This window comes from Nonomuraea terrae (genome assembly GCF_004348995.1).
Classification (GTDB): Bacteria; Actinomycetota; Actinomycetes; order Streptosporangiales; family Streptosporangiaceae; genus Nonomuraea; species Nonomuraea terrae.
This window is the reverse complement of record NZ_SMKQ01000013.1, coordinates 1-84080: the sequence shown is the minus strand read 5'-3', so window position 1 is coordinate 84080 and position 84080 is coordinate 1. Positions and strand designations below refer to the sequence as shown.

The 84080-nt window shown below is 69.1% G+C and carries 78 protein-coding genes and 5 pseudogenes; 36 read left to right on the top strand and 47 right to left on the bottom strand.

The genetic code is table 11. From position 1 onward, the window contains the following. Positions 1 to 158: integrase core domain-containing protein (locus tag E1286_RS07665; RefSeq protein ID WP_223189684.1), on the top strand; the 158-nt coding region annotated here is incomplete at its 5' end. 193 nt (positions 159 to 351) lie between these two features. Here E1286_RS07665 and E1286_RS51165 read toward each other — a convergent pair. From E1286_RS51165 to E1286_RS07635, 7 genes are all read right to left on the bottom strand, one after another. Continuing rightward, complete coding sequence (locus E1286_RS51165) at positions 352 to 486, bottom strand: hypothetical protein (RefSeq protein ID WP_281282627.1); 135 nt, start codon at positions 484 to 486, stop codon at positions 352 to 354. A gap of 241 nt (positions 487 to 727) precedes the next feature. Further along, a complete protein-coding gene (locus E1286_RS07660) occupies positions 728 to 1051 on the bottom strand; it encodes a hypothetical protein (protein WP_132610138.1) in 324 nt (107 codons plus the stop codon). An 83-nt stretch (positions 1052 to 1134) separates the two neighbouring features. After that, on the bottom strand, positions 1135 to 1662 hold the full coding sequence (locus E1286_RS07655; RefSeq protein ID WP_132610136.1) for a DUF6624 domain-containing protein: 528 nt from the start codon (positions 1660 to 1662) through the stop codon (positions 1135 to 1137). A gap of 1081 nt (positions 1663 to 2743) precedes the next feature. After that, a complete protein-coding gene (locus E1286_RS07650) occupies positions 2744 to 2962 on the bottom strand; it encodes a dihydrofolate reductase family protein (RefSeq protein ID WP_223189678.1) in 219 nt (72 codons plus the stop codon). 101 nt (positions 2963 to 3063) lie between these two features. Continuing rightward, positions 3064 to 3795, bottom strand: a complete 732-nt coding sequence (locus E1286_RS07645) for a CPBP family intramembrane glutamic endopeptidase (protein WP_132610134.1) — start codon at positions 3793 to 3795, stop codon at positions 3064 to 3066. Positions 3796 to 4116: 321 nt separating this feature from the next. Further along, on the bottom strand, positions 4117 to 4836 hold the full coding sequence (locus tag E1286_RS07640) for an ABC transporter permease (RefSeq protein WP_132610132.1): 720 nt from the start codon (positions 4834 to 4836) through the stop codon (positions 4117 to 4119). Between the two features lie 63 nt (positions 4837 to 4899). Further along, entirely contained in the window at positions 4900 to 5784 is an 885-nt protein-coding gene (locus tag E1286_RS07635; RefSeq protein WP_132610142.1) for an ABC transporter ATP-binding protein, read from the bottom strand. A 162-nt stretch (positions 5785 to 5946) separates the two neighbouring features. Between E1286_RS07635 and E1286_RS47650 the strand changes: the two genes are divergently transcribed. From E1286_RS47650 to E1286_RS07615, 5 genes and pseudogenes are all read left to right on the top strand, one after another. After that, positions 5947 to 6084, top strand: a complete 138-nt coding sequence (locus E1286_RS47650; protein WP_165969628.1) for a hypothetical protein — start codon at positions 5947 to 5949, stop codon at positions 6082 to 6084. A gap of 173 nt (positions 6085 to 6257) precedes the next feature. Next, positions 6258 to 7274, top strand: coding sequence for a sensor histidine kinase (locus tag E1286_RS07630; protein WP_132610130.1), 1017 nt, complete (start codon positions 6258 to 6260; stop codon positions 7272 to 7274). 18 nt (positions 7275 to 7292) lie between these two features. Further along, a complete protein-coding gene (locus E1286_RS07625; protein WP_132610128.1) occupies positions 7293 to 7895 on the top strand; it encodes a response regulator transcription factor in 603 nt (200 codons plus the stop codon). Positions 7896 to 7951: 56 nt separating this feature from the next. Beyond that, positions 7952 to 8179 (top strand): hypothetical protein, encoded by a 228-nt coding sequence (locus E1286_RS07620; protein ID WP_246074553.1) that lies wholly within the window; start codon positions 7952 to 7954, stop codon positions 8177 to 8179. Positions 8180 to 8304: 125 nt separating this feature from the next. Further along, positions 8305 to 8916: pseudogene (locus E1286_RS07615) on the top strand (IS5 family transposase); the annotation flags it as partial. A 31-nt stretch (positions 8917 to 8947) separates the two neighbouring features. Here the strand turns inward: E1286_RS07615 and E1286_RS07610 are convergent. Continuing rightward, positions 8948 to 9454 (bottom strand): DinB family protein, encoded by a 507-nt coding sequence (locus tag E1286_RS07610; RefSeq protein WP_132610126.1) that lies wholly within the window; start codon positions 9452 to 9454, stop codon positions 8948 to 8950. A gap of 219 nt (positions 9455 to 9673) precedes the next feature. On the opposite strand from E1286_RS07610, the pseudogene E1286_RS07605 reads away from it, so the two are divergent. Both E1286_RS07605 and E1286_RS07600 read left to right on the top strand, forming a co-directional pair. Beyond that, positions 9674 to 10389: pseudogene (locus tag E1286_RS07605) on the top strand (transposase family protein). Between the two features lie 42 nt (positions 10390 to 10431). Then, a complete protein-coding gene (locus E1286_RS07600) occupies positions 10432 to 11055 on the top strand; it encodes a DUF6461 domain-containing protein (RefSeq protein WP_132610124.1) in 624 nt (207 codons plus the stop codon). 533 nt (positions 11056 to 11588) lie between these two features. Here E1286_RS07600 and E1286_RS07595 read toward each other — a convergent pair. From E1286_RS07595 to E1286_RS07555, 6 genes are all read right to left on the bottom strand, one after another. Then, on the bottom strand, positions 11589 to 12476 hold the full coding sequence (locus tag E1286_RS07595) for a sulfotransferase domain-containing protein (RefSeq protein WP_132610122.1): 888 nt from the start codon (positions 12474 to 12476) through the stop codon (positions 11589 to 11591). 725 nt (positions 12477 to 13201) lie between these two features. Beyond that, complete coding sequence (locus E1286_RS07590; protein ID WP_132610120.1) at positions 13202 to 13909, bottom strand: TetR/AcrR family transcriptional regulator; 708 nt, start codon at positions 13907 to 13909, stop codon at positions 13202 to 13204. Between the two features lie 194 nt (positions 13910 to 14103). After that, entirely contained in the window at positions 14104 to 16140 is a 2037-nt protein-coding gene (locus tag E1286_RS07585; protein ID WP_246074551.1) for a SpoIIE family protein phosphatase, read from the bottom strand. 1248 nt (positions 16141 to 17388) lie between these two features. Continuing rightward, positions 17389 to 18429 carry a trypsin-like serine peptidase gene (locus E1286_RS07565; RefSeq protein ID WP_132610116.1) on the bottom strand — a complete coding sequence of 347 codons (1041 nt, stop codon included), beginning with the start codon at positions 18427 to 18429 and terminating at the stop codon, positions 17389 to 17391. Between the two features lie 381 nt (positions 18430 to 18810). Next, positions 18811 to 19752 (bottom strand): ThuA domain-containing protein, encoded by a 942-nt coding sequence (locus tag E1286_RS07560; protein ID WP_132610114.1) that lies wholly within the window; start codon positions 19750 to 19752, stop codon positions 18811 to 18813. A gap of 375 nt (positions 19753 to 20127) precedes the next feature. Beyond that, positions 20128 to 20613, bottom strand: coding sequence for a cupin domain-containing protein (locus E1286_RS07555; RefSeq protein ID WP_132610112.1), 486 nt, complete (start codon positions 20611 to 20613; stop codon positions 20128 to 20130). A gap of 262 nt (positions 20614 to 20875) precedes the next feature. On the opposite strand from E1286_RS07555, the gene E1286_RS07550 reads away from it, so the two are divergent. After that, complete coding sequence (locus E1286_RS07550) at positions 20876 to 21235, top strand: hypothetical protein (protein WP_132610110.1); 360 nt, start codon at positions 20876 to 20878, stop codon at positions 21233 to 21235. Positions 21236 to 21384: 149 nt separating this feature from the next. On the opposite strand, the gene E1286_RS07545 is transcribed toward E1286_RS07550, so the two are convergent. From E1286_RS07545 to E1286_RS07535, 3 genes are read right to left on the bottom strand one after another with little or no spacing between them, the layout of a single operon-like run. Beyond that, complete coding sequence (locus E1286_RS07545; protein ID WP_132610108.1) at positions 21385 to 22158, bottom strand: citryl-CoA lyase; 774 nt, start codon at positions 22156 to 22158, stop codon at positions 21385 to 21387. Then, positions 22155 to 23312 (bottom strand): CaiB/BaiF CoA transferase family protein, encoded by a 1158-nt coding sequence (locus E1286_RS07540; protein ID WP_132610106.1) that lies wholly within the window; start codon positions 23310 to 23312, stop codon positions 22155 to 22157. Before E1286_RS07540 ends, E1286_RS07545 begins: the two co-directional genes overlap by 4 nt. A gap of 15 nt (positions 23313 to 23327) precedes the next feature. Then, positions 23328 to 24059: an IclR family transcriptional regulator gene (locus E1286_RS07535; protein ID WP_132610104.1), complete on the bottom strand. Its 732-nt coding sequence runs from the start codon at positions 24057 to 24059 to the stop codon at positions 23328 to 23330. 247 nt (positions 24060 to 24306) lie between these two features. On the opposite strand from E1286_RS07535, the gene E1286_RS07530 reads away from it, so the two are divergent. From E1286_RS07530 to E1286_RS07500, 7 genes are all read left to right on the top strand, one after another. Continuing rightward, the gene (locus E1286_RS07530) at positions 24307 to 25755 is read left to right on the top strand and encodes an aldehyde dehydrogenase family protein (protein ID WP_132610102.1); all 1449 of its coding nucleotides are present in this window, start codon (positions 24307 to 24309) and stop codon (positions 25753 to 25755) included. Then, entirely contained in the window at positions 25752 to 27467 is a 1716-nt protein-coding gene (locus E1286_RS07525) for a thiamine pyrophosphate-binding protein (RefSeq protein ID WP_132610100.1), read from the top strand. The genes E1286_RS07530 and E1286_RS07525 overlap by 4 nt, the downstream gene beginning before the upstream one ends. Positions 27468 to 27575: 108 nt before the next feature. Next, positions 27576 to 28718 (top strand): ABC transporter substrate-binding protein, encoded by a 1143-nt coding sequence (locus tag E1286_RS07520; protein ID WP_132610098.1) that lies wholly within the window; start codon positions 27576 to 27578, stop codon positions 28716 to 28718. Position 28719: 1 nt separating this feature from the next. Then, complete coding sequence (locus E1286_RS07515) at positions 28720 to 29589, top strand: branched-chain amino acid ABC transporter permease (RefSeq protein ID WP_132610096.1); 870 nt, start codon at positions 28720 to 28722, stop codon at positions 29587 to 29589. Then, entirely contained in the window at positions 29586 to 31391 is a 1806-nt protein-coding gene (locus E1286_RS07510; RefSeq protein WP_132610094.1) for a branched-chain amino acid ABC transporter ATP-binding protein/permease, read from the top strand. The genes E1286_RS07515 and E1286_RS07510 overlap by 4 nt, the downstream gene beginning before the upstream one ends. Further along, positions 31388 to 32089, top strand: coding sequence for an ABC transporter ATP-binding protein (locus E1286_RS07505; RefSeq protein ID WP_132610092.1), 702 nt, complete (start codon positions 31388 to 31390; stop codon positions 32087 to 32089). Before E1286_RS07510 ends, E1286_RS07505 begins: the two co-directional genes overlap by 4 nt. A gap of 146 nt (positions 32090 to 32235) precedes the next feature. Further along, positions 32236 to 34305 carry an outer membrane protein assembly factor BamB family protein gene (locus tag E1286_RS07500; RefSeq protein WP_223189676.1) on the top strand — a complete coding sequence of 690 codons (2070 nt, stop codon included), beginning with the start codon at positions 32236 to 32238 and terminating at the stop codon, positions 34303 to 34305. Between the two features lie 16 nt (positions 34306 to 34321). Here E1286_RS07500 and E1286_RS07495 read toward each other — a convergent pair whose 3' ends face one another. The 7 genes from E1286_RS07495 to E1286_RS07470 all read right to left on the bottom strand — a co-directional run bounded on the left by E1286_RS07495 (position 34322) and on the right by E1286_RS07470 (position 40869). Continuing rightward, complete coding sequence (locus E1286_RS07495) at positions 34322 to 34990, bottom strand: TetR/AcrR family transcriptional regulator (protein ID WP_132610088.1); 669 nt, start codon at positions 34988 to 34990, stop codon at positions 34322 to 34324. A 9-nt stretch (positions 34991 to 34999) separates the two neighbouring features. Beyond that, on the bottom strand, positions 35000 to 36733 hold the full coding sequence (locus E1286_RS07490) for a bifunctional sugar phosphate isomerase/epimerase/4-hydroxyphenylpyruvate dioxygenase family protein (RefSeq protein WP_132610086.1): 1734 nt from the start codon (positions 36731 to 36733) through the stop codon (positions 35000 to 35002). 11 nt (positions 36734 to 36744) lie between these two features. Next, complete coding sequence (locus E1286_RS07485) at positions 36745 to 37590, bottom strand: shikimate dehydrogenase (protein ID WP_132610084.1); 846 nt, start codon at positions 37588 to 37590, stop codon at positions 36745 to 36747. Between the two features lie 193 nt (positions 37591 to 37783). Continuing rightward, entirely contained in the window at positions 37784 to 38287 is a 504-nt protein-coding gene (locus E1286_RS07480; protein ID WP_132610082.1) for a hypothetical protein, read from the bottom strand. Between the two features lie 129 nt (positions 38288 to 38416). Next, positions 38417 to 39409: a cytochrome P450 gene (locus E1286_RS07475; RefSeq protein WP_342776166.1), complete on the bottom strand. Its 993-nt coding sequence runs from the start codon at positions 39407 to 39409 to the stop codon at positions 38417 to 38419. Further along, the gene (locus E1286_RS51685; protein WP_342776165.1) at positions 39406 to 39702 is read right to left on the bottom strand and encodes a hypothetical protein; all 297 of its coding nucleotides are present in this window, start codon (positions 39700 to 39702) and stop codon (positions 39406 to 39408) included. Before E1286_RS51685 ends, E1286_RS07475 begins: the two co-directional genes overlap by 4 nt. A 570-nt stretch (positions 39703 to 40272) precedes the next feature. Beyond that, positions 40273 to 40869: a TetR/AcrR family transcriptional regulator gene (locus E1286_RS07470; protein ID WP_132610080.1), complete on the bottom strand. Its 597-nt coding sequence runs from the start codon at positions 40867 to 40869 to the stop codon at positions 40273 to 40275. Positions 40870 to 40986: 117 nt separating this feature from the next. On the opposite strand from E1286_RS07470, the gene E1286_RS07465 reads away from it, so the two are divergent. Beyond that, complete coding sequence (locus E1286_RS07465) at positions 40987 to 41817, top strand: SDR family NAD(P)-dependent oxidoreductase (RefSeq protein WP_132610078.1); 831 nt, start codon at positions 40987 to 40989, stop codon at positions 41815 to 41817. 98 nt (positions 41818 to 41915) lie between these two features. Then, positions 41916 to 42809 (top strand): SDR family NAD(P)-dependent oxidoreductase, encoded by an 894-nt coding sequence (locus tag E1286_RS07460; protein WP_132610076.1) that lies wholly within the window; start codon positions 41916 to 41918, stop codon positions 42807 to 42809. A gap of 259 nt (positions 42810 to 43068) precedes the next feature. Here E1286_RS07460 and E1286_RS49990 read toward each other — a convergent pair whose 3' ends face one another. After that, complete coding sequence (locus E1286_RS49990) at positions 43069 to 43395, bottom strand: Tn3 family transposase (protein ID WP_132610074.1); 327 nt, start codon at positions 43393 to 43395, stop codon at positions 43069 to 43071. A gap of 101 nt (positions 43396 to 43496) precedes the next feature. Next, positions 43497 to 43682, bottom strand: a pseudogene (locus E1286_RS51940) (hypothetical protein); the annotation flags it as partial. Positions 43683 to 43954: 272 nt separating this feature from the next. Here E1286_RS51940 and E1286_RS07445 point away from each other — a divergent pair. Next, entirely contained in the window at positions 43955 to 45028 is a 1074-nt protein-coding gene (locus tag E1286_RS07445) for a protein kinase family protein (RefSeq protein ID WP_132610070.1), read from the top strand. Positions 45029 to 45179: 151 nt separating this feature from the next. Here E1286_RS07445 and E1286_RS07440 read toward each other — a convergent pair whose 3' ends face one another. Then, positions 45180 to 46337, bottom strand: coding sequence for an erythromycin esterase family protein (locus E1286_RS07440; protein WP_132610068.1), 1158 nt, complete (start codon positions 46335 to 46337; stop codon positions 45180 to 45182). A 90-nt stretch (positions 46338 to 46427) separates the two neighbouring features. Here E1286_RS07440 and E1286_RS07435 point away from each other — a divergent pair, with 90 nt between their 5' ends. Continuing rightward, positions 46428 to 47147, top strand: coding sequence for a TioE family transcriptional regulator (locus E1286_RS07435; RefSeq protein WP_132610066.1), 720 nt, complete (start codon positions 46428 to 46430; stop codon positions 47145 to 47147). Here E1286_RS07435 and E1286_RS07430 read toward each other — a convergent pair. Beyond that, positions 47128 to 47721, bottom strand: coding sequence for a TetR/AcrR family transcriptional regulator (locus E1286_RS07430; protein ID WP_132610064.1), 594 nt, complete (start codon positions 47719 to 47721; stop codon positions 47128 to 47130). The genes E1286_RS07435 and E1286_RS07430 overlap by 20 nt on opposite strands. Before the next feature lie 102 nt (positions 47722 to 47823). Here E1286_RS07430 and E1286_RS07425 point away from each other — a divergent pair, with 102 nt between their 5' ends. Beyond that, on the top strand, positions 47824 to 48510 hold the full coding sequence (locus E1286_RS07425) for an NADPH-dependent F420 reductase (protein ID WP_342776167.1): 687 nt from the start codon (positions 47824 to 47826) through the stop codon (positions 48508 to 48510). Between the two features lie 91 nt (positions 48511 to 48601). Continuing rightward, positions 48602 to 49354 (top strand): SDR family NAD(P)-dependent oxidoreductase, encoded by a 753-nt coding sequence (locus tag E1286_RS07420; protein ID WP_132610060.1) that lies wholly within the window; start codon positions 48602 to 48604, stop codon positions 49352 to 49354. Between the two features lie 98 nt (positions 49355 to 49452). On the opposite strand, the gene E1286_RS07415 is transcribed toward E1286_RS07420, so the two are convergent. After that, the gene (locus tag E1286_RS07415) at positions 49453 to 50124 is read right to left on the bottom strand and encodes a nucleoside/nucleotide kinase family protein (RefSeq protein WP_132610058.1); all 672 of its coding nucleotides are present in this window, start codon (positions 50122 to 50124) and stop codon (positions 49453 to 49455) included. A 191-nt stretch (positions 50125 to 50315) separates the two neighbouring features. Here E1286_RS07415 and E1286_RS07405 point away from each other — a divergent pair. Continuing rightward, a pseudogene (locus E1286_RS07405) lies at positions 50316 to 52223 on the top strand (CocE/NonD family hydrolase). Positions 52224 to 52795: 572 nt separating this feature from the next. On the opposite strand, the gene E1286_RS07400 reads toward E1286_RS07405, so the two are convergent. After that, positions 52796 to 53206 carry a MerR family transcriptional regulator gene (locus E1286_RS07400; protein ID WP_132610052.1) on the bottom strand — a complete coding sequence of 137 codons (411 nt, stop codon included), beginning with the start codon at positions 53204 to 53206 and terminating at the stop codon, positions 52796 to 52798. A 151-nt stretch (positions 53207 to 53357) separates the two neighbouring features. Between E1286_RS07400 and E1286_RS07395 the strand changes: the two genes are divergently transcribed. After that, on the top strand, positions 53358 to 54785 hold the full coding sequence (locus E1286_RS07395) for an MDR family MFS transporter (protein ID WP_132610050.1): 1428 nt from the start codon (positions 53358 to 53360) through the stop codon (positions 54783 to 54785). A gap of 205 nt (positions 54786 to 54990) precedes the next feature. Here E1286_RS07395 and E1286_RS07390 read toward each other — a convergent pair whose 3' ends face one another. Beyond that, the gene (locus E1286_RS07390; protein WP_246074549.1) at positions 54991 to 55530 is read right to left on the bottom strand and encodes a DUF1062 domain-containing protein; all 540 of its coding nucleotides are present in this window, start codon (positions 55528 to 55530) and stop codon (positions 54991 to 54993) included. Between the two features lie 452 nt (positions 55531 to 55982). Between E1286_RS07390 and E1286_RS07385 the strand changes: the two genes are divergently transcribed. Beyond that, positions 55983 to 56879: a LysR family transcriptional regulator gene (locus tag E1286_RS07385; protein WP_132610046.1), complete on the top strand. Its 897-nt coding sequence runs from the start codon at positions 55983 to 55985 to the stop codon at positions 56877 to 56879. 78 nt (positions 56880 to 56957) lie between these two features. Here E1286_RS07385 and E1286_RS07380 read toward each other — a convergent pair whose 3' ends face one another. The 5 genes from E1286_RS07380 to E1286_RS07360 form a co-directional block, all read right to left on the bottom strand. Next, a complete protein-coding gene (locus E1286_RS07380) occupies positions 56958 to 57977 on the bottom strand; it encodes an MDR family NADP-dependent oxidoreductase (protein ID WP_132610044.1) in 1020 nt (339 codons plus the stop codon). 57 nt (positions 57978 to 58034) lie between these two features. Beyond that, entirely contained in the window at positions 58035 to 58778 is a 744-nt protein-coding gene (locus E1286_RS07375) for an SDR family oxidoreductase (protein ID WP_132610042.1), read from the bottom strand. Between the two features lie 109 nt (positions 58779 to 58887). Continuing rightward, positions 58888 to 59661 (bottom strand): oxidoreductase, encoded by a 774-nt coding sequence (locus E1286_RS07370; RefSeq protein ID WP_132610040.1) that lies wholly within the window; start codon positions 59659 to 59661, stop codon positions 58888 to 58890. Positions 59662 to 60027: 366 nt separating this feature from the next. Beyond that, positions 60028 to 60261: a hypothetical protein gene (locus E1286_RS07365; protein WP_132610038.1), complete on the bottom strand. Its 234-nt coding sequence runs from the start codon at positions 60259 to 60261 to the stop codon at positions 60028 to 60030. A 15-nt stretch (positions 60262 to 60276) separates the two neighbouring features. After that, positions 60277 to 60759 carry a GNAT family N-acetyltransferase gene (locus tag E1286_RS07360; RefSeq protein ID WP_132610036.1) on the bottom strand — a complete coding sequence of 161 codons (483 nt, stop codon included), beginning with the start codon at positions 60757 to 60759 and terminating at the stop codon, positions 60277 to 60279. Positions 60760 to 61233: 474 nt separating this feature from the next. Between E1286_RS07360 and E1286_RS07355 the strand changes: the two genes are divergently transcribed. Beyond that, positions 61234 to 62031, top strand: coding sequence for a class I SAM-dependent methyltransferase (locus tag E1286_RS07355; RefSeq protein ID WP_132610034.1), 798 nt, complete (start codon positions 61234 to 61236; stop codon positions 62029 to 62031). A gap of 69 nt (positions 62032 to 62100) precedes the next feature. On the opposite strand, the gene E1286_RS07350 is transcribed toward E1286_RS07355, so the two are convergent. From E1286_RS07350 to E1286_RS07340, 3 genes are read right to left on the bottom strand one after another with little or no spacing between them, the layout of a single operon-like run. After that, positions 62101 to 62907: an ABC transporter permease gene (locus E1286_RS07350; protein WP_132610032.1), complete on the bottom strand. Its 807-nt coding sequence runs from the start codon at positions 62905 to 62907 to the stop codon at positions 62101 to 62103. Beyond that, positions 62904 to 63785, bottom strand: a complete 882-nt coding sequence (locus tag E1286_RS07345; RefSeq protein ID WP_132610030.1) for an ABC transporter ATP-binding protein — start codon at positions 63783 to 63785, stop codon at positions 62904 to 62906. Before E1286_RS07345 ends, E1286_RS07350 begins: the two co-directional genes overlap by 4 nt. Next, entirely contained in the window at positions 63782 to 64138 is a 357-nt protein-coding gene (locus E1286_RS07340; RefSeq protein ID WP_132610028.1) for a hypothetical protein, read from the bottom strand. The genes E1286_RS07345 and E1286_RS07340 overlap by 4 nt, the downstream gene beginning before the upstream one ends. A gap of 171 nt (positions 64139 to 64309) precedes the next feature. On the opposite strand from E1286_RS07340, the gene E1286_RS07335 reads away from it, so the two are divergent. Then, on the top strand, positions 64310 to 65476 hold the full coding sequence (locus E1286_RS07335; protein ID WP_132610026.1) for an ROK family transcriptional regulator: 1167 nt from the start codon (positions 64310 to 64312) through the stop codon (positions 65474 to 65476). Between the two features lie 197 nt (positions 65477 to 65673). After that, positions 65674 to 67713, top strand: coding sequence for a fibronectin type III domain-containing protein (locus E1286_RS07330; protein ID WP_132610024.1), 2040 nt, complete (start codon positions 65674 to 65676; stop codon positions 67711 to 67713). 93 nt (positions 67714 to 67806) lie between these two features. Here the strand turns inward: E1286_RS07330 and E1286_RS07325 are convergent, their stop codons facing one another. Together E1286_RS07325 and E1286_RS07320 are read right to left on the bottom strand one after the other, a co-directional pair. Continuing rightward, a complete protein-coding gene (locus tag E1286_RS07325; protein WP_132610022.1) occupies positions 67807 to 69927 on the bottom strand; it encodes a hypothetical protein in 2121 nt (706 codons plus the stop codon). A 156-nt stretch (positions 69928 to 70083) separates the two neighbouring features. After that, a complete protein-coding gene (locus E1286_RS07320; RefSeq protein WP_132610020.1) occupies positions 70084 to 70413 on the bottom strand; it encodes a DUF6069 family protein in 330 nt (109 codons plus the stop codon). Positions 70414 to 70540: 127 nt separating this feature from the next. On the opposite strand from E1286_RS07320, the gene E1286_RS07315 reads away from it, so the two are divergent. Both E1286_RS07315 and E1286_RS07310 read left to right on the top strand, forming a co-directional pair. Further along, complete coding sequence (locus E1286_RS07315; RefSeq protein WP_132610018.1) at positions 70541 to 71779, top strand: sensor histidine kinase; 1239 nt, start codon at positions 70541 to 70543, stop codon at positions 71777 to 71779. Beyond that, positions 71767 to 72420: a response regulator gene (locus E1286_RS07310; protein WP_132610016.1), complete on the top strand. Its 654-nt coding sequence runs from the start codon at positions 71767 to 71769 to the stop codon at positions 72418 to 72420. The genes E1286_RS07315 and E1286_RS07310 overlap by 13 nt, the downstream gene beginning before the upstream one ends. 91 nt (positions 72421 to 72511) lie before the next feature. Here E1286_RS07310 and E1286_RS07305 read toward each other — a convergent pair whose 3' ends face one another. The 4 genes from E1286_RS07305 to E1286_RS07290 all read right to left on the bottom strand — a co-directional run bounded on the left by E1286_RS07305 (position 72512) and on the right by E1286_RS07290 (position 75971). Next, positions 72512 to 73438 (bottom strand): SDR family NAD(P)-dependent oxidoreductase, encoded by a 927-nt coding sequence (locus tag E1286_RS07305; protein WP_132610014.1) that lies wholly within the window; start codon positions 73436 to 73438, stop codon positions 72512 to 72514. A 23-nt stretch (positions 73439 to 73461) separates the two neighbouring features. Continuing rightward, complete coding sequence (locus E1286_RS07300) at positions 73462 to 74619, bottom strand: PQQ-dependent sugar dehydrogenase (protein ID WP_132610012.1); 1158 nt, start codon at positions 74617 to 74619, stop codon at positions 73462 to 73464. A gap of 66 nt (positions 74620 to 74685) precedes the next feature. Continuing rightward, positions 74686 to 75198 (bottom strand): DUF1097 domain-containing protein, encoded by a 513-nt coding sequence (locus E1286_RS07295; RefSeq protein ID WP_132610010.1) that lies wholly within the window; start codon positions 75196 to 75198, stop codon positions 74686 to 74688. Between the two features lie 32 nt (positions 75199 to 75230). After that, a complete protein-coding gene (locus E1286_RS07290; protein WP_132610008.1) occupies positions 75231 to 75971 on the bottom strand; it encodes an SDR family oxidoreductase in 741 nt (246 codons plus the stop codon). Between the two features lie 113 nt (positions 75972 to 76084). Here E1286_RS07290 and E1286_RS07285 point away from each other — a divergent pair, with 113 nt between their 5' ends. Beyond that, the gene (locus E1286_RS07285) at positions 76085 to 76780 is read left to right on the top strand and encodes a TetR/AcrR family transcriptional regulator (RefSeq protein WP_132610006.1); all 696 of its coding nucleotides are present in this window, start codon (positions 76085 to 76087) and stop codon (positions 76778 to 76780) included. A 611-nt stretch (positions 76781 to 77391) separates the two neighbouring features. Continuing rightward, a pseudogene (locus E1286_RS51680) lies at positions 77392 to 77715 on the top strand (NAD(P)H-dependent oxidoreductase); the annotation flags it as partial. Positions 77716 to 77783: 68 nt separating this feature from the next. Here the strand turns inward: E1286_RS51680 and E1286_RS51675 are convergent. Both E1286_RS51675 and E1286_RS49985 read right to left on the bottom strand, forming a co-directional pair. Continuing rightward, positions 77784 to 77951: a hypothetical protein gene (locus E1286_RS51675; protein ID WP_342776164.1), complete on the bottom strand. Its 168-nt coding sequence runs from the start codon at positions 77949 to 77951 to the stop codon at positions 77784 to 77786. A 12-nt stretch (positions 77952 to 77963) separates the two neighbouring features. Next, entirely contained in the window at positions 77964 to 78431 is a 468-nt protein-coding gene (locus E1286_RS49985; RefSeq protein WP_132610004.1) for a MarR family winged helix-turn-helix transcriptional regulator, read from the bottom strand. A 112-nt stretch (positions 78432 to 78543) separates the two neighbouring features. Here E1286_RS49985 and E1286_RS07270 point away from each other — a divergent pair, with 112 nt between their 5' ends. The 4 genes from E1286_RS07270 to helR all read left to right on the top strand — a co-directional run bounded on the left by E1286_RS07270 (position 78544) and on the right by helR (position 83851). Continuing rightward, positions 78544 to 79605: an LLM class flavin-dependent oxidoreductase gene (locus E1286_RS07270; RefSeq protein ID WP_132610002.1), complete on the top strand. Its 1062-nt coding sequence runs from the start codon at positions 78544 to 78546 to the stop codon at positions 79603 to 79605. Further along, on the top strand, positions 79602 to 80213 hold the full coding sequence (locus tag E1286_RS07265) for an NAD(P)H-dependent oxidoreductase (RefSeq protein ID WP_223189672.1): 612 nt from the start codon (positions 79602 to 79604) through the stop codon (positions 80211 to 80213). The genes E1286_RS07270 and E1286_RS07265 overlap by 4 nt, the downstream gene beginning before the upstream one ends. A gap of 154 nt (positions 80214 to 80367) precedes the next feature. Then, positions 80368 to 81588: a glycosyltransferase gene (locus E1286_RS07260; protein WP_246074555.1), complete on the top strand. Its 1221-nt coding sequence runs from the start codon at positions 80368 to 80370 to the stop codon at positions 81586 to 81588. 115 nt (positions 81589 to 81703) lie between these two features. Further along, the gene (gene helR / locus E1286_RS07255; protein WP_132609998.1) at positions 81704 to 83851 is read left to right on the top strand and encodes an RNA polymerase recycling motor ATPase HelR; all 2148 of its coding nucleotides are present in this window, start codon (positions 81704 to 81706) and stop codon (positions 83849 to 83851) included. The last annotated feature ends 229 nt before the right edge of the window (positions 83852 to 84080 follow it).

Below are 84080 nucleotides of genomic sequence, written 5' to 3'. Positions count from 1 at the left end.
AGGGTGCCAAGGGCTGGTCCTCGGCGCGTGAGGCTCGCCTGGCCGTCTTCAAGTGGATCACCCGCTACAACACCCGCAGGAGACATTCCGCCATCGGCTACCTCAGCCCGATCGACTACGAGCAGCAGACCGTCGATAGGGTGCTGCTCGCCGCATGACAACCGGTGTCCACACCTCGGGGTGAGCCCCCAGGTGACCCCGAGATCGACATGTACCTGGGCCGGCGTAAATAGCCAGGGTCGGCAGCGCTGGAGCCAGGCTGCTTGGCCGGCTGGTCTTCAGCCGTGACAGCACGTTCTGGCCAGGGCATGCGCCGATCAGTGGGTCCGGCGACGACGCGCCAGTCGGGTTCTAGCCGAACGTGATGCGTTTGCGGGTGCGCCATCCGGAGGCGACCTGCCGGTCGGTGCCCGCCTCCAGCCGGTCTTGAGCCGACGTGAGCCGGTCCAGCGCGGCGACGGCCTCCGGGACCGGGCGAGGGGTCATCGACTCGCCGTAGCGGTGGGCCCGGCAAACCCCATGAGTACTTTCCAGGCGGCATCCTGCCGCGCCTCCCGCGATACGGGTCTGACCCATCGTTTCTGCTGGTCAGGCAAATGTGGTGGATGTTCGGCGGATGCTACGACAACCCCGTGAAATCTCGCCACGCAGCGGATGGCGAGGATGTCCCGGCCCAGAATCTTCGGCCAACGCAGGACGGCGTCTCTTCTCCGTAGTTCAGAAAAGATTACTGCGTGGCCGCCGGCTGGGTCTCCCCGACCACGTACGTCGAGCGCAAGGTCGGCCGCCGCAAGACGGTCGATGTGCCGCTGTACGCCGTCGGCGACATCGAGGACATGCTCCTCATCGAGGACGTGGGCTGGGAAGCGGTCCGTGCCGTCAAGCCCGGCGAGGCCAGCCCCTTGCGCGAGCACACCCGCCTGCCGATCAGCCGGGCCCAGGCCGTGCGCGCCTTCTGCGCCCAGCTCAGCGCGGACTGGTCGGTCGAGGTGTGGCCGCACTGGTGGAACGCCGGCAGGCAGGTCCTGGCGACGACGATGTCCTGGCCCACCTGGGCGACTTCGATAGGCTCCCGTTCTAGCCGGTGCTCCGCACGTCAGCTGATTCGCCAGCAGGGCACGGCCTCAATCACCGTCAGCCGTACAGCTGACGGTGCATCCGGTCGTATTCAGCGTGTGGCCCCAGCCCGGCGTGGGCGCGCCGCTTGTCCAGGCGATCTGGATCCTCAACTGGCTGGAGTTCCAGCCGCCCTTCGCGCATCCCGTACTGGGTGCCGTACACCTGCGGCCGCCCGTCGGCGACACTCACCCGATCGACGAGGTAGGCGTGGTCTGCCCAGGTCGCTTGTCCTGCCGCCGCGGCCTCCTCCAGCAGCGGCAGGCAACTGCGCTGGAAGGCGACGTCGCGGTCGGCGTGCTGGGCAAGCAGCCACGCGGCGTGCGCCGCCTCTTCGCCGACCAGGTCCCGGCCCGGCCAGCCATGCTGCGCGACCACGCGCTTGAGGAACGCGGTGTTGCTCGCATCCACGGCGACAAATTCGGCATACTGCTCATCCGTCTGGGGCGTGTTCGGGGGTACGCACGTGCGGACGGCTTGATCTCGCTGCATCCGCTGAAGCAACTCCTCGCGAAGCGCCGAATGTTCCGCCGGTCGTCCGGCCATGCTCCGGCCTCCCTCTCTCGACTGCCGCGAGTGGGTGTACCCGGACCTTCCCGTAATCGACCACCGGTAGCAGGCGGCAACGCAACTGCGTTACAGGTCGAGATCGGGCGCTGCTCGTGCTAGATCGTCCGCGCGGACCTGCTGCAGCATCATCAGGGGGACACTGGCGCGCCGGTCTTGTCCCGGCAACGCGATTCCGCGGTTTCTCGCCGACGTTGAGATAGATGCTCGAGCGTTCCCTCTCCCCGGTTGAGGAGCCACAGTCGGGGCGGACCCGTCCGTGCGCGAGGGACTTCGACTCCGCCACGCCACCAAACTGTCGGTGTCCGTGTAAATACTCTGCGTCATGGCAGAAGAAGCCCTGGACATGGGCGAGATCACGATCTCCGACTGGTACGGCCACGCCGACAAGATGGGCCGAAGTCCGCTTCCTCACCATCGCACGACGCCTGCCTTCCCTCGTCCGCCGGGCCATGGACGTAGCCTGGCGGGGCCAACCCCCCGCGACCCCGCTGCGCGGTCATCCTCAACCTGCTCGGCGGCGTCTTCACCGCCTTCGGGCTGCTCGCCACCACGGGCGTGCTCACCGCGCTGTTCACCGCCGAACTTACCCTCGACCGAGTCCAGGCCGCGCTCCCCAGCCTCGCCCTGGTCGCCGCGGCCGCCGCCCTGCGCGCCGCGGTGCAAGCGGGTGCAGGCTGGGCTCAATCGCGCCTCAATCCCCAGATCTCCCGCCTGACCGAAGAGCAGCTCTACTGCGAGACCAGTGAGGTTCCGCTCGCCGCCCGTCGACGTGACAGAGGTCGTACTCGCCTACGTGGAGAGCGGGTTCTTCGTGACGGACGACGGCGATCCGTGATCAATGTGGTGTTTCGCGGTGAGCTGCCGACGCATGCTCAGCCCATGGTCGGCACAGGAAGTGGCCGGGCTCGTCTGGCTCACCGTCGCCGAGGCCGAGGCGAACGCGGACTGTCCGTCGTGGGTTTTGCGCAGTTTGCGGCGCGCGGCGTCATAGCACGATCGTGGTACCGGTCGCGATCTCACTCCGGGACCGACCCTCGTCCCCGCCCGGCTGTTCGGCTCAGCCGACGCCGCGGTCTTCGCGCCGCATGTCCCCGGCGCCGGGAGTCCCCGCACCGAGGCCGTAACTCAGGAGCACGGCGCCCTTGGAGGCGACGGGCGGCTCCAGGACCACCAGGTTGGCGGGCAGCGCACCGCCGTCGAACACCTTCTTGCCGACGCCGAGCACGATGGGGAAGACCCACAGGTCAAGCCGGTCGAGACGAACCCGAGGACCCACACCCACATGGAACTGAAGGCCCTCCGGTTCGCCTGAATTCCGGGATTTCTCAGGGGTTGGAACATCCGAACGAAAAGCAGCCATGGTTATTGACGTGACGATCAGGCGGGTCCGGTGTTTCCGGTGATCAGAACGAACAGCGGCAGGCCCATGTTGTTGACGACGTGGACGGCCACCGCGGGCCAGATCGACCCGCTGCGGCGCATCACCTCGGCGGCGATGATGCCCACCACGAGCGCCGTGGTCATGGCGAGGTTGATGCCGTGGAAGAGGGCGAAGATCACCGAGCTGGACAGGACTCCGACGACGGGCCCGTAGCGCAGCAGGGCGTTGGTGACGACACCGCGGAAGAGGAACTCTTCGCCGATGGGGGTAAGGACGGACAGGAAGGCGAAGGTCAGGATCAGGGGCAGCACGCCGCCGCCGGCCGCGTCGTAGTACAAGCCCTGGGGATCGGCGTCGAACGAGAGCAGGGTGATGACGGCATAGTTCACCACGCCCTTGAGCACGAACGCGACCACGCCCGCGGCCACGCCGATGCCCATCCAGCGCCAGGTGGTGCGGCGCACGCCGAAGACGCCCCAGGAGCGGATGCGGATCAGCGCGGCCGCGGCGAAGCCGACGAGGCAGACGATGCCCGACCAGGCGGCCAGGGTCAGCCCGTACACCACCCCGTCCAACCCCAGCCCCAGCGGGCCGAAGAACGGAGCCACGGCCGTGGCGGCCGCCATCGCGAGTAAGCCGACCACGATCTCGGGCCAGCCCGGGCGCGCCGGAAAAGTGGCGCCGGCCGGGGCCGGCTGCTGTGGGTGGTCGACATGATCAGCCGACATGGTGGTGAACTCCTTGTTCTCATGGTTTCGATGGGTGTCGCCGGGTCCGGCGTGTGCCCGGCCGATAACGGGCGCCAGGCGGCTTCTGGACTCGCCGTTGGTGCGTGGCCGATGCCGTCAAGGCCGGGCGGGGTTTGTACAGGTCGCCCATCACCGCGGTGAGAGCCCGCGTGGCGTTGTCTCGCTTCTGGCCGAGCTTGTCTGAATACAAAGGAGGGACCGTGCCGTCACAGCACACCAGAATCGAAGGGCACATGATGCACAACACTCACCCTGTTGGTTGCGTCATCCGCGCCCAGGGACACCCCACGCCGGGTGTCGTCATCGGCGCGGCTCCCAGCGGAAGATCCGGGAGGCCAGCGCGACGGCGACGGCGACCCAGCCCAGCGTGGGCGCCAGGAGGATCAGGGATTCCGTGACGGGAACGCCGCCGTTCCAGGCGTTGAGGACCAGTTCAGTGGCCGAGCCGCCCGGAAGCAGCCGCTTGATCAGGGTGAGTTCCTCGGTGCCGGTGATCCCCACCCAGCTGGTCACGGCGATGGTGCCGAGGCTGATGGGCAGCGTGGTCACCTGGGCGTGCTCGGGGGAGTTCGTCAGTCCCGCCGTGGCCAGTCCCAGGCCGAGCATCATGATCACCATGGCGAGGACGGCCGCCGCCAGGAGGAGGATGTTGTCCGGCCGGCCGGTGACCACGGCCAGCACGGTCATGATCACGGCCACCTGGACCAGCGAGATGACGGTGATCGGGAGAAGCAGCCCGGCCAGGATGCCGGCGTCGCCGGCCGCGGTGGAGCGCAGCCGCTTGAGGAAGAGGTTCTGCCGGCGTGAGGCCAGGGTGGTGACCGTGGTGGTGTAGAGCCCGAACGCCCCGACGGTGAACATGACCACCGCCGCGATGTATCCGAGGCTGCCCAGGGCCGCGAAGCCTTCGTGCTGGTAGATGAAGAGCGCGCTGACCGCCGCGGGCATGATGAGGCTGGTGACCAGAACCAGCCGGTTCCGGAAGATCTGGGCCAGCTCACTGAGAGCGATCGAAAACATGGCGAAGGTCCTTCTTCTTGGGAGGGTTCCGGGAGTGTCCTGGGGAGAGTTCCGGGAGCAGGTCTAGTCGCTGCCCAGGGCGCGGAAGACGTCGTCGAGCCGGGTCGGTCCAGCTTGAAGTTCCCGCAGTTCCACCGTGTGGTCCTGCGCCCAGCGGAGCAGGGTGTGCAGGTCCTTTTGCAGGTCGAAGGTCTCGATGAGGACCTTCCCGTCACCCTCGCGCGTGGCCTGCAGCGGTAGCGCGGGGACGGGGTCCGCGAAAAGGAAGCGGATGGCGGCCGGCAGCATCCGCGTCAGCTCGGAGACGGTCCCCTCCCGGTAGAAGGCGCCCTTGTGCATGAGGCCGATGCGGTCGGCGCGCTGCTGCGCCTCTTCCAGGTAGTGGGTGGTGAGAACGACGGTGGAGCCGTCTTCGCGCAGCTTGTCCACGACGTCCCACAGATCATCTCGGGACTGGATGTCCAAACCGGTGGTGGGCTCGTCCAGGAAGATCAGCTCGGGCGTTCCGTACACGGCGGTGGCGAAGTCCAGGCGCCGTTTCTCGCCGCCGGAGAGCTGGGACACCTTGGTGGCGGCCTTGCGGGTGAGGTCGACGATGCCGAGCACGCGTTCGACCCGGTCGGTGCGCTGGGTGAGTTTTCCGATCAGCCGGACCGACTCCTTCACCGTCAGGTCCGGCGAGAATCCGCTCTCCTGCAGCATGATGCCCATCCTGGGCCGCACGGCGCGCCGGTCTCGCGGGCTCTTCCCGAAGACCCGCACGGTGCCCGAGGTGGCGGTGCGGTGGCCTTCGACGGTCTCCAGGGTCGAGGTCTTACCCGCCCCGTTCGTGCCGAGCAGCGCGTAGAGCTCCCCGCGCTCCACCTGGAAGGACAGGTCTTTCACGGCGTGGAAGTCGCCGTAGGTGAGGTTCAGACGTTCAACGTCGATAACCGGTGTCGAGGACATGCCGTCGATCTCAGCAGCCGCCGCGCTCACCGGGCAGTGCGACCACGTCATGACCTCGCCATGACATTTCTTGCCGGAAAGCATGACGTAGCGTCACTGGCGCCACCACGAAACCGGAAGAATACTGGAAAAACTCTGCTGTTCGATCCTGGAGAGCCACCCATGGACACCGAAGCCCCGCGCATTCCGCTGACGATCAACATGATCGTCTGCCTCGCGGCCTGCGCGGCGTTCCTCCACCACCCCGGTGCCGGTCTCCCGCCCGGCGGCGTGGAGCCGTCGCCGGAGCACAACCGGTGAGCGATGTGGACGGCGACGGCCCTCATCGTGGCGAGCGCTCCAGTGCTCCCGCCGCCCGGCCTGACGACCCCCGGGCCGGAGGAGGACCGGTGCGGCCGGTTCGGGCAGGATCACACCCGAGGTCCGGGCACACCGAGACGACGCGGGGACGGCTGAGCAGGCTCAACCTCATCATGTTCCTCCCACTGCTCGCCGCCGTGGGGGCACTGCTGGTGGCGACGGACGCCCGGACCTGGTGGCAGGCCGTTGTCCTGGCTCTGGGCGTGGTCGCGGCCCTGGTGGCCTTCGTATGGTGGGCGGCGCGCGACATCTCCCGCGTGGCACTCCCCTGCCTGATCGTCGCCGCGGCCGTATGGGCCCTAGGCGTGCTGGTGACGGGCAATGACACGGCGTTCTACGGCATCTCGATCGTGGGCCCCCTGACCATCCCCCAGCTACCGCGCCACCGAGGATGGGCGGCCCTGGGGGTGACCGCCTACGTCGCCCTGACAGGCGCGGCGCGGCTGTTGGTGACACAAGAACATCTCTCCGGCGTGCTGATCGCGTACGTCGTCGTCCCCGCGGGCGTCACCGCGGTGCTGACCGGTCTCATGTTCCCCAACCAGAGGTTCTACGGGCTCGTGGCGGAGCTGGAGGAGGCACGAGAACGCGAAGCCGAGCTGGCCGTTATCCGAGAGCGCATGCGTTTCGCCAGCGATCTGCACGATATCCAGGGCCACACGCTGCACGTGGTGAAGCTGAAGATCACGCTGGCCCAGAAGCTGCTGCACAGCGACGCCGAACGGGTGGAGCAGGAACTACGCGAGGTGCACACCCTGGTCAGCGACACCATCACCCAGACCAAGGAGCTCGCCTACGCGCAACGACGGCTCAACCTGTCCGCGGAGCTGGAGAACGCGAAGAACCTCTTCGAGGCCGCGGGCGAGCTGCTCGGCCAGGTCCTGCGCGAGACGACGACCAACATCCTGCGACACGCCCAGGCCAGACAGGTGCGCATCACCCTGTCGGAGTCGGGCATCGCCATCGTCAACGACGGCGCACAGGAGGCTCCGCTGCCCGAGCTGCGGGGGCTCGCCACGCTCAGGGAACGAGTGGCGGGCAATGGGGGCGAGCTGACGGTGGAGCAGAAGGACGGGCGTTTCCTGACGGCCGCGGCATTCCCGGACGGTCGCTCGGACACTGCCCGCTGAAGCGGGGAAGGACAACTGATGACCACCGTGGTACTCGCCGACGACGAGGCACTCCTGCGCAAAGCACTGGCGGCACTGCTCCCCCTAGAAGGCGAGATCACCATGCTCGCCGAAGCGGGAGACGGCGAGGCCGCTGTCCAGGCCACGCTGCGACACCAGCCCGACGTGCTCGTCATCGACCTGGAGATGCCCGGTATGGACGGCCTCGATGCCGTGGCGGAGATCCGTAGGGCCCGGCCGGAGCAGGTGATCCTCATGCTGACCCGCCATGCCAGGCCCGGGGTGCTGCGCAGGGCACTGAAACTCGGAGTCCAAGGCTTCGTCAGCAAGTCCGCGGAACCGGCGCACATCGTCTCGGTCATCACGACCCTGCACGAGGGCAGGCGATGGATCGACCCCGATGTCTCCGCCCTCGCCGTCGTCGACGACTGCCCGCTCACCGACCGCGAGCTCGACGTGCTGCGAGCGACCGGCGAAGGCTACTCGGCCGCCGACATCGCCACCCGGCTCCACCTGGCGGAAGGCACGGTGCGCAACTACCTCTCGAACGCGATGCAGAAGACCCAGACCCGGACCCGGCACGAAGCGGCGCGGTACGCGCGGGAACACGACTGGCTGTGAGCGCCGGCGACGGGGGTGTCCCATCATGTATCAACGGCTCTGGCCCACTTTCGGTGGTGACAGAACGGTTGGCCGACGAGAGGGGCGAGGACTATGTCGACGACACCGACATCGAGCCACCGCTCGTCAGGCTGATGGACACACTCGCGTTCGACGCGGTGCCGCCGGCCCGCCAACTGATCGACCTGCTGAAGAAGCGCGCCTGGACCGGCTGGACCAAGCTCAAGCGCGTGGACCCGGCCAACCACCCGCCCCCCATCGCGAGGTTATGGGAGGAAGGTTGACCGTGGCGGCAGCCGCAAGGATGCCACCACACGGGACACTGAGCGATCTCTGCTCCAGCCTCGGAGAAGGCCTGTTCTGCGGATCATGTGACCGTCGCGGCTGGCTTCGGGGCGTTGGCATGAGCATGGGGCGGGGAGATTCAACGCATGCGAAGTGGGCCCGGCTGAAGCCGCGTCCGCCGAAATCCGGGCAGCGCGGCGGCAGTTGGGCCGGCCACCGCAGAGTCATGAACGGAATCCTGTACCGACTGCGCACTGGGATGCCATGGCGGGATCTACGTGCACGTTTCGGCCCATGGAAGACGGTGGACCAACGGCAAGACGCTGGTCGGCGGACGGCACCTGGGACGGGATCTTCGTGGCCGTCCTGGCCGACGCCGACGCGGAAGGCCGGATCGACTGGTCGATGGTGAGCGTCGATTCGACCTCCTGCCGGGCCCATCAGCACGCCGCCGGGGCTCGTAGGAGACCGCCAAGAGCGCCGGGAAAGACGCACGCCCCGGCAGCACCGCCCTGACGAAGGGCTCGGACGCTTCCGGGGCGGCCTGACCTGCAAGATCCACCGACGAAGGGGCAGCAAGGGCGGCCGACCCGCAGGCTTCGACAAGACGATCTACAGGCGAAGGAACGAAGTCGAGCGGACGATCAATGCGTTGAAGAACTCCCGAGCCGTGGCCACGAGGTTCGACGAGTGCGGCTACATCTTCCATGGCACCGTCACCGTTGCCTCGACCCGGCCCGTGGCTCCGCCCGTGATCTCCGCCGGTTCTAGTCGCCGGTCGTGCCGTCGAGCATCTCGCGCAGGATGTCCAGGTGGCCGTTGTGGCGGGCTGTCTCCTCGGTGAGGTGGAGGAGGATCCAGCGCAGGTCGACGTGGAGGCCGTTGCGGACGGCTCGCTGGGCCTGCTTGTCCAGGCCGTTCCCGGCGACCAGTTCGCGGTAGCGGGTGCTCTGTTCGGCGTATTCGTCGAGCAATTGAGTGAGCGGGAAGTCAACGGCGATACGCATCTCGCGGTCGGGGTCTTCCTCGGTCCAGGGGCCCCGGTCTTCCTCACCGAGGAAGACCACTTGGAACCAGTAGTACTCGACCCAGCGGAGGTGGTTGATCACTCCGCTCATGGTCATCAGCGGCGAGCCCGACAGGAGCGCTTTGCGGGCGTCCTCCGCAGCGACGCCATCGCATTTGGCGCGGGCGGTGTCACGTGCGTAGTCGAGAAACGTGGTGAGCTGGGTGCGCTCGTCCCACGCCGGCGGTGTGTCATGGATTCTGGTCATCGCGCGAAGTGTCCCCGATCACCGCGACCGATGTCGAGGTATTTATCGACGGACCCAACCTGCTTCTCCCAGCACCTCGTCCGGCGGGTCGATACAGCGAGCTCTTTCCAACCTGGCGGCCATGGTCACCATGGCTTCACGGAGAGCGGTGGCAGATGAGAGGAGGCTCCCGACGAGACAGCAGTCGACCAAGATCCGATGCCCCAACCGGGAGCCTCGTTGCTGTCCTACCGTGCCTCGATTTCACTGTGCAACCACACCCTGATCCGCCTGGCCGAACTCATCCGCACCCGGCGCGCCGAACGCCGCTCACGGTGGCGGAAGTCAGCCCCGGCCCAGCAAGCCCTGCTGGTCCTGGCGCAGTGCGCAACGGCGAAACCTACGCCCGCCTGGCCGCCCTGGCCGACAACGTGCACGCCGCCGCCGACCGCGCCTCCCGGCTGGCCTACACCATCCTCGACGGCACCCTCATCCCCATCGACCGCCTCGCCGACGAGCGACCGTACTACGGCGGCAAACACACGCAGCATGGAATGAACGTGCAACTGCTCGCCGACCCCATCGGCCGGCTGGTCTGGGCCTCACCCGTGCTGCCGGGCGCCACCCACGACGTGACCGCCGCTCGGATGGCTGGCCTAATCGACGCCTTGACCAGCGCCGGCGTGAAGACCTTCGCGGACAAGGGATATCAAGGCGCGGGCGGCACGATCCGCACACCCTTCAAGCGGCACCGCCATCGTCCCTTGTTGTCGCACGGACAGCGGGACAACAACCGCGCCCACGCCCGTATCCGAGCCATCGGCGAGCGGGCCGTCGCGACCTTGAAGTCCTGGAAGGTGCTGACCAAGCTGCGCTGTTGCCCGCATCGCGCGACCGCACTCGTCCAAGCGATCCTTGTGCTGCAGCTCGTGGAAGAAGGCCGCTACTCAGGATGAAATGGCTCTTATTGTGTCGGTAGGTGCTGCGAGCATAACGGGATGATCGCGACTCCTGACGACTATGCCTGGTTCTCCCGCGAGCGCTTCCCCGACCTGGCGGATGCCTATTGCTTCACCTACGTCCGCGGCCTGACACCTGAGGAACTGGTGACCCGGCTCGGCGTGCGGGTTGAAGACTGCTCTCGCATGACGCTTGATGAGCTGATCCGGGGGCAAACCTTCGGTGCCGTCGCCGTTGGAGAATGGGTACTCCTCGTCGAGGCCTACGGCGGGCTCGGTGTCACCGAAGAGATCATCATGCCGCTGTCGGCGGGCACGCGTCTCGTCTCCCACTTCTACCTCGACGTCGACGGCATGGACTACTTCCACTGGATCGACGACGGAAAGATCCGGTTCGAGTTCGTGCACCAGGAAGGTTATTCCCACTGGATCAAAGACGGGAAGATCCGGCGCGAGTTCCCGCACCATGAAAGCTATTCAGAGGAGATGCCGGACGAACTCGCAGAGGTCATGGAGCGGATCGACTCCCCTGTCTACCCGATCGCCGACCCCCACGAAGGGCCGGCGTTCCTCTTGGCCGAGTGCCTAACCGGGATCACGATGACGCCGCAACTGCTGGAGAAGTCCACCTACCTGGGCGGAGGCGTTCCCAGGTCGAGGTGAGCAGAACCCATCGTCCACGGCCCCGAGGGTTGGCCGCGGACGGTGGATCACTTCGCTGCACGCTCCTGCGGGCCCCATGAGGGCACCGTTCTCCGCGGGCCTGCCGTACCAGGCCATCAGGATGAAAAGCCTCAGCGATTCAGCGCCGGTGGGCCGCCCGGCATGATCCGCCGGACAGGCCCTTAGTGAAGCTCTCCGTTCCGACCACAACACCAGGCATCCCGAAGGAGGATGTACTCCACAGAGCGGTTCGCCCATGTCGTCGACGCCCTGGTCGAGCATCTGGACGTCTCCGAAGGGTCGCCGGACTCTTGCTGTACAGCGGCGCCCCCGTCTACGATCCCGACCTGTACATCGAGGCGGCCGCGCAGATGCAGCTGTTCGCGGAACGCCGCCTCCTACCCGGCCGACTGGGACATCCGGGAATCGTCGGGCGAGGTGACCGTCCCGACGCAGATCCTCGCCGGCCGGTACGAGCGGCTGCGCGGACACGGCGTCTGCGCCGCGTTCGGCAGGAGCCATATGTTCGCCGGTCAGCGGTGCAACCACCGCAGCAGATCCGCTGGGGCCAGCTGGCGCGTCCGCCTCTCGTAGCGGGCAAGCTCATCCTCGGTGAGCAACTCGCGACCCGAGCCCGACTCTCCCCGCCGGAAGAACAACGTCTTGTCCTTGAGCAAGCCACCGGTGGTCGGCGCGAGCCGGTCGGCACGGGATTTCATGTTGTCGAACGTCGCTGCGTCGACCAGTGCCGGCCACGCTTCCTCCGGCACGCTGATGTTGAGCGCCCCCGCAAGCCGGCGCATCTCGCCGGCCAGGTCTCCCAGCAGGTCGTCGTAATGCACCAAGAGGACGTTCGGTTGTCGGAGGTGCCTTTCCCATGCGTCCGACAGGTGCCACATCACTGCGGGCAAGGAGCTCAGATCATCGGCAGGCGCCACGTCCTTGTTCATCCATTGGAGCAGCCAGTCGCGCAGAGGCAGCCCCGATTCCGACGACCCAGGGCGCTCGGACCGATGCGTGAGCGCACGCAGTCGCTCGCGGTCGAGATTGTCATACATGTGGTACTGCGACACGGCCATGTCGAGCGGATGGCGTCCAACCACGATGTAGGTGACCTGCGGGTCGATCGGAACACCGTCGAGCGGCGTGTGCGTCTTGATGAATCGCCGGTGCCGCTGGGCCGCGAGCCGCGCGAATACCTCCTCCTTCGGGGCGACCAGGTGCTCGAGCCAAGGGGACATCTCCGGCAACGGCTTCGGGAGATCGGGAGTCTGGAAGATCAGCAGGGCGCAGATCATCTGCACCCATGTCGTACCGCTCTTCGAGCGTGTGCTGATGACGATGTCCCCTTGCCGGAAGGGGAACTCATCCCACCGACCGCTGTCGATATAGGGTGACCTGTATTTCACCAGTGAGGACATATCACTTTCTCTTCTGCCGAAAATAAACGAGCACTGAATTGCCAAGAAGTAAATGACGGTTGCGGTGATGTACGGAATCGACCGGGTCAATGAGCCGTGGGCACGCAGGGTCGGTCACGCCGTCTGCGTGGACATCCATGTCCGCCGCCGTCCACGGCCAGGTCGGTCTCGACCATCCGGCGGGCCACCGCAGGAGGGGAAGAGATCACCGTCTTCTGCGCGCGCACCACGGTGTGGGCCATTCACATCGGGACTCGGCAGCACTTCCTCGCCATACCGCCAGCCGAAGCACCTCATCCGAGCGAGATCGCGATGGTGTGATGCTGCTTGAGACCCAGCCCCGCCGCGCAGGATCCGGGGAGTCGATCATGCGCAGGTGTTCGGCCATAGCGGGCAAGGGAGCTTCCGGTCTGCGACTCCGTCGCGCTGGGACAGCCGCGCGGCTAGTACGTATCCGGCGGTTCCGTCGCCCGCCACGATGAAGTCGTCCGCGGGTTCAACACATCCACGATGGTGCCCCCGGCCGTCTGTTCTCGCCACATCGTCGCCCCCACCGACACAACATATCGACGTTACTGAACCAAGCTAACATCTGTACGGTTTCAACGCTACCTTCGGGATCGTACCGTTGTTAACCAAGGCCGCTCGGTGGGGTGGCTCGCCTGTACGTCGATGGCGCGTACGCGTCGCACCAGCGCATCTCGACGCGTTGGTCACCGGCACGATCACGCAGACGAGGTCGGGTTCCCAGCCGCCAGGCGGTCGAGCCAGTCTGCGAGCAAGGCCTGCTCGTTCGTCGTCAGGGTGTTGTCATTCTGGTCGTCGTGGCGGAGCGCTTCCCGCAGGGCGACGGCCCTGAGGGCGACGCCAGGGACTCGGGCGGCGGGTTCGGCGTCCGTCGTGGTCGCCCGCAACAGGTGGTCGAGCGCGGTCGTTGCGAGGTCCAGGTCCCGGTCGGCAGGTGGGGTCGCGATCAGCATCAGCGTGACCCCCACGCCCGTCGCATAGAAGAGTTGTGTCGCCTCGTCGACGCTGACGCGCAGCCGCCCGTGCGCCGCGATGCGGGAGATGATGTCTCGCAACATGGCGAGAGCCTCCCGGCCTGCACGGTCTCCCTCGCGGGAGGGAGTGCTCCCGAACATCAACGCATAGATGGCCGGGTGTGACAGGCCGAAATTCACGTGCACATGCCATGTGCTGCGCAGGTCGGCGACAGGGTCGTCGGTCATCGCTGTCTGTTTTTCGGCGAGGTATTGCTGGAAGCCGTAGTTGGCGAGGGCATGGAGGAGGCCCTCCTTGTCGCCGAACAGACGGTACAGGGTTGGTGCGGTCACACCCGCGGCCGCGCTGACCGCACGTGTCGACACGGCGTCCCGGCCGCCACGGGCGAGCATGTCGGCCGCCGCGTGCAGCATCCGTTCTCGAGTGTCCATGATCGCCCTCCCCGCCGGCCCTTCCCAAGATCAGGGCGTACCATCGCTATGGTACCTACGTTACGGTTGATCGATATCAACGGAACGCGCGGTCCGGCCGAAGGTTCGTGGTGAAGGTGAGCCAGACACTCTTCTGGACGGCGGGGCCCCAGCGATCGGCCCTCCCCCACGCCATCGCAGACCTTCAGGCGCGCTCAACCAGGGCAGACGGCCGCCGTCACCGAATCGGTTCCTGGACAGGATGGGGGCAGTCGTACGGCGATGACGGCGATGTCGTCCTTGCGCGGCATGGGCAGCCGGCTGAGCAGTTCGTCGCAGAAGGCGTCCAGAGGCGCGCGGGCCAGGGAACTGGCGGCGCGGCGCAGGCGCTCCAACCCAAGGTCGAGGTGCTCTCCTGGCACTTCCACCAGGCCGTCGGTGTAGAGCAGCAGCGTGCTGCGGGGCGGCAGCGTCGCGACGGTGCTGGCGCGCGGCATGTCGTAACCCACCCCCAGAAGGGGATTGACGGCGTCTTCGAGGTAATGCGCCTCCCCGTCCTGGGTGACGAGCAGGGGCGGCGGATGGCCCGCGACGGAGTAGTGGAGCCGCCATGCGCGATTGTCCGGGTTTTCCAGACGGGCGAGGATGCAGGTGCCGGTGTCTTCGGGGTAGAGGGTCTCGGTCGCGATGTTCAGACGCCGCAGGATGTCTCCGGGAGGCTCCCTTCGGTCGATCGCCAGGCCCCTGAGCGCGTTGCGGACCTGGCTCATGGTGACGGCGGCGGTCAGGTCGTGCCCGGCCATGTCACCGATGGTAAGAACCATGGAGCCGTCAGGAAGCACGAAGGAGTCGTACCAGTCGCCGCCGATCTCCGCAGCGGTGGCGCTCGCCGAGTAACGCGCGGTGATCTCCAGATCCGGCACCCGCGGTGGATCCGGCAGCAGATACTTCTGCAGGGCCAGTGCGACACCTTGGGTGCGCTGGAATCGCATCGCGTTGCTGAGATGAGGGTGCGCGTGGTCCAGCATCCGCCCCAGCAACTCGATGTCCGCCACGCTGAGCGGTTCCCGGTCCCCGACGACCACGGCGTGCACCACCGCCGCTACCACGCCGTCCACGACCACCGGCACCATGGTCGAACTGTTGACCTCGGCGACCAGGTCGCCGTTGATGGTGAGCGGCACGGAGCCCGGCGGCGGGTTCCCCTCGGGGTACATCCGGGCGATGGGCCGGCGGGTCCTCACGGCCGTGACGAGATCGGAGTTCGAGTCGAACACCTCCTGGCGCGGGAACGGCCTCGCGCCCGCCGGCACGATGATGGCCATGGGTGTGGCCATGAAGGGCATCGAGATCGGCTGGTCCTCGAACTCCGGCAGCACATAGATGCCGCACCCGTCGGCCAGATTCGGCACGATCACTTCGGCCAGTGCGCGCAGCACCTCGTCCAGGTCAGCGAGGTTCACGGTTACCGCGGCGACCTGGTCGAGCAGCAGTCTGTGCTGTTCCTCCTGCCACTCCTGCTCGATGTCCGCGATGGCGCCGACCCACTCGACTATCTCGCCGCCCTCGATGATGGGCATGCCGCGCACGCGAACATGCCGGTAGCCGCCGCCGGATGTCCTTACGCGGTAGACCTGGTTCAGGTTGTCCCGCTGTTCCACGGCCCGGGCCCATACCTCGATGGCGGGCTCTCGGTCGTCGGGGTACACGGCGTTCAGCCAGCCGTCGCCGCGGTACTCCTCCCACGGCTGCCCGGTCAGCCGCTGCCAGCCGGCGCTCGGCTCGCGCACCCGGCCCATGGGGTCGCTCACCCATACTGCGTCTGTCTGCAGTTGCACCAGGCTCCGATAGCGCTGCAGGAACCTCTGCTGCTGTCCGGCGACGGAGCTGGGCGGCCGCTCAGAGGCGATGCGCTGGGTGACCTCCTGGACCACGATCAGCAGGCCTTCCTCGCCATCCCACATGATCTTCGACATGCCGACCGAGGCGAAACGCCGGCGTCCTGGCTCGCCGTATTCGAAAGGGATTTCGTCAACCGTCACGGCTTCACCGGTTTCCAGAGCCCGATCAAACAGCGTGAAATCGCCGTCCACACAGACATCGCCCAACGCCTCACGGATTGGCGCTCCATGCTCGCGGTGGCCAACCATCTCCTGGTAGGCATAGTTGCTGTAGATCAGCCGGTGATCGGATCCAACGGTCACCAACACGCCCACGGGCAGGACATCGAAGGCGTTGAGATCTGCGCACAAGAGCATTTCTTTGCCGTATCTTCCGCATACCGTAATTCCGTTCGGTCAGCGTAGTTCCCGTTGGCAAAACGATAAGTAGATCGTTGTTCGTGCCGGTTCACGAGTCGTTGTACAGAACGGTGGGCCGGCGGCGGCTGCAGACGGCGACGACACGCCTGCGACCTGCCTGCTGGGCGCCACGTGGTTGGTTTCCCAGGTCGGAGACGCCGGAACGGCTCTCTTCTCAGGGAGCGCGGGTTCTCGGCCACGCTCATGCTCGGTCAGAGTTGTCCGGCGGGAAGACCGTCCTCCGGGCAGGAAGCCGCCGCGGGCCGGTTCCGGGCCATGGTCATATCCGGCCGGATTTCCCGCTACCGGCCGCCTGTAGGGGGAAGGTGAGCCGGGTGCTGTCAGTCCGGCAGCAGGTGTGACACGAGGGTGCGTGCCCATTCGGGAGTGGGGGCCTGGTCGGTGAAGACGGCCCGGTAGTAGAGGGGGGGCGAGCACGGCGTCCGTGGCGCGTTCGATGGGCGGGGTCTGATTGCCCCGCGCCTGCTCCCGTTCGAGTATGGCTTCGAGCTGCTGCTGGCGTTCCGCGCGGCATACGCCGGCGCCTTCTCCATCTGTGCCGACGATGAATCGCCGTCACCGCCCTGGGGTTGAGGACCGCCACCGTGATCTACGCGCTGGCGATCGCGATGATCACTTTTTCCGCCTTCGTCCTGCGCCTGAACCAGCTACGGGCGAACCGCCGCGCCGTCATGGCCCCGTGCACCTGAGTCGCGGGCCGGCGGCAGAGTCCGGCGAGCGTCGTTTCATCACACCCCTTGATACAGCCTTCCAGAATGCGGAATAAGGAGACACCGTGACAAGTGACGGCAGGACCAGGAAGAACCTTGAGGTTCAGCGATCGCACCACACGACAATCCGCTACACGGCGAGCGGTCCGGTCGGAGGGCCGACCCTGGTTCTCATTCACGCCGGAGGGCGGAGTGCCGCACACGAAGGAGTAGAGGGCGTTGGACCGCAGGCCGTCGGGCTGGTTGAGCTCGATCCGGACACGACGCGGTGGTGCGCTCGAAGGCGATGTCCAGCCTGCTCACCACGTTCGTCGCGGCGGCCTGCGCCCCCGCGGGAAGGAGGCCGAGAGCCAGGGCCACGACGGCCACCAGCACCCCGATGCGACGTCCTGCCGAGGTCGATGAACCCACAGGTACTCCTTTCTTGTGATCTTCGTAGCGGACCAGCGAGATGTCCGGCGCAGACGGGTCAGGCGATGGAGCCGGTCCAAAGGTTGGAGGCGTTCCGGTAGACCGTGTACAGGTCGCTGTCGAAGTACGGCGAGATGCCCGTGTCGTACCGGAGGTCGCCGTCAGTGTCGGCCACGCTCAACGTGATGCCGTTGAGATAGCCGAGGCCGCGATCGCTGTGATAATCGGCCAGCCACGCGGACCCGACAGAGCCCGCACCGGTGAACGGGGAGGCCACGCCGATGGGCCGGTCCACGCGCAGACCGCTGACCTGCATCGAGAACGTCGAACCGGTTGACCGTTCGAGGGTCTCGCCCGTGTAGGGCTGCCCGCCGTCGGGGTGAGGGCCGGCGGGGTAGCCGAAGACGTCGGCCGTGGCCGCGAGTGGCCGGTTGACCCTGAGCCCCTGACCGCCGACGTTGTCGGCCAGCCTCCCGACATCGGTCAGCTCGTCCGGCGAGGAGGAGACGACACCGCTGTACACGTTGACGAAGGCGTAGTCGCGATCGTAGTCCCGTAGATCGTCAAGGTCGTAGTGAACACTGGCCTGCTTCCCGACGTACAGGCCGGACGGGGTCGCGCCCTCCGCGTAGCCGGGAACGAAGACCCATTTGGCGAGCGGCCCCATCGGGGCCTCGACGTCCAGCAGGCAGTGACCCGCTGTCGCGACGACGTTGCGGTACTTGGAGTTCACCGCCGTGCCGGTGCACCAGTGCGGCTGCAGGTCGCTGCCGATGAAGAACACCTTGCCAGAGGTCGTGGGCGCCTCCCCCGCCTGCGGGGCCGAGCTCGCCACCGGCGGGATGATGCTCTGAGGGCCGTCCGGGACGAAGTCCGTCGGCAGGCGTTCCCCGCCGACCTCCGTCTGCACGGTGTACGGTGTGGCGTTCCTCAGGTTGGCGGCCCCGTCGGCGAGCCAGAACCTCGCGACCTCCTGCGCCGTCGTCACAGTGGCGGCCAGCGGAACCACCAGCGTGGCCGCAGCGTGTGCGGGCCCGGCTACGACCGCCGAACCCAGCACGCTCAGGCCGACGCCTAACGCGATCAGTGCACGCCTCAAGATCGATCTCCCGTTGGGTCATGGGGCATGCGCACGCCCCGTCAGCTCAGACAGCCGGCCGATCGACACGACCGGCGAACATCAAGATCATAAGACTGGCGGAGGCTCTGATCCTAGAAATTTTAGATCACATGTTCGATACGGAAGTGATCGCGAGGCTCAGGGGAGTGCTCGTCCGCCTCAAGTCAGAAGCCGGACCGCTGCCGCGGGGGAATGCATGCCGCTGCTACCCGGGCCGCCGTGGCCGCCGGCGGGATCGACGGCACTGGAGACCGCGTCCCGCACGCGTCACGGTGGCCATGGCGCAGTGTCCCGACATACCTCGGCACCGGATCGGGCCTGCCGACCGGTGCCGGTGTATCTGATCTCTGCCACTCGACGTCAGCGGCAGAACGGTGCCATCCCCAGCACGGATCTGACTCCTCCCAGCAGATGCTGGGTGAAGTATCGGTCGCCTTCCATGGGTTCGTCGGTCCATGCCTTGACGTCGTGGCCGAGGGTGGTGAGCCACGCCTTGCCGCCGTCGTAGTACTGGCACCAGCTCACCGGATGGTGGTCGCCGTGGCCTGGGTGTCCGAGGTTGCCACGCACCCCTCGGGCCAGGGTCCTCTCGTCCACCTCGGCCAGCACGCGAACGCGGGTCGGTGCCGGGACGAGGTTGTACCACTCGTCGGCGAAGGCCCACGTCCGGGGCAACCCTTGGGTGGAGACGTCGCGGCGGTTGACCGTGACGACGGTGCCGGGCTGGTTGGCGCTGTGGTCGTAGAAGTTGGCGTTGCCGAGCAGGCCCTCGTACCAGGGCCAGTTGTACTCCGTGCCGAACGCGTTGTGCACCCCGACGAAGCCGCCGCCGGCCCGGATGTACTGGCGCAGGGCAGTCTGGGCGGCGTCGTCCAGGGCGTCCCGGGTGGTGCTGAGGAACATCACCGCGTTGTACGGCAGCAGGCGGCCCGCTGACGACAGCTGGGTGACGTCTTCGGTGTAGTCGACCGCGAAGCCGTTCTCCTCCCCCAGCTTGATCACCGCTTTGACGGCCACGTTGTCGTCGTTGAGCGGCGGATTCAGGCCGGGGCCGAGCGGAGTGCCGAGGTGTGCGTGGCGGGGGCCGGCGGTGCGGCTGTAAACGAGCAGCTTGTAGCCCTCGGCCGGGTCGAAGTTGCCCCAGTCGTGGTAACAGCGGGGGTCGGTGCCGCGGCAGACACCGTAGTCGGGATCACCGAGGTTCTGGGCCGGTGCAGGGGAAGCCGCGGAGCTGGGAGCGGTAGCGGTGAGCAACAGGGCCGCCGCCCCGATGGCGGTGGCGATGGAGAGTTTGCTGCGCATGGGCACCTCGCGTTGCGATCCACCAAGCGGATCGATTGGTCCACTCAGGCGCTTGAGCGTAACCACGGATCTTCAGCGAGAACAAGCTCTTGCTTCGCATCGAGATCGCACTTAAGGTGCTCCGCCATATGGATCCATCGGTCCATCAAGCGGGCCGGGCGAAAGTCACCTCCCCGAGGTCCGCAGCAACAATGACCTGGCTTCGGCCTGCTGGAACGCCTGGGCATCTCCTACTTACGCCGGTGCGACATCAAGGGCATCGGCAACCCGCGGGAAGGCCGGCACGTCACGGCCGGCGACTCAGCCGTGACGGCCTTCCGGTTCCTCGGCTTGTCATTCTTGACGAGCCTTCTGCGTCAAGGGGTCGCGGCCTGATCAGACCTCGTAGTTGTCGTGACGCAGGAAGAACTCGGCCGCCTCCTGCTCGCCCAGCACCTTGCCGGCGGCGAGCTCGGCCAGGGTCTCGAAGTACTCCTCGCGGGGCGCGCCAGGGGTGAAGAGCAGCAACATCGACGCCGGCGCTCCCGCCACATTGCGGAAGCCGTGCACGCCTCCTGGCGGGACATGAAGGAAGTCTCCGGCACGGCCCTCGCGCCATCGCTCACCGTCGTACAAGCGGACCGTGCCGTCCAGGACGAAGAAGGACTCGGACAGCGCCCGGTGGAAGTGCGGCCCAGGGCCGCTCTCGTCGGGCCCGAAGTCCCAGCGGTAGAGCCCGAACGCGCCCTCGGTGGAGCCTCCCGTCGCGAGGTAGTGGATGTTGCGGCCGCCATAGGACAGATCGGCCGCCTGGGTGCTCGGCCGGAAGACGGCGCTCACCTGCCCGGTGTCGCCCTTGTAGCGTGGGGGTGGGTACGACATTGTGCCCCTTTCGGCGCTTAAATCATCAGATGTGCCAGTTTGGTACAGGAGGCATCGTCGCAGGTACGACAGCTTCGCCAGGCGCGAGCCGGCCGCCACTAGACAAGGAACTATATTTTTCCTGACAAGATTGCCTGTCTGAAGAAGGGCTCGTCACCCTGATCTCGCTCGGCGGTGATGCTCTACCACGGCGCACCAGCTTGATCGTCCTGCGTCCCGGTGGTTCCGCCGCTGGGCGCCCACTTCGCAAGGGCATACGACGATGTACAAGACCACCTCACCCGACGGCGCCCGCCCTGCCATGCCCGCCGACTTCGCCTCCCGGCTCGAAGCGCTGACCGCCGGCGGCCGCCGCGGTGAGGCGGTGGAGTACTTCATGACCCAGGGCATGGGGATGCCCGCCGAGATGATCGCTCAGATGCGCGTGACCCCCGCCTGGCCGGACCTGGTCGCGCTGGCCCACACCCTGGTCTACGACACCGCGGTGATGGGCGACAACACGCTGCCCGCGGCGCAGGCCGCGAAGATCGGCGTGCCTGTGCTGGTCCTGGCCGGTCAGAGCCACTTCGCTCCCGACAACGCCGCCGTGGGCGCGGCGACGGCCGAGTTCTTGCTCACCTGACAGTGACGAGGTGGACGAGCGCTTCCCGCCCGGATCTGACCCATCGCCCGACGGCCCGGGGTCCTCGACGGGATCTGTCGGCCCTGGCGCCTGTGACTTTCACAGGCGCCTGGTCAGAGGCCCTGTCGCGTCCCCCGGCGGGTTGCCGCTCAGAGCCAGTCCGGCAGAATGGACGGCGGTATCGGGCCCTTGTTGCGCCTTCCCTGCCCGGTCTCTTCCCACGCATGGGCCAGGATCCCGACGGATCTGCTGAGCACGAAGAGCCCGCGTGCCAGGGGCGCCGGAAAGCCCAGCTCGGCGTAGACCACGGCGGTCGCCCCGTCGATGTTCATCGGCACCGGCGCGATCAGCCGCTCCACCTCGATCGCGGCAGTCAGGTGCGCGCCCGGCACCACCCCGTCCGCGACCGCTTCTGCCACGAGGCCGAGCAGCGGATCCCGGCGCGGATCGCGCGTGTGGAAGCGATGCCCGAAGCCCGGCAGGTACTTGTCACGCGCGCGCCAGCGGGCGACCACAGCGGCCGGGTCCGCCTGCCTGACCACGTCCTCCAGCAGCAGGACGCATTGCTCGCCCGCACCGCCGTGCACGTCCCCGAGCACGTTGACACCCGTGGCGACGGCGTTGTTGAGCCCCACTCCGCAGGTGGCGGCCATGCGGGCGACGGCTATGGACGGCGCGTGCGGCCCGTGATCGACCGACGAGACCAGCGCCGCCTCCAGCAACGCCGCCCGCCGCGGATCGGGCCGTTCACCGCGGAGCATGAGCCAGATCATCTCGGCCAGGCCGATCCGCCCGATGAGGTCCTGGACCGGGTGTCCCCGCAACTCGATGAGGTCGGGCTCGATCTTCGACACCGCGGTCGCCCACCAGCCGGCCACCTCGGCGTCGGCAGCCGCTGACGATGCCCCACCGGCACCGGTCATGACGCCACCTCGAACTCGTCATTGTGTTCGCCGAGCCGCGGTGGGGCCCCGCGCGGGCGCAGGGCGACGCCGTCGACGACCACGCCGTTCCCCGTCACGGTGACCTGCCGCTCGCCACTCCCCGCGAACGGTACCTCGGTCAGGAAGCCGCGATGACGTAGCTGGTCGAGTGCGAGCGCTTGGGGGACGGTGAGGACGCGGGCGGCGGGGACTCCCTCGCGGGAGAGCAGGTCCTCCCACTCCAGCGCGGTCTTGGCCCGCAGTGCCTGATTGAGCTGCTCGTTGAGGGCCTGCCGGTGGGCCTTGCGTGCTTCCCTGTCGGCGAAGCGGGGGTCGGTGAGCAGGTCGGGCCGGCCGGCGATCCGGCACAGAGTCTCGAATTGGGCCTGCTGGTTGGCGGCGATGTTGAGCGGCCCGTCGGCGGTCTGGAAGGTGCCGGAGGGGGCGGCAGTGGCGTTCTGGTCGCCCATCGGCTCAGGTTCGACACCGCTGATCAGGTAGTTGGAGACAGTCCAGCCCATCGCGGAGATCGACGCCTCCAGCATGGACAGGTCCAGGAAGCAGCCGCGCCCGCTGCGCTGCCGCCCCGCCAGCGCGGCGGAGATCGCGAAAGCGGCCATCAACCCGCCGATGGTGTCGCAGATGGGAAAGCCCACCCGCAGTGGCGCGGTCTCGGGGGTGCCGGTGACGCTCATCATGCCGGACAGTCCTTGGATGATCTGGTCGTAGGCGGGGGCCCCGCTCATCGGCCCGCTCTGCCCGAAGCCGGAGATGGCGCAGTAGACCAGGCCGGGGTTGAGCTCGCGCACGCGCTCCCAGCCGTAGCCGAGCCTGTCCATCACCCCGGCCCTGAAGTTCTCCAGCACGACGTCGGCACCGTTGATCATCGACTCGAAGCTGTCCCGCCCGGCCTGGCTCTTCAGATCGAGCTCGACGGACTTCTTTCCCGCGTTCTGGGCGAGGAAGGAAGCGCCCAGGTGGCGTCGATTGAGCTCGGGATCGGGCCCGAGCCGCCGGGCGAGATCCCCGGTGCCGGGCAATTCCACCTTGACCACCTCCGCGCCGAACAGCATCAGCTGGTAACTGCAGTACGGCCCGGCCAGGACGTTGGTCAGGTCCACGACCTTGACGCCGTCCAGTGGCAACTGCTGCATTCACGCTCCATAGAGTCAAGTCAGCGGATGGTCGAACCCGCGCTCCGACATACGCTTGGCTGCCTCGCGCAGGTCCGCGGCGAATTCCTGGACCCGGTCCTCGGTGAAGCGGACCGTGGGGCCGCTCAGCGTCAGCGCCGCCACGGTCGCTCCCGAGCCGCCCGTGACGGGGACGGCGACGGCGGACAGGCCGGGTTCACGTTCGCCGTGGCTGGTCGCGTAACCGTCGCGCGTCGCCTGATCGATCCAATCCCGCAACGTGTCCACATGTGTCTCACCGTGGGGAGAAGAGCGGGCCACCCGCAGGAGCAGCCGCTCCGGCGCGTCCTTGAGCAGGACCTTGGAGGACGCTCCCGCCCACAGGGGCAACTCGTCTCCGACCCGCACCACGTGGCGCAGCGGCTGGGAGCTCTCCTGCTGGGCGATGCAGATGCGATGCACGTCGCGCAGCACGTAGAGATTGACCGTCTCGCGGTGCCGCGCTCCCAGCTCGCGCATGAGCTGGACGGTCTCCGGCGGCAGTTCCCACGCCGAGCGGGCCAGGTGCGCCCAGCGCCACAACGCGGGCCCGGCCGTGTAGCCCTTGGGCGTGGCCCACAGCAGCCCCATGTGCTCCAGGGTCTGCAGCAGGCGCAGAGCCGTGGTCTTGGCCAGGCCTGTCTCGTCGACGACCTCGCGGATCGTCAAGGTCCGCCGGTCCTCGGTGAGCAACGAGAGGATGTCGAACGCGCGCTGGACGCTGCGCACCCCCCCGCTGTCCCCCGACGCTGCAGGAATGTTCGAAGGCACGGATCCTCACTAGTGAGTCGAAGGTGAACCTGCTGCTCACCCTCTCATGTGGTCCGTACGCTAACACTAGTCCGCTTAGCGGTCCATATGCTCCACTAAGTGGATCCGCCATGGCCCTCTTGCCAGAACCTTCGCGGTGCTCATACCGTGAGGCAATCCACAGTGCGGATTAACAGAACCACTGCGCGGATCTAGCGGGAGTTTGATGAACACCATCCACGAAGCAAGGTGCTTAGTCGCCGGCGAGTGGCTGACCGAAGGCGCGTACAGCGATCGCATCGGCCCCTATGTCCGGGAACCTGTCAGCCGGGCGCGGACCACACAACCCGGCGACATCGACGCGGCCCTGGCCTATGCCCGCCGGGCGTCCAGATTCGTCGCCCGGCTGGCGCCCGCCACCCGGGCCGACATCCTGGAACGCGCCGCCGCCTCGGTCTCCGAGCAGGGCGAACGGTTGACCCGCCTGCTGGCACTCGAGCTGGGCAAACCACTCAAGGACGGACGTGGCGAAGTTCTGCGCGTCGCGGACACCTTGTCCGTCGCCGCCGCCGAGGCAAGGATGATCGGGGGCGAGGTGTTGCCGGTGGCGGGATGGGGCCGCGGGATCGGCAACACCGCGATAACCCAGCGAGCCCCGGCCGGCCCGGTGCTGGCGATCACTCCGTTCAACGCCCCCGCCAATCTGCTCGCTCACAAGCTCGCCGCCTCGTTCGCGGCCGGCAACACCACCATCGTCAAGCCTCCCCCGCAGGCGCCCGCGGTCTCCACCGCGTTGGTGGAGATCCTGCTCGCGGCCGGGATGCCGGTGGAGGCCGTGCAGGTCCTGCACGGGGGCGGTGACGTGGGCGCGCGGCTGTGCGCCGCGCCGCAGATCGCTGTCGTCAGCTTCACCGGCGGCGTCACCGCGGGTCACGCCGTCGCGCACGCCGCCGGTCCGAAACGGGTGATGCTCGAACTCGGCGGGAACGCCGCGACCATTGTCTGCGAGGACGCCGACATCGGCCAAGCGGCGCTCGTGTGCGCCCGCACCGGCTTCAGCAACTCCGGGCAGAGCTGCATCTCCGTCCAGCGGGTCTATGTTCATCGCACCCGTTTCGAGGCGTTCGCCGAATCACTGACCGCAGAGGTGAAGGCCCTGGTCGTCGGCGATCCCCTGGATCCGGGTACCGACGTCGGCTCCATGGTGGACGACGACGCGGCCGAGCGAGTCGTCAGCTGGACCGCCGAGGCGGCCGGCCAGGGCGCACGGGTGGCGACCGGCGGCACGCGCGAGGGCGCGGTGATGGCGCCGACCGTCGTCCTCGCCCCGCCCGCCGAGGCCAGAGTCGTCCGCGAGGAGGTCTTCGGCGCGCTGGTGGCCGTGCTCCCCTACGACGATTTCGACGACGTCCTGGCCGAGTGCAACCGCAGTGCGTACGGGCTGCAGGCCGGGCTGTTCACCCACGACGTGCGCCGGATCATAACCGCCTGGCGCGAGCTGGAGGTCGGCGGCCTGGTCGTGAACGGCTCCTCCAACTTCCGTCTCGACCACGTTCCGTTCGGCGGCGTGAAGGACTCCGGCATGGGCCGCGAGTCGCCGCGCTGGATGATCGAGGACTTCACCGTGACCAAGACTCTCATGCTCAAGGGCCTGACCATCTGGGGGGACGAGTGACCACGACAGCCGCCCACGCCCTGGTCGCGCAACTCGAAGCGCTCGGCGTCGAGTACGTCTTCGGCACCTGCGGTCACACCAACATCGCCGTCCTGGACGCGCTGGCCGACAGCCCGATCCGGTTCGTCATCGCCCGGCACGAGCAGGCGGCCGCGCACGCGGCCGACGGCTACGCCCGCGCCTGCGGCAAGCCGGGCGTACTGCTCGTGCACGTCGGTCCCGGCCTGACCAACGCCGCCACCGGCGTCATGACCGCCGCGCTCGACTCGGTACCGCTGGTGGTGATCTCCGGCGACATCCCCTCCTACTACCACGGCCGCCACCCGCACCAGGAGATCAACCTGCACGCGGACGCCGACCAGGCGAGCGTGTTCCGGCCCTTCGTCAAGCGAACCTGGAACGTGCACCGGACACAGGACCTCGGGCGCTTCGTCGAGCGCGCCTTCTGGACCGCGACCTCGGGCCGGCCGGGCGCCGTGCTGGTCAACGTGCCGATGGACGTCTTCTCCCGGCCCGCCGCGCCCTTCCCGCCGATCAGCCACGCGGCCCCGCCCGGCCTGCCGGAGGCCACCGCGGAGCTGATCGCGTCCCGGCTGGCCGCCGCCGAGCGTCCGCTGCTCTACGTGGGCGGCGGCCTGCGCGAGGACGCCGAAGCCCTGATCCGCCTGGCCGAGCACCTCGATGTGCCCATCGCCCACTCGCTCATGGCCAAGGGCACGGTGCCCGACGCCCATCCGCTGGTCCTCGGGATGCCGGGCTTCTGGGGGCTGGAGCTGACCAACGCCTACGCCCGCGGGGCGGACGTGGTGCTCGCCCTGGCCACCAGGTTCGCCGAGACCGACGCCAGCTCCTGGGATCCCCGCTTCACCTGGGACTTCAGCGGGAGCACGCTGATCCAGATCGACATCGACCCGGCCGAGATCGGCCGCAACTACCCGGCGGAGATCGGCGCGGTGGCCGACGTGGGCCTCGCGGTCAGGGCGATCGCCGACGCCGCCAAGTCCCACGCTCCGCGTAGCAGGCCCGACCTGCGGCAGCAGATCCTGCAGGCTCGATCACAGCTGTTCTCGGCCAGTCAGGAACGCGGCAGGAGCGAGGACTTCCCCCTGCGACCCGAACGCATTCTGGCGGACGTGCGGGAGGCGCTGCCCGCGGACGCCGTCCTGGTGACGGATGTGGGCTGGAACAAGAACGGCGTCGCGCAGTGCTACGAGCTGCCGCCCGAGGGCCGCTTCATCACCCCGGGAGGCGCCTCCACCATGGGCTTCGGCCCGGCCGCCGCGGTGGGCGTGCAACTCGCCGAGCCGGGCAGGACCGTGGTGGCGCTCATCGGCGACGGCGGCATGAGCGCGCAGCTGCCGGCCGTGCCCATGGCGGTCGAGCAGGCCGCGCCGGTGGTGTTCGTGGTGATGAACAACCGCGCGCACGGCACGATCTCCGACCTGCAGTCGTCGCACTACGGCCGCAGCTACGGCTGCGACTTCACCGGCCCTGACGGACGGCCCTACAGCCCGGACTTCGCCGCGCTCGCCAGGGCCTGCGGCGCCGACGGCCACACCGTCGCCACGCCCGCCGACCTCGGCGTGGCACTACGCGAGGCCGTCGCGAGCCGACGCCCCGCCGTGATCGACGTACCGATGGTGAACGAACCGGTGCCGACCCCCGGCCACTGGAACATCAAGGACATCTACCAGGGTCTCTTCACCGACTGACCCGGCCGAAACCGTTGCACGTTCGAGATTCCCCGAGTCGCGTCCTGGCGTTATAACGAACGAACGAGTCCGTGAATTAACCCTCACCACCCCCCTACGAGGTGAACCGTGCGTTTCACGAGCTTCTCCATCGCAGCCGCGGCTCTGATGGCACTCGCCGCCTGCGCCCCTCCCGGCCAGTCCCAGAGCTCCGAGTCGAACGCCACCGGTCCCATCAAGATCGCCAACGTCAACGCGCAGAGCGGTCAGCTCAGCTCGCTCGGGCAGTGGGAGCACAAGGGCGTCAAGCTCGCCATCGACGAGGCCAACAAGGCCGGCGGCGTCAACGGGCGGCAGATCCAGCTCGACCTGTTCGACAGCCAGGGTGACCCGACGATCGGCACCAACGTGGCCAGGAAGATCTCCAGCGAGGGCTACGTCGCCATGCTCGGCACCGCCGAGAGCGCGGTCACCCTGGCCATGGCTCCCATCCTGAAGGACGCCAAGATCCCGAACATCACCTCCGGCCAGTCGCCCAAGCTCGCCGAGCTGAAGAGCCCGTTCCTGTTCCTGAACGCCCCGACCAGCGTCACCTTCGACGAGACGCTGGCCAAGTACCTCGTCGACGACAAGGGCCTGAAGAACATCGCCCTGATCAGCAACAACGGCGCCTACGGCGCCGGGGAGCACGACGCGTTCCTCGCCTCGCTCAAGAGCAGGAACGTCACCCCGTCCGCCGACGAGGTCGTCACCCCCGACCAGAAGGACTTCAACGCCAACCTGGCCAAGATCCGCGAGCAGGACCCCGAGGTGCTGTTCATCGGCGCCGAGGAGGTGCAGTCCGGCCTGATCGCCAAGCAGGCCCGCGAGCTGGGGCTGAAAGCGGTCTTCGCGGGCGGCGCCCCGTTGGGCACCGACGTGTACGCCACCACCGCCGGGCTGGAGAACGCCGAGGGCACGGTGGTCAGCTCCCCGTACCTCAGCAACGACGCCAGCGAGGAGATCAAGGCGTTCGCCGCCAAGTACAAGGCCGCCTACAACGAGGACGCCCGCATGCACGTGGCCAAGGCCTACGACGGCGCCTCCATCCTCATCGAGGCGCTGAAGCAGACCAACGGCGAGGGCGGGCAGAAGCTGGCCGACGCCATCCGCGGCGTCAAGCGCGCCGGCCTGCTGGGGAACTACAACTACGACGCCAACGGCGTCGGCATCCACGAGACGAAGATCGGCCTGGTCAAGGACGGCAAGGTCGTGCCCGAGACCGCGAGCTGACGTGCAGGTCTTCCTTCAGACCCTGATCGGCGGGGTCACGTTCGGAGCGGTGTACGCGCTGGTGGCGATGGGCTTCTCGATCGTCTACCGGACGATGGGGCTGGTCAACTTCGCCCACGGCAGCGTCGTGATGATCGGCGCGTACGCCGCCTCCACCTTCTACATGGCCAGCAAGCTGCCGTTCGCGGTGGCGATCATCGTGGCCATCGCCGTCACCGCGCTGATCGGCCTGGTCATCGAACGTTTCCTGCGCCCGCTGGAGAACAAGGACTTCACGCTGATGCTGATCGGCACGATCGGCTTCGGCGCGGTCCTGGAGGCGGGGGCCGTGCTCGTCTGGGGCGCGACCGGGCATGCCGTGCCGTCCCCCGTCGCGACCGGTCCGATCGACGTGGCGGGCATCCGCATTCCCACCTACAGCCTGATGGTCATCGCCGTGGCGGCGGCGGCGACCGGCCTGCTGGCGCTGTTCCTGCAGCGCACGAAGCGCGGCGCGGCCATGCAGGCGGTCGCCATGGACCACCAGGCCGCCACCGCGGTCGGCATCCACGTCGGGCGCAGCAACGCCATGGCCTTCGCCATCGGCGCCGGTCTGGCCGCGCTGGCCGGCAGCCTGATCGGCCCCATGTTGTACGTCAACCCGACGATGGGCGGCACCCTCGGCATCAAGGGTTTCGCCGCGGCCATGCTCGGCGGGTTCGGCAGCATGCCCGGCGCGATCGTCGGCGGCCTGGTCTTCGGCCTGCTCGACTCCTTCGCCGCCGGCAACTTCCAGGAGTACTCCGAGCTGGTCACCTTCCTGGTGTTCGCCGTCATCGTCATGGTCCGCCCCACCGGCATCTTCGGAGAGGCCACGGTGAACCGCGCATGAAACGTCTGATGTGGCTCGTGCCCGTGGTGGTGGCCGCGTGGCTGCTGCCCTACGGTCTGGGTGGTTACGCCATCCACGTCGTCGATGTCGCGATCATCTTCGCGATCCTGGCCGTCGGGCTCGGCCTGACCATGGGCGTGGCCGGGCAGATCAACCTGGCCCAGGTCGCCTTCTTCGGCGTCGGCGCCTACACGGTCGCCATCCTCACCACGCAGGCGGGGCTCGGATTCTGGACGGCGTCCGTGCTGGCTCTGCTGGCCGCCGTGGTGTTCGGTGTCCTGGTGGGCATCCCCGCGCTGCGCATGCAGTCGCACTACCTCGGCATCGTCACCCTCGGCCTGGCGCTGGCGTTCACGAACTGGGTCACCAACGCCCACATCGCCGGCCGCGCCGAGGGCATCAGCGACATCCCGGTGCCGCCGATGTTCGGGATCGATCTGTCCAGCGGCTACCTCTTCTATTACGTCGAGCTGATCGTCTTCGCCGTGGCGCTGGCCTTCGCCCTCCTGGTCACCCGCTCGCCGCTGGGTCGCCGGCTGCGCGCGATGCGCGACGACGACCTGGCCGCCGGATCTCTCGGAGCGGAGATCCCGCTGCTGCGCATGACCGCGTTCGTGCTGTCCGGCCTGTACGGCGGGCTGGCCGGCATCCTGTACGCCGGGCTGATCCGCTTCGTCGCCCCTGAGTCGTTCAACATCGCCAACATGTTCCTGCTGCTCGCCATGGTGATCATCGGTGGCCGCAGCAGCATCCTGGGCTGTGTGGTCGGCGCTGTCGCACTGGCCTTGGTCAGGGAGGCGCTGCTGGACGCCTCAGGCTTCGCCCAGCTCGGTTACGGCCTCGTCGTCGTGCTCGTGGTGGTGTTCGCGCCCAAGGGGCTGGCGGGCCTGCCCGAGCAGATCCGGTCCCTGCTCCGTGGGCGCGGTAGCGGCTCGCGTGCCCAGCTCGGCCCGTTCCAGCCCTACGACACCGCGCCGCGAGCCACCGAGGAGGACGTCCTGCAGATCCGGGACGTGACGATGCGGTTCAAGGGCCTGGTCGCGCTCGACGACGTGTCCCTCACCGTTCCAGCGGGTCAGATCCGCGGCATCGTCGGTCCCAACGGCTCGGGCAAGACGACCCTGTTCAACGTGGTCAGCGGCTTCTACTCGCCCAGCCAGGGATCGGTGCTCCTGCGCGGGCGCGAGGTGACCGGGCTCGCTCCGTACCGGCTCGCGCAGCGCCGCGTCGCCCGGACCTTCCAGAACCTGCGCCTGTTCGAGGACCTCAGCGTGCGCGAGAACCTGCTCCTCGGCCTGGACCGCACCCGTACCTGGTGGATCTGGCGCTATCCGAGCGTGCCGTGGAAGGTGCTGGGTTATGAGCGGGCGCTGCGGCGGCGGGTGGAGGACCTCATCGGCCGTTTCGGGCTCGCCGAGGTCGCCGACGCCGAACCGCGCTCGCTGCCGTACGGGATCCAGCGCCGTATCGAGCTGGCCCGCGCCATGGCCATGTCCCCCACCTTGCTGCTGCTCGACGAACCCGCCGCCGGCCTCAACGGCGAAGAGGTGCGCCAGCTCGCGGAGATCGTCCGGTCCATCAGGGACTCGGGCGTCACTGTGATCATCATCGAGCACAACATGGGCCTGGTGATGTCCCTGTGCGACCAGGTCACCGTGTTGTCCAACGGCAAGGTCATCGCTGACGGCCGGCCGGCCGAGGTCGCCGTCCACCCCGACGTGGTCGCCGCCTACCTCGGTGACTCGATGTCCGCACCGACCGAGGCCACCGCCGAAGCCGCTGCCGAGGAGGCCGCTCGATGACCACGCTGACCGTGGAAGCACTGTCGGTTCACTACGGCGGCGTCCGTGCCGCCCACGACGTGTCCTTCACCCTTGGACCCGGCCAGTCGCTGGGCATCATCGGCGCGAACGGGGCGGGCAAGACCTCCACCCTCAAGGCGGTCATGGGGCTGGCCCCGCGGCAGGCCAAGAGCATCCGTTTCGGCGAGCACGACCTGCTCCGCGCGCCCGCGCACACGCTGGTGCGGCACGGCATCGGCTACGTCCCCGAGGGCCGGCACGTCTTTCCCGGGCTCACGGTGGAGAAGAACCTGTTGCTCGGCGCGTACACCAGCAGCTGGAAGCGCACCCCGATCGACGAGGTGTTCGACCTGTTCCCGGTGCTGGGCGAGATGCGCGGCCGCCTGGCCGGCGCCCTGTCCGGCGGCCAGCAGCAGATGCTGGCCGTCGGCCGGGCCATGATGTGCCGGCCCCAGGTGATGCTGCTGGACGAGCCCTCGATGGGGCTGTCTCCCAAACTCGTGGGCGACATCGCCGGCGTGCTCAAGAAGCTCAACGCCGCGGGCCTGGCCATCCTGCTCGTCGAGCAGAACGCCAAGCTCACCTTCGATGTCACCACCACCTGCCTGGTCATGGAGAACGGCGAGATCGCCGCCAGCGGCACCTCGGCCGAGCTGAGCCACGACCCCCAGGTCCGGCGTATCTATCTCGGTCTCTGACAGCTCCCTCCGGCCTCTTGGGCATGCGCTGGATCATGGTCCGCCAGGTGGATTGAATGGTCCGTTGACGGCTTCTTCGCCGCGATCTATGGTGCGTCCATCAGATGGAAGCAACAGTCCACCCAGTGGTACATGAAGGGATGGCCATGGTCCGTCGGAGAGAGTTACTCGCGGGCGCCGTCGCCGCCGTCGCCCTTGCGGGAGCCGCGCAGACGCCGGCCGCCGCAGCGACCCATCGCGCCGGCCGGGACTTCCCCAAGATCGGCGGCAACCTCGGCAACCAGAACCACAGCCGGCTGCGCTCCGTGCACCGCGGCAACGTCAGGCGGCTGCGCGGCGCGTGGGTGAACCACATCGAGGGCGGCCTCACGTCCGGCAACAATCAGAGCACCGCCGTGGCCGTGGACGGCGTGCTCTACATCGAGTCGGCGCTGGGCAACGTGTTCGCCGTGGACGGACGTACCGGCCGGACCCTGTGGAAGTACGAGCAGACCCGTGGCTCGGTCACCCGGCGCGGGGTGGCGATCGGCGACGGCAAGGTCTACACGTGCGCCAACGGCAACTGGCTGATCGCCCTTGACCAGCGCACCGGCCAGGTGCTCTGGGAACGCCAGCACAACGGGTACGGCAACCTGGAGAAGGTCGCGGTCACCTACCACGACGGGATGCTCTACTGCGGCACCAACGACGGCCCGCGCGGCGCCGCGCTCGCCTTCGACGCCCGGACCGGCGACATGATCTGGCACTTCTGGGGCGTGCCGGGTCCAGGCGAATTCGGCAACGACACCTGGGAGGGAGACTCCTGGCAGACCGGCGGCGCCACCCCGTGGATGCACTGCGCCATCGACCCGGAGCTCGGCCTGGTGTACTGGACGTTCGGCAACGCCAGGGGCGCCAACTCCTCCCAGGACGGCTCCGGCCGCGGCGGGCAGAACCTGTTCGCCAACTCGATCGTGGCCATGGACCTGAAGACCGGCGCCTACCGCTGGCACTTCCAGTCGGTCCACCACGACATCTGGGACATGGACAATGTCATGGCGCCCGTCCTGGTCGACGCCCGCATCCGAGGCCGGGTGCGTAAGCTCGTCGTCTACGGCAGCAAAACCGGCATGTACTACATCCTCGACCGCGCCGACGGCTCGGCGCCGCTCGGCATCGACGAGGTGCCCGTGCCGCAGGAGCCCCGGCAGAAGACCTGGCCCACCCAGCCGTTCCCGCGCCAGGGCGGCTGGACGGAGCTGACGCCGGTGCGCCAACCGCTCGGCACCGAGATCCCGGGCGCGCCGCACCGCGCCGTCCCCAACTACACCATCGGCTCGCTGTTCGCCCCGCACTGGGACGAGCCGATCCTCAGCATCCCCGGCCACGGCGGCGGCGCCGACTGGAGCCACCAGTCCTACAGCCACAGCACCCGCCTGGTCTACACCGGCTTCGGGTACGTCGCGGCCGCGCACTCCCTGACGGAATCGTCCAACGGCCTGCGGCCTCCCGGCGAGTACCAGACCGGGGGCATCGTGGCCGTCGACCCGAGCACCAACCGGGTGCGGTGGAAGAAGAACATGCCGTACTCGCTGGCCCATGGCAACGGCATCCTCACCACCGCCGCCGATCTGCTGTTCATCGGCCAGCCCGACGGCAACCTGCTGTGCCTGGACGCCCGCGACGGCCGTGAGCTGTGGCGCTGGCAGACCGGCGCCGCGATCAGCAGCAGCCCGATCGCCTACGAGATCGACGGCGAGCAGTACGTCGCGGTCTTCGCGGGCGGCACCAGCATCCCGTACGGCAACTCGGCCCCTCGTGGGGACCACCTGTGGGCCCTCAAACTGGGAGGTACCGTGCCGCCAGCCGCCACCCCGCCCGCCCCGGTCATCCGGCGGCCGGTCTCCGGCTCCCCCGTCGACGGCAGCGCGGTCGGCAACACCGTCGTGCTGGCCCGCACGTACCAGAACGGGCAGGTGGGCACGGTCGAGTCCACGGCCGTCAACGCCATGGCGCCCACCCATCTGCGGGTGCCGGTCGGCACGACGGTCACCTTCCTCAACCCCGCCGACAACGTCAACGTCCACGGGGCCACGCAGTTCTTCGAGGGCCTGTTCGACGTCAGGCTCAGGCCGGACGAGTCCTTCCAGTACACCTTCACCCGGCCCGGCGAGTACTTCTTCAACGACACCCACAGTCCCCGGCCGACGGGCAAGATCGAGGTCCTGCCCGCCTGAGGCGCGCGCTCCTTGATCAGCTGCTACGGCCCTGGCCGCGCAGGTAGGCGACGACCATCTCCCCCACCGTCCGGCGCAGCCGGTCGCGGTGTCCGGGCGCGGTCATGTCGCGCCCGAACAGCGCCTCGAAGGTGTGCTGGTTGGCCACCCGGAAGAAGCAGAACGAGCTGATCAGCATGTGCACGTCGACAGCGTCGGCCTCGGTGACGAAGTCGCCGCTCGCCGTACCCGCGTCGAGGATGGACTCGATGAGGTCGAGTACGGGCGCGCCGAGGCCGGCCAGCGCCTGCGACTTGCGGATGTGCTCAGCCTGGTGGATGTTCTCGATCGCGACCAGCTTGATGAAGTCGCGATGGGCGTCGTGGTGGTCGAAGGTCAGCTCGGCCAGCGTGCGGATGGCCTCCACCGGGGCCAGGTGGTGCACGTCGACCGTGCGCTCCACCGCCCTGACCTCGGTGTAGGCCCTCTCCAGCACCGAGATGTAGAGCCGCTCCTTGCTGCCGAAGTAGTAGTAGATCATGCGCTTGGTGGTGCGCATCCGAGCGGCGATCTCATCGACCCGCGCACCCGCGTAGCCGTGGCGGGCGAACTCCTGCTGGGCGACCTCCAGGATCTCCGCCTTGGTGCGATCGGCGTCACGCCGGCGATCGGCTGTGCCGGACGGGGAGGAGGCGGAGGCTGTCACCTGCCTATCTTAGTTATCTCCGGAATGTTGTACGGCGAGCCGGATGGGAGCGTTGGCGGCTCCATAGCCGTCATATCCCCCGATCCGCTGGACGAGCTCGAAGAACACCCGGCCCACGGTGACGGTGTACAGGTGCAGGAACTCGCCGCCGTCCTCGTCGCGGTCATAGAGCACGCCGAGACGACGCAGCTCGGGATCGACCTCGTAGCGGGCTTGCAGGTCGTCGTAGTAGTTGCCGGGGATCGGCAGCAGCAGGCCGGGGTGCTCCGCGCGCAGCCTGCGGGCGACAGCCAGGACGCCGTCGCAGGCCAGCGCGACGTGCTGCCACGGGATGTCGCCGGCGCCGACCTGCGCGATGTTGACGACCATGCGGACGGCGCCATCGCGGGCGGACATGGCCTTGCTGCGCAGCAGTCCGTACGGGTCGGGCAGCTCCAGGCTGCCTTGCGGGCGCAGGCCGAGCACGCTGCGGTAGAACAGCTCCGCCTCGTCGAAGTAATGCCACGGCTGGGTGAGCGCCACGTGATCGATACCGGTGATCTCTCCCCCGGCCCGCCCGTCCGGGTCGGGGGCGAAGTCCGACAGCCAGGAATCGTCACAGAAGAAGATCTGGGTGCCGTCCGGCGCGGCGATGGCGTCCAGCCGGGCCTCCCGCGGCGCGCGCTCTCGGGGCAGGACCGGTGACAGCAGTGATTCGGCGTGCTTGACCGCCCCGGCCGGGTCGGGGCTTTCCAGCCCCAGGGCGACGAGAGCGGGGGCGGCGCCGGTGGCGTTGAGCAGCAGCCGTGCCCCGCCCTGTTCCCACAGCTCGACCGGTTTCGTGGGATGCCCCCCGGTACGCACGAAGCCGAGCGCGGACAGCACTTCACCGAGCGCGCCGGTGTCGGCCAGTTCGGCGAAGGCGAACCCGGACGGGACGGGGGGCCGCGTGGCGCCCTTCAGCTCTGCCTCCAGCGCGATGAGCGAGCGCATGCCGTCCCTCGCGGTGCGTCGGGTGTCGGCCTGGCGGAAGTGGTCGTTGAACACCTCCAGCGACAGCGGGCCGGCGTATCCGGCGTTCAGCGTGTGCCTCACCAGCCCCGCCACGTCGAAGTTCCCCTGGCCGGGGAAGCAGCGGTAGTGGCGGCTCCACTGCAACACGTCCATGGCCAGCAGCGGTGCGTCGGCGAGCTGGAGGAAGAAGATCTTCTCGCCGGGGATGGCTTCGATGCCGATGGGGTCGGAACCGCGAGAAAGGATGTGGAAGCTGTCCAGGCAGGTGCCCAGGCCGGGGTGGTCGGCCAGCTGCACGACGCGCCAGGCGTGCAGGTACTCGTTGACGTGCCGGCCCCAGGCCAGCGCCTCGTACGCGATGCGGATGCCGTGCTCGGCGGCCCGCTCGGCCAGCGTCCGCAACTGTGCGGCGGCCAGATCGTCGTCGCCGATCGCGCCGGGTGAGACGTTGGAGCACACCAGCAGCAGATCCGTGCCGAGGCGCTCCATCAGCTGGAACTTGTGCTCGGCCCGCCGCAGGTTCCTGGCCAGCAGGTCGTCCGGCACGGACTCGAAGTCACGGAAGGGCTGGTAGAGGTCGATGGTCAGCCCCAGGTCGGCGGCGCGGGCCCGGATCTCCTCCGGCGGCATCGAGCAGGCGAGCAGGTCGTTCTCGAAGATCTCCACACCGTCGAAGCCGGCGGCGGCGATCGCCTCCAGCTTCTCGATGAGCGTGCCGCTGACCGACACGGTAGCGATGGATTTGCGCACCGATTTCTCCTTCAGACGGCGAGGAGTTCGGTCAGGTGGGCGAGCATGCGCTCGGCGTCCGGCTCACGGCCGGTGAACAGGCGGAAGGCGTGCGCGGCCTGGAAGACGACCATGCCGCCGCCGTCGAGGGTGCGGCAGCCGAGCGCCCGCGCCTGCCGCAGCAGCTCCGTCTCCAGCGGCCGGTAGACGATGTCGGCCACCCACAGGCCCGGGTGCAGCAGCCCGGCCGGCAACGGCATCCCCGGATGGTGCGCCATCCCCGTCGGGGTCGCATGCACCAGGCCGTCTGCCGCGGCCAGCAGCTCCGGCAGCTCGGACGCGATCGCGTGGCACGCGCGCTCGGCCCCGAAGCGACCGGCCAGCTTCTCGGCCAGGGCGCGTGCCCGTACCGGATCGACGTCCACGATCGTGACCAGGTCGGCGCCCATGGTGAGCATCGCGTGCGCCACGGCTGCTCCCGCACCTCCGGCCCCCAGCTGCACGACGCGATGCGTGGGAGCTTCGGGCAGGCCACGGGCGAACGACTCGGCGAAGCCCGTCCAGTCAGTGTTGTGGCCGACGGCCCGCTCGCCGTCGAAGAGCACGGTGTTGACGGCGCCGAGCATGCGGGCGTCCGGCGACAGCTCGTCGAGGTGCGGGATGACGCTCTGCTTGCACGGGTGGGTGATGTTCAGGCCGTCGAACCCGAACCGGCGGGCCGTGCGCACCAGCCCGCCCACGTCGAGCCCGAGCCGGTCGGTGTCGAGCAGCCGGTAGACGTAGGGCAATCCGTGGTGCGCGGCCTCCCGCTCATGCAGCGGCGGGCTCAAGGAGGGCCCGATGCCCGCGCCGATCAGCCCAACCAGGAATGAGGCCATCTTTTTCCTTTCCAGCAAGCGCGACATATGGGTGATCAGCGGCCGGCCCGCACGCGGCAGCGGTGTCACGGCAGACCTCCTCGGCGTCCGCCGGAGTGCCGCCACCCTCCGCGGGAAGCTCGCGGCGGCCGAGCAGGGTGCGGTACAACCGCTTCAGGACCAGGACGCTTGACATGATTCCCTAATGTACGTACTAGTGAGTTAGGTGGCTAGACGCGGCCTCCTGCAGCGCGAAGCGGGGTGGCCAGGTCCTCGTGGGCGGCGCGTTCCCGCTTGGCCGCCTCGGTGGCTCGGTCGGCGCGGCGAGCGCGGCGATCTCGGCCTGGTGTGACCTGAGCAGCGTGTCGCGTTCGGCTGCCTGCTCGGCGCGTTCGAGTGCCCGGCGGGCGTCGGCTTCGCCCTGCTCGGCGCGGGCCTGCGCCAGTTGGGCGGTCTGGATGTCGCGGGCGGCCTGCTCCTGGGTGCGGATCGTGTCGGCGGCCGCCGCCTTGGTCTGCTCGGCTTCGGCGCGGGCGGCCGCGACGTCAGCCTGGGCGCGCTGGACGTCGGCGGCCGAGGTCTCCCGGACCTGGTCGGCCTCGTCGCGGGCCTGCTCGATGGCGGCGTCGGCGCGCTGCTGGGCGGCATGCACCTGCTCGGCCGCGTCCGGCGCCGCCTGGTCGACGCGTTCGTCGGCGATCCGCTGTGCTTCGGCCACGCGGGCGTCCGCGTCGCGGCGGGCGTCGGTTGCGGCCTGGTCGGCGAGGTCAGCGGCGCGGTCGCCACCGCGGAACCGGCATCGTCACCCGGAAGATGATCCGGCGGCCGCTGGATGCGACCGGGACGGCTATGAGCCGGTGGTGCGGGTCGATGTGGGGGTGAACTCGCAGGGCAGGCGTTTGATGCCGTTGATGAAGTTGGACTGGAGCCGATCCGGTTCGCCTGCCGCGCGGATGTCGGGGAGCTTGCGGAACAGCTCCCTGAACATGACGGTGATCTCGCGCCGGGCCAGGTGGGCGCCGAGGCAGAAGTGGGGACCGGCGGCGCCGAACCCGACGTGCGGGTTGGGATCGCGGGTGATGTCGAAGCGGTGCGGGTCGTCGAACACCGTCTCGTCCCGGTTGGCCGACCAGTAGACCATGACCACCTTGTCGTGTTCCTTGAAACGCTGCCCGGCGGCCGTCTCGTAGTCCTGGGTCAGCGAACGCCGCATGTAGATCACCGGGGAGGCGACCCGGACGATCTCCTCGACCGCGCCGGGGGCGTACCGTTCGAAGTCGGACTGCCACAGGGCTTTCTGATCGGGGTGCTCGGTGAGCAGCTTCAGCCCGTGGGAGATGGCGTTGCGCGTGGTCTCGTTGCCGGCGATGACGAGCAGGACGAAGAACGACGCCAGCTCCTGCCAGGTCAGCTTCTCCCCGTCGATGTTGGCGTTGACGAGCGCGGAGGTCAGGTCGTCGGTCGGACGGGCGGCGCGCGACCGGGCGAGCTCCTGGACGAGGGCGGCCAGCTCGTTCGCGGCGTGCAGCATCGTCGCGCCGGAGGCGCCGGGCTCCGCCGCGTACTCGGGGTCCTCGGCGCCGAGGATCCTGTTGGTGCGCTCGAAGACGAACCCCTGGTCCTTGTCGTCGATGCCCATGAGATCGCAGATGATCTTCAAGGGTAGTCGGGCCGCGATCTCGGCGACGAAGTCGCAGGAGCCGCGGTCGGCGACGGCATCGACGATGCCGGCGGCGGTCAGTTCCACGTCATCGGTGAACCGCTGGATCATCCGCGGGGTGAAGGCGCGGGAGACGATCCGCCGGTGCCGGGCGTGCCGCGGGTCGTCCATCTCGATCATCGAGTCGAAGACCTCGAAGAACTCTCCGGCTTGTCAGCGATCCTGATCCCCGACGCCGAGGAGAAGACCTTCGGCCGGCGGCTGACCTCCAGCACGTCGGCATGCCGGGTCAGCAGGTAGTAGCCGCCGCCTCCCGGCCCGGCCCCCAAGTTCTCCGTCACCGCGTAGAAAGGCGCCGAGCGCTGCCGGCGCAGCAAGGCGAACGCCGCCTCGCGGTCCCGCAACGGACGCGCCCAGAACCCCGGGTCGGAGAAGTCGATGTCGTCCGGACCTAACGGTTGCTCCGCCGCCATTGCCGCACCCCCAGTGAGCTCGCCCGTCCGCTCCATCCTCGCTCGGCGAGTGCGGCTGTCAAGGCTCGAACGTACGGCTCCGGCGCCCGCGCCAGGTCGGGCGCTACCGGATCGGTGGCGGGCTCGGCACGGGAGGGAGGGGGCAGGTCTACTGGGGATGGCGCCGGCCGGCAGGGCCGTCGTGAGCAACCTGGTGCGGCCCGACCTGGGCCACGACGCCGAGTTCCGGCAGCGTTCCGCGCACGAGGTCAGGCCACGGGCCGAGTCGGCGTCCACACGGCGCCCGGATGGCACGCCGGGCTATTCCGTTCCGTCAATCGTCACGGTGACGAAACGAAATGACGTAACGGAATGACGAAATCGCGCCGGCGCGCACCGCGAAGCTGTCTTGCCGCTCGTGACAAGAGGCGTGGCACCCATCGCCAGGGGTCGTTCATCGAGCCGAAATCCACTCCGATCCGCCAGTCCGGAGGCCAAGTGGGAGAGATGGAGTCGGGGAGATCATTTCTCAAACAGGTGCTGTCGTCCGACAGCAATGTCGTCCAACGCCGATCTGTCGGCACGTTCGCTCTATGAAGAGCGCTGGCCTCGGTGGTCCGGCCTGGCCCGTAGGCCGTCGAGGATGAGCGCGAGGTAGCGGCGCCACGGTTGGACGGCACCGGCGGACGGCAGATCCATCACGGAGTCGATCATCGTAACGATGGGCGCGATGTCGCCCACCGTGATGTCGTCGCGCACCGTGCCCTGTTCCTTAGCGCGGGCGATGAGGCAGCCGCAGCACTCCACGATGCCTTCCCGGGTGCGCGCGATCTGCTTGCTCTCGCCCGTACCCCGCCGTATAAGTTCGCGGAGCCCGCGATCGGTCGCGGCTTGTTCCAAAGCATGTTCGAGGAAGGCTCTCAGGGCTTCGTAGGCGTCCTGCCCTGCCAGTGCGGCCTGTGCCGTGGCACGGATGTCATCGAGCTTGCCAGCGTAGATGGCCTCGGCGAGGGCCTCTTTGTTGGGAAACCGTCGGTAGACGGTGCCGACGCCGAGTCCCGCGTGGTGGGCAACGTCGTTGAGCGTGGCTTGCAGCCCGCGCGCGGCGAACACTTCCTGTGCCGCCGCCAGCGTGCGCTGCCGGTTGTGCTCGGCGTCGCGGCGCAGTACCGGTGTCTCTTCGCTCATGGCATCCCGTCCGTCCGGATATCTGGATACATCATATCCACTTCGTGCTAGGCTGCCCCGACATAAGCGGATATGTCATATCCACTTCGGTGGGTATGCGGGGAGAGCAGGTGAAACATGCAGACCGTGGTCATCACCGGAGGCACCGATGGGCTCGGCAAAGGGCTGGCCCTCCACTACCTCCACCAAGGCGCTCACGTCATCGCCGTCGGCAGCACCGCAGAAAAGGGACAGGCCTTGCTCGCCGAAGCCAAAGCCCTGCCGACCGGACGGGCCAGCTTCGTGCGCGCCGATCTCACCTCGGTGGCCGCCTCCCGGGAACTCGTCGAACGGCTCGCCGAGGATCAACCGGTCGTGGACAAGCTGGTCCTCTGCGCCCAGCGATACCGGCTCTTCGGCGACCGCGTGACCACCCACGAGGGCTTTGAGCACAGCTTCGCGCTCGCCTACCTCAGCCGTTTCGTGCTGAGCCACGGGCTCCACGACGCGCTGCGGACCGCCCGCCGTCCGGTCATCATGAACGTAGGCACGCCCGGTGTGCCGCTGGGCCGCATCCACTGGGATGACCTGCAGCTGACACGTACCTACAGCGGGACCAAAGCCATCCTGCAGTCCTTCCGGGCCAACGACCTCCTCGGAGTCGCCTTCGGCGTTCTGCATGCCGACAGCGGCGTCTCCTACATCGGCTACAACCCCGGCGTGGTCTCCACCGGCATGCCCGCGAGCCTGCCACAACCACTACGTGCGACGACCAAGACGCTCTTCACCCTGTTCGCCGCATCGGTACCGAGGGCGATAGCACCCATGACCGCGCTCCTGGACGACCCGCCGGCCGAGCCCTTCACCGCCCACTGGCAGAAGCGCCGACTGCCACTGGACGGCCGCGCATTCGACCGGCATGACGCACTACGCCTCCATGACCTCACGCGAGAACTGATCTCGCGCTGACGGCCATGTCCATGCCCTGTTTCCGATGCTCCACCCAACCGACCTGGACGACAGCGTCCCGACCAAACCTGGAGAACGCACAGATGACACTCAGCGACATGACGGGCAAGACCGCCCTGATCACCGGCAGCACCGCGGGGATCGGCATGGAGACAGCCCGCGGCCTGGCCAAACTGGGAGCCTCCGTCATCCTGGTAGGAATCGATCACACCCAAGCGCAGCAAGCCGCGCAGGACATCCGCACCAGCGCCGGGCACGATCGGGTGAGCGCCTTCGCCGCCGACCTCACCAGCCTCCACGGGCTGCTCCAGCTCGGATCCCAGATCGCCGAGCGCTACAACGCGCTGGACGTCTTGGTCAACAATGTCGGCATGAACCGGCCACGCCGGGAGTTGACCGCCGACGGTGTGGAGAAGATGTTCGCCGCACACGTTCTCACGCCATTCACCCTCACTCACCTGCTCTTGCCGCAACTGAAGAGCGCCGGTCACGCCCGAGTCGTCAACCTGACGGGCGGCATTCCCGGCGGCCCCATCGAGCACGACAACCTGCTGGGCGAGCGCCGCTTCATCGGGTGGACGTTCAGCCACTACAACCACACCAAGACCATGACGATGGCGCTGACAGCCCGGCTCGCCCGGGAACTGCAGGGCACGGGGGTGACGGCCAATGTGGTCTACCCCGGGCACGGCTACACGCCAATGAACCGATCGACCCCGATCACTGCTTTCCCGAAGCTCTACCGGCCTGTCGCGCCCCTGGTTCTGAAGGTCGTCGCTCCGCTTTTCTTGTCGGATCTGACCCGTTCGGCTCGCTCCAGCGTCTATCTGGCCGCGACCCCAGAGGTGGAGGGCCTTACCGGTGCCTACTTCGACGACAAGTGCCGCCGCAAGCCTTTGCCAGCCAGCGCTCTCGATGAACGCAACCAAAGCGCCGTGTGGAATCTCTGCGTCCGACTGAGCACCGACGCGCTCACAAGCACCCAAGCTTGATCAAAGCTCCTGCGGTCACCGCCGCCATGGGGCCTGTCCGCTCCCTTGCGCCGCCATCGACCCCCTGGCAGCACGCCGGCGTCACCTCGACCTGCCCAGCTCCCCGAACCCTTCCCGGCAGCCTGCGGTCCGTGTCAGGCGGGCCGGCTGAGGGGGACGCCGTCCAGCTCCGGGTGGCGGCTCTTGTCCAGCTCGAAGCGCCCGTACAGGTTCAGGTGGGACCAGAACAGGGCGGTCAGCCCGCGCCGGTCGGCCGGGCTCAGCCGTTTCGCCAGGCCGGATCGCGCAGCACGATCTGGATCAGGTGCGTGTTGAGGCGGGTGATGGCGGCGGCGATCAGATGCAGTGCCAGCGCGGAGACCCCGGCGTGTTCGCGGTCGTCGCCGGTCAGGTCGCCAGCCTTGCCGTAGAACAGGTCTTTGCTGGCGGAGTTGAAGTTCTCCACCACGTTCAGCCCCTCGTTGATCTCCCGCCGCAGCTCCTCATCCACCAGATACTCGCAGACGAAGATCGTTTTGACGACGCGGCCGAGCTCTTCGATGGCCTGTAGGTGGGATGCTTGGGGCCGCCGCGGGTGAAGCGGCACAGCATCTGGTGCGACTCGGCGGTGCGCAGCCGCAGTGCGGTCGCAGTGCGGTCGCGTACTTGATCATCTGGTCGTAGTGGCGGGCGATTCACCTGGCCCGCCACGTAGTCCACCGCGGCCTTCGGCACGTCCTCCCGGCGCGGCAAACGGCCTCCCAACTCGAAGAACTTGAGCAGCAGCGCGAACCCGAGACGGGTGGCACCGCTCTTGTTCGCCAGTAACTCGCCCTCGGCCTCATCCAGTGTCCGGCACTCGATGAGGTCCTCCAGCTCCCACTCTCTGCGCATCGGCAGGGGCCCCTTCTCCCCCGATCGTGCTGAAGATTCGCAAGCACCCTGCTCCGCACAGATGTCGCTACGGCCCGGTACCGCTCATCCGTGGCCACTACGTGGCGACCCTGAAGTGTTACAGAGAGTTACTTTGGGGCTGGTCGCACGTACCCGAGTGGCGGGCCGTCATCGCCGCGCAATGAACCCGGACGGAGACGGGTGTAGCGTCTCACACGCGAAGTTGATCAGAGGGGTGCCCGCCATTGGAACCGCAAGACACACCGTTGGACATGTCGCAAGGTGAGCGTGTCAGCAGATACAGCGAGGTCGCCGGCGCGTTGGCGTTGCACAGCGACCGGCAGCTCGGCGAGGCGCTGGAGCAGGCGCAGACCCTGGGCTCGGGGATCGGTGGCACCTCGGTGCTGTTGGACATCGATGGCGTGCCGGTCTTCGCCAAGCGCATCCCACTGACCGACCTGGAGCGCCGCCCGGGCAACGTGATGTCCACCGCGAACCTGTTCGGGCTGCCTCCGTTCTGCCAGTACGGAATCGCCGCCATCGGCACGCCGGGCTTCGGTGCCTGGCGCGAACTCGCGGCCGGCGTCATGACGACCAACTGGGTCCTGGCCGGGCGCAGTGCGGCCTTCCCGCTGCTGTATCACTGGCGGGTGCTGCCGGGAGCGCCGCCACCCACCGATGAGCACGCCGACGTCGAGGCGGCCGTGCGGTACTGGGATGGATCACCAGCCGTACGGGATCGTCTCCACGCCCTTGCCCGCGCCTCGGCCGGCATCGTGCTGTTTCAGGAGTTCATCCCCCACAACCTCGACAACTGGCTCGCCGCTCAGCGCAGCGCCGGCCAGGACGCTGCGGTAGCGGCGAGCGCCATGGTCGAGTCGTGCCTGCTCACCGACGTGGCCTTCATGAACGGCCAGGAGTTGGTGCACTTCGACGGCCACTTCGGCAACATCCTCACCGACGGTGAACGCCTGTACATCGCCGATCTCGGGCTGGCGACCTCCTCCCGGTTCGACCTGTCCGAGCAGGAGATCGCATTCCTGAAACGCAACCGGACCCACGACATGGGGTACGCGCTGATGCGGCTGGTCAACTGGCTGGTCGTCAACGTCTGCGGGGTGACGGTGCCGCCGAACGGCATCCCGGGACAACGTAACGACTACGTCCGCGCGTGCGCGGACGGCGCGGACCCCGCCGGTGCCCCGCCGGCTGTCGCCGCGGTGATCCGCCGGTACGCACCCGTGGCGGCGGCCATGAACGACTTCTACTGGGACCTGTACGGCACCAGCAGGACGACACCGTATCCGAACGAGAAGATCGAACGTGCCCTGAGCGCAATGCGCTGACCCCATCAGACCCGGCACGCACACCAAGCCGGCATGCCGCACGCCAAGACCCCGGCGACGTGATGTCGCCGGGGTCTTCTCGCGTGGGGTTCAGCCGTTCACGATCGCTTTCGGCCGCCTCGCGGGCCGGTGTCAGAAGAGCCCGACACCGTCAATCCAGCCTGACGACCTGCTTGAGGAAGACGACGCCGTCGATCATGCCGAGCTGAGCCGGGTCCAGCGGAAAATAGCGGAAATCGTGGGAGACGCGCAGGACGGGCTCCGTGACGGCCTCGGCCAGGCGGCGGGCGTCGACGAGCGAGTGGTCCCACGGGAGCGTGGACAGGACGCCCTCGACGGTGTCCGAGGGCGGGGTGTCGTCGCCGACCGTGCCGAGGGCCGAGGCCAGGAAGGCGTACCCGTCGCCCAGGTGCGTCCCGGTGATCGCCCCGCCGCCCCACCACTCCATCAGCTGGTCGCCGAACGGCATGAGGCTCTTGTTCCGCTGCAGGTGGATGTTGTGGCCGAAGACCAGGGCCGGGCCCTGTTCGGCGACGGCGCGCAGGTTGGCGGCCATCATCGCGTCCCGCAGGGCCGACAGCCGGGGCCACCGTGCCGGGGACGCGTCGGCCATCCAGTAGTGGTAGCGGAGCAGGCCGGTGGCGGTGCGCCCGTACAGTGCCGCCCGCTCCCTGTCCTGCGCGCTCAGCCGCGGCGCCTGCGTGTCGAGCAGCGCCACCAGGTCGTCGGCGATCAGTCGCAGCCGCTGCGCCTCGGCGGACTGGCCGATCGACTGCGACGGATCCATGGCCGCCGCCTCGTTCGCCCATCTGTCGTCCGGGCCCAGCAGCGTGTCGAGGGTCTCCCTGGTCCAGGACAGCGGGCCGTCGAGGAGGGCGTACAGGCCGGTGAGCGCCTGGCGCGGGCTGTGGGCCCAATACTCCAGCGGGCCGTCGAACCCGAAGAAGCGCAGCTTCTCGTCATGTTCCTCGTTGTACGCCCGCATCCAGCGCACGAGCTCGCGATTGGCCGGGGACGCGCCGAAGTTGTGGCTGAAGCCGCGTTCCATGACGTCGTCGAGCGTGCCCGCGCCCGTCGCGATGTAGTCGTCGACCACGAGGCCCATGAGACAGTCGCTCTCGATGGCGAACGACCGGTAGCCCTCGTGCTCGACCAGATGCCGGAAGATCTCGTTGCGCAACTCGCCCAGCTCCCCCACGAAGTGCCTGGCCTCGCCCAGGCCGAGCAGCAGGGGCTTGGCGGGAAGCGACCGCAGGAACGCCGAGACGCCCGCGCCATCGAGTGGACGGGCCATGTCCTTGATGTCCATGCCTTCAACGGTATCGTTGAACTTTCGGTGTAAACTTTCCGGGAAAACTCCCGTTTCGACCGCGACAAACCTTCAATCGGTGATGCATCCATGAGGCCAGTTGATCTGGCGCGCGAGCACGGCCTGTCCACCCAGGCGGTCAGGAACTACGAGGACGCCGGCATCCTGCCCGCCGCCGAACGCACCGTTCACGGCTATCGCACCTACACGCCGCTGCACGCACAAGCGCTGCGCGCGTTCCTCGCCCTCGTGCCCGGGCACGGCCACCAGACGGCCACGTCGATCATGCAGGCGGTCAACCGGGGTGACACCGAGGACGCGCTGCGGCTCATCGACGAGAGCCACGGCCAACTCCTCGACGACCGTCGCACCCTCCAGGCCGTCGAGGCAGCGCTGCGCGACCTGGCGCCCGTGCCGCAGGAGCGCGGCGACACGTTCATCGGCCCGCTGGCCAGGAGGCTCGGCATCCGCCCCGCCACCCTGCGCAAATGGGAGAACGCCGGGCTGATCCGGCCGCGCCGCGACCCGCAGACGGGCTACCGCGTCTACAGCGCCGCCGACGTACGCGACGTCCGGCTGGCCCACCAGCTCAGGCGGGGCGGCTACCTGCTGGAGCAGATCGCCCCGCTGATCGCCCAGGTCCGCTCCGCCGGAGGCGTCGCCCCGCTGGAGTCGACCCTGCGCGACTGGCAGGCCCGCCTGTCCGCCCGAGGCCGCGCCATGCTCCAGGGCGCCGCCGACCTGGAGGCGTACCTCCGCGCCCGCGAAACCCGCCATCCCACCGGTGCGCTCAGCCGCGTCCCGACGTAAGCGCGAGCAGGGCCGTGTCCACGGCGGCGACGAGCCGGCGTGGGTCGGAGTCGGCCTTGACGACCACCTGCAGTCCTTCGAGGAGCATGGTGAGCATGGCGGCGGCGGCGGGGAGGTCGAGCTCCGGGGAGATCTCTCCCTGCCGGGCGGCGGCTCGCAGTCCTTGCAGGAAGCCGTCCTCCACGGCGGACAGGACGCCGCGCACGCTACGGGCGACCTCTTCGTCTCCGGGGAGCAGTTCGCCGGCGGTGTTGGCGATCAGGCAGCCGCGGGGCTGGTCCTGCCGCACGGCCAGGTCGATCCAGCCGATCAGCACGGCCCGGATCCGCGGCAGGACCGGGCCTCCCTCCAGCAGCGTGGGAGCGAGACCGGCAGCCAGACGCTCGTGGTAGTGGGCGAGTGCGCGCAGGAAGAGCGCGCGCTTGTCGCCGAAGGTGCGGTAGAGCGTGCCCGGATGTACGCCGAGCGCCGACGTCAGGTCGGTGACCGACGTCGTCTCATAGCCCCGCGTCCAGAACAGCTCCATGGCGCGGTCGATGACATCTTGCTCGTCGAAGGTTCGCGGTCGGGCCATGACCCGACGATACCCCAATTTGAACGCTCGCTCCCAAACCTGTACTGTCCCATTTGAGAACGAACGCTCTCAAATCCTGGTGGGAGAGCGTTCGATCACCTACTGGCCCGCACTGACGGCGCGGCGGCAGCCGCGGAAACGTCTGGCGATTCGCCGATTCAGCGTCAACCACCTGAGGAGCACGCTCATATGAGCATCGGAATCATCGGCGCCGGCGCCATCGGTTCGGCGATAGCCGAGATCCTGTCCCGAGCCGGCATCGACGTCACCATCTCCAACAGCCGCGGGCCGGACACGCTCGCCGATCTCGCGAAGCGTCTGGGACCCCACGTCCACACGGGCACCCGGGAACAGGCAGCCGGGCAGGACCTCGTGTTCGTCGCGGTGAACTGGTCCCAACTGCCGGGCGCCATGGCGGGCCTGCCCGACTGGAACGACCGGATCGTCATCGACACGAACAACTCCATCGAGGCACCGTTGTTCCAGCCGTTCGAACTGCACGGCAGGACGTCGAGCGAGGTCTTCGCGGACATGGTCCCCGGCGCGCGTGTCGTGAAGGCCTTCAGCCACCTGACTCCCGACCTGCTCACCGCCGATCCCGTCGCGCGCGGCGGTCGCCGGGTCCTCTTCCTGTCGGGAGACGACCTTGAGGCGCGGCAGACGGTGCGAGCGCTGATCGACCGCCTCGGCTTCTTCAGCCTGGACCTCGGTCCGCTCGCCGTCGGATCCCGTCTCCTCCAGTTCCCCGGTGGCCCGCTCCCCGCACACCACCTGGTGAAGGTCGGCTGACCTGTGGGCCGGGCGTCCCGGTCCGTTCGCGAGACCGCCCGGCGGGCCACCCCGTGCCGAAAACCCCTAGAGGAAAGAAGGACCAAACGTCATGTCTCATCAACCCCTGGCGGGAAAGGTGGCACTGGTCACCGGCGGCTCGCGTGGCATCGGAGCGGCCACGGCCCTGCGGCTCGCCGACGACGGAGCGGATGTCGCCATCACGTACGTGTCCTCGGCCGAGCAGGCGAAGAGCGTCGTGTCGAGGATCGAGCAGCACGGCGTCCGCGGTGAGGCCTTCGCCTCGGACCAGGCCGACCCGCAACAGGCGGCGAGCCTGGTCGACAAGGTCATGGCGGCGTTCGGCCGGCTCGACATCCTCGTCAACAACGCCGGAATCTTCGTGACCGGCCCCATCGACGCGGCCGAAACCGACCTGGAGGCCATGGACCGGCAGTACGCCGTCAACGTCGCGGGAGTCGTGGCCGTCACGCGCGCCGCGGCCAAGGTGATGGGCGAGGGAGGCCGGATCGTCTCCTTGAGTTCCACGGCTGCCGACCGTGCCGTCTTCCCGAACCTCGGTGACTATTCCGCGACGAAGGCTGCCATCACCGCCTACACCCGTGCGTGGGCGCGAGACCTCGGTCGGCGGGGCATCACCGTCAACGCGGTGCAGACCAGTTCGATCAGCACCGACATGAACCCCGATGTCGGGTCGTTCGCCGATGTGCAGCGCTCGATGAACGCCCTGGGACGGTTCGGCCGGCCCGAGGAGATGGCCGCCGCCATCGCGTTCCTCGCCGGCCCCGAGGCCGGCTTCGTGACCGGTGCCACGCTGAACGTCGACGGCGGCTTCAGCGCCTGACAGGCGGTCACGTTCCCGCTGGTGTCGCAGTTCGGTGCGGCGAAGGCCACGTTGCCGAGGCGGCTCGGGTCGGCTGAGGTGCGAGACCCTCCTCGAGCTCAGCCCCGGAGTCCGAACGCTGCCATCACTCGCTCGGCCAGGTCATCCTCCGTCATCGTGGTGTCGACCTCGATGACGTCGAGTTCGAGACGTTGCGCTTCCTCATGGAGACGTTCCGTGAACAGCTGATCGCGGACGAGAAGGTTGCGCAGTGCCCTTGCTGGATCGCTGGTCTTTCGGGCGATCTCCCACAGCGAGCCTCGACTGCCGAAGGCGGCCCGGCGGAAGTCGGGCGACGGCAGGAGCCAAACGGCGTGACCAGGCATGGCGAGGAGTGGCTTCACGAGACGTGGCAACAGCCGGAACCCCTCGACGACCACACCGGGTTCCCTCGGAAGGCGGAGGAGGTCGTCGACGATCAGACCGAAGCCCTCACCCCGAAACCAGTGGAACGTCTCCAGCATGACTTCCGGAGATCGATTCACCCATCGCTCGTCCATGTCCATCGCTGCGAACTCGCTCAGGAACGGACACTCCTCGGGTGTGCTCCGGCCGGCGTGATCCGCCATCACATCGTCGGTGGCGTAGAGACGCAACCCGTGCCGAGCCGCCATGCGACGAGCGATGGTCGACTTGCCGGCGCCGCTCCCGCCACCGATCCAGTAGACGTGCCCGAGCCGGGCGCGCAGCGCGGCGGCGTTCGCAGTGTCTTCACGCTGGTCAGGTCGCATTGTCCAGATCGCACCCTTCAACTGCACGGCGTGGTGCGCCGTCCGGGTGATCAGGCACCCGGCTGCGTGATTCGTCAACCGTCGAAATCGAGGGCGCGCGTTTCCGGCAAACGACCAGTGCTCCGCAGAACAGTCATTTGTACGGTTCCTCGCATGATATCCCTGTTAGTCGCGTCATCGGCGGAACACGCATGAGCCCGGTACGCCGCAGGACGGCACTCGGCATGGGCCTGATCGCCGCCGCGTCACTGCTCGTATCACAAGGCCAGACCACGTTCGCCGCCGCCGACAGCCGGCCCGGCATCGTGGTGGAGAACGGCGTCACGCAACCGGTGTTCGGCTACGCCGACGCGATCCGCGAACACGTCTGGGTGGACGCCCCCTTCGACAGCGACCATGACGGGGTCAACGACCAGATCTCGGTGGACATCATGCGTCCACGGGCCACCGAACAGGGCCTGAAAGCACCGGTCATCATGGACGCCAGCCCGTACTACTCCACGCTCGGCCGGGGCAACGAATCCGAGCTCAAGCAGGACACCGACGGCGACGGCCTGCTCGACAAGTGGCCGCTGTTCTACGACAACTACTTCGTGCCCCGTGGATACGCCGTCGCCCTGCTGGACATGGTGGGCACCAACAACTCCACCGGCTGCCCGACCACCAACGGCACACCGGACAACCTGTCCGCCAAGGTCGCCATCGACTGGCTGAACGGCAGGGGCACCGCGCGGGACGCCGACGGCAACGTGGTCGCCTCCCCCGGCTGACACAACGGCAAGACCGGAATGATCGGCAAGTCCTACGACGGCAACCTGGCGCTCGCGACGGCGGTGACCGGGGTCGAGGGCCTCAGCACCATCGTCGACATCGCCGGCCCGTCGAACTACTACGACTACACCCGCAAGAACGGCGTCGTGACCCGTGGCAACCACTACGTGGCAAGCCTCGCGAACACCGTGACCGACCCCGACCGGCGCGAGCACTGCGCTCCGGTACGGGCCGAGATCAGCGCGGCGGACGGCGACGCCACCGGCGACTACTCGGAGTTCTGGGCGGAGCGCAACTACGTCAAGGACGCCGCGAACGTGCGGGCCAGCGTCTTCATGGTGCACGGCCTCAACGACGACAACGTACGGCCCGACCACTTCAGCCAGTTCTGGACCGAGCTCGCCAAGCACAACGTGCCGCGCAAGCTGCTGCTCGCGCAGGAAGGGCACGTCGACCCGTTCGACTTCCGCCGCACGGCATGGGTGGACACGTTGCACCGATGGTTCGACAACTGGCTGCAGGGCGTACCCAACAAGATCATGAAGGAGCCCCGGGTCGACATCGAACGGGCACCGGACGTCTTCGAGTCCTACCGCGACTGGCCGGTCCCCGGCGCGAAGAAGACCAACCTCTGGTTCCAGCCCGCCGAGGTCGCCGGCGGCCCCACCGGCCTGTCGGTGAAGCACGCCAAGGGACACCCCGCCGACCTCATCTTCCAGGACAACCCCACCCAGACCGAGACCCAGATGGTCAGCGACACCTCCAACGTCGGACCGAACCGGCTGGTGTTCCTCACCGAACCGCTCACCGAGCCGCTGCACGTCTCCGGCACCCCCGTCGTACGGCTGAACGCCTCGGCGGACCAGACCGACACCAACTTCGGCGCCGTCCTGGTCGACTACGGCCCGCAGACCAGGGTCAGCTGGGAGACCTCCGGCGAGGGCATCAGGACGCTGACCACCGAGGACTGCTGGGGCGAGAGCAGCCCGAGCGACGACGCCTGCTACAAGCAGACGGCGAAGAACATCATGACCAGCGACCGGGAGCGAATCAGCAAGGGCGTCATGGACGCGCTCAACCGGAACTCGCTCACCACTCCTGAGCCGCTCGTCCCGGGTGAGAAGTACGACTTCAACCTGCCGTTGCTGCCGGTCGACCACGTGTTCGCGCCGGGCCACCGGCTCGGTCTGATCGTGGTCGGCAGCTACCGCAGCTACTCCAGCGTCGCTGACCAGACCCGGGCGAACATCAGCGTGACGACCAAGATCAGCAACTTCCAGTTGCCGCTGGTCGGCGGGCAACAGGCCGCGCGCAGGGCCGGTCTCTGACCAGCCCTGCCGAATCGCCTCCGATCCTTCCCCAACGTCCCGGCCGGTGGTTGTTCCACCGGCCGGGACGGCCTTTTCGGCCTGCAGCACTGGGGCGAGGGGTGACCGGCCGCTGCCCGGACGGGCGGTTCTGGTGAACTCAGCCGATCCCGCCCAGACCCGTCGCACATTCGTGCGGTCACCAGGAGAACCAGGAAAACGTCCACCGTTCCCGAGCCCTTCGATCCTTGGTGTTGTTGTTGAAGTTGTACGGGCGAAGCCCGTTGCGGTACGGCTGTATTCAGCCCCGCCCTTTACATTGTAGATTTACTTGAGCGCCTCAGTCGGAGAACTTCTCACCCACGACGCCGCCGTCGACGCCCCTGCACACGCTCCGCGCGGATACTGGCTGCCCTCCCTCTCGCCACCATGGCGAGACCGACGAACCCGCCACGCCAACGCAGCCGCGGTCCGCCGCGGCTCCGCGCGGCCGGCCCCAAGGCCGGCGTCACCCTCGTACACCCCGCGACCGGACCGGACTGGCCACCACTCCCCCAGCGTGAATCTCTCCAGCAGGGCGATGAGGGCACCGTTCAGATCACGCAGTCGCTCGCGTGCAGGCCTTGGAGTGCGGTCGGGGTCTCAGCTATGCGGCGGTAGGTGGGGCATTGGGTGAAGTCGTCGGCCGTGCATCGCATGAGGTGTTCGATCAGCGCCTTCGAAGCCGATATCTCCTGAAGTCTGCGTTCCAGTTCCGCGTGGTGCCGCTGGAGGAGTGTACGCCGCTCGGCCTGGCCGGAGCTGGTGAGGATCTCGCGGATCTGCTCCAGGCTCATCCCCGCCGCTTTGGCGCGAATGATGGTCATCACGCGGATGAGGTGGTCGTGCGTGTAGCGGCGGCGGCCGTTGACCCTGGCGGCGGGGGCCAGCAGGCCCATGGCCTCCCAATGCCGCAGGACGTGCGGGGCCAGGCCGAACCGCTCGGCGAGTTCCCCGATCCGCATCGAATCACTTGACTTCATGTTGACATTAACATGCAGACTTGCCTCCACGTCAAGCGATCACTGCTCACGGAGGCAGACATGTACGACGCCGTCATCGTCGACGGCGGCCCAGCCGCCGACCTGACCGCGCAGGCGGCGGGCTGAGGCCGCGGTGTCGACGAACCTCACAGAGACTCCGGTACGGGCGAGCAACGTACCGCTCGCCACGGCCGGCCTGCTGATCGGCATGCTGCTGTCGGTCCTGGACCAGACCGTGGTCGCCATCGCCCTGCCGGACATCGCCGCCGACCTGGGCGACATGAACGCGATCGGCTGGATCGTCACCTCCTACGTGCTGGCCTCGACCGCCATCGGGGCGCTCTACGGCCGGCTCAGCGACAGGTTCGGCCGTCGCACGGTCTTCACCACGGCCATCGCCGTCTTCGTCGCGGGCTCTGCCCTGTGCGGCCCGGCCCAGACGACGCCCCAGCTGATCGCCGCCAGAACCCTGCAGGGCGTCGGCGCCGGGGCGCTGTTCGTACTGCCCACGATCGCGCTGTCGGAGCTGTACCCGCAGCGGCTGCGCGGCAAGGTACAGGGCTTCACCGGCGGTGTCTTCGCCCTGGCCAGCGTGGGCGGGCCGCTCGCCGGTGGCGCCATCACCGACGCCTGGGGCTGGCGCTGGATCTTCTACGTCAACCTGCCGCTCGGCCTGCTCGGCATGGCGCTCACCACGTTCGCGCTGCGACTGCCCAAGGCGGGCGAGGACAGCAGGGTCGACCTGCCGGGGGCCGTGCTGATCGCGGGCGCGACGGTGAGCCTGCTGCTGGTGGCCGAATGGGGCGTGCGCACGTACACGTGGAACTCTGGCGTGATCCTCGCGCTGGTCGGGGCGGCGGTGTTGCCGGTGGCGCTGTTCGTGTGGTGGGAACGCCGCGCGGCCAACCCGCTGCTGCCGCTGCGGCTCTTCGCCGATCCCGTCCTGCGGGTGGCGCTGCCCGCCACCGCGCTGCTGGGCGCGCTGCTCGGGGGCTCGATCGTCTACCTGCCCACCTATCTGCAGGCCGCGTACGGCATGGGCGCCACCCAGGCGGGCCTGGCGCTCAACCCCTATGTCCTGACGTTCATGGCGGTCTCCTCGCTCGCCGGTGCCCGCATCGGCGAGAGCGGCCGCTTCAAGCCGTACCTCATCGCCGGATCGGCGATCGTGGTGCTGGCATTCACGCTGCTGAGCCGGCTCACCCCGGACACTCCCTACGTCGTGCTCGCCGCGGAGCTCGCGGTGCTGGGCGTCGGCTTCGGACTGCTGATGCAGAACCTGGTGGTCATCGCGCAGAACGCCGCTTCCCCGGCGGATCTGGCCGCGGTGACCTCCGCCGTGGTGTCCGTCCGTGGTCTGGGTCTCTCCTTCGGCGTGGCCGTCTTCGGCATGCTTCTCTCCCGCGAACTCGTGAACCGCGTCGCGACCCCCGCAGTGACCGCCGCGGCGATTCCCGACGTGCTGTTCTGGGACGCCCCGGCCGCCGCCGCACTGGTGGGGCTGATGGCCCTGCTGCCCCGGACGGTTCATCGCCCCGTAGCCGAAGGTCCAACCGCATGAGCGACCGGCAGACCATCGGAAGGCTGCCTCGACGACTACGTACAGACGTTGGTCGACGCATGCGTCCATCAGGGCGGTGATGGCGGCCCGCTCCGCGCACACCGTGGCCGGTCCAGCGGTGGCTCCATGCCACCGGAGCCGCCGCTGGACGGGGCGTATTTCGCACGGATGGTTGAGGGGATCGCGCGCCGCGGCTACGTCCTCGCTAGTCCCCGGCCATCACGGTGAAGGTGAACCCGGAGCTCGTCGGACGGCGCAGCGGAATGTCGCACTTGATCCGGCGCAGCACCTCGTTCCTGCTGAGGCCGAGCCCCTGCGCGACGAGCCGCTCCGGGCGCAGCGGCACCGAATCCTCGAAAACGACCTCCACCTGGACCGGCCATGCCTCGTCGAGCCATGCCGACGGGGTGTCCAGCCGCCAGGCCCCCTTCCAGTCCAGGGTGAAGCGGTTGCGCCGGGCGAGCAGCGGATCCAACAACCTGGACGCCACCAGCTCCGGATCGTTGGCGTGGTAGCCGTCGAGCTCGGCCGGATCGAAGGAGCTGACCGGCGTTCGCTCGTGCACGGTGAGCTTGCTCGTCCGATCGCAGGACACGCAGCGGACCAGCAGCCACACGTCCAGCAGCTTGCGGTTGGCGTTGACGCGGAATCTGCCCTCGCCGGTGGTGGCCGACTCCGACCGGCAGTCCACGCATCGCAACGACAGCAGCGGCAGCCGGGTCCGACGAACGACCCAGGGCAGCACAGTATGAGGTTGTGAAGACATGATCTCTCTAGACCTGACACGAGACCGATTGCGCGCGGCCTCGAACGCTGGATGACCGGGCGCACACGGGCAGCCCGTCAGAGCCGACGAGAGGGTCGGCTTGAAGGTGAGCGGAAGAAGGTGTCAGATCTGAAGAGCAGGCGGGGTCACGCGGTTTGTCCTCTGTCCTCACTACGACGGTGCCGCAGGCAACCTACGGGAACGCGGAAGCAAGGCTCAATCGGTTTTCCGGCGGCGGTGGCCCTGTCGCTTGAGCTCACCCCAGCAAGTCCGTAACCGGATGGCCCGAGTGCATCGCGCGGTCCGGCCCGCTTCGGTGCTGACGCAGGAATCAGTTCCGATCCTCCTCGCGTTGCACCGGCTGACTTACGCGATGACGACGATGACGACGAGGTGGACCGCGGTCCATCGCAGGGAGGAGACGGGAGCCGATGAGCCTTCGTCAGTTCGAGTACGCCCTGGCCGTCGCCGAGCAGGGCTCGGTGACGGCGGCGGCGGAGCTGCTGCACGTCGCTCAACCGTCGGTGTCCCAGCAGATCCGCGGCCTGGAGCGGGAACTCGGCGTGAAACTGTTCACCCGCACGCCGACCGGACTGGTGCCCACCGTGGTCGGCCGCGCGTTCCTGCGGGAGGCGGAGGTCGCGGTGAGCGCGTCGCGGCGGGCGAGGGCGACGGCGCGAGCCGGTGCCGAGGAGTTGGTGGGCGAGCTGGTGGTCGCGGCGCAGATGGGCTTCGGCACGCGGCAGTTGCCTGGCGCGCTGGGCGCGTTGCGTCGCCGCTTCCCGCGGCTGGAGGTCACCGTCTTCGAGGAGCCGAGCTCCGCCGAGCTGGAGCGGCTGTGCCGCCGGGGGGTGCTGGACCTCGCCCTGATGGCGGCGTGCGAGCGGTCCCCCGCCGACGCCCACCACCTCGGCGACGAGGAGTTCGTCGTGGTGCTGGGCGCCGGGCACCGGCAGCTCGCCGCGGACCGGGTCGAGCTGCGCGAATTGGAGGGGGAGCCGTGGGTGAGGTTCGACCGCGAAAGCGCACTCGACGGCGTGCTGCTGAACGTGCTGCGGGACAACGAGCTGACCCCGACCACGGTCGCCCGCGTGTCCCAGACGGCGACGGCCGTGCGCTGGGCCGCTCACGGGCTGGGGGTGACGCTCGTCCCGGCCTCCGCGGTGCCCCCCGGTCACGAGCACCTCGTTCGCCCGGTGTTCCCGGTCGTGTCCCAGCCCGTCATCGCGGTGGTCCGGGCCGCCGCGGGCCCGGCGGAGACGGCCCTGCTCGAACTCCTGCGTCAGGAGGCCTGGTACAATACCGCCTCCTTCTCACCGGTGTCCTGACGGCCGCAAAGGGAGTGCCGGGCCGCCGGTGCAGTGGTCTTCGCCCGATGACCCGTTCTCCGACGAGCTGCGGCTCGCCTACCTGGCGAGCCGCACGATGACGTTGCCGCGGTGCACTCCGGCGAGGAGCTCGTCCTGGGCGGTGATGGCGCGCTGGAGGGTGCCTTCGAGGAGCGTGTGCGCGAACCTGATCCGGCCTTCGGCGTACCACTGGGCGTAGTGGGTGTTCCAGGCCTGGACCTGGTCGGGGGTGTGCCCGGTGGTGAAGGGCCGGATCTGCACCTCGCGGACGATCGCGGTCATGATGTCGAGGCGGGGATGCCCGCCGTCGCCTCCGCCGACCTGTCCGGCGAGGGTGCCGCACAGCGCGAAGCGGGCGCCGAACGCCGTGTGCCGGAGTGCTGCTTCGAACGGGGAGCCGCCGATGGTGTCGAAGAAGGCGGTGATCCCGTCGGGGGCGAGCTTGGCGAGCCGGTCGTCGAGGTCCTCGTTGCGGTAGTCGATGGCGGCGTCGAGGCCGAGCTTCTCGACGAGGAAACGGGTCTTCTCGGGTCCGCCGGCGATGCCGATGACGTACGCGGCGCCACGCGCCTTGGCGATCTGCGCGGCCATCGACCCGACGCCGCCGGCGGCTCCGCTGACGAGGACGACGTCCCCCTCACCGACGGCGGCGATGTCGACGATGCCATGGTAGGCGGGCACGCCCTGGTTGAGCAGGTACTCGGGACCGGGGAAGACGCCGTCGGGCACGGGGAACGCCTCGCCCGGCCCCAGGATGCTCTCCTCGCGCCAGCCCGACATGTGCAGCACGACGGTTCCCACCGGCAGGTCGTCGGCACGTGACTCGACGACCTTGCCGATCGCGGTGCCGTAGATCGGCTCGCCGACCCGGAAGGTGGGCACCGGGATCTGGGTGGTCTCGAACATCAGGTCGCCGCTCGCCGCGATCACCTGCTGGAACAGGTTCCGCACCCGCACCTGGCCGGCGGCCGGCTCCTGCGGGGGAAGCGTGACCACGTCGAGCAACGAGCTGGGCGGCTGGGCCAGATCCGTACGATGCGCGCGCAGAACGACGGCGGACGATCCCTGGACGGTCATGATGAAACCTCTCGTTCGGTCGTGGTCGGGCCTGAGCCCATGGACGGCAGGGCCGGCTCAGAGCTGGGTAGCGCCTCCGTCCACGACGAGCTCGGCGCCGGTGGTGTAAGTGGCGTCGAAGGCGAGGAATGCTGCCGCCCTGGCGACCTCGTCGGGGGTGCCGAAACGCCGCATGGGATTGTCCGCGACCCGCTGCGCCTTGAACTGCTCGGCGGCCTCCTCGCTCATCGTGTTCTCCAGGATTCCCGTGTCGATGGGACCGGGGCTGACCGCGTTGACACGGATTCCGCGCGGAAGCAGCTCGCGGGAGAGGGTGCGGGCCATCGAGCGCAGCGCCGCCTTGCCGGCCGCGTAGACACTGATCTCCGGCATGCCGATGACGTTCGCGATCGAGGTGGTGAGGACGACGCCGGCGCCCGTGCTCAGCAGCGGCGCCAGCTTCTGCACGGTGAAGTAGGCGCCCTTGACGTTGATCGCGAACAGCTCGTCGTACATCTCCTCGGTCGTCGACTCGAAGGGCGTGAGGGGTGCGATGCCGGCGTTGACGAACAGGGCCTCGATCGTGCCGAGTTCGCCCTTGACCCGGTCAGCCAGAGCATCAAGGTCGGGCAGTGAGGCCACATCGCCCCGCACGGCCACCACGTTCTTGCCGAGCCGCTCCCGCGCGGCGTCGAGCGTGGACTGAGAACGACCGTTGATCACCACGCGGGCTCCGCCGTCCACCAGCAGTTTCGCCATCGCGAACCCCATGCCGCTGCCGCCGCCCGTGATCACTACATTCTTGTCGCTGTACTTGTCCATGCCAGACTCTTTCGTTCTTTCAAGATTCGGTGATGTGTGCCGGATTTTCACTTCGGCGCGACTCGATAAGTTCTTCCGTCGAAAATGGCGTTCTGGAATGCCGTCGGCGTCAACCCCTGGGGAATTCGCCGCCGTCCACGACGAGATTGCTGCCGGTCAGCCAGCTCGCCCGGCCGGACACGAGGAACAGCACCGCGTCGGCGATGTCGTCGGGCTGACCATCACGCCCCAGCGGCACGGCGGGGTTGTCCTGGCCTGTCGGCGCCGCGTCCAGGCGCGCCCACTGCTCCCGCGTTGCTTCGCCGCCGGGAGTGGCGACCCTGCCAGGACTCACGGTGTTGACCCGGATCCCGTACGGGGCGAGCTCCAAGGCCAGTCCCCGGCTGTAGTTCTCCAGCGCCGCCTTCGCCGCCGTGTAGTGCAGGAACGGTCCTACCGAGGTGGGCGCAGCGGCCGAGGAGACGTGCACGATCATCCCCGAACGCCGTTCCCGCATCTCCGGTGTCAGCAGGGAGTCCAGCCGCACCGACGCCAGGTAGTTCAGGTCCAGCGCGTCCTGCCACTCCTCGTCGGGGATGGCCGAGCTGTCCTTGTGCGGTCGCGCCCCACCCGCGTTGTGGACCAGGATGTCCACCCCGCCGAGCGCCTCGCGCGCGGCCGCGGCGACCGCCTCGGCTCCAGCCCGTGTCCGCACATCGGCCGCCACGAAGGTGGCCCCCTCCGGCACCGTGCTCTTCGCCGACCTGGCGGTCGTGAGCACCTCGGCGCCCGCGTCCAGGAGCCGGCGCACGACGGCCGCTCCGATTCCGCGGGAACCGCCCGTGACCAGGGCCCGCTTTCCCGCGAGTTCTCGCGTTCCCGATCCGCTTCCGATCGTGGTCATGCCACCGGCCCTTTCCGTCGCGTGTTCGTCCGCTCGACGAAAAAGAATCGACGTGCGCAGAGCGCGAATCTTCGGAGAAATCGCGGTGAGCACCTCGTCGAGCTCTTTTACGGTACGTCCGGAAAAGAACGAGACACAAAGACGAAATGTCAGCAGGCGCCATAGGGAATGCCTATGGCGCCTGGCCCCTCCGCCAGTGACCGGCGCAGGAAGCGGACCGACGCGGATGGGACGCCGACGAGGAGATCGGTACCGTCCTGACTCATCTGTGGGGCAGCGAGCGCGCCACGGTCTTGGCCTCGGGCCACGCTGGAGAGCCAGACCGGGGCCGAGACTGATCCACCCGTCCTCCCGGCGGGTGATCTCCTACCCGAGCAGCCGGCTCCAGCATTCGGCCGGCAGCTCGAGGCCGGCTACGTCGATGACGACCCCGCCGAGACGCAGCGCCGCGCCGCGCTCGGGTCGCGAACGTCGAGGTTCATACGCCCACCGCCTGCCGAGCCCAGCCGACAGACCCGAGAAGGGCACCGAACGCCGGGCGAGTGCCTGCGGGTCGAGACCCGAGCACTTCAGCGCCGGGCGCAGGAAGGCGCCGAGCATGGCCCGCGGCGTGTGTCACGCGCCCGGCCGGCCGGTGGTCGCGACGGCGAGGAGCTCCTGCAGCCCGGCTTTGACGGCCGGCCATTCCGGGGCGATCACGGAGAACAAGGCCGAGTCCCGCAACAGGCCTTCCTCACCTGGCGCCCACGAGGGCGACCACCTGCGCAGCACGCCCTCGAAGTGCGCGCCGAGGCGCTCGATCGCCCGGCGCGACCGCTGATTACGGGCATCGGTCTTGAGGTCTACGCGGGTCACGCCCAGCACCTCGAACGCCCTCCCGTCCCGCACGCGCACCTGTGCGAAGGGGGTCAGCCCTGGGCGGTCGAGCTGGGCCTGCAGACAGGATCGCATCTCATTGGCACGGGGGACCACGGTGAAGTCGTAGGAGGAGCGGTCCTCTTCGGCTGCGCGCGCCAGATCCGGGGCGTGCCTCATCGCGAGCGGCTCCAGTCGCACGCTGGATCCGGACAGCACGGGAACGTCGAGCCGAGCGTTCATGAGATCAGTGGCCTTCCTGTTTGAGGACGTGCGGGAGGAGGTCGCGGCTCAGCAGCCCCGCGACCGCCAGGCGGCGGAGCTGTCGGCCCCGTCGGCGAGCCGCCGCCTCTCCCGGCCCTCGTCGTTCCACCGCCACGTCGCCGAAGAGGTCACCGGAAAGGGAGCCTCACCCGGCACGTCGATGGACGGTGTGCCACGACCGCGCGGCTGCCAGGGCTCCTCAGGAGAGCCCGCCACCTGTGTGATCGGCTCCCCCGGCCATCCCACCAGCGGCAGAACGGCGGATGCCGGCAAGCGTCACAACCGAGAGGCGAATCAGGATGTCTCCTGTCGAATGGCGTTCTCTGCATCAGCACCCCCTCGGCCTCCTGCCCCGGTGAACCTGCGTCGGGTCGCAACGTCCCAGGTCGGGGCATCCGGCCAGAGCGGGAAACACAGGTGACAGCGGCGTTGCCGCACCGTCAGGATCGGATCATGTCCCGCGATCTTCGGCTGCGAGCCACCTTCGACCGAGCGGCTGCCACTTATCAAGACGCACGTCCCGACTATCCGGCCGAGCTGTACTCCGACCTGCTCGCGATCACCGGGGCCACGCCACCCGCGCACCTGCTCGAAGTCGGATGCGGCCCGGGGAAAGCCACGCTGCCGTTGGCGCGGAGGGGCTTCCGGATCACCGCTGTCGAAATCGGCGCCGCCCTCGCGGCCGAGGCCCGGCACCGCCTCGCCGAATTCTCCGACGTCTCCGTCATCACGTCGTCATTCGAGGAGTGGGCGCCCCCGGCGGGGGCCCGCTTCGAGCTCGCCTACGCGGCCACGGCGTGGAAGTGGGTGGACCCGGAGGTCAAGTACGCGAAAGCAGCCGGCCTTCTCACCCCGGGCGGCCACTTGGCTGTGTGGAACGCCGACCACGCGATGCCGGCAGATTTCGACCCGTTCTTCACCGAGATCCAGAAGGTCTACGAGGAGATCGGCGAAGGCCACGGCGGCCCGTGGCCACCGCCACCACCCGAGGACCAGACCGACCCCGTCGCCGCCGAGTTCGACGCCTCCGGGCACTTCACGGTGGTCGGGACGAAGCTCTATGTATGGGCATCGCGCTACACAGCTGATGAATACATCGCCCTGCTGGAGACGTTCTCCGGCCACATCGCCATGGAGCCGGCCAAGCGCGAACACCTCTACCAGGAGATACGCCGCCATCTCGCCGTACGCCCGGACGGACGTCTCACCCGTCACTGGTCGGTCGTCCTCACCGTCGGCCGACGCCTGTGACGTTGCAACAGGGAAGCGAGAGACAGAGCCCGATCACTGGACACTCCCTGCCGGTCGACCATCCGGCTCTCACATGATGTCTCGCCGCAGCGGGGCTGCCACGGCGACGGCAATCGCGATCAGGGCGTAGCAGACCAGCACGGCAGCACCTGCCGGCGCGGACAGCAGGTGGGCCGCGGAGGTACCGGTCTGGCCGGCCAGGGCGTCCGCCAGATAGGTGAAGCCGGTCAGTGCGGCAGTGGCTCCGCCCGGGAGATAGGGATAGAGCTCTTTGATGCCCGGGATGAGCATCAGCACGGTCTCGATCATGTAGAAGTAGGCGCCCACAGCGACGAGGGCGGTCACCTGGTTGCGGAGGAGGGCGCCTACGGCGACGCCCAGCAGGGTGTAGACCGCCATGGTCAGGGCGATGCGGGCCAGCAAGGCCGCGACCGTGACGGTCGGCAGGCCAAGCGTGATGCCCTTGAGCACGGCCACGCCGAAGAGAGCGCCGCCGGCCACGATCGCGGCGACAGCGCCGTAGGCGAGCCCAGCCCCGGTGTAGACCGCCAGCTTGGCCGCCAGCCAGGTCCAGCGTCTGGGAGCGAACAACGTCGTGGTGGTGATGGTCCGATGCCGGTATTCCGAGGACACGGCGACGGTGCCGAGCAGAGCGGGGGCGAAGACCGTGCAGCCGAGCAGGCCCAGCAGCACGTGGGTGCCTTGGGCGGTGTCCAGGCCGGGCAGCGGAGGGGTGAAGTTCTCCGGCCCGGCGAGTGCGAGCAGGCCGACGAACGCTCCGCTGCCCAGCGCGGCCAGCAGACCCCACAGCCAGAGCCTGGTGCTGGTCAGGCGCGTCCACTCCGCGGCCAGGAGCGCGGCCGGCAGCGCGGTCATCGGGAACCTCCGGTGAGGTGCAGGAATACTTGTTCGAGGGTGGGTTGTTCGCGGGTGATCTCGCGCAGCGTGACACCGTGGGAGGCCGCTGCGGTGGCGACCTGTGCGGTGCTCAGGCCGTGGATGCGCAGGAGATCCGGTCGCGGACGTTCTACCTGGACCCCGCTCTCCATCAGTTCGGCGGCGAACCGGTCCGCTTGCGCGCAGCGGACCAGCACGGTGGCTGAGCCGTACAGGCCGGTGACGGGTCCGGTGGTGACCAGCCGCCCGTCGCGGATCACCACCACGTGGTCGGCCATGTGCTCGATCTTGCCGAGCACATGGCTGGAGATGAGGATGGTGCGGCCGTCGGCGGCCAGCTCGCGGAGGAAGTAACGCAGCCAGGCGATGCCTTCGGGGTCGAGGCCGTTGCTCGGTTCGTCCAGCAACAGCACTTGTGGATCACCGAGCAGCGCGGTGGCCAGGCTGAGGCGCTGCCTCATGCCGGTGGACAGGATGCGCGTGGTGCGGCCGGCGAAGGCCGACACCCCGGTCAGGTCGGCCACCTGATTGACCCGGGCCGTGCCGTACCCGCCCATGCGGGCGTAGACCCGCAGATGGTCGCGGGCGGTGTGAGCGGGGTGGAAGCCGGCGCTGTCCAGCACGGCTCCGACGGTGGCCGACGGGTGAGGCAGGTCGGCGTAGCGGTCGCCGCCGAACGTGGCGGTGCCGGAGGCCGGCGCGACCAGGCCCAGCATCATCCGCATCGTGGTGCTCTTGCCGGCGCCGTTGGGCCCCAGGAATCCGGTCACGCTGCCGGCCTCGACCTCGAAGCTGAGGTCGGTGACGGCGGTGATCGGCCCGAACGCCTTGGTCAGGCCGCGCACCTCGATGTTCATGCCGTCGCCGCGATCAGCCGGCGGTGAAGGTGTGCGGCGTCGGGAACGCTGAGGATCAGCTCGTCGTGGTGCGACGCCCGGCTCTTCAGGACGATCCGCAGGCCGCTGACCTGCCGGCGGGCGGCGACCAGACGCTTGACCCCGCTCAGAGACGTCCAGGTGCCGATCTTGATGACGCCGGAGACGAGCAGGCCGTAGCGCACGCCCGTGGCAGCTCCAAGCGGCCGGTCGAGCAGGTCCACCTCGGCGATCTGGGTCAGCGGCACGCTCACGGAGCCGGTCCTGGTGAACAACCGCGTCCACGGGGCGAAGTGGACCGTCAGCATTTCCCGGTGGATCTCTATCTGCAGCATGATGCGCCCTCCTAGTTCGATCTGTTCTATTAGTTATATATCAGATCGAGCCTGGGTGCGCAGCCGGCCCTTGCCCGCGACAGCAAGGTCCTGATCAGAGCGACAAGCGGCACGCCCCCACCCTGTAATTCAATTCTTGACAGAATTAATTAATGCTTCTACGTTACGATCATGTTTCAGCCGCCGACGTTCACCCGGGGTTCCATCGGTAGCCCCGCGGAGGCCACCGTGATCACCACCGTCCTCACCCGCGGGCCGATCTCGCGCGTCGACATCGCCCGGATGACCGGGCTGTCGCAGGCCGCGGTGACCAAGGCGGCACGGCCGTTCATCGACGCCGGCTACATCGAGGAGCTGCCCAACCGCGAGCGGGCGGCGACCGGAGCCGGCCGGCCCGCCAGCCCGCTCGCCGTCCGCGCCGACCGGGAGTTCTTCGTCGGCATCAAGATCACCTCTGACGAGCTGATCGGCGTGGTCACCGACCTGCGGGCGCAGATCCTGCACTCCCGGCACCGCGCGCTGGACTCCCACGTGTTCGACCACGTCGCGGCCCAGATCGTCGACCTGGTCGGCGACCTGCTCGGGCAGAACGCCGCCTACCGCGAACGGACCCACTGCATGGGGGTGGCCTTGTCGGGCGACGTGGACCGGGCCTCGGGCAAGGTCCGCTACTCCCCCTTCATCGGCTGGAACGACGTCGAGCTGGCCGCCCACCTCACCAGGGCGACCGGCCTGATCACCACGCTGGAGAACGACGTCAAAGCCCTGACCGTGGCCGAGCAGTGGTTCGGAGAAGGTGTGGACACGGCGTCTTTCGCGCTCGTCACGGTGGGCGCCGGGATCGGCTGCGGCCTCGTCGTCGGCGGGCAGGTCGTCTCCGGCGCGTACGGCGTGGCCGGCGAGATCGGGCATGTCCCGGTGGCCGGTGGAGGACCGCCGTGCCACTGCGGTGGGCGGGGCTGCGTCGAGGCCATCGCCTCCACCGAGGCCATCGTGGCAGCCTCCCGCCTTGCCGCCGGCCGCGACCTGACCATGGAGGACGCCGTCGCCCTGGCCCGCGGCGGCCACGAGGGCGTCCGCGAGGTCTTCGCCCGTGCCGGGCACGCCATAGGGCTGGGGCTGGCCGCCATGGTCAACCTCGTCGGCCCGGAGCGCGTCGTGGTCTCGGGCGAGGGCCTCGCCAACTACGACCTGTTCGAGGAGCAGATCCGGCAGACCTTCGTGGCGCAGGCGTTCGCCGCCGCCGCGAACTGCCCGCTCACCATCCGGCCCCTGCCCTTCGAGGCATGGGCGCGGGGCGCCGCGGCGGTCGCCGTGCAGACCCTGTTCACCCTCTGACCCCTACGTCCGCCCTGTCCCTTTCCATCGCGCTGTCCGCCCGCCCGGCCTGTTCGGCCGGCGCAGTGATCACCATCATCCCGCCGGCGGTGACTCGTCACCCGGCGGCACATCGTGCAGGGCCGACCACGTCCTGCCTGAAGGGCTGAACGACCTCTCACGACCCGTCACCGCTCGATCCAGCTCAAGGAACCCGAATGCGACACTCCCCACCTGTCCGTGCCCTCCTCACCCTCCTCACCGTGCTGGGCCTGACCGCCACGTTCGCCGTGGTGAACAGCAGTCCCGCCCTCGCGAAGAGCGACTTCTCCGCCCGTCCTTTCATGGGCTGGAGCAGCTGGAGCGTCCAGTCCTCCACCCGTGACGGGTACGGAACGGACTGGCTGACCGAGGCCAACATCCGCCGGGCCGCCGACGCCATGGCGGGCCGGCTCAAGAAGGCCGGCTACCGCTACATCAACATCGACGCCGGGTGGAACGCCACCATGGACTGGGTCTTCGGCTTCGACGGCAACGGGATCCCCGACCCGGACCCGACCAGGTTCCCCCGTGGCATCAAGCCCGTCGCCGACTACGTCCACGGCAAAGGCCTCAAGATCGGCCTGTACGGGGCGGCCGGGCTGGAGAAGACCGTCTACGACCGCAACTCCCCGATCCTCGGCACGGACTGCCGGGCCCAGGACATCGCCGTGCAGCCGCTCACGCCCACCAACATGTGGGGCGGCAACTGGAAGATCGACTACTCGCGGCCGTGCGCGCAGGCCTACATCGACTCCATCGTCGCCCGGATGGCGTCGTGGGGCGTCGACTTCATCAAGATCGACGGCACCACGGCCGACAACGTCGCCGACATCGAGGCGTGGTCGCGGGCGATCGACCGGGCCGGCCGCACCATGTGGCTGACCGCCAGCGCCTGGCCGGTGCCGCGCGCCGCGGGCGAAGGGCTGAAGCCGCACGCCAACAGCGTCCGCGTGAACACCGACATCGAGTGCTACTGCGACACCGTGTCCAGCTGGACCAGCTCGGTCGACGACCGCTGGAACGACCTGCCGGCCTGGCTCGACGTGGTCGGCCCGAACTACTGGCCGGACCTCGACTCCATGCCGATCGTCAACAACACCGGCACGGGCCTCCAGGACGGCATCAACGACGTGGAACGGCAGAGCGTGATGACGTTCTGGTCCATGGCGTCCTCTCCCCTGTACGTCGGCGGCGACCTGGCCAACCTGGACGCCAAGGCCGTCTCCATCCTCACCAACCCCGAGGTGATCGCCGTCGACCAGGCCGGACGCATCCCCAGCCGGGTGACCGGCGGCACCCTGCAGACCTGGAAGAAGCAGCTCGACGACGGCAGCCTCGCGGTGGCCGTCTACAACCTGGGCGACTCGCCGGCCGACATCACCGTGCGATGGGCCGACCTCGGCATCGTCGGCCCGGCGAAGGTGCGTGACCTGGTCGCCCGCCGCGACCTCGGCAAGTCCACCGGAAGCTGGCAGGCCACCGCCATCCCGGCGCACGGCTCCCGGCTGGTCAGGATCACGCCCAAGGTCGTCCTGCCGCCGGACACCGCCGCCCCCACCGCGCCGGCCGACGTGCGGGCGACCGACGTCACCGCCACCGACGTCACGCTGTCCTGGAGCCCCTCGACCGACAACGTGGGCGTCACCGCCTACGACGTCTACCAGGACGGCACCGTCAAGGCGAGCCTCACCGACACCACCGCGACCATGACCGGCCTGAACCCCGGCACGTCCTACACGTTCGAGGTCCGGGCCAGAGACGCGGCGGGGAACATCTCATCGCCGTCGGCAGCCGTCCCCGTGACGACCACCCCGGCCGCCCCCGGCACCAGCTACGAGGCCGAGTCCGGCACGCTGAGCGGCCGGGCACGCGTGGCGTCCTGCACGGCGTGCTCCGGCGGCCAGAAGGTCGGCGACCTCTACCAGGGCGGCGCGCTGACACTGGGTGACGTCACCGTGCCCGCGGCGGGGACGTACCTGCTGATCATCAGCTACATCGCGGGAGATCCCACCCGCAGCGTGTCCCTGACCGTCAACGACGGACCGGCCACCACCCTGTCCTTCCCCTCCACCGGAAGCTGGGACACCCCGGGCGACCTGACCACCACCGTCACCCTGCGCGCCGGCACCAACACCCTCACCTTCGACAGCGGCACCGGCTACAGCCCCGACCTCGACAGGTTCACCCTGAGCCCCGTCTCCAGCCCCACGAGCTGAGCGCGGATGTGCACGACGGCCCGGCGCGATCGCGCCGGGCCGTCGCCATGGAGGCCGAGCGTCCTCGACGGTGCGGCGGGACCTCCGCCCTCCTCAGTCCGGCGTGAGGTTGAGTGCGGTGGTGACGTGCAGGTTCCAGCTGAGGCCGGGCGGCGCGATCTGGTGGTCGATCCAGGCGATCGCCGGGTCGCCCTCGGCGTTGACGGTCATGGCCAGTCTGTTTCCGAAGCCGCCTCTGTTCCTGGACACCGGGATGCTCTCGCAGCGGCTGCCGGTGCAGACGGCGAGCATGAGCCGTTGGTGCTCACGGCTCTCGAACGCCACCACCGGCCGCCCCGCGCGGTCCAGGACCAGCGCCGGGACCGCGTGGTGCTCGTCTCCGGCACCCAGCAGCCGCACGTCGGCTCGGGCGCAGTCAGGGGTGCGGCAGTCGAGCAGTTTGTTCGCCTGGTCGTGCAGGTCCCGGTAAGCGACGACGGGGCGGCCGTCGGGGCGTACGGCCATGGACAGGCCGAACGTCCAGGGCAGGTCGTAGGGATTCGACGGGACGGGGGGCACGGGCCTGGTCACGCGCGGCTGCCGACAGGCGACATCAAGGCAGGAGATCACCTGGATCTGGCCGTTGGCGGGGTCGTACCGGGCGGCGACCGGACGCTCCCCCGGGCCGACGGCGACGGCCAGATTGTGATCCGTGGCGGAGTACGCGGTCGCGTCCAGGCGGGCGACCTGCCTGCGCTCTGGGCGGGCGCAGCTCGTGTCCGCGCAGAAGACGAAGGACACGAGGTCGTGGGTCGGCTGGTCACCGCCCGCCGGGTCTTTCTCGGCGTAGGCCACGACCAGGCCGCCACCCCGCCGTACTGCCAGCGCCACCCCCACCGTCTCCGGCCGCGAGCGCGTCGTCGCGACGGCCCCACTGCCGCGTACGCACCGGGTCGCCTCACAGGTGAGCAGTTCGAACCCGCCGGCGGTCCAGGTGGTCAGCGCGAGTCGCCCGTCGGGCAGTCGTGTGCCGGCCGCGCCCGCCTCCCATCGGGTGCCGGCGTCCCGCGGCTCGGCCCACTCGAAACTCGTCTTCCGGCACGAGGAGTCGGCGCATGCCAGCAGGCTGGAACGGTCCTGGAAGCCGTCCATCACCACGATCAGGTGTGCGCCGCGCCCGGTGTGCAGGGATTGCAGGTCGAAGGGGCGCAGCTCCGGGGCGCGGTCGCGGGAGGAGGCGGAGAACTCCCGCGGCGTCCAGGATTCCGTCACGTTCGTCTCGGCGATCTCCGGCCACCCGAACGGGTTGACCAGCACGACCCCGCTGAACAGCAGTCCGGGCAGCAGCGCCACCGGCAGGAGTCTGGGCGTGACCGGGCGCGGCGGCGAGGCGTCGGGCAGGCCGTGCGCCAGGTCCGAGTCGTCCACCTCGGTGCGCCACGCCATGCAGTGGAGGAACTGGCGCGCGACCACGGCGGCCTGGAAGGGCGTCATGGACAGCGCCAGCAGGGTTCCGGCCAGGCCCCATCCGAGGGTCGTGAGCGGTCCGGGGAGCAGGCGGAGCCCCGCATCCAGAGCCCACGTCGCCGCGACAGGAACGAGTACGACCCCGAAGGCCAGCGTCGACGCGGCAGGCAGGAAGCGCAGCCGCGTCAGGCGATAAGCGCGGTGGATCGAGCCCAGCCCCGAACAGCCGTGCAGCACGATGCCGGGCACGGCCAGCAGGCCCGGCATGGCCATGCACGCGGCCACCGCCGGCACCACAGTGGCCGGCCACTGCTCGTCGGTCGCCATGAGCACGCCGGCCCTCGCGGCCCAGATCGCCCCCGACGCCAGCGCGGCCACGAGGAGCAGGACGAGCAGCGAGGGCAGCCGTCGCACCGTCGCCCGCAGCGCCTCGACGGGCGAAACCTGCCGATCGACCAGATGACCCGTGGCGATGATCACTGTCGCGGGGAACACCAGGAGGCTCCCGGCGAGCACGACCGCCGCGGGCACCAGCGTCCAGGTCAGCAGCGCGACGTCGGACGTCCCGATCAGCTGGAACCGCTGGTCGACCAGCGCCGCAGACCCACCGGCCGTCAGCATCAGCGCCGCCAGGGACAGCGTGACAAGCGGCACGTGCACCAGCACGCCGGGCAACGCCAGCCGCACCAGGTTCCGTCCGGCGTCAAGAGAACTCCGGAACGGCACTCCATGTTCGCGTAGCCGTTCGACGTGCTCCATCGTGGTCACTCGTCGGTTCGCCTCCTGATGGCGGGAAATGGCCTGGCTCAGGGGCCGGCCTCCACCGCGCCGTGTGCAGGGGCCCAGGCGTGGAGGCCTCCGGAGGGACAGGGGTGTGGCCAGGAGCCTAGATCCCGCGCTGTGCCGCGGATGAGGCCGAAGACCTCATCGGCATCGGATCGAACCCACGGCTGGATGCGTGCCGTACTCCGACGGCGCGTAAGTTCCCTGAACCGACAGGACCGGGGCGGCGACCGTCCAGACCCGGCCGGGCCTGGACGAGAACCGCTCCAGGACGGTCAGCAGCGCCCAGCCCGCCGGCCCGGCCAGCAGGCTCGCCATCACGACCGATACCGGCCCGACCGGCTGCGTGCCGCCGCCCGCCCGAACGGTCAGGGCCGTTCCGGCCACCGGCACCGCCAGGGCCCAGACGGCCAGGGCGGCCGCGGGCGCGCCGATCAGGGTGAGCAGAAGTCTTCTGAGTGAGGTGTTCATGCCGGTCAGCCTCGACCGCCGGCCTGGTCCGCCGCATCGGGCGCGCGGTCGCTGTCCTCCCCCGGCGGGGTACGGGTCCTCCTTTGGTAGGTGATGGCTTCCCCGTACCGGCCACTAACCTGGCCCGGTGAGCGAGATCCGACCCCCGTACCGCCTCGCGGTGGCCGGCGTGGTCCTTGTGGTGGGCGCGCTGAACGCCGTGACGCTGTGGGGCCTGGCCGGCCGGCCCACCTGGGGGCTGGACGTCGCGGTCGCGGCGGTGAGCCTGGCCGCCGCGCTTGCCCAGTTGTGGTGGCCGGCCTCCGGGGCGCTGGCCGCCACCCTCCTGGCCACGCTCTCTCCGGTGGCCACGCCGGCGGCGACGATGGGGGCGCTGCAGGTGGCCCAGCGCAGGCGCTTCCCCGTCGCGGCGGCGATGGCGGCCGCGGGCATCCTGGCCCACCTGGTCCAGGGGCTGTGGCGGCCGAACTCCGGCATCTCCCTGCGCTGGTGGCTGCTGCTGATCTGTGCCTCCTACGGTGCGCTGCTCGGCTGGGGCGCGCTGGCCCGCTCCCGCCGCGCCCTGCTCAACTCCCTGCGCGAACGCGCCCGCCGCGCCGAGGCCGAGCAGGGCAGGCGAATCGCCGAGGCCCGCATGGCCGAACGCCGCCGGCTCGCCAGAGAGATGCACGACGTGCTGGCCCACCGCCTGTCCCTGGTGGCCACCCACGCCGGGGCACTGGAATACCGCCCCGACTCCTCCCCCGACCAGGTCGCCAGGGCAGCCGGGGTGGTCCGCGCCGGTGTCCACCAGGCGCTGGAGGAGCTGCGCGAAGTGATCAACCTGCTCCGCGAGCAGGACGACCACCTGGACGAGCTGGAGCCCCGGCAAGGTCTGACCGACCTGCCCGCCCTGATCAGCGACGCACGGCAGGCCGGCCAGCCGGTACGGCTCCGCGAGGAGGTCACCGACGCCGCCGCCCTGCCGGCGGCCGCGTCGCTGACCGCGTACCGCGTCGTGCAGGAGGGGCTGACCAACGCCCGCAAACACGCCCCCGGCCAGCCGATCGAGGTTGTGCTGCGCGGCGCTCCCGGCACGCCCCTGCTGATCGACATCCGCAACCCGCTGCCCTCGGCCGACGCGGGCTCCCTCGCGCCCGGCAGCGGGCCCAGCAGCACGCCCGGCAGCGGGCCCAGCAGCGCGCCCGGCAGCGGGCCCGGCAGCGGGCTCGGCAGCGGGCCCGGCAGCGGGCTCGGCAGCGGGCTCGGCAGCGGGCTCGGGCTGGTCGGGCTCACCGAGCGGGTACGACTGGCCGGCGGGCAGCTGGACCACCACAGCACCGACGGAGAGTTCCGGCTCCAGGCCCGGCTACCATGGCCGGCGTGATCCGCGTGCTCCTGGTCGACGACGACGCTCTGGTCCGCGCCGGGTTGTCCATGATGCTCGACGGCGCCGCCGGCATCACCGTCGTCGCCGAGGCGGCCGACGGCCAGGAGGCCGTCACCGCCACCGACGCCCACGCCCCCGACGTCGTCCTGATGGACCTTCGCATGCCTCGCGTGGACGGCATCACCGCCACCCGTCGGCTACGTGCCCGCGCCCGGCCGCCCGAGGTGATCGTGCTGACCACGTTCGACACCGACGAGAACGTCCTGTACGCGCTCCGCGCCGGTGCCGCCGGGTTCCTGCTCAAGGACACCCCGCCACCGCAGATCGTGGAGGCGATCACTCGCGTCGCCGCGGGAGACCCCATCCTGTCCCCACGCATCACCCGGCGGTTGATGGACCGCACCGTCGCTCAGGCCGGCGCCTACGAGCGGGCCCGCGCCGCGCTGGCCGCCCTCACCCCTCGCGAGCACGAGGTGGCCCTGGCGATCGCCCAGGGCCGGACGAACGCCGACATCGCCGCCGACCTTGCCATGGGCGTCACGACGGTGAAGGCCCACGTCTCCAGCATCCTGACCAAGCTCGCCCTGGACAACCGCACCCAGATCGCGCTCCTCGCCCACGACGCGGGCCTCACCTGACCGGCGTCTGCCCGCCTCACGAACCTCCGCTTCCGGAGGGAGCCCGCGCAGCTGTCCGCCTGTCGTGCCCTGGTGCGTCGGGTGAGGCCGGTCACGCCGATCCGGTGCCGGGCCCGCCTGCGGCGTGCCGCTGTTGCCGCGGGGTCAGCAGCTCGCCGAACCCCATGCGCTGGACGAAGTTCTCGCGTGTGGCGCGAGCGACGTCGTTGACCGCCTCCACGCCGGATTCGGTGTAGTCGATGACGCTGCGGAAAGGCTTGGCGCCGTGCGGGAGGGCGAGAATCCGGGTGATCTCCTCGGCGACTCCGACGGGGCTCGGGTCGACTCCGGGGACGAAGAGCGCGGAGGTCACCTCCTCATTGCGCGCGACGAGCGGGTCGAGCTCGGCGTAGGCGGCCGAGACGGCTGAGTCGCCGGCTCGGGTGGCGTTGGGGAAGTGCTGGGTGCCTTTGGTGATCGCACCGGGCATGACGATGCAGGTCTCGACGCCGAACGGGTTGGCCTCGTACGACGTGGCCACCGCCAGGGTGTCGAAAGCCGCCTTGGAGGCCGCGTACGGGCCGAGGAAGGGCGGCGTGGTGACGATGATGGTGCTGCCGACGTACAGCAGGGTGCCGCCGCCGCGGCTGCGCAGATGAGGCATGACCGCCCGGTTCACCCGGTGGGCGCCGATGACGTTGATGTCGAAGAGGTGGGCGATGTCCTCGGCGGTGAACGCCTCGGTGTATCCGACGTAGAGGTGCCCCGCGTTCTGTATCACGACGTCGAGGTCACCGCCGTCCCGCAGGACGGTGCCGACGGCCGCGTCGGCTGATTCCTGCGAGGTGACGTCGAGTTCGACGACGTGCAGGGTCCCGCCGTGCCGTGCGGCGAAGTCGAGCAGTTCTTGGCGGTGGACGTCGTCCTGTCCGTACGGGTCGCGCATGCTGGCCCACACGGTGTGCCCGGCGCGGGTGAGTGCCTGGGCGGTGAGGTTACCGATGCCGGTGGAGGCTCCGGTGATGAGGATGGTGGACATGACGATTCTCCGTTCGAAGGAAGTCAGGAGGCGGGGCGGACGAGTTCGACGCGCAGGAGGCGATCGTCGCCCGGCCGGGCGTCGGCGCCACCCCACGTCGCTCTGTCGGTGTTGGAGGTCGTGATCCACAAAGAGCCGTCGGGTGCCGGCTCCACCGTGCGGATCCGTCCGTAGCGCTCGGTGAAGTAGGCGACGGGCTCGCCGTCCGCCCGGGGTCCGTCGACGGGCAGGCGCCAGAGCCGCTGTCCGCCGAGCGCGCCCATCCAGACGGCCCCACCCGCGATGGCGATGCCGGACGGCGAGGCGTCGTCGGGGTGAATGGTGAAGATCGGGCGTTCGCCGTGCGAGCCGTCCTGCCCTTCGGACTCGGGCCATCCGTAGTCGCGTCCCGGGCGCAGGACGTTCAGCTCGTCCCACGTGCGGTGACCGAGTTCGGATGCGTAGGCGGTGCCGTCGGGGCCGAACGCGATGCCCTGCACGTTGCGATGGCCGGTGGAGTAGACGGCGGTTCCCGAGGGGTTGTCCGGCGGCACGGATCCGTCGGGCCGGATCCGCAGGATCTTGCCGTTCAGTGACTCGTCGTCGGCCGCGTTCTCGGGCGAGAAGGCGTCGCCGGTGCCGATCCAGAGGTTGCCGTCCGGTCCGAAGCGCAGGCGCCCGCCGTGATGGCGGTCGGCGGTTTCGATGCCGTCCAGAATCACCCGGTCCTGGCGCAGGGAGCGCAGGTCGGGGGCGAGGCGCAGCGCCACGACGCGGTTGGTGGGCGAGGCCGACACGTACGCGTAGACGGTGCGGTCCCTGTCGAAGGACGGCGAGGCGGCCAGCCCGAGCAGGCCGCCCTCGGAGCTCACCTCGACCCCGGGAACCATGCCGATCGGCTCGGGATCCCGGCCCTGCCGGATGTGCACGATCCGTCCCGTCGACCGTTCGGACATCAGGGCGGAGCCGTCCGGGAGGAACGTCAGGCCCCAGGGCATGGTCAGGCCGCCGGCGATCTCGGTGACCTCTCCGGGGACCAGGCCGCCCGTGACCTGGGCTGGGGTGTTCCGCGACGTGCCGGGCCCCGGAACGTCCTGCGACATGCCGGGCCCTGGTGTGCTGCAACCGGCCACCAGGACCAGGGCGCTGAGGAGAGCGGCGACGGCGCTGAGGCGGCCGCCGGTACGTGGGATGAGAAGCATGGCTGAGCTGTCCTTCCTGGTTGTCAGGCGAGCGGGGGAACGGGCCCCGTCCCCCCGCTCGGGCCCCTACGTGGCGAACCGGTGCTGCAGCCGCTGGCAGGCGAAGCCGGCGAAGGCGCCCAGGGCGCTACCGGCGATCAGGGTGAGCAGTCCCGGGAGCACCTGCTCCGGTTCCGCGGCGAAGAAGGTCACCAGGCCTACGAACCAGGCGAGCATGTTGTCGAGTACGGGCGTCGTGCGCAGGCCGACAACGACCGTGGCCAGGACCAGGACCGCGAGCGGCAACGCCGCGGCGCCCGCGAAGGGGCCGGTCAGCTCGACGATGGTGTGGCCGAGCACGGCGAGGGCCATCCCGAGCCAGAGGCAGATGATCGCGTAGATGCCGAGGCGGGCAGAGGTGGGCCGGGTGAACCACGCCACCCAGCCCGCGAACATGACCCAGGCCTGCAGGCCCAGGGCTGTGCTGGTGTAGGCGGCGACTGCCGCCACCACGGCCGCGATGGCGGTGAAGGCTACGAACCGGCCGGCGGTGGACCGATCTACGGCGGGGTGTGCCGTGATGCTGCTACGCGTCTCCATGGGGGGTTCCTCCTAGATGGTCGAGTGCGGAGTCAGGCTGCGCCGCCATTGGCGAACACGATCTGGCCGTTGACCCAACGGCCGGGGCCGGCCAGGAAGGCGACGACCTCCGCGATGTCCTGCGGGGTGCCGAGCCGCTTCATCGGGCTCAGGCCGGCGATCCGGTCGATGTCCTGCTGTGACTTGCCGTCGAAGAACAGCTCCGTGGCCGTGGGGCCCGGCGCCACCGCGTTGACCGTGACGTCGCGGCCGCCTAATTCCTTGGCCAGGATCGGAACGAGGGCCTCCACCGCCCCCTTGCTCGCGGCATAAGCGCCGAAGGCCGGATGGTGCAGTCGGGTGACGCTGGTGGAGAAGGCGACGATGGCGCCACCGGGCCGGATGCGGCGCGCGGCCTGCCTGGCCACGACGAACGTGCCCCGGACATTGATGCGCAGTTGCCGGTCCAGCTGGGCCAGGTCCAGCTCCCTGGTCGGCTGCAGCGCCATCACACCCGCTGCGTTGACCACGACATCGACGGGGCCGAGGCGCTCCTCCACGGTGTCGAACGCGACGGCGACCGCGACCTCGTCGGCCACGTCGGCCTGCAGCGCGATCCCGCGGCTGCCGGCCGCCTCGATCTCGCCGACGGCGGCGTCCGCCTCCTTGGCGTTGGACGCGTAGACGACGGCGACGTCCTGGCCTGCCGCGGCGAGCCTGGAAGCGACGGCGCGGCCGATCCCCCGCGAGCCCCCGGCGACGATGGCGATGCGTGATGCGGTATTCATGAACATCCTCCTCGGTCAAGCGCTAACGATTGCAAGTTAACACCGTTGCTTCATCGCTAACAAGCGAATGTTAGCATGCATTGTTATCGATTTAGGGGAGGCTCTGTTAGCATCGCTACATGTCCAGCATCAACAAGCGTGAAGCGATCCTCGACGCCGCAGCGGACCTGCTGGCGCGCGAGGGAAGGGACGCCGTCTCCACCAGGGCGATCTGCAAGGCCGCCGGCGTGCAGGCGCCGATCCTGTACCGGCTGTTCGGCGACAAGCAGGGTCTGCTGGATGCCGTGGCCAGTCGAGGGCTCATGGCGTACCTCGCCGAGAAGCGAAACCTGACACCCAGCGGCGACCCCGTGGAGGACTTGCGGCGCGGCTGGGAGCTGCATGTCGGGTTCGGTCTCGCCGAGCCCACGCTGTACTCGCTCATCTACGGGAGCCCCCGACCGGGTACCGAGCCCGACGGGGCCAAGCAGGCCGCGGAGATCCTCGCCGGGCTGGTGCACCGTGTCGCCCTGGCCGGTCGGCTCCGCGTCCCGGAGGAGCGGGCGGCGCGCGTGATCCACGCGGCCGGCCGTGGCACCACGCTGGCCTTGATCGCCACACCAGAGGCGGAACGCGACATGGACGCCGCCCGGATCGTCCGCGAAGCGGTCATCCACGCGATCACCGAACCCGCCACGACCGGCTCCACGCGGACCGGGGACGACGTCGTGGCCGGCGCCATCACCCTGAGGGCCGCTCTCGGGGACCTGAAGGTCCTCAGCCCCTCCGAGAGCCAGCTGCTGAGCGACTGGCTCGATCGGATCATCGACGGCTAGCGCTGCGACCACATGGGTTCGTGACGGGTTGGGCGATGGGAGCGGCTGGATGGGTGGTGACGTTCGGACGGCCACCGCCCGCCGCACCGAGCTCGGCCGGCCCCTCACCCGCTGGTCGATCCGCGAACTCGCCGCCCGCCTTGGGCCGCGTCCACATCGGCCGGGAAGCCTTACGGTGCCCACTGTCGCCCCGCGGCATCACCTTCCAGCACACCAGCCCTGAAAGGAATCGCCCGACCCGGACGCGATCCGGATCGAGGAGGTCCTGGAACGCTCCCGGACCGGCTCTTCGTCTCGACGGATTCGGGCCCTCCAGGGATCCACCCCACCGCGGCGCTCCCGCTGGGCGAGCAGGGCAAGCCCGCCCGCCTGCCGGCGACCCATCCGCGCCCACGGCGCGAGGTACTCCCACGGCTGCCATTCCGTCGCAACGATCGCCTGTGGGGCGTCAACCGGCGCCGCAAAGGCAGCGCCTCCCTGGCAGCCGCAGCCTGACCAAACCGGCGAACTATCTGGTCACAGCGCCAGCGAGCCCGCCATTGGCCGGCCGGAACAAGTGCCGTACCGCCTAGCGGGCCCGCGCGACCTCCGCCACCGGCTTCAGCGCCGAGATCGCCAAGGAGGTCGCCCAGGCCGCCGAAAAGGCCGGCGCGGAAGTACGGCTCCGCAAGGCCGCGGAACTGGCCCCCGAGGCAGCGATCGCCTCCAACGAAGCCTGGGCCGCACACGCCGCCGCCAGCGCCGGAGTCACCGTGGCCACCGCCGACGACGTCGCCTGGGCCGACGCCGTGATCTTCGGCACGCCCACCCGCTTCGGCAACGTCTCCTCACAGCTCAAGCAGTTCATCGACACCCTGGGCGGGCTGTGGGCGCGGGGACTGCCGGCCGACAAGGTCTACAGCGGGTTCGTCACCACCGCCACCGCCCATGGCGGCCAGGAATCCACACTGCTGGCCTTGTACAACTCCATCCACCACTTCGGCGGCCTGATCGTCTCGCCCGGCTACACCGACCCGGCGAAGTTCATCGACGACAACCCCTCGGCACCTCCCACGTCGACGCACAGGGCAACAACCCGATCAGCGACCAGACCCGTAACGCGGCCCGCCACCAGGCCGAGCGCGTCGTCCAGGTCGCCGCCGCTCTCCGGATCGGGCTGGCCGCGCAGCACCCGATCACACGGCTACGCGTCGTCGCCGCGGTCAGTGTCGACGGTGGGATCGAGGCGGGCCCAGATGTCGGCCAGACGACGGAGGTCGTCATCGTCGAGCCGGTCGAAGAACAGTTCGCGCAGATCGCTGTGATGCCGGCGCCGCGCCTTGCGCATGAGCGCCCGCCCATCAGTGGTCAGGACCGCATCGAAGGCGCGCCCGTCAACGGGTGACCGCCGTCGCTCGATCAGCCCGCGGCTTTCGAGCCGGTCGGCGAGGCGGGTGAACCCGCCGCTGGACATCAGGCGGCGCTGGGCGAGGTACGACATCCGCCTGCCTTCGGGGCCGGCGGAATAGAGCAGAGACAGCACGCTGTACTCGGCCATGCTCACGTTCAGCGGAGCGAGCCCCGCCTCCATGGCACGCCAGAGCCGCTCGTGCGCCCGCAGGAACCCTTCCCAAGCTTCCTGCTCAAGGTCTCCCAGACGGTCGGTCGCCATGGCGGCACGCTATCCAGATGCTGTCTGCGCAGGCAAATCATGGGACGGAATATCTGCCTGCACAGACAAGTTATGGCCTACCGTCCGCATCACCGACGACCTAGGAACAGAGATGGCATTCGAGATCGGAATCATGACCTTCGGTGAGATCACCGCGGATCTCACCACCGGTGCCCTCCCATCTCCGCGGCAGCGCGTCCGCGAGACGATCGAGCAGGCGAAAGCCGCCGACGAGGTGGGGCTCGACGTGTTCGGCGTCGGTGAGCACCATCGCAGCGACTTCGTCGGATCCGCACCGGCCATCCTGCTGGCGGCCGCGGCGGAGCAGACGAAGCGCATCCGGCTGACGAGTTCCGTCACCGTGCTGAGCTCAGAGGACCCCGTACGCGTCTGGGAGCAGTTCGCGACGATCGACCTGCTGTCGGCCGGCCGAGCCGAGATCATCGCGGGACGCGGCTCCTACACGGAATCCTTCCCGCTCTTCGGATACGACCTGAGTGACTACGCCGACCTCTTCCGCGAGAATCTCGATCTGCTGCTCAAGATCCGGGAGCAGAACCCGCTGACCTGGAAGGGACGCTTCCGCGCCCCCTTGGTCGACGCCGACATCGCGCCCCGCGCGGACGGCGCCACGATCCCGGTCTGGGTGGGGGTCGGCGGGTCGCCGGCGTCCGCGGTCAGCACCGGCCGGCTCGGTCTGCCGATGGCGCTGGCCCTGCTGCTGGGGCCGATCACCTTCCACGAGCAGACCGTCGCTCTCTACCGGGAGTCCGCCGCGAAGGCGGGGCACGACGTGGACGCGCTGCGGATCAGCATCAACGCGCACGGGTACGTCGGGCGCACCAGTCAGGAGGCCAGAGACGTCATGTACCCCTACTTCGCGAAGGGCATTGCGGACAACAACCACCAGCGGGGCAAGGGGTTGCTGCTTCCGCGGGCCGCGTTCGACGCGCAGTCGTCGCCGGGGGCCGGTCTGCTGGTGGGCAGTCCGCAAGAGATCATCGACAAGCTGCTCGCCTACCACGAGTTGTACGGTGTGAGCCGCGCCATCATGCAAATGGGCTTCGGCGGGCTTCCGCAGAAGGAGCACCTCGAGGCGATCGAGCGGCTCGGCACAGAGGTGGCGCCGGTCGTGCGCCGTGAGGTCGCGGCGCGTGAGGGGAGGACGGCATGACCACGTCCGTCGTCGACGCGGAACCGGCCGCGCGCATGGATGGCGCGGCGCTGCGAGTCGTCGTCGTCAACGGCAGCCCGAATCAGCCGTCCAAGACGATGGGTCTCGTCGACGTCGTGCTCGACATGCTGGGAGGGATGCTCCCCATGGAGACGTCTCGGATCGACGTGTACCGCCTGGGCCCGGGGTTCACCGGAGCGATCGGGCGCGACGACGTCACGCCCGAGGTCGAGGCCGCGCTCCGGCTGGCCGAGGACGCCGATCTCCTCATCGCCGCGGCACCCGTTTTCCGAGGTACGTACCCCGGCATGTTCAAGCACTTCTTCGACCTTGTCGACCAGTACGCGCTCGCGAACAAGCCCGTCCTCCTTGCCGCGACGGGCGGAGGCGACCACCATGCGCTTGTCCTGGAGCACGCGCTGCGGCCGCTGTTCGCCTTCTTCCAGGCGCTGACCGTGCCCGTCGCGTTCTTCGCATCCGCCGGGGACTTCGACGGTACGAGACTGCTCAACCCCCGCATCTACGGACGCATCGAGGTCGGACTCGCTGACGTCGCAGACCTGCTCAAGGCACGCGCGACCAGTTCGCCGGCAACGCCGGACGCTTGACCGCCGAGCGGCTGAGGAAGTGGAAAGAGGAGTCCCCACCCCTTCCACTCTCAACGTATAGCGCACCGGGGGGCTTGCGGCAAGGCCCGGGTCGTGCCGGAGAATCGTCGGCCAAGGCCAGGAGCTGCGTAAACCGGGGGGACGAGAAGTGCGTGTGTTGTTGTCGACGTATGGGTCGCGCGGGGACGTCGAACCGCTGGTGGCACTCGCGGTGCGGTTGCGGGAGCTCGGCGCGGAGGTGCGGGTGTGCGCGCCGCCGGACGAGGACTTCGCTCAGCGGCTGGCCGATGTCGGCGTACCGATGGTGCCCTTCGGCCGGTCGGCGCGGGCGCTGACGACCGCTAAGCCGTCACCGGCGGACCTGCCGCGGCGCGCGGCCGAGCTGATCGCCGGCCAGCTCGACGTGGTCCTCGCGGCGGCCGAGGGATGTGACGTGCTGGTGGCGACCGGCATGATGCCGGCCGCCGCCGGCGCCCGTTCGGTGGCCGAGAAGCTGGGCATCCGTTGCGTGCACGCGACGTTCCAGCAGCTCACGCTGCCGTCGCCGCACCACCCGCCGCTGGCGTACCCGGGCCGGCCGTTCCCGCCGGACGTGACCGACAACCGGGTGCTGTGGGAGCTGGACGCCCAGAGCATCAATGCGCTGTTCGGTACGGCGCTCAACGCCCATCGGACATCGATCGGCCTACCCCCGGTGGACGACGTTCGCGACTATGTCATCGGCGACCGGCCGTTGCTGGCGACGGACCCGATCCTGGACCGGTGGCAGGAGACGCCGGATCTCGACGTCGTCCAGACCGGCGCGTGGATCCTGCCGGACGTTCGCCCGCTCCCGGCCGAGTTGACGGCGTTCCTGGACGCCGGCACGCCGCCGGTGTACGTGGGCTTCGGCAGCATGCCCATGCGCGCGTCGGCGGACGCCGCCCAGGTGGCCATCGAGGTGATCCGCGCGCAGGGCCGCCGCGTACTCGTCTCCCGCGGCTGGGCCGGCCTGGCGCTGATCGACGACCGGGACGACTGCTTCGTCGTCGGCGAGGTCAACCATCAGGCGCTGTTCGACCGGGTGGCCGCCGTCGTGCACCACGGCGGCGCGGGCACCACGACGACGGCGGCCCGGGCCGGCGCGCCCCAGGTGGTGGTCCCCCAGGCGACGGACCAGCCGTACTGGGCCGGTCGGGTGGCCGAGCTGGGCATCGGCGCGGCACACGACGGCCCGGAGCCCACCGCCGAGTCGCTGTCGACCGCGCTCAAGACGGCCCTGACCCCCGAGACCCGCGAACGAGCGACCGCCGTGGCCGGCATGATCCGCGCCGACGGTGCGACGGTGGCCGCCAAGCTGCTGCTCGACCCTGACAAGCCGCCCGTGTTCGCGTGAGATCGTCGAGCCAGACCTTTGCGACCTGAACCGGCAACGGCCTCGGGGTCCAGCCGGTCATGGCCACGATTCGGGCGCCCCGCGCGCAAGAGAACTCAGATCGGAGCCAATCGCAGTGAACCCGCTGACCACCAGCGCGTTTGACCTTCCCGACCACCTCTCCCCCAAGGCCGACCCGCAGCTGATCGCCGGCGATGAGCAACACTTCGCGGCCATCGCGGAGAGCCTCGATCAGTCGATCGCCGACCTGTCCGACCGCCTCGACGCCGCGCGCAAGGCGCCCGGCGGCAAAGGCCGGCAGGCGCTCGACCGGGATTTGGAGATCCACCGGCTGAGCGCTCGCCTGCGCGCGCTGCGTCGCTTCGGTCTGGACCTGTGCCTCGGACGGATGGTCAGCGCGGACGACCCCGAGCCCGTGTACGTCGGACGACTCGGCCTCACGGACCGCGCGGGCCGCCGGCTGCTGCTCGACTGGCGCTCCCCCGCGGCTGAGCCGTTCTTCGGAGCCACGCATGCCAACCCGATGGGTCTGGCGAGCCGCCGCAGGTATCGCTGGACCCGCGGCCGGATCAGCGACTACTGGGACGAGGTGTTCACCTCGGACGGGTTCGAGGGGCACGCCGCGCTCGACGACCAGTCCGCCTTCATCGCCAGCCTGGGCAGCAGCCGTTCGCCGCGGATGCGCGACGTGCTCGGCACCATCCAGGCCGACCAGGACGCCATCATCCGCGCGGGATCCCGGGGCGCTCTCGTCGTCGACGGCGGCCCGGGCACCGGGAAGACCGTCGTCGCCCTGCACCGCTCCGCCTACCTTCTCTACTCCGACCCTCGGCTCGGTCATCGCCGGGGCGGCGTGCTGTTCGTCGGCCCGCACCAGCCCTACCTGGCCTACGTCGCCGACGTCCTGCCCAGTCTCGGAGAGGAGGGCGTGCAGACCTGCACCCTGCGGGACCTCGTCGCCGAGGGAGCCGCGGCCACGGTCGAGACCGATCCGGACGTGGCCCGCCTGAAGTCGTCCGCGGACCTGGTGAAGGCGATCGAGCCGGCCGTCAGGTTCTACGAGAACCCGCCCACCAAGGGGATGACGGTCACGACGCACTGGTCCGACATCTCGCTGAGCCCCGCGGACTGGGCCGAGGCGTTCGAAGCGGCAGAACCCGGCACTCCGCACAACGAGGCGCGCGACCGGATCTGGCAGGAGTTGCTCACGATCCTGCTGGACAAGCACGACGACGACGTCTCGCCTGACCTGCTCCGCAGGTCGCTGCTGCAGAACAGGGAGCTGCTCACGACCTTCAACCGCGCGTGGCCGGTGATCGAAGCGGCCGACCTGGTCGGAGACCTGTGGTCGGTGCCCGCGTACCTGCGGATGTGCGCTCCCTGGCTCAGCCCCGATGAGGTCCGCAGATTGCAGCGCGAGGACGCCCAGGCCTGGACGGTGTCCGACCTGCCGCTCCTGGACGCGGCACGGCAGCGGCTCGGCGACCCGGAGGCGTCACGACGTAAGCGCCGCATCGAAGCCTCCGTGGCCGCCGAACGGGAGCGCATGGCCAGGGTCGTCGACGACTTGCTGGCGGCCGACGACGACGGTGAAGGCGTGGTGACGATGCTGCACGGACAGGACGTACGGGACGCCCTGATCGACGAGACCGCGCTGCCCGGCGCCGACCCGGACCGGCTCGCCGGCCCGTTCGCGCACATCGTCGTGGACGAGGCTCAGGAGCTGACCGACGCGGAGTGGCAGATGTTGCTGCTCCGGTGCCCGTCCCGGAGCTTCACCATCGTCGGCGACCGTGCGCAGGCCAGGCACGGGTTCACGGAGTCGTGGCGGGAACGGCTCGAACGGGTCGGGCTCGACCGGATCGACCTGGCCTCCCTGAGCATCAACTACCGGACGCCGGAAGAGGTCATGACGGAAGCCGAGCCGGTCATCAGGGCCGCGCTCCCGGACGCCAACGTGCCGACCTCCATCCGCAGCGGCGGCGTGCCCGTCGTGCACGGTTCCGTTTCGGATCTGGGCTCGATCCTCGACACCTGGCTCGCCGCGCACGCCGACGGGATCGCCTGCGTCATCGGCGATCCCACGTTCCAGGCGACGTCCCGCGTAAGGTCGCTGACCCCGGAGCTGTCGAAGGGGCTCGAGTTCGACCTGGTCGTCCTCATCGACCCGGAAAGGTGGGGCGAGGGCATCGAGGGAGCGGTCGACCGCTACGTCGCGATGACCCGGGCGACCCAGCGGCTCGCCGTGCTCACAAGCTCCTGAAGTGCGTCGGGCCCGCGCCGGAGTCCCCTCCGGCGCGGGCCGCACGTGTGGACCCGTCAGACTTCCTCGACGCTGCTCGGCTCACGCCGGGACAGGTCGATGCCGAGCTCCTCCGCCGCGCGGAAGACGTCCTCGTCGGTGTCGCGCATCTCGATGGACATGCCGTCGCTGGAGAGCACCTCGACGTTGAGGCACAGCGACTGCATCTCCTTGATGAGCACCTTGAAGG

What these genes read in the sequence shown, in the direction of transcription:
- E1286_RS51165 (WP_281282627.1), bottom strand. Translation starts at nt 486, where the DNA reads ATGACCCCTCGCCCGGTCCCGGAGGCCGTCGCCGCGCTGGACCGGCTC.
- E1286_RS07655 (WP_132610136.1), bottom strand. Translation starts at nt 1,662, where the DNA reads ATGGCCGGACGACCGGCGGAACATTCGGCGCTTCGCGAGGAGTTGCTT.
- E1286_RS07645 (WP_132610134.1), bottom strand. Translation starts at nt 3,795, where the DNA reads ATGTCGGCTGATCATGTCGACCACCCACAGCAGCCGGCCCCGGCCGGC.
- E1286_RS07640 (WP_132610132.1), bottom strand. Translation starts at nt 4,836, where the DNA reads ATGTTTTCGATCGCTCTCAGTGAGCTGGCCCAGATCTTCCGGAACCGG.
- E1286_RS07635 (WP_132610142.1), bottom strand. Translation starts at nt 5,784, where the DNA reads ATGTCCTCGACACCGGTTATCGACGTTGAACGTCTGAACCTCACCTAC.
- E1286_RS47650 (WP_165969628.1), top strand. Translation starts at nt 5,947, where the DNA reads ATGGACACCGAAGCCCCGCGCATTCCGCTGACGATCAACATGATCGTC.
- E1286_RS07630 (WP_132610130.1), top strand. Translation starts at nt 6,258, where the DNA reads ATGTTCCTCCCACTGCTCGCCGCCGTGGGGGCACTGCTGGTGGCGACG.
- E1286_RS07625 (WP_132610128.1), top strand. Translation starts at nt 7,293, where the DNA reads ATGACCACCGTGGTACTCGCCGACGACGAGGCACTCCTGCGCAAAGCA.
- E1286_RS07610 (WP_132610126.1), bottom strand. Translation starts at nt 9,454, where the DNA reads ATGACCAGAATCCATGACACACCGCCGGCGTGGGACGAGCGCACCCAG.
- E1286_RS07600 (WP_132610124.1), top strand. Translation starts at nt 10,432, where the DNA reads ATGATCGCGACTCCTGACGACTATGCCTGGTTCTCCCGCGAGCGCTTC.
- E1286_RS07595 (WP_132610122.1), bottom strand. Translation starts at nt 12,476, where the DNA reads ATGTCCTCACTGGTGAAATACAGGTCACCCTATATCGACAGCGGTCGG.
- E1286_RS07590 (WP_132610120.1), bottom strand. Translation starts at nt 13,909, where the DNA reads ATGGACACTCGAGAACGGATGCTGCACGCGGCGGCCGACATGCTCGCC.
- E1286_RS07560 (WP_132610114.1), bottom strand. Translation starts at nt 19,752, where the DNA reads ATGCGCAGCAAACTCTCCATCGCCACCGCCATCGGGGCGGCGGCCCTG.
- E1286_RS07555 (WP_132610112.1), bottom strand. Translation starts at nt 20,613, where the DNA reads ATGTCGTACCCACCCCCACGCTACAAGGGCGACACCGGGCAGGTGAGC.
- E1286_RS07550 (WP_132610110.1), top strand. Translation starts at nt 20,876, where the DNA reads ATGTACAAGACCACCTCACCCGACGGCGCCCGCCCTGCCATGCCCGCC.
- E1286_RS07545 (WP_132610108.1), bottom strand. Translation starts at nt 22,158, where the DNA reads ATGACCGGTGCCGGTGGGGCATCGTCAGCGGCTGCCGACGCCGAGGTG.
- E1286_RS07540 (WP_132610106.1), bottom strand. Translation starts at nt 23,312, where the DNA reads ATGCAGCAGTTGCCACTGGACGGCGTCAAGGTCGTGGACCTGACCAAC.
- E1286_RS07530 (WP_132610102.1), top strand. Translation starts at nt 24,307, where the DNA reads ATGAACACCATCCACGAAGCAAGGTGCTTAGTCGCCGGCGAGTGGCTG.
- E1286_RS07510 (WP_132610094.1), top strand. Translation starts at nt 29,586, where the DNA reads ATGAAACGTCTGATGTGGCTCGTGCCCGTGGTGGTGGCCGCGTGGCTG.
- E1286_RS07505 (WP_132610092.1), top strand. Translation starts at nt 31,388, where the DNA reads ATGACCACGCTGACCGTGGAAGCACTGTCGGTTCACTACGGCGGCGTC.
- E1286_RS07500 (WP_223189676.1), top strand. Translation starts at nt 32,236, where the DNA reads ATGGTCCGTCGGAGAGAGTTACTCGCGGGCGCCGTCGCCGCCGTCGCC.
- E1286_RS07485 (WP_132610084.1), bottom strand. Translation starts at nt 37,590, where the DNA reads ATGGCCTCATTCCTGGTTGGGCTGATCGGCGCGGGCATCGGGCCCTCC.
- E1286_RS07475 (WP_342776166.1), bottom strand. Translation starts at nt 39,409, where the DNA reads ATGATCGAGATGGACGACCCGCGGCACGCCCGGCACCGGCGGATCGTC.
- E1286_RS51685 (WP_342776165.1), bottom strand. Translation starts at nt 39,702, where the DNA reads ATGGCGGCGGAGCAACCGTTAGGTCCGGACGACATCGACTTCTCCGAC.
- E1286_RS07470 (WP_132610080.1), bottom strand. Translation starts at nt 40,869, where the DNA reads ATGAGCGAAGAGACACCGGTACTGCGCCGCGACGCCGAGCACAACCGG.
- E1286_RS07465 (WP_132610078.1), top strand. Translation starts at nt 40,987, where the DNA reads ATGCAGACCGTGGTCATCACCGGAGGCACCGATGGGCTCGGCAAAGGG.
- E1286_RS07460 (WP_132610076.1), top strand. Translation starts at nt 41,916, where the DNA reads ATGACGGGCAAGACCGCCCTGATCACCGGCAGCACCGCGGGGATCGGC.
- E1286_RS07445 (WP_132610070.1), top strand. Translation starts at nt 43,955, where the DNA reads ATGTCGCAAGGTGAGCGTGTCAGCAGATACAGCGAGGTCGCCGGCGCG.
- E1286_RS07440 (WP_132610068.1), bottom strand. Translation starts at nt 46,337, where the DNA reads ATGGACATCAAGGACATGGCCCGTCCACTCGATGGCGCGGGCGTCTCG.
- E1286_RS07435 (WP_132610066.1), top strand. Translation starts at nt 46,428, where the DNA reads ATGAGGCCAGTTGATCTGGCGCGCGAGCACGGCCTGTCCACCCAGGCG.
- E1286_RS07430 (WP_132610064.1), bottom strand. Translation starts at nt 47,721, where the DNA reads ATGGCCCGACCGCGAACCTTCGACGAGCAAGATGTCATCGACCGCGCC.
- E1286_RS07420 (WP_132610060.1), top strand. Translation starts at nt 48,602, where the DNA reads ATGTCTCATCAACCCCTGGCGGGAAAGGTGGCACTGGTCACCGGCGGC.
- E1286_RS07415 (WP_132610058.1), bottom strand. Translation starts at nt 50,124, where the DNA reads ATGCGACCTGACCAGCGTGAAGACACTGCGAACGCCGCCGCGCTGCGC.
- E1286_RS07400 (WP_132610052.1), bottom strand. Translation starts at nt 53,206, where the DNA reads ATGCGGATCGGGGAACTCGCCGAGCGGTTCGGCCTGGCCCCGCACGTC.
- E1286_RS07385 (WP_132610046.1), top strand. Translation starts at nt 55,983, where the DNA reads ATGAGCCTTCGTCAGTTCGAGTACGCCCTGGCCGTCGCCGAGCAGGGC.
- E1286_RS07380 (WP_132610044.1), bottom strand. Translation starts at nt 57,977, where the DNA reads ATGACCGTCCAGGGATCGTCCGCCGTCGTTCTGCGCGCGCATCGTACG.
- E1286_RS07375 (WP_132610042.1), bottom strand. Translation starts at nt 58,778, where the DNA reads ATGGACAAGTACAGCGACAAGAATGTAGTGATCACGGGCGGCGGCAGC.
- E1286_RS07370 (WP_132610040.1), bottom strand. Translation starts at nt 59,661, where the DNA reads ATGACCACGATCGGAAGCGGATCGGGAACGCGAGAACTCGCGGGAAAG.
- E1286_RS07365 (WP_132610038.1), bottom strand. Translation starts at nt 60,261, where the DNA reads ATGCTCGGCGCCTTCCTGCGCCCGGCGCTGAAGTGCTCGGGTCTCGAC.
- E1286_RS07360 (WP_132610036.1), bottom strand. Translation starts at nt 60,759, where the DNA reads ATGAACGCTCGGCTCGACGTTCCCGTGCTGTCCGGATCCAGCGTGCGA.
- E1286_RS07355 (WP_132610034.1), top strand. Translation starts at nt 61,234, where the DNA reads ATGTCCCGCGATCTTCGGCTGCGAGCCACCTTCGACCGAGCGGCTGCC.
- E1286_RS07350 (WP_132610032.1), bottom strand. Translation starts at nt 62,907, where the DNA reads ATGACCGCGCTGCCGGCCGCGCTCCTGGCCGCGGAGTGGACGCGCCTG.
- E1286_RS07345 (WP_132610030.1), bottom strand. Translation starts at nt 63,785, where the DNA reads ATGAACATCGAGGTGCGCGGCCTGACCAAGGCGTTCGGGCCGATCACC.
- E1286_RS07340 (WP_132610028.1), bottom strand. Translation starts at nt 64,138, where the DNA reads ATGCTGCAGATAGAGATCCACCGGGAAATGCTGACGGTCCACTTCGCC.
- E1286_RS07335 (WP_132610026.1), top strand. Translation starts at nt 64,310, where the DNA reads ATGTTTCAGCCGCCGACGTTCACCCGGGGTTCCATCGGTAGCCCCGCG.
- E1286_RS07330 (WP_132610024.1), top strand. Translation starts at nt 65,674, where the DNA reads ATGCGACACTCCCCACCTGTCCGTGCCCTCCTCACCCTCCTCACCGTG.
- E1286_RS07320 (WP_132610020.1), bottom strand. Translation starts at nt 70,413, where the DNA reads ATGAACACCTCACTCAGAAGACTTCTGCTCACCCTGATCGGCGCGCCC.
- E1286_RS07310 (WP_132610016.1), top strand. Translation starts at nt 71,767, where the DNA reads ATGGCCGGCGTGATCCGCGTGCTCCTGGTCGACGACGACGCTCTGGTC.
- E1286_RS07305 (WP_132610014.1), bottom strand. Translation starts at nt 73,438, where the DNA reads ATGTCCACCATCCTCATCACCGGAGCCTCCACCGGCATCGGTAACCTC.
- E1286_RS07300 (WP_132610012.1), bottom strand. Translation starts at nt 74,619, where the DNA reads ATGCTTCTCATCCCACGTACCGGCGGCCGCCTCAGCGCCGTCGCCGCT.
- E1286_RS07295 (WP_132610010.1), bottom strand. Translation starts at nt 75,198, where the DNA reads ATGGAGACGCGTAGCAGCATCACGGCACACCCCGCCGTAGATCGGTCC.
- E1286_RS07290 (WP_132610008.1), bottom strand. Translation starts at nt 75,971, where the DNA reads ATGTTCATGAATACCGCATCACGCATCGCCATCGTCGCCGGGGGCTCG.
- E1286_RS07285 (WP_132610006.1), top strand. Translation starts at nt 76,085, where the DNA reads ATGTCCAGCATCAACAAGCGTGAAGCGATCCTCGACGCCGCAGCGGAC.
- E1286_RS49985 (WP_132610004.1), bottom strand. Translation starts at nt 78,431, where the DNA reads ATGGCGACCGACCGTCTGGGAGACCTTGAGCAGGAAGCTTGGGAAGGG.
- E1286_RS07270 (WP_132610002.1), top strand. Translation starts at nt 78,544, where the DNA reads ATGGCATTCGAGATCGGAATCATGACCTTCGGTGAGATCACCGCGGAT.
- E1286_RS07265 (WP_223189672.1), top strand. Translation starts at nt 79,602, where the DNA reads ATGACCACGTCCGTCGTCGACGCGGAACCGGCCGCGCGCATGGATGGC.